Source organism: Arsenophonus nasoniae, assembly GCF_004768525.1.
GTDB classification, from domain to species: Bacteria; Pseudomonadota; Gammaproteobacteria; order Enterobacterales; family Enterobacteriaceae; genus Arsenophonus; species Arsenophonus nasoniae.
This window is the reverse complement of sequence record NZ_CP038613.1, coordinates 1,207,756-1,323,098: the sequence shown is the minus strand read 5'-3', so window position 1 is coordinate 1,323,098 and position 115,343 is coordinate 1,207,756. Positions and strand designations below refer to the sequence as shown.

Sequence of the window (115,343 nt, the reverse complement as noted above, 5' to 3'; positions counted from 1 at the left end):
TTCCCGTTGCTAGGATTATAAAAAGCAAATTGTTGCGCATTAAACCCCATCACAGTGGTTACTTTTTCGTTTTTTAATTCCGCACCTATCACCATTCCTGCATCGTAAGAAACGCCATCATAAACAATCTTAACCAAGTTAGTGAAAGTTGCAGAAGCCTCGCCTTTTTTTCATGTCATACTTAGCTTGTAGCGAATTCTGAGCGGCTGCCCATGACTTATCCGCTGTCGCTCTGACTTGATGGATAGACTCGGCTAAGGCTTTAGTCTCGGTTACCACATAATTGTCAACCCTGACGATTTTCGCCTTCATCTTGCCGTTTTGACGCATGAAGTACTGCGTATTGCCGTTGAGTCCCTTCGCGTTTTCCAGTATGGCCTCTGTGCTGCTATCTATTCCTTTCTTTAGCTGTTTAATGGCTTCCGTATCGTTAATTTTTTTGTCTATTTCATCAAGAATATCGCTCGCTACGCTATTTGGAAAACCTGATGCTTCAACAAACGCCGATTTACCGTAACTGTTTATCGTGCGAATATAGAAAAAATATTCATGACCAACTTTAAGATTTTCCTGTGTCCAACGTTGGCCCTGGCCGATTTTCTTTGCATTCGTGATAACTTCATTCTCAGACTTATCTTTCAGTTTTTTGTCGCTAAACCAGAATTCAAAGTTACTGCCATAGGCCGCTGAATCGGCAATTGTCGGCACGACCGTTAATAAAGACATACCCGGAGTAACAGACACGCTAACAGGAGGGCGGCGCTTCAATCGCAAAATCAAGAATAGTAGGCTGAGAAATTGCGCCAGCCGCGTCAACTGATCTGACTTCAGCACGGTAAGTGCCTCTCGGTAGCCCTGCAATATCAACCCGCTCTCCTGGAACCTGAATTGTCTGTATGACCTGACCATTTTCAATAACATTAACGGTGTTATACCGAACATCTGCTGCGGTGTTTTCCCAGCTCAAATAACCCTGTACAACATCGCCAATCGTCGTTGGCACAAAAGCCAGATTTATAGGTGGGGCGACTCCTATGGGTAATTCAGTAAACGGCGGGGCTTTAGAAGGTTTACCGATAATATCTTCGTAAATATAAGCACCGTCTTCCTCTAACAGAATTTCTACGCCCTCTTGCGGGTGAAATTTCCACTCTGCTATACGAAATTCAGCATCCTTAATACCAAGACTGGGTAAGTTAAGCAAAACAACATCACCAGGCCGATAAGCATAACCATCCAGATTCATGGTAAGCTGAACCCTGCGACCCGCGCGCTTTTTGCGTAAATAAAGATTGGCTAAACGCTGTGCCTGATAAGGACTGGTGACAAAGCGATAATCGATATTTTCTTTAATTTCCAGCCCGTCTTCATCAACCCACTCCTGTACAATCACCGGCGGAAATCTGTTTTGATATATTGTTGCTCAGCATCAATAAACGTACCGTATATCGCATTAGTCGCTTCGCGCAGGGACAATTCAGGGTAATATTGACGGTATCAATGATTTGGTTGGCTTCAATACGCAAAGTAGCCGGTCCGTTATAAGACTGCATTAAAATGCCGTGCTTACCCGCGATATAAGTGGGTTCTGCCGCAATGCATTTGTGCATATTATCTAGCACTGAGGCGGGTGACTCGGATAAATCATAAGCACCGTTCAGGGTATAGCGGGGTTCAGTACCATCCGCCGTTTTAGTCGACTCATCACACAAGTCAGCCGCTACTTTAAACGCCGAAAATCAATATCGGTATCCGGTACCTTTAAGTAACGACGATAGTAATCAAGAATAACCAGTGCCCCATTATTGCTCCATGTCGTTTTATGGGTTCTTGGATCAAAATCTCTTTGCCCCAAATTTCAACTTTTATATTAGGGATACCTTGTGGGTACTTCTCATCATCATGGTAAAGGGTAAATCTTAACCATGCCAGCCCCTGCCAATCATATCCTTTTTCCAGCTAGGAGCCTCTGAGTAAATAAGGATCGGCATCTTTCCTGTCGTTATGCAGTTCGTACTCAGCCGCTTTACCAAAAGAATCTATCAGATCATCATTAAACCAGATGCGACCAACACGACTGATTTTATGTCCGGCCAGTGCAATGGCCATATAGAGTATGTAATTTATTCCGCCTATAACTGGAATTTTAACTTTTTTAGTTTCAGCAAAAAAGAGTAATCCTGAACAGACTGTTTTACCCATGATGACAACTTCTGATGCGGACGCCGAACGTAATATTTGCTTACGTTCGGCTTGATCGCGCGCAGGATCAGGCGGCTTTTGTTGGAACAACAATGATCCCGCCGTTTGAACGGCAAGACCCGCCGCAATTAACCCCAACCCCAATCCACCGGTAGCAATTACGCCCGCTATCATTAATCCGGCACCAATAATACCGGTAATCGAGTTTCCAATGCTGCCTGGCATTACGTCACCCTCCATGCCATCACGATTTTTTTATCAACCGGTCTTGCGCCATGGTCAGTAACTGCCCAGATTTTACCCGCCCAAATGACTCCCATGGTCAACCCCTCATCACCATCAAACATCACAATGTCCCCCCGTCCTGCTTCCCCATCCTGGAGCACATTGAAAAACAGCCCCCAGAAATACTGAAGTGTGCCAAATTCATTTTTCAATAGCCGAAATGCACTCGCTTTGCTGTTATAACGCCCCCGAACGGATGAACACGGATCAAAGTCACAAATAGCTATTACGCAGTCAGCCGTAAATAAACAGCAGTCATGCTCACCCCATGAAAAAGGGCGACTCATCGCCGCCCTTAAAGTTTGGGGTAATCTGGTTACCCAATTTTTATGTCGCATTTTGATATCAATTAAAATTTAGAACCGGAAACCTGCACCAAGCATCCAGGTGCCGACTTTAAAATCACCGAATCTGGTGTATTCATAAGAGGCATCAATGGCAATATTTTCCACTGGATTAAATTGCAAACCAACACCACCAACTAATCTGCTTTCAGAACCACTTTCGCTATCATTAAATGTTTTTACTTTCGCTTTACCATGTGCAATACCAATTAAGCCATACGCACTCATATATTCATTAAAACGATAAGCGGGCCCGACACTGAGTGAGTAGTAATCGATATCGACGGTTGAATAATCAGAAAAATAATAACCTTTATGCGTATAAGCAAATGAACCCATCACACCCCAGTTATCATTGAACTCATGACGGGCTTTAATATTGAAACCTTTTGCACTATCATTAAGGTCAAAATTTACATCACCAACACTGACCTTAATGTTACTTTGCGCATAACCCATTGATAGGGTATTATTTCCTTCCGCATTAGCGCTAAATGCGATAAATGTAAGAATAGAAGCTATCGATGATATCAATAATATTTTTTTCATTTTTTTCCTGCTATTACTAAAAATAAATGATTAAAACAAAGCAACATAATTTGCATTGCGTATCGCAAATTATCATATAAGTTTATTCGTATTACATTTAAAATCTATTTCAAAATAGATATATTTGAAATTATTTACTTATAAACAAACCCCGGTGAATCCTTTTTACCACCCCAATAAATCGCCCGCTCAGCCATTTGCGCCACATATCTGAAGATACGGTCGTCACTTTTCCGTTTGCGCCATGACTCATCCGTGAATCTGTCCGGTAGCCCCATCGACCAACGTTCAAAACGATTGGATACGGTCACCGCTACTGCATTTTCTTCACCGCTCGAAACGCCAATATGCGAAATCTGTCCGGCAAAAATCACCTCAGCAATCGCAGGCTTTCCTTCCAGATTGATGGCAATCAACATTAAACGAACATTTCTGCCGCGACTGCGTTCATTCATCACATCACCGACCAGCATCGAGTCAAAGCCAGAAAGGGATAATATTAATTGCTGTGGACTGGTTGTATTTTCCTCTTTTACATTTTCAACTGCACCGAATTTTCCAACACCCTCGTAAACTTCACCCGCAATAATGATATTGCCAACACCGGTATGATTTCTAGCTACCCCTGACTTAAAATCTAATCTTGCAGCCATTACTAATTCATATCCGTCATTAATCGCTTTAACCATGTTGTTAGAAAAAAGGATGGTATAACATCAGTAAAGCGCCTCCTCAAACTCCAAAGTAACATGAGTAAACACGCCTGGACGATACTGAAAACTACCCTGATCATTAGTCGTCAGTTTAAAATGCCAAACGGTGACAGGGTTTCTAATTTATCATTAACTTTTGGCGCATATCGCAGCATCGGTGAAATGGGAATTGACGCATTACCGTTAGTATCACTGAAGACATTATCCGTAACTATTTTCAGCTCATCGCCAATCGTTAAATAATCCCTTTTCTGATGACAATTAAATTTTTTTCCAGCCTCGGTAAGCAATATCCTGCCGGTTTGGTTTGCGGTACGAATTGCTGGAACACCTCTTTCCACCAATCCTTGTCGTATCCAGTGACTAATTTTAACCCGACCACTTTCGCCGTCAAGTTCAGCAGTCAATGCTTCAAGTTCACGCGACTTAGTCTCAGTCAGGTTATTGAAAGTTAAGCTACACCGCCAGCGGCTACCGGGATATCTGACCGTTTGTGCGCTGCCGGTAAAAGTTGAAACAAAGGTTTTACTATTACTAACTAGTTGCCAATTCATTGATGAAGGCACAACCTCTTTTGGCCATTCAATAACCGATGCCATCAGTTAACTCCCTAAAAGTTTCCGTATACGTCCATTAGTCGCAAAATCTCGCTGAATGCGTGCGAGAGCATCATCTGCTCCCTGTTTTGCTGCGCGTTGGGTTATTTCTCCAATGACTTTATCGCCATTACCGGTCACATTGATAACCTGATGAATATGGATAGTGCTTACATCTTGGGTCTCTGATGAGCCACCGACTGCTTTGACACCCAGCGAACCATCACGCCCTCGAGTTAACGGCATAATGGCTTCAGGCCCGCTTCACCCATTAACCCGATTCCTTTGGCAAATGGGAATAACGTCGGCGAATCCACAACACGATTACTATAGGCACTTAACCCTGACGAACGATAAACACCGCCCAGTGCATTGGCTCTTATGCCAAGAAAACTGCCAAGACCAGAACCACCCAAACTTGACTCCAACGCTTTAAATATCATCATTTTAACAATCATGCGCGTTATATCATTGACCACCGATTGCGCAAAATCAGAAAAATTAAATTTACCTGTGGTCACAAAGTCTGCCAGGGTATTTGACATACCATCGAAAGCGTTTTTAGTGATATTACGCATGTTATCAAACACGTTTTCTGTTTCCGCACCGAAATCCTGCCAGCCTTTGGCTACGCCTTTCCCCCCATCTTGCGCCACCTTCGCCTTACTTAATGCAGCAGCTCTCACTATCTCAATCTGTTTTTGTTCTTCTTGCGCTAAAAACTGCGTCCGTTCTGCATAAAGTTGTGAGGTCTTATCTGAAACTTCCTTATCAAGCTGATATCGCCGATTACGAAAGTCATCCCTGACGCGTTGTTCTTCAAGCATCAAGTCATAATCCACTTTGGGCATCGTCATTTGCAGAATCTGATTTTGGGCTTCCTGCTGCATTTGAGTCGTACGTTTTGTGATTTCAAAATCCTGATCTGCAAATCGTTGCCTTAATGCTTTTAACTGTAATTCACGCTCTAATCCGGCATTGATTTGCAACTGTGTACGAATTTCATCCGCATGCGCTAACACACTCTTCTGTGATGCATTCAGCGTTCGCCCTTTTAATCGAGTGATTTCTTGCTCAAAGGCTGCCAATTTCCGTTCTGAATCGAGGAGTTTTTCATTTTCCATTAACTGCGCTTGTAAGGTCGCTGTTTGTTGTTGCAGTTGCTCAATTCGCTGACGCCCCGCATCAAGGGTTTCCCCGGACGTTTTTTGCGGGGAGGCGTACAGTTTGTCGAGTCCTTTAAGCGCTTGGGTGTACTCATTTAATGTTAAACTACCCTCTTTATAGCGTTGGTTGATTTCCTGCTGAATTCTGGCTCTTTCTTTCAGCGGATCTTTACCCGCATTAATGGCCGCATTAATTTGTGCAGCGGTTTCGATGGTATGAATGGCGAACTGACTTTCAGTTTTAATTTGTGCTTTGCGTTCTTCCAGTTGCCTAGCATAAATCGCATTTTCCTTGTCCTTTTCTTTTTGCAACACCTGATTATACAGTGTCAGACTTTGCGTTGATGCCGCCATTAACACGTTAAAACTACCGGTCAGATCATCGAGTGATCTTTTATGCGCCTGCGTTAAGCGCTCGCTTTCTTTAGTATTTTCCTGATTCTGTTTTTCGTAGGCATTTCTTGCAAGCGCTTTGGCTTCTTCAATTTGTCCCCGTCTTTCCAAGGCAGCAATTTGCTCGTAAATCGATTGCGTTAATACCACACCCTCAGCCGCGTAATTTCGCAAGGCTTTTAACGGTTGGTCACCGATTGCCGATAGCTTGCTGACCAACATATCGACGCTACCGCCCGACTCCTCAAGTTGAGCCCCAAACTCCGCCACGTCTTCCAGTAGCTTACCGCTAAACCCTGCACTTGCGGCAGAAGTCACCGCTTTATAGGCTTCGGCTGTCCCGCCTAGTCGATCTGCTAACAGATTCAATTCAACCGTTGTTGTCGATAAAAATAATCCGCCTTTTTGAATGGCTGCATAAAAAGACTTCTGCCTTTCTTCCGCTTCCTTAAACTGCGAATACAAATAAAATACTGACCCTGCGGTTGCCATCAAGCCAACATTGAGCGGCCCACCCATGAGATTAATAAGGTTACTGAAAGCGCCCGTTATTCCTCCGGTTACGCGCTGCAAAGCGGACAACTCAGTATTTGCAACGGCAAGCTGCTGCTTGGCTAAAGCTAATTGTCGCGTGCCCGTCGTTTCCGCTGCTTGCGCTGTCGTTAATTGCGCAGAAGCGGCGGCAGCTTTTGATTTGCGCTGACTTCAGCCAGATTTGCTTCGGCGATCGTTCTGGCGTTTGCCGCATTTTGCGCCGCATATGCCTTTTCAATTTCAGCCGTATTCAGTCCATTTTGGGCGTTGACCGCGCGCATTTTTTCAAGGTATTCATCAGAGGCAAACGCCTGTTCACGCTGCGCGATGGCCTGTGCTTTCATTACTTGCGCGGTTTTTAATCCCTGCTGTGCTCTGGTGGCATCTGCTTTGGCCGCTTCAATGCTAGACTGTGCATAATCTACCGCACTTTGCGCGGCTTCTTTCGCCATCTGCCGTTGAGTATCGAAAGTCGTGCCATGCGTAGCACCAAACAATCGTTCAAAAGCGGGTACTAACGCATTTGAAATCGTACTGGCAGCAACATTGCTGCCAGAAACCAGCTCCGTTAACACATGATGCAAATTTCCAAAGCCAACTGCTGCCTGTCCACTGGATTTTCTTATCTGATTTGACATCCTTGTCACTGCACGTTCACTTTGACTTGAGCCAGATTCAATCTGCTGAGCAAATTTTAGATTCATTAGCCGCAGAACTATAAGCATCATGAATTTGCGATTTAAAACTAGCAGAATTCAAATGTAACGCTACGGCCAGACTTGCGACATCAGCCATTTAAAACCCTCATAACGTTATTACATTGTTGATTAACATCATTATGTGCAATGACTTCATTTTCCGTAATATCTGCGCCTTTGAGTTCACTTTCCAGCAGAAAAACGCTTGCCAGTGCGTCAATATTTCGTTCGGTAAAGCGGCGATTTTACGCGGGTCAGGTTGACCCCATCTATCAGCCAGTTGGAAAATAAAGCGTAAGCGAGCGGAGTCGGTTAGTTTTTTTTAGCGCCATCCAGACTGCCACAGCTAAATTGCTGAACAAACTTGAGGGCTTCAATCAATGATTGCGTGGATTTGGTAGCAATTAATTCCTCTGCGGTGGGCAATTCTTCTGTGGGTAAGGGTTGCCCTGCTTTATCGCAAATCGTTTGCAAAATCAGGTTTGCTCCCGCAATACTTGCCTGTGTGTTAGAGCCACTGTCTTGCGCCTGTTTTAACGCTTGCTCATAGGTATCTAGCTCTGCAATGGTTAAGCGGCGCAGATAAACATCAACATCAAAAATAGCGTGTTTTTCAACATAACTATCCGGTGCTAATAAACGTGATTTAAGTGATGACATGCTATTTACCTTATTCTTTTCTTCTAATGCTCTGACACGTTTGGTGAGCGCATCAAGTTCTGATGACAAATCCTTACCGGGTTCGCCTTTTTCTCCTTTATCGCCCTTATCCCTTTTCGGGTAAGGTATTAAGTGCTTCAAAGTTGTCATTGGTTTTACTAAAAGCATCACGTAAAGTATCACCCGTTCCATCATCCGGTTTTGTGCCAATATTGATTTTTTTGATTTCTGCCATCAGTTTACTTTCCTCTTGGTGCTATCCGCCGTGAATTTTGTCGCATCGGCGGTTAAGGCTTTGGGGTACTGTTCCCCAGGTGAGATTATTCTGTTTCCTTTACCGTAATTTGAATGACTTCACTTGCTGGCGCACTAATCTCATTCATCTCCCAGCCTGACAGGGCCAAGATCATCGTGGCTGTCCGTTTATTGGGTAGCTCAATATAAAGCTGAACGGTTTCTCTATTTTGTGCCAAATTTAAAAATTCAGTAAAATCTTCATTTTCGGGGTCATCGATAAAACCTAGCGTCTTTTCCGGCCCTTCCGGTAAATCGGCTATATATTGTTTGTTGGTGTCAAGTAATGTGCAGTCTATAAAGCTTCCTGTTAATCCTGTTGCGCCTATTGCTCTACAGGTATCCAGAAGTTTCATTGCAGTCACTGCATCCCCACTTTGCCAAATTTAACCACGGTATTTTCGGGTAACTTAGCGTATTCCGGCGAACTTTTCTTTTCAGCCATAGTATTTCCTATTGTATTAACGATGTTTTCAATGCTGGCGCGAATTTCTGATGCTAAGGTATTAAGGATAAATTCACGGTGATAATCCAATGCGGGTCGATCGCGCTATCTGTTTAACTGTGCCAAACTCTTGCGCGTGCTTTCATCAAGGGCCAACTCCACTGTGACGACGGTTTGAGTTTTTCCTTTATTCTGCTGTTGTGCGTATTTTAATGCTATCTCGCATATGCTCGCCTGAATGCCTCGCATCAAAACCCGCATGGGCTTTCATATCGGCGAGCACGGGTTCATTACTTCACTCCCTGCTTTTCGTAAAACCTTAACCGCAACTTCATCGCCTAATTTTTTTAATACCGATTCAAGATCGCTTAATCCTTTCACTTCTACTCGATTTCTCATTTAGCATCCTCGGCATAGGTCAAAATAAAATCACGCGTGATCCGATAGCATATACGGTTTTCTGTCAGTTCTTCCCTGTCCTGAATTAAGTTACCGCGTTCAACATGTTGTACCGGATAGTCACCCAGATAACCGTGTTCAATTTTTCCCATTCCTCCTTGATTTTTCGCTTAGCCAGAGGGCTTTTCATAATCATTGAGTAACTGAACTGTTATCTGATATCGCGCCTGTACGAGCGTTGTTTTGCTAACCCCGTAAATACTTTCGGATCACTGATACGCTGATAAATGACCCTTCAAGCTGTTTTGAAGGAAGTTGAAGGGGAAAGCATCTAATCCCGTAATACGGCTTAAGTCTTTTAATATCATTTTCTATCATGGCGGATATTTGCTTCTGTGGTAATAATGAGTCGATCAGGTTGATTACGATCTAATGCTCTGACGGTAAAGCGACGTTGCCGATATTCAACCAGCCAATCAATATCAATATCGTTTCTTGGCCTTAACGTAAAACGTAAAGTTTCAATGACCTGTTCTTGATCAGCCGTGCGAATTTTCCGATTAGATATCGACTCCGCATGCGCCCAAACGGTGTTAACCGCTTCCATTTCAGTATACGGATCGCCCAAAGGACGATATTTTGTGATAGGCCGATACAAGGTAATGCGTTTATTAATTCGGCGGCTAACATCCTTCCCTCTCATCGGGTATATCCTATAATCGTTTAAAATTTCGTAAAATCCAGGGGAATTCTTTTAACTCCCGCGTGTCATACCAAAAGCCTACCGCCAATATCAATGCCTGTTTAATCAACGGCGTTATCACTAATTGGGTTGCGTTTTGCGTATTTTCTCTGAATCAGATAATGAACGGTTAAGGTAGTTTTCTGCTTTTCTTTGGCAGCGGCAAGGTACATCAATAAAAGCGCATCTTCCTCATCCGTATCAATACGACACTGAAGATGTAAATCATCAAGCGTAGGTAACATGCCAAACCTCAACTTTTGCAAAAGGGGCATATTGCCCCTCTTAAATTAACCACCTGCTCCACTGGCTTTGCCCTTCAATAATTTAATCGCATTACTATCCACTAACATAGAACCTACTCTTTTTGTCGTATAAAAATGAACAAACGGTTTATTGGTATAGGGATCTCTCAATACCCTGACACCAATACGATCTAAAATGGTATAGCAACGTTTAAAATTACCAAAAGCAACCGGAACATTGCCCGCACCTAAATCCGCAAACTGTTCATTTTCTGCAATACCGTAACCCAATAAAGCGGAGGGTTGTCCTAACTGCAAACCAGGTTGCCACAAATAATTACCTTGTGAATCTTTTAATGTTCTTACCTGAAATAATGTCTTATTATTCATCATAAACCGGGCATTAGTACGATAAGGTTTACGCAAGGTATAAATGAGTTGCATGATTTCATCAGCGGTAATTTCTGATGGTTTTTTAAGCATCAGGTGTTGCAGCGTTCCCCATTCACGTTCCATATCCGCTTTTCATCGCTCCCATAGGCTAACAATCCTTTCGGTTTTTTTTGACCATCACCGGATGTAAATGCCTGTTCTTCCTGTTGAGCAAACTCCTGCGTCAATTCTGACACGATAAATTGTTCAACATTAAAAAAACTATCATCAAGCATTCTTTGGGTAGCAGCTGGATTACCATAAATTTCACCCCAGACAGGTTCAATAACCCCTAATTTCGATGTCGATGTCTCCGGACGCTTATCCGTTTCACCGACCCAACCACTTGTCGTTCCGCCTTTATTAATTAACTTTTTATAATCGGGGGTACCAACCGTTAATACCTGACATTCCTGGCGCATCACAATTTCATCCCCCAACGCCTTGATGATATTGCGGTCTAATTCCTCAGGTACTGCATACCCCCCGTCAGGGTCTGTGGTCGTCTGCATGGCTTTTTTTTCAAGTTCAGCGAGTCCCTCTTCTTTACCTTTGCGGATGAACAGCGAAAAAGCCAATTTATGATCATTTATACTCTGGCTGCTTTTCATTGCCTCAGGACGTTTTAACGCCACTAATTCTTCTTCAAGCGAGGATTTTAACGCATCGAGTTCACTGAGTTTAGCATTCAGTGTTTCAACATTTTCCGATAGCTTACCCTTCTGCGCTTCAATAGCTTCAATACGTTTATCATTTTTTTCTTTAAATTCGTTAAATCGGTTTTGTAGCTCTTGTGCTACCAGTTCAACATCTTTCTTGTCTATTGGCATAATTTACCCTTATCTTTTAAAATATAATGGATTTCAAGGCCGCTAACAGATCGGTTTCAACGTCTCGCTGAGACAAAGCAAGGTAGCCTTCCGCCATGAATTTTTTTGCTTGTGTTCGAGAAAGTCCAACATCACGCAGGACTCGTTCAATCTCTTTTGGTGCGGGAATTTGACCTTGCGCAAATACTGATTTGATCGTATTAATCCTCGCTTCATCATTCGCTGGAAAGGTCACTAAACTCACCTCCCATAAATCTATCTCTTTAATCAAAAAGACCCCTTTAGTGCGTTCGTATTCGCCATCTTTAAGCACATACCCAATAGAAAGGCCGGATAGTGATCCGGCCTTCATGTGCGCATGGGCTCGCTTGGCTAAAGGGTCATCTTCAATGAGCAATTTTCCTTTGACAAATAACCCTCTTTCATCCTCCCACATTTCGGTATAGACCCCTATCGGTTCATCCATGCGGTGCTGCCAAAGAAGGGCAGGAAAACTATTTTTACATCGCCAATGCGTTAGTGATGTTTCAAATGCGCCTCGCATTACGATGTCATCAAAACTATCTTTTACCCCAAAAACAGAACCATAGCCGGAAAACTCACCCGATTCAGTCACTGATTTTAGACTCAGCGGCATATCAAACCGCTGTTTTATCATTATTGTCATTCGATTTATCCTCGCTAAACTCGGTAAGACTGGGTTTTGTTGTCATGTTCATCGGCGTTAAATAAATATCACCGCCTTCACGGGGGTTAAGCTCCTCCAGTTCGCGGCATTCATTTGGGGAATAAATTCCCCAATTAATTCCCGTTGCGTAAGCTGCAAACCGTGATTTCATATCACCACGTAATAACGCCCCAGTATTGAACTTAGCATAAAAATTTTTCTGTTTTTTTTCAGCGATTAACCCGATATTTATTCGCTGTTCAATGCGCGTTAGATAAGGAACCAGCGAATAGTTGATAAAACCAATACCCAGATTCTCAATATTATTAAACGTGGCTCTATCTGTATTTTGCACCATGTGCAACGGAACGCGAAAAATACGGCAGATTTCTTCCAGTTGAAACTTGCGCGTTTCCAAAAATTGAGCATCCTCCGCTGACAAACTAATTTGTTGCCACTTCAATCCCATTTCAAGGATCATCGGTTTATGCGCATTCTCAAGGCCTTGATGGCGGACTTCAAAGTCATTTTTTAATCGCTCATAAGCGTCATCTGTCAAATATTGTTCCGTTTGTAAAACCCCACTTGTCACTGCCCCATTTCCAAATAGACGTGAGCCATGCTCTTCTGTTGCTAGTCCAAGACCGATGGCTTGACGTGCATACGCAATTGGACTCAACCCTATTAATCCATCCAATGTAAAAATGCGAACATGCCATATTTCATCCTGACTCAGAATACGGCTTGTTCCATCTGGCAACGTGACTTGATATTCAATACCCCATTGAGGATTTAGCGTTGGTGCGACACTGTCAGGACTTAATGGAAGTAACTCAACCACTTCGCCTAAGGCCTTAACCTTATAGGCATAAAAATTGCCCCTCAGACACAAACTCGTTATTAATAATTCCCAAAACTCTTGTGAAGTCATATACCCATTTGGTTTTGCTGATAATAGCTGATGAAGCCTTTCTTTCGTGGCGCGTTGATTGCATTGTGTCGTTCGTTCATACAGGGCACAAGGCAGCATGCCGACAGATTCTGCTAATACTCTGACACAGCTAAATACCGCGGTTAGCTGCATAGCCAACCTAGGACTGACTCTACGACCGGCGTAAGTATCGTAAGAAAGCCCCACCAGATGACCAAGTTCCTGTGAAGTTATGTCACTTTTTTTGCTAAAAAGTCCTGGAAAAAACATAATGCCTCTTATTGTTTGATTTTTCGACTCATCATGTACGAAACCAAAAATGACCACAGTAAACAAAGAATACCGCCAACAATAAAACCAGCGGCGGGCAGCAATAACCAGGCACCGAAAGCCAATAAAATGGCACCAATAATGCCTGTGATAAATGAAAGCAGTGTTAATGTCATTGTGTGATCCTTAAAGCGATCTCAGTCCGTGGGAACTAATAATTTCAGAAAGCGAAGGTTGATGGTTCCCCCCATTGACTAATAATCGACTCATTGCGGTAAAAAGCGCACAAGGGCCATCAATCTTAGCTTCTGCCGTTGACTTATTTGGGAAGATGTTGTCATTCTTGTCAGGTCTTACCGTCACATTAGACATCATCCAGTTCATTACAGGGTGCTGGTTGTGGTGCAATTTACCGGCATATACCAATGCTTCCACTGCTTTCATTGCTTCTGACAGATTTCTGACTGTTTGAGAAACTTCAACCAGTGGTAGGCCTTCTTCTGCGAGTGATAAGCCAAATTGCGTTGCACTCCAGGGATCAAATCCTATTTCTTTTAATGTTTGTCCTGAGACCCACGTAATGATTTCCTCTTTGATTTGATTGTGATCAACCACTTCACCATCAGTCAGGGTTAATACCCCCATCGCTGACCATTTCCGATAGAGTTCTGCAATTTGTCGAGAACAACGCGCTAGCCTGTCCTCTGGCAGCCAGAACCTGGCATCAGTATGAACATGACCATTGTTTGCCTGCCAGACTTTGACGGCCGCACAAATATCAATTTTGTTAGCCAAATCAACACCGACCCACATCGGATAGGTTTTTAGCTCGTGCATTGGGGCGACAGCAGAGAGATCTGTCCATTTGAGCATATCCATCCAGGCTGACTCTGCACTCACCCAAACGTTGGCGTGCTTTGTTATAAAATTCGTCCTAGCTGAAACCTGCTCCTGTGCTTTTTTTGCAAGGCGGCGCATATCATCCCATCGCTTGCAAATACCTAATCCAGGATTGGCTTTTTGCCACATCTTCTCGTCAAACGGATCATCTTTCTTGTCTAGGGTATAAATAATGCCAAAGAAGGAATCGTCTTCAACCTGCCCCTGTAAAACCTTGATGGCATAATCGCGTAATTCGTAGCATATGCCTTCTTTATTAAATCCAGCGGTGGTAATACCGAAGAGCAAGGATTGTAATCTTGCACCTGTTGCCGTCTCTAATACGTCCCAAACATCACGCGTTTTGTGTGCGTGCAGTTCATCGACAATACCGCAATGGATATTTAACCCGTCCAAATTATTTGCATCGCTGGATAGTGGTTCGAATTTTGAAGCGGTGACTTCTTGATAAATCGCTAATTTATTGAACTCAAAACATTGACCAAGGGTATGTTTAGCCTTCCTTATCATGTTTTTTGCATCTTCAAAGACAATGCGAGCCTGATCACGAGTCGTGGCGGCTGAATAAACCTCTGCGCCACCTTCGCCGTCTGATCCGGTCATATAAAGTGCAATACCTGAAGAAAGCGTTGATTTGGCATTCTTACGGGCAACTTCGTTATAGGCGGTACGAAAACGTCTGACCATCACGACTCGTCCACTGCCATCATTACGGATTACCCTTTCCCCCGTTTGTTCATCGACTAAAGGGATAACAAATCAAAAAATATTGATTAGGATAAAAATATGCCAATCCATCAATTTTATAGTTTGACCGGCAAGATTACCTTTTACATGGGGCACAAACTGATAGAAATTAAGGATATGTTGTGCGCGGGGGAAGCTAAAATAGATACCCCGTTCTTCACCATGCTCAAGGTCATTCAAAAAGCGTTGACACGCCAATCGTACATATTCACACGCGATGATATCACCCGACACAGCGCGTTGTGCATAGCTAATGCCTTCCGCTACTTTTGCCATTAGTCTATCCTGCTTTTCAAAAATTCGACAAACGGATCTATTTCGTTTGAAGCCTTACCGTTTACTTTTGACCTGCTAGCGGGGGTCATGCCGAATTCAGCTTGCATTCTGCAAATGCGCTTCCACGCATCGGCCATCATGGCAACTTGCGGATGTGGACGGATCATGACGTTGCCGTCAGTGGATGTTGTCTTGTAGGTCTCGCCTTCTTTGTCAATAACATCTCGATGTTTTCGCCATTCGACATACGCCCCAACCAGCAATTCCAAAGCCATACCATCGATAGCAGTAATAACGCCTATCGCATCTAGCCGTTCGCAAAGAACCTTAAACCAGTAGCGTTCTTGCTTGTTAAAGTGTTTTGGTGTTGGGGGAACCCCTTTTTCGGGTTTTGGCTCATTTTTATTAATTGCCCTTTTTGAAGGATTACCCCTTATCAAACGTAGATGTGTCGGTGTTTTTGGGGGTCCAGACATAATTTAAAATTCCTATTAATCGCGCAATTGGGATACCTATAAAAAGGTTTTCTAACCTGCGGTGGTGTAAAAAAAGGCAAATCGGCGGTTCCCAAAGGTAAAAGAGGGAGCGATTTTACCCGCCCCTCCCTCGCTTTTCTCTTGCGGTCTTCGTGCGATGGCATGGCCAACATAACGCTTGCAAGTTACTTTCTGCATCATTGCCGCCTGTTGCTTTTGCGAGAATATGGTCAACGGTGGTTGCGGTTATCAATCGCCCTTCAACTAAACATCCCTGACACAAAAATTTATCACGTTTTAATATTTTTTTACGGAGATGATCCCACTTTGTACCATAGCCACGCTGATGACGGCTTTTACCTTGTTGATAATCTTTCCAACTTTGGTTTCGATGTGCGTCACAGTACCCACTGCATTCAGTTGTTGTCTTGGCACAACCGGGTTTGCGACAGGCACGAGGAATACGTGGCGGCATAGTCCTCCTTAAGCATTCACTTCTTCTGCTGATTTTAAATATATATCAGGCGCATCAACTAGCATCTCATCAGTCACAATGAAAGAGGCCTTAACACGTGGAATTTCCTGCGGTTTACTCTCTATAACCGTCGATTCCTGATTAGAGAGTATCTTGCCATTAACGGTAAGTGCATAGCCTTTAAACACACCCCTAATAAACAGTTTTGATAATTTTATCGATGTCTCTTTTTCATCATTGATTTGTTTATCTCTTGCTTTTTTCGCGCCTTCTCGAGCACCTATATTACAAGCCTCTTGTACTGCCATTTGCAAACTGGCTGGATATGTTTTCTCTTCGTTAATTGACCCCATTTGTTGCATCAAATTAGCAATACGTTCCAAGCGATCTTCTAATTTAATGAGATCACTATCATCAGCCTTTATTCTTACTCTAATTTCTGGTGCATTTTTTTCAGACATAGCTCACCTATTTCAAATTAATGGTAATCTTTAATAATTATTTCCAACTGAATGGTGGCCAACCTGTTAAACCCCACATAGCAAGCCAAAAATAAACGTAATTATTGGATAAAGGAGCCACCAATATTCATGAATGATTTGATAAAAATCCTGCAACTTTACTCACCTCTGATTAGTTTATTAACATTCTTTTTGGGCTTATATATTGGTAACAAACACGCCATAGGTAGAGATAAAAGACAAGAGTTTAATGAACGTGCTGAACCCATAATTGACTATTTTGATTATATGCAGTCATGGTTTGAACAACGGGGTTTTACTACTGCATTCCTCTTACCAGAATCTGCCATAACATGCTTAATGCGACGGTTATCTAAAAGACAACAGAAACGCTTCGAAGCTTTAATTTGTCAATATCAATCGACTTTTAATCAGCTCAAGCATGAAAAATCCAGAACGGATGAGGCATACAATTTATTATTAAAACAGGTGGCAGATATAAAACTATTTTTACGCTTAAAATAAATCAAAATTAACCACTACACTGTGTCTTGATGTACTGCTGTAAATATTCCGTCTGTTTTTCGTTCTCAATCATCATCTTTCTGAGACGGAAATAATCTTGTCGAGCTGCTTCGCTAAATTGTGAGGTGGCTTCATCATATCGGCTCTTGGTGGTAACGATTTTGGATGTACGACACACGGCGTTGACGCGCAACCGCTGAGTGCCAGCGCGAACAGCATCATGCAGCTTATCCAGTTCAGCGTTGGCATTGTTCAGTTCCTCGGTGTGTTGAATATCGAGTTGGTGTAAAGCATCGATTTTTTGCTGTTGTAATTTCACCGCTTCAATTTGTGCGTGATATTGCTGTTTTAGTGTGTGGTATTGTGTTTTCAGATTTTTGTAGTTTGATAAGACAACGCTGAGATAAATCATCAATCCAACAATGATTATCAAGATGGGTGTGACAGGTCTCCATAACATATTACGCTCTCAATTTCCCGCCGGTTCATTAACCCTTTCCATTTTCTACCATCAACATGAACCCATCGTCTCATTTCATCACAAGCGCCTTTTCGGTCATCAGCGTTGAGCTTTTTGAGTAACGTGGATTTAGCGAAATTCCCCACGCCCACGTTGTATGCAAATGAGTAAAGGGCTGCCTGAGTGAGTGTATTGATACTGACCTTAATCAGTGGGTCAACGTAACGTTTTACCGCTTTTAAATCGTCATCAAGCCATTTATCGCAGTCTTTTTGCGTGTACGTCCGGTTACGCTCAATATCGTTGCCGGTATGCCCGTAGCAAACAGAAAGCACACCGCCACCGTCAAAATAGGGATTAAGTCTTAATCCTTCGAAATGCGTTATCATGCTTGAGGCCAGAAACAACGCACTACCGCCCGTTGCCATCACTATTTTTTTCGGTATCTTCATACTGACGCTCTTTGAGTTTGTACTCCCTTCGGCGGTAGTACACGTTGATTAAAAATGTCCCTATCGTGCAGCCGATACCCATCACTGCAACCCACTGGTCAAGGGTTAAAAAATCAAAAATCGTTGTTGTAACGCCACCGATGGTGGTCATAATGCCCCACAGATAGGCAGCAGGTGTTGAATATTTTTCAGACATGCGCATATACCCTCCCACTGAGGGTTCCATTGCTTTAAGTGATTGGTTGGATGACTTAAAAAGTTTAATTAATCCATGAGTTTTCTTGCCAATGCTCTACACTGTATTTCCGTTAGTGGAAACTCAATAATGTTATTTCCGCTATGCGATATTCGTACTAACTTCCCTGACTGCTTATCGTCTATAATGCTCAGTGCATAGATTGAGGGTTTGCATATGGTTAAACCCTCTTCGATTAAAATTGTCTTATTAATGAGGTCACTCATGGGAATATTCTCCTTGTGAGGGTTCTATTGCTTTGTTTTGAACAGGGAGCCAGCCGCCTTACTCGTTTTAATGATTGTTTGTGTGAGTATTGCGGTGGCTTATTTTTAAAGCTTATTCAGGTTTTTTGGCAGGTAACACCGCCCAATAAGCATAATCTCTTGGTTTAAAGGTGACATACTCACCGTTATCCCAGCCTTGGAAATAGAGGAACTTGCCGGCTGAGTCAAAAGTCCCGACTACCTGGTTATAGTAATCTGCACTGTTAACGATAAGATATTGACGGGGGTATTCTTTTGTACCAGGTTTGACGCTAGAGGGATGTAATTCAAGGTTTAATGTTTTAGTCATAAAATTTCTCTTTTTTGCTATTGTTATAAATTATCCAGTTCCTGGATATTGTTAATGACTCATCCCTAAAACAAAAAAAAACACCTCAATGGGTGCTATTTTTGCGTATTCAATTTGTGAGTATTGCGGTGGCGTAAAACAAAAAACCTCGCAAAAGCGAGGTGAGCAAAAAAAAATAATTAATCGAGGTTTTATTTATCAGCGTACATTTCTGCTGGACGCAAAAATTCATCATGGGCACTTTAGCATACCTTTTGCGGCCGCACTAGTGTTTGATAACCGTTTGTATGATATTTGTACAATATGTCGATATCTAATTGAATATCAAGGGTTTCTAGGCATCCTAGAACAAATCCTTCCGCAATTTGCATTCTTTTTCGCACCTCATCCTCGCGTACCGCAAACTTTCGCGCAATAGCACGCTTCGATATCCCCCTGATGTAATAATCCTCGATATAATTCAACTCTCTCGCCATCCCCACCGTGTTAAGGCGACTGACGCACACATCAATCACCAGCCCATCCGCATCACTGCACGATAAGCGATTTGCGCCTGTAAACGGCATGAGGCGACTAAAGCCGGAAGCCACTGACAGCCAGCTCACCGAGGCATACGGATTACCCGCACACCACCCGCCCCAGTGGAGTAGTATTTTCTCAATGTCTCTGCTCATGATCTTTTCGCTCCTGTTGTGAACGGCAATGTTTTTGGCACTCGTAGGTGTAACAACCGTAACGACCGTAACAACCTTTTTGTATTAATATCTTTAGGGACATATATTACTAACGCGCGTATTGATTTCAAAAAAGGTTGTTACGGTTGTTACACTAACTTTAACCTATTGATATTAAATAGATTAATAGTGTAACAACCTGACGGATTTTAGGTCGTTACAGGTCGTTGCAGGTTGTTACTCAGCTCCCAAACCCTGCAAACTTTTCCATCAACGCGACGCAAAATTTGTTTATACCCACAATTTAATAAAACATTGCCAATTCGCATTTGTTCCCTTCGCGATATATTTTTCGGTTCAAGGTTCAATGCTTCACGCAAAATATCCGCAGAACGTAAAAATTCCCGTGCCCGTGGTTTTTGGCCTGTCATTAAATCCGGTTCATCTAACCAACGCTCGATAATTTCCTGCCATGCATCTTTGATAAAATATTTTTCATGTACCTGATTAGCCAATTGCTCTGCTTCTTTAAATTGAATCCCTGTTTTGGTAAATAGCTCTCGCGCTTCCGCCCAAAACTGAATCACATCCTTTTTGATACCTTCTACATCCATTTTTCCAACTTCAACAGGCAGCCAACGACGATTACCGGTTTTATCGCCTAAAAATTCATCTTCATTTGTCGTACCAATACTCAATGAGCGTCTAGGAAACTGGGTGGCGAATTCTTTGAACTTGGGTATCCACTTTTCATGTGTCCGCGTGACAAAGGCTTTGATGGATTCCAGTTCTTTCGTATTCAGTCCGCGTAATTCGCTAATTTCTGCCACCAGACAACCGCGCATCTTACGCGCCAGATCATCATCTTTTTCAGCAAAGGAAATTTCAGTGAAAAAAGCCGGATCAGGGGATAACGCTGCCACGACAGAAGATTTTCCAGCACCTTGAGCACCTACTAGGATCGGCACCATATCCGCTTTGATACCGGGCTTTAACACGCGTCCCGCAAGGGCTGTCCACATATAGCGCGATACCGCACGCGTATAAGCACTATCCTCAGTGCCAAAATGGGTATGATAAAACTTTTCGATACGCGGTATACCGTCCCATTCGAGGCTTTTAAGCCATTCCATGGCGGAATCAAAAGGATTTTCATCCGCAGCCAGTAATACCACATCACGGATTAACTCACGTCCAACCGCTTTGAAGCCTCGTTTTTCCATTGTGATACGCAATCGGGAATAATCAGCATCAGTAAAGGTTTGCCATGCTTTAGTGCCAACAGGCGCAAACATGATCTCATCACGGAAAGTATCAAACCGAATTTCTACACCGACAAAATCAGGGCACATAACCGCTTTAGCCGCATTGTCAATGGTCGCTTCTATTTGGCCTGACGTTTTATTGCGTTTAAACGTAGGCCAGTTTGAATTTTCAGTAGGGTCTGTTAGATCTTCGAACTCATCAATTGTAGCAACCGCTGTTTTCAATCGCTCGGCACCGGGATTTACCCATCCTGCTTTTTGCGCTAAACTGAATATCGCTTGATAGCCTGTTCTTTCAGCACGTAGTTCAGGCCATTTGGCTTCGGCAGCGGATATGTCTCCTTTATCGACGGCAGAAGACCAATCAAGCCACATCTTTTTAGCTTCATCTTCAAAGTGTGTGTCTTTAAACCAGGCGAGGCGATTGCCCATATCCACCCATGAAGGGTAGTTCTCAGCCTGGTTTAACATTTTCGGATACCATAGTGCGGATCGTAAATCTTCAAACGTCTGGTCATTAATATTTTGCAAATCGACTAGACGGGTTAAATCGTCATTATCAGGCTTAGGGAGATCAACCCGCTCAATAACAGGCGTATTATCGGAGGCTAAAAGCGTATCAACATCAACCACTGTGCCTTCGAAACTTTCATACTTTGCCCCTTCATGCGGTGCAAAAACCATATGCGAAGGCTCATAGACAGAGCGATCCCACTTAATCGCCAAATCGCTGAGCAATTCGAAACAATCCATCAACTCCTGCTCAATCCGTGGTCCTAGTTGTGCATACTCTAATGCAGTCACCTCACGGGATAACAAAAAACCAATACGCCAGCGTTGTTCACCCTGCGCAACAGGATGTTCATGGCTTGCGGTGGTATAGGCAAAACATTGATAAAATCCGAGAATGCCTGTAAGCATTTCCCACGCATCCAGGGTACACCCATCCATGTCAAGCCATAACACGCTGCGGTTACCCGCATTAAGTGCGTTACGCCCTTTCTTGGCATTTTTCATTGCACCCCAGATATAATTAAGGGCTTTTTTCTTTTTGTCGAAAATGGCTTTTGTATCAAAGGGACTAATATTAATACGTTTGGTTAATTTTTTGATCGCCTGCTGATACTCGGCAAAAGAGCCCGCAACAGCAGGACTCGGGCGCTGATCACTCACACTACGCCCGACAGAATAATTGATTTGCATGGGTTATTTGGCCTTTAAGGTTTTATGAATTAGTTTTTGGCGGATAGCCAAGATTGTTGCACATCCAAGATCCCTTAAAAATTTTCACATTTCGCCAGACCAATATTAGTTTCTTTATTGCAGTATTCAGTTTTACTAGATTTATTTTGGGTAAATGGAGATTTTATATATAGGGCTGGATCATAAGTTAGAGCTCCAGCGGTAATACGTTCTATTTGAAGCGCCCTTTTTTCAGGAATAATTTCATTCCAAGTACTGATAGATGCTCGGTTAATGTTTAATGTCCTTGCTAAAGCGGCCGCGCTATTAAAGTATTTAATCACATAACTTTTATACATAATCACCTCTAAATTGATGTTTAGCTGACTTAATGGCATATGTTAGGTTAAACTAACTTTTGTTAGCTTATCCTTACTATATAAGTTAACAAAAACGAAATCAACATTTGTTCATTTAATTTAACAAGAGGTGAATATGAAAACATTAGGAGAACGCATAAAAGCACGTCGTCAAGAATTGAAATTATCTCAGCGTGCTTTAGCGTCTATATTAGGTATAGCTCACGTTTCAATATCTCAATGGGAAAGAAATGAGTCTACACCGAAAGGAGAAAATCTGATGGCTCTTGCTAAAACATTACATTGCGAACCATCATGGCTCTTTGAAGAACAGGGAAATTTACCTATATCAGCGAGTGAACTACCGGAAGCACCAATAAAACTCTCCGATCTCCAAAAAACGTTATTAGATTTATTCGACGAATTACCCGATAGTGAACAAGAAGAATTAGTTGAATCGCTGAGAGAAAAAAAACAATATTACGACCAACTATTTGAACAGCTTGCTAAAAAGAGAATTCGAATCAATAGACAATCAAGATAAATATCATATCAAATTTACCCACCTAAAAAGCTGATATATCTTCTTCAGAGTTTTCGTTTTACATTTAATGGTAACTAATATTAACAAAAATAGTTGACAGCTATGTTATATAAAACTAACATTGAGTTATGTAAGAAATATGAACATCCGCTCCTTAACAATTTAGAAAGTCGGAACAGCACAGATTTTTCTGTATAGACCCCTGCGCATTAAATGCGATGTACCGCTAAACGCGATCCGATTGGCGAGAAGATTAGCACTGTTTCGTAAAGAATAACGGTCGTGAAAGGGCAACACTGACAGAGAAAGAAATGTAAACGCAAAAAACACTAATTATAGGTCATTTTGCGAAGTGGCCTATGGTGAGTGACGACAGTAATCTATCTCTACCATCTGAGGTTAAGAAAATGCAATCAACCCGTTCAAATAATCATTATGATGATGATGACTTCAAGCTGAAAAGTGAAGAGGATCAAACACAGGACTATGGCAATGAACCCTTTATTTACACAGCTAGCTTAAGTCTTGAAGCGTTAATTAAGTGGCTGAAAACAGAATTAGCCACCCTTTCTGACTTAAAAGAGCGACTATTTTATATTTCAGGATGTGCAGAACATTTTGAACAACAAATTATGCGTTTAGGGGGGGGTTAATGAGCGCCTTCCAAGATCACTTCGCCAAAGCCCAATGTCCAGTTTATTTTCAAGCGCCAATCAATACCAGTCGCAGCTTTGTTCAATGTTATTCCATTTACGTAGTTCCGGGCTTAATCCGGAAGATTTTCAGGGGTTAGGTATTTCTGAGAAGCCACTTACAGACGGTGATGACAGTTAAGCCGAGGATATAAATTCATGAATAAAAAACCTTATTTTTTCAACCCGAATTTAAGCAGTGAAGAACTTGAGGATTGGCTGGCTACGCAAAAAACCGCCTTAGCGCATTACAACAACCTATTAATATTTTGGAGTAACCGCTAATGGTTGATAAAAATAAGCACCTATCAATTAGGTTTTTTGATAGAGAATCGGTTAGCACTGTGTTTTTAGTTAGTGCTCATCTGCTTCAGGAGATTGAATGGCGGACTTTTCCCTCAATAAAATAACTTAAATATCTACAAACTTTAAAATATTTTTGTAATAGTTAGTTAGTTTGAAAAGCTGTTTCTCATCCCCAGTAAAAACCATCGGAGCATCAGGATAATCATAATAAGCGATTATGCCTTTTCTTATAAACCCTTTGACAGTTTCGTTTTGCGTTGGCAATTCAACAATCTCGCCAGACCTAACAATATGCTTAAGTAAATCAATTTCATCGTGTGTTAATGTATTTAATATTGCAGCCCTGTTTGGACATTCAATCAAATTCCTGAACCTTCGTTTAGTAAACACTGTCAGAAAACTAATTAATTGTGCAATAACATAACTCACAAGAAAGAAAACAAAATAAAGCCAGTAAGATGAAAAAATCTCTGGACTACTGGAATTAATCCAGTCTTTTATTGATGCGGGCGTGATGAATATTAACAACACAAAAATAATAAGCATATAAATCAGCCGATTTAGGGTTATTCCTTGCAGGAAGAAACGAACAAATTCCTGCCACCAAGTGTTGTTCATAGGCTTAATTTTCTCACTCTGTAAGGGTGAGATTATTTTAGCTTATTTCTCTCTGTAGGGGTACAAGAGAAACCACTGCTGCCTGACGCGCCAGAAATATCAGGCATACCCTATCTAGTCCATCCCATCGGAAAAACCACCATGCAAAAAGCAAAAATCCTGTCATCGGAGCGATTTCCGATGAACAACAACGTCCGGCGCATACGCTATGTACAAAAATTAGAAGCGCTAAAACGCAATGGCAATCACCAGTTCCCTGTCACTATATACCGTTGAGGTCAACGCATTATGCTTACCGCAAATAGCCCCCTGCTGGCAAGACTGGCAGAAAACCACACGCAAATGATCATGGCGCACAATCAACTGGCCGAAGCCCATAAAATGTTAATTAGTCAGTTGGTCGCACATACTGAACATGACCCGAGTGACCCAAATGAACCGACAAGGGCGAACAAACCAAAACCCTTCACACCGGACGTTAAGCCTCAACCTGTCGTGCCATCAGCTATGGTTGAGCCTCAAGAAGTGATTGAGCCTAAAATTACTATCGAAGTGCCCGCTAGCGCTGAAGACAAACCAACACCGGTTGTCGCCGAGAAAAAGGTTAAAACCCTTCGGGCAGAAACCAAACCTGCTAAAGCCGTTAAACCGATTGTTGAAACCCCTAAAGTAGCGCCTGAACCTGAACCTAAGCCCGAACCGGTTGATATTGAATCGCTTGATTTGCGTCACGTCGTCGCCCTATCCGTCTTGTTTGGTGACAAAGCGCTTAAACCTGACAGTACGCAAGTCGCTAAAGCCACCGCAACGCTTGCATCTGAGAAAGCAAATAGTGTTACCGGACAAATTGATGCACTTTATTGCGCCTTAAATGGATTACCTAAGGTGACATTTCTTCCCAAAGTTAAAATTTTTACGATATGCCTAAAAACGTTGGCTAATTGGGATAATCTCTTTGGCATTACCGATCGTCGCGAATTTGCCTTGTCATTAGTGCGTGAATTGCCTACACCGGCGGAAGTGAAATTGGTAGAAGCTGAAGACCCACGAACTAAGTCTTCAAAACTGATCACTGAATTGGCAAAAAAAGGCTATCGGAATGAAGTCGTTAAAATACTCGATGAATTCAACGCTAAAAGGCTAGGTGATATTCCTGATGACAATCTGGTTCAGTTTATCAAGAAAGCCCAACGCGTTTTAGCCGATGATAACGCAGAGGGTAGTGATGGCTGAACATGCAAAACTTTCCCCCTCCTCAGCACATAGATGGATGAGATGTAGCGCCAGTCTCGCAGTAGAAGCCACCTTACCCGATAAAACATCGCCATTTGCGGAATAAGGCAGCGCGGCGCATGCGTTAGCGGAAAGTATCCTAACAATGCGTCAAAACCCGTTTAGCGAAGGGTGTAGACGAACCTACGGTTTTGATGCAAAGGATTATATCGGCACATATCCCTTGTTGAAAGCTAATTCGCCACAAGTGGATGAAGAGATGATTGAACACGTCCAGACCTATGTTGATACCGTCTGGCAACTAGCGGACGGGAAAATCCTACAGGTTGAAGAACGGGTGGATTTTTCAGCGGTCATTGGCGTAGAGAATTCTTTTGGTACCGCCGATGCGATTATTATCAGCGAGGATGAGCTACAAATCCATGACCTAAAATACGGTAAAGGCGTTAAAGTGGATGCCCCGAACAACGAGCAGCTCATGCTTTATGCGCTGGGCGCTTTATATCAGTTTGACCTTGTTTATGATTTCAAAACGGTTCGGCTTTTCATCCATCAACCCAGGCTTAACCATCTGTCTGAATGGGCGCTATCGGTTGAGGATTTAAAAGAATTTGGCGAACAGGCTAAATCAGGCGCGAAAAAAGCCATGGAGATGGTAACCCTCGCCGAGCGCAACGGGCTTGATGCGCTACCGGATAGTGCGTTTTCACCGGGTATCAAGCAATGCCAGTTCTGCAAAGCAAAAGGCGGATTGTGTTTTGCTCAGGCGCAATTTATCCATAATGAAGTCAGAGGCGATTTTGTCGATTTAACTCAACCTTTGAACCCCCAACTAAGTGATGCTATCAAACGCATTACGCTGCTAACCCCTGCACAAATGGCAAAACTCTACCAGCATGTTGATTTGGTAGAGAACTTTTGTAAAGCCCTACGAAATCGGGTCGCCGAAACATTACACAACGGGCAATCAGTACCGGGCTTTAAACTGGTGACTGGCAAACAGGGTAATCGCACCTGGGGTGATGAGCGTGAAGCCGAAGCGCTGTTAAAAGGCGCCAAACTTAAACAGGAACAAATCTACCACAAGAAAATTATCAGTCCACCACAGGCTGAAAAATTGCTTAAAAAAGACAAACCGAGTCGCTGGGCAAAACTGGAAGCACTTATTGAACGAGCAGACGGTAAACCCGTCATCGCACCGGAATCTGACCCAAGACCTGCCATTATTACTAACCCCTTAAACGACTTTGACGATGTGACCGAAGCATCACTTGTTGATAAATCCATCTAATTAAAAGGTAACGTGATGAAAATCAAATTAAACAACGTACGTCTGGCTTTTCCTGATTTGTTTGAACCCTCTCAATTTAGTGGTCAGAGTGAATTTAAATACCGCGCCACTTTCCTTATCGCTAAAAGTCGTACTGACCTGATTGAGGAAATTAAAACCGGTATCAAACGTGTGATTGGGGAAAAATGGGGCGCCAAGGATATCGAAAAAATCTATAATAACATCTGCAATAATCCTAACCATTTTTGCTTACGCGATGGCGACAATAAAGAATACGACGGCTACGCCGGAAACCTGTATATCAGCGCCAGTAATAAATCCCGCCCATTAGTCATTGACCGCAATACCTCACCGTTAACCGCACAGGATGGTCGCCCCTACTCAGGCTGCTACGTTAACGCCACCATTGAGTTTTATGCCTATGACAATAATGGTAAAGGCGTTTCAGCGTCATTAAGAGGCGTTCAGTTTTTCCGGGATGGTGATGCATTTAGCGGTGGAAGTGTGGCCTCCGTTGACGAATTTGACGACCTGAGCATGGCTGAGGAAGAAGAGTTATTGGCAAGTTAACACCAGGGAAACTACCGCCGCCTGAGGTGGTGAAATAATCAGGCATCGCGCTATATTCCTTGAGGAGAGTTAAACATGAAATTAGATAATATGAGTGAAACCATTGCACTTACTAATCCCAGTAACAACCACCATTATCTGCTTAACCTGGAACAACCCGTTTACGCTGATGAGGAAACCAGAACATTAATCAATATGATCCAACTACTGGCAGAAGAAAACCAGTACCTGAGAAAAGAGAATAAACGATTGGCAAAAAGCCATCGGTAAAATGGTGGGCTATGCAGGACTCGAACCTGCGACCGATGGATTAAGAGTCCACTGCTCTACCCACTGAGCTAATAACCCATGATAGTAACTATAGTGCTGGCATCAAAAACGCTTTTACCACCAGAGAGAGGATACCTAAAATACCCGCGCCTAACATCCAGCGCATTAACTTTTGCTCAGCGCGAATGCCTGACATTTCCAGTTGTAAGTCTTTGCGAACTAGTGATATCTGTGAGTCTATTTTGGCATCAAGCTTATCGAATCTTGTATCTATTTCTTTACGAACATCCTCTAAATCTCTTTTGGTCGCTACATCAGCAACCTCATGTGACTTACGTACAGCAATAGAAATTGCTTTTGCTTTCTTTTGGCAAACCTGCATTCTCTAGTGTTTCGACAAACTCTTGTGTATCAAATGCAACTTGACCCATAGGGAATCCTCCTTTTTGGTAAGTATAACCTAACGATATCCATTGACGAAAGAAGAAATCATGCGCTATATTCTATATCAGGTGCTGAACACACCTTTTGATATAGCGGATACCGCTCCCGAAAGTAATGCGGTTTTTTTACGTCCATAGATTGTTATGGTCGGGTAGCGAACAGTATATACAACACCCTATTGGGGAAAACTGTTGGCCGTCTATATCCGGTGTTCAAGTACCCGACCGCCCATCCGAACAATGGGTGATATTGAACAATTGATATAGGATGTAAAAATGAATACTCAACTCAGATCATTTTATTTTAACAATATCTACGATGTGCGTGTTCAGATTATTAATTCTGAACCATGGTTCTGCCTTAATGATGTTTGTAAAGCTTTGACAGTCATAAACTCAAGTGATTTGCTTTCAAAACAGTTAGATAAAGCTGGGGTAGAAAAAATCTACCTTAGGTCAGATGGGCAGAGACGGCAATTTGCTTTTGTAAACGAACCTAATCTTTATCGTGTTATTTTCCGTAGCAATAAGCTGGAAGCAAAACAATTTCAGGATTGGGTGTTTAATGAAGTCCTTCCATCAATCCGCAAAACTGGCAAATATGAGCATCCTCAACCCCATCCAAAAGCCTCAGAGCGTTTTAGCCATTCAGACACCCGTAACCTGACACATTTAGTCTGGTGTATGACAAATGGTTTTCGATTTGAGCGTTCGTGGAGTAATGCGGTGTGGCTGGCGTTGCGCGAAGTAACTGGCACAGCATCACCAGAGCGTTTTCAGGTAGCGCATATCCCGTTAATGGCTGATGAGTGTCGCCGTATTTATTATATTACCGAGTCACTGCACCAAATTATCAACGACGCAGAAAAACAGGTTATCAAACGACTTTTACGTAAGCGTGAGAATATCGATACCGTTTTAGCGGAAATAAAACAGCTTTTTGAGCAATTCCACCATCAACAAATCGGGATAATCACTGCACGCACCGATCAGTGGTACGAAGGTGAGTTGACCCATTTCTTAGAACGCCACTAATTAATCTTAACGCCCCTTTTTATAGGGGCAATCTTTCATCAATTTCATTATTGAGGAATTTTTACATGCAAAATTTAATGAACACACAAAATGTCACTCTGTCCGGCGGTGAAAAAATTGACTCACAACAATTACTGAGCATGGTTAACGAAACACGAAAAGAACACGGCGAACCGCCGATCAGGAATAATAAATTTATTGAAAAAATTAAGGATGAGCTTGAAGGAGAGTACTACACAAAAAGTGTAGTGCAAAAAATGAACAACACAGAATCAGAAGTTATCGAAATGACGCTTAAACAAGCACTTCGTGTTGCCGCGCGTGAATCGAAAGCCGTTCGCCGCTCACTGATTGATAAATTGGAGCAGCAAAGTAAACCACAAAGCGCCAATGAAATTATTGCAGCAATGGCATTAGCGAACGTTGCACAGGAGCGTCGGTTAAAGAGTATCGAGCATCAGGTAGAGCAAGTCTCAGAAGAAATCGAACACATCAAACAAGGCACGATACCCACTGGTTTCCAAGGCTACAACTATTTGAAAACAAAATATGGCTTAAGCGATGCGAAATGTCGGCAGTTAGTAATGGCTTGGAATGTACCTTACAAAAAAGTGCCCCATGTAGCGCCAGGTGGCCAAATTACGCAAATGTCGGTGGTTGATGAAGCGGCATTTAAAAACGCGTTGGATAAGATGATGCTTGAGTCTGAGAAACGCGGCAGTCAGTGGTATCACCCTAAAATGGGGCGTTTTTCCGTTACCGCCTGATAAGGATAGATTATGCAAAATTTACTATTTTGCGATTTAGAAACCTACAGCGATATTCCGATTAATTGTGGCACACATCGCTATGCTGAAAATGCAGAAATATTACTTTTTGCGTATGCGTACAATCATGAACCCGTAAAGGTTTGGGATGTGACTGAAGATAAAACGATGCCAAAGGATTTAAAAGCCTACCTCGATGACCCTGAAATTTTAACCGTTTGGCATAATGGGGGGATGTTTGATACGGTGATTTTAAGCAAAGTGTTAAATATCGACTTACCCTTATCCCGCGTTCACGATACGCTGGTGCAAGCACTGGCACATTGCTTACCTGGCGCACTGGGTTCGCTTTGCGATATCTTCAACGTCAATAGCGATAAAGCCAAAGATAAAGAAGGTAAAGCGCTCATACAGCTATTTTGCAAACCGCGCCCTAAAAAACAGCAAAATACAACGCGCCACGGTGTTAACACATTTCGAAGAATGGCAACGTTTTAAGCAATACGCAGGTTCTGATATTTTAGCCATGCGTGAGATTTATCAGCATTTACCGCGTTGGAATATGAGTGTGGACGAAACCCAATTATGGCAGTTAGACCAAAAAGATTAATCGCCGTGGAATGGGTATGGACGTTGAGTTGGCCAAAAGCGCCTTAACCGCCGTTGAAAACGAGCAAAAGCGGTTATCAGCCGTCACCCGGCAATTAACGGATAACACCGTACAGTCCGCAACCCAACGTGATGCACTATTACAGCATATTGCCTCGGCATTTGGCATCACGTTACCGGATATGCAAGCCAGCACGCTACAGCGACGCGTTAATGACCCTGATATTCCACGGGCTTTACGTGAACTGCTGTCAGTCCGTCTGCAATCGTGCACAACCAGCACCAGTAAATATAAAGCGCTGTTGAAATCGGTGAGTGTAGATGGACGACTTCGAGGAACCAAACAGTTTTGTGGCGCTTCACGTACTGGACGATGGGCGGGGCGGATTTTTCAACCGGATAATCTCCCCAGACCCACGCTTGACCAAAAAACCATTGATGAGGGGGTTGAAGCGTTAAAAGCGGGTTGCGCCGAGCTGATTTGCGATGACATTATGCAACTGACCAGTTCTGCGCTTAGAGGATGTATTATTGCCCCGCAGGGTAAGAAGCTGGTTATTTCCGATTTATCCAATATTGAAGGTCGCATGTTGGCATGGCTGGCGGGCGAAAACTGGAAAGTCAAAGCTTTTAGCGAGTTCGATAACGGCAAAGGCGATGACCTCTATAAACTCGCCTATGCGCGCGCGTTTAATCTATTACCTAAAAACGTCACTAAAGCTCAACGACAAATCGGTAAGGTGATGGAGCTTGGATTAGGCTATGGCGGTGGGGTTGCGGCATTTTTGACATTTGCCCTCGCCTATGGCCTTGACTTAGCGGAACTGGCGGAAGCGGCATTACCTAACATCCCGCCTGACGTTAAACGAGAGGCGATACGCTGGTATCAAAAATCTGTTGAAACAGATAAAACTTATGGCCTGAGCGAAAAAGTCTTTGTTACCTGCGATGCCCTTAAGCGCATGTGGCGCAATGCCCATCCACAAACCGTATCATTCTGGTACGATATTGAAGACGCCGTAAAAAAGGCCATTCAATCACCTGAGATACCGTTTAAGTGCCGTAAACTTAACGTCCGGCGAAATAAAGGTTGGCTTAGGATTTGTCTACCATCAGGACGGAGTCTTTGTTACCCTTCTGCGCGAATAGAGAATGGACAGATTACCTACATGGGGACTAACCCCTACAGCCGTAAATGGGAAAGGCTAAAAACCTACGGGGGGAAAATTACAGAAAATATCTGTCAGGCCGCTGCACGCGATGTATTAGCCTATAACATGCCGCCTATTGAAAAGGCGGGTTATGAGATTGTCCTAACCGTCCACGATGAGATTATCAGCGAAGCGCCCGATACCCCACAATTTTCCGCTGAGGGGTTAAGCGCACTGTTAAGTGCCAAGCCTGACTGGGCTTTTGATTTACCGCTTAGTGCAGCGGGGTTTGAGACTTATCGCTATCGCAAGGAATAAATAATACACAGGATAAAATAAACATCATGGCCTTTAGAAAAAACGACAGCCCCCTTTATTTTAAGGCTGCACAGGACGCGGTACACCTTGAGCAGTCAGGGCAATACCATGAAGCAGCGCGCGCATGGGCACAGGCAAACCGATTGGCGCGCAATCGCAATAACCGTATCTGGAGTGAGAACCGCGCCGATTTTTGCATTATGCAAATAAAACGGGAAGACATAAAAAGGAAGTATCCATGCGGTTAATTAGGGAAGAGAGTATCGAAAAACATTTGGTGCGTGAAGTGCAAAAAATCGGTGGCATTGCCTATAAATTTGTTTCGCCTGGGCGACGAGGCGTACCTGACCGATTAGTCGCCCTGCCCAATGGCAACATTATTTTTGTGGAATGTAAAGCCCCAGGCGAAAAACCTACCCCCTACCAATTACGCGAACACGCACGGCTTTTTGCCCTAGGCCATCAGGTCATCGTACTGGACAGTCAGGATTTAAGCAGCATCTTACCTGTTGTGGATTGATACCTTAAAAACAATTTATTTCTTGTAGAATCCACATATTTTTATTATTTTTTAGTTAATTATTTTTGCATAAGGAGAGCAGTTACACATGCAGCTTAATTTCAGTTCGTTAGATTCTTTTGATCATGTCATATCTCCTTTTGAAGAAATGGCAGCTTATGAAGCTTTGTGGTCTGAAAATGGAGCTACATTCAGGTCTATTGCAGACAGATTTAGAAAATATCCTGATACCATTCCATCAAGAATGGTTACTGAGAATGTAAGAAAAGAATTTAAGGAGATCTTAAAAGATATTTTTGACCGATTTCAGGTTAAGCATTTTGGAATTAGAATACATGGAGCTAATGAATATCCCGAGAAATTAAGGGATGCTAAACATCCGATAGAAGTTTTTTATTATCAGGGATGGTGGGATCTAATAAATACTCGCAGCGTTGCAGTTGTTGGCTCTCGTAGGGTATCTGAAGAAGGTAAGAAAAGAACAAGAAAGCTTGTTAAATGCCTTATAGAAGATAATTTTACCATAGTTTCCGGTCTTGCTGAAGGTGTTGATACTGAGGCTCATAGAACAGCATTGGATGCTGGAGGGAATACTATAGCAGTTATTGGCACGCCGTTATCACATTTTTATCCAAAACAGAATATTGAGTTACAACAACGGATTAGAGAAAATTATTTATTGATCAGTCAGGTACCGTTCAAACGTTATCTAGATCAAGATTATCGTACTAATAGATTATTTTTTCCTGAGCGCAATGCTACTATGTCTGCTTTATCGGAAGCGACAATTATTGTAGAAGCATCCGATACGTCAGGAACTTTGACTCAAGCCAGAGCAGCTTTGGATCAGGGTAGAAAATTATTTATACTGGATAGCTGTTTCAAAAATAGTACAATATCTTGGCCTGAAAAATATGAAGCTCGTGGTGCAATTAGAGTTAAGAACTACCAAGATATTAAGGATAATCTGTGACATTTCTATTACAAAAGATAGATGAGCTTACTCTTGGTCATCATTTTCATTTAACTGAAGATGATATCTGTCTTTATTTTGGAGAGTATACAGCGGAAAAAGGATTTGCTTTCAGTAATACTAACAATTTGATTCTTAATTTAAAAAAGGATGTTTTAAAAAAAGATAAACCTGAATATAAATACAAGAAAAGAGCGATTAAACAAATAGCTTCTTTTTTATCTGAATATCGTGATTATTTGCTTAAATGTACAGTTGTACCTGTCCCACCATCTAGATGTAAATTAGATCCCAAATATGATGATAGATTAATTAACATCCTTGATGAATGTAAAAAAATAAATTCCACTGTTGACTTTAGAGAGCTAATAACACAAAGAGAAACCTTAACAGCATCACATAATTCTTCAAATAGACCATCTTGTGAAGAATTAGCAAATAATTATGAATTCCATGGCTCTTTAGCCAATGATATTAGATCTACTATAATTATTTTTGATGATATTTTAACCGCTGGTAGTCACTATAAGGCGATGAAAACCGTTATTAAGCAACATATTCCAGATGTTCAAATAATAGGGCTTTTTATCGCAAGAACGGTTAGAAATATTATTGATGATTTTGATGTTATAGATTTTTAATCAAATTTTATATTCAACGCCGATTTTCCCCTGAAGTTTTTTTTGTATCGATACCATGTTAGCGGAGATCAAACAGCTTTTTGAACATTTCCACCATCAACAAATCGGAATAATCACCGCACGCACCGATCACTGGTACGAAGGTGAATTGACCCATTTCTTAGAACGCCACTAATTAATCTTAACGCCCCTTTTTATAGGGGCAATTTTTCATCAATTTAACTATTGAGGAATTTTTATATGCAAGATTTAACCGATGAGCAAATTATTGAGAAATTGAAAAATATCGCCCCTGATTGCCCTAAATGGTTACTCGAGACTGAGCGCTTTAATAAAAATAAAAAACTCACAAAAACAGAACAAATGGAATTTGCAGAATATATGGTGAAAACAAAGCGAAGTATCTTTGCTTCCCGTTACCTTCTTTCTTGTTATGAACGCTTTGGTTTTAGTTCAAATGGTAACTACTTGTTCACATATCACAATGTTTCGATCGAATTAGACAGAGAGGTTATTGAAAACCTACTTGCCCATCAAATTGAAAATCCAATCATGCAAGAAAAGCCAGGTGAAGGATTTTTACCCGTCTGGTTTTTTTACAATGCTAACGATGCAAAAGAACAACAACAAGCAGATGAAAAATGGATACAAAACTTTATCGATGAAGTGATTATCGACGGTCTTAAGCTCTTTGTAACTCAACCTACATCATACACAACTCACTAGAGGACAATCACGATGAAAACTGAATTAATTACTATCGATTCAAATCAATTACCCGTTATTGAGTGGCAAAATGTTCGTGTTGTGACGACTGAAACTCTCGCTTCTGGTTATGGCACTGAAGCCTCAAATATCAGAATGAATTTATCTAATAATAAATCTCGTTTTATTGAAGGTATTCACTATTTCAATGTTACGGGGGAAGCGCTAGCACATTTGCGAGTAAATAATATTTACGCACAAATTTCGAACAAAGCACGGGCTATTACCTTATATACAGAAAAAGGCGCAGCTCGCATGTCAAAAATTGTTGATACCGATGAAGCCTGGTCTTTCTTTGAAAAAATGGAATCTGCTTACTTTAATCAAAAATTACTACCGAATGACCCAACAACTTTAGGCTTACCTAATTTCCTTGACCCTACTGAATCAGCAATCGCATGGGCTGCTCAGCATAAAAAAGTTCAATTATTAGGTGTACAGGTTCAACAACTTGAAACCGAAAACGATTGTCTTAAAAATCTCTTCAAAGAAGGTATGACCCCTACCCAATTTAGCAAAATGCTTAACGGGGTAAACAGTCAGCAGATAAATCATTTTCTGGCAGGACTTAAATGGCTCTATAACGAAAGTAAGTCCGGTAACAATTTACGCTGGCGTGTTGCCGCTACCGCTCGGGATAAATATTTAACCGAAAAGCAAAACGAAATAAGCCCTCATGGTGCGAATAGTTTCATTAGCTATCGCCCTGTTTTGCTGAGAAAGGGGGCACAGCGACTTTATGACCAGTATCTGGCTGACAAACTCCCCATGAAAAAGAACTGGAACGGATTACATACCCATGACAAAACTATCCAGATTGTCGCCTGAACAAAAGACAATCGCTAAAACCTTTGCCCCTCGACCTTACCAAAACCTCATTATCAATCACCTACTCGATATCAAACGCTCAAATGTATGGGCGGGAATGGGGATGGGCAAAACAGCAGCCACACTGACAGCTTTAGAAAATCTCTATCTTGCAGGCAGTGAAACCAAACCCACATTGGTATTAGCCCCTTTACGGGTAGCCCAATCCACCTGGCCGGATGAAGTGCTTAAATGGAACCATCTCCATAATATCGAAGTGCAACCCATCATTGGCCCCACCAAATCACGAATGGCAGCACTCAAAAATACCCATGCCAGCGTATTTACTATCAATTATGACAATCTCGTCTGGCTGGTTGACATCCTCGGAGAAAATTGGCCTTTTGGTACGATTATTGCCGATGAGAGCACTCGGTTAAAATCATTCCGGCTACGCAAAGGGGGTAAACGCACCGCAGCCCTTGCCAAAATCGCCCATAAATCGGTTCATCGATGGGTAAACCTAACAGGCACACCTTCACCCAATGGCCTGATGGACTTATGGGGGCAAGCGTGGTTTGTTGACCAGGGCGAACGGCTAGGCAGAACGCATAATGCGTTTACGTCTCGCTGGTTTAATCGTATCCAATTTCCTGGGCAACAATGGAGCAAATTTGAGCCTTTAGGATTTGCTAATCTACAAATTCAGGCAGCTCTCAGGGATGTCACCTTATCCCTTAACGCCGCTGACTGGTTTGATATCGAAGAGCCGATACACAACGTTATCAACATTACGTTACCTGTAAAAGCACGAGCGCACTATCAGGCGATGGAAAAAGAACTGTTTCTTGAGTTGGGCGATAGCGCTATCGAAGCGTTAAATGCTGCTGCCAAAACAATAAAATGTTTGCAAATTGCAGCAGGCGCTATTTATAGCGATGACAATCACAACTGGACAGAAATACACGATGCCAAAATCCAGGCGCTGGAAAGTATTGTCAATGAAGCCGGAGGAATGCCTGTACTGGTTGCTTACCACTGGAAACATGATCTTGAAAGACTGTTAAAAGCATTTCCAAAAGGCAAAATGTTAGACGCTAACCCACAAACCCTTACGGACTGGAATAATGGCAAAATCCCGATGCTCTTTGCCCATCCTGCAAGCTGTGGACACGGCTTAAATTTACAGGACGGCGGTAATATTCTGGTTTTTTTCTCCCACTGGTGGGACTTGGAGCAGTACCAGCAAATTATCGAACGTATCGGCCCCACCCGTCAAGCGCAAGCTGGACATAATCGTCCTGTCTTTGTCCACCATATAGTCGCTAAAGATACCCTCGATGAAGTGGTGATGGCGCGCCGTAATTCAAAACGGGCAATACAGGATTTATTACTGGAAGCGATGAGAAGGAAATAAAAAAATGCCAACTCAAACAAGTTGGCGACGACTTAAACCAGGAGAAAATGAGTTTAATCACGAAAAAACGTGAAAGGAATAAAAATTACCATCTGCAATAAGCATAGAAGAGAAATAAAGAATCAACCTTAAATTTACAAAAATTTATATATTAATATCAAATAGTTATCATTAGCATTACTATTCTCATTAACAATGGAGAATTCACCATGTGGATTTTAATCTTAGCCATGTACGCCAGCCCTTATGCCTCAAGTGACTTTGCAAGTGTTCATACTCAGGAATTCGACACTGAAAATATGTGCCAATTCGCCGCTAAACAATTTCAGCGTGAATTGGAAACTTTCAAAGATATAGATGCCAAAGCGATTTGCGTTAAGAAATAAGCTAATTTTACAAAGGTTCAACCATGAAACTTAACATCATCAAATTATTAATCACTACGTTACTTTTTATCAGCGCAGCGTTCGCCTTCGAACTCATTGTTGGTCAGATTGCCCATGCCGATGTCGTCATTGACCCGCAAATCAGGTTTAAACGTGGCGAATTAGGCAATATTCATTTAGGCGGACAAGAGCTACTAGTTATTGGCACTATCATAGTGCCAGCTCTTATGGTTTATTTGGGGGTATTTCTCGATACCTTGAAGAAGTAGCATAAAGAGAATAAGCATTATCCCACCTGAATTTTCCTACTCTAATTAGCAATATCGAAAGGTAAGCATTTAGCTATTAAAAAAGACCAGCACAAGGCTGGCCAACACCAGGGAAAATCACGTTGTGAATAGCAAACACACAACAAAGAAAATCGTAACAAAAAAATCAATCACTGTATATAAAAACAGGTGTAAAGATGTAATAAAGGAGAAAATCCTATGAATGAATCCCCTTTTGTCAAAACCAGTGAACTGGCAAAAAGGTATAGAGTGTCAACTCACACTATCAGACTGTGGGCGGGTAACGGATACCAACGGAGGGAAGGTTTTCCACGCCCTCGGTTTAGGTCTGATGAGCTTAATTTTGCCCGGCAGGATATTATGGATTGGGAGATGGGTAAACGATTTGATTAACTTTATTCCACCAGCGCTCATAAGCCTCTCGCTGCTCCTCTAGGTAGGTGTGCTTATCGTATACCTGCCAAACCCCCGGTAATTTATGTCCTAACATGATTTCAGCAACATGGGGTTGAGTTAACTCCGCAACCCCGTACGCATGGTTTTACGTAAATCGTGAATTGACCAGTGAGTATAGCTTTCAAATTTTAACGCCATTTTTTTGTTGAGATTGCTAATAAAACTAATATGCCCACTGACACACAAAGGTTTCCCTTCCGATACAATAAACAAATAATCGCTGCCATGACTTAATTTTTTAGCCGTTTTTATCAATTCCTCTGCCGCTGGAATAATAGGCCGGATAATGGGCTTTTTGCTTTTTCGCCCTGTTTTATGATTTTCAGGTGGCACTGTCCATATTCCTTTAGTGAAATCGAAATCGGCCATTTTCGCTTTTAGCAATTCCCCTATCCGGCAGCCAAACAACAACGCCAGTTTGATTATCAAGGCGTTTCTAGGGTTATAGTCTGGGGCATCAATTAACGCAAATAACACTCTGAGTTCTTCTTCACTTAATACCCTCTCGCCCTGTTGATTTATCACCCCCAAGTCCTGGGCGGTCACATCGATAAGCGGATTTAAACTGATGACTCCCCTACGTATCCCCCACCGATGCGCGGTTTTGGTATAAAGCAAGATCCGTGCTCCTATAGCCGGTTTTGCTTTTACCACCTCTTCAATTAGCGATAACCAGACATGCAAATGCGTTTCATCATGAGGCAAATTGCCTATCTTGGGGAAAACATAAATTTCAAATGACCGTAATATTTCACCCGCTTTTATCTGTGCATTTTTAAGCGATTTTTCCCACCAATCTCTGATAACCGACTCAACGGTTTGCGCATCAATCGACTGTTGCTTCCGAGTGCGTTTAACCACTTTAGGATTTCTATGCTGCTCCAATTCACCACGGTAAAAAAGCGCACTATCCCGCGCATCTTTTAAACTGATTGCCGGATACGTTCCAATATCTATCCGATCACCTTTCCCTTGCCAACGATAGCGATATTGAAAAATCACTTTACCTTTTGGTGTTACGCGAACTGATAACCCCTCTCTGTCTGATTTAGTCACCATTTTAGCTTGTGGCTTACCATTTACCGCTCTTAACCATGAATCACTTACCGCCATCTTTTTTTTCTCCTTGTGTCCAATCTTTTTATGATATTTCATGTACACCAATATGTACATAAATTTCATGACACAAGGATTATAATAGGTGACTAAAAACAGCTATTATATACTGAGATGGAAAATAAAAATGATATAAAACATAGTATTAATTATTAAATATCGACTATCGATGACGGTTAACGGCTATTGTTGATAGATATTTATTATTTGATACAAAAATAAATAATTTTTATATTTAAAAAATAATCATGTTTATAAATTAATTTAAACCTGTATTGACAAAGTAAATTTTCATTTAAAATAAAATCCCATAAATTTTAGATTTAATACTTATTAAAAAATTAAATTACCAATCCGCTATATTTAAAATATAATCTTCGATCACTTTATTTTCAATTGCAATACATAATTTACTTTTAAAACAAACCTTTTATAAAAAAACCGCTATCATGAAATAGCGGTTATTAAAATATAAAAATAATTTTTTTGACTTGAATTTAAGTGACAGCAGATGATATTTTTAACTGCTCGTCCTGTTGGCCAAAACCTTTTAAACCAACAACATGCACATGTTCTTGTTGGCCGAATACCTTCCGTACCAGCTTATAAGTCGTCCCTTTTTCCGGACTGATATTTTCAGGCGCAGCAATAATTAATTGCATTTTTAATCGTTCGCAGAGTTCAAACAGGGTTGCAATCGATTTAGCATCCAATCGGGCCGCTTCATCCAGGAATAAAAACCTACATGGTAAAATATCTTTACCCCTTAATCGTTGTGATTCTTCTTCCCAACTTTGTACCACCATCACCAAAATTGACATGCCTGTACCAATCGCTTCGCCCGTTGATAGTGCTCCGCTTTCTGCTTTGAGCCAACCTTCCGAACCACGATTAACTTCAACATCCAGTTCCAGATAATTACGATAATCGAGTAACTCTTCGCCAATGGTTTGTGGCAGGCGTTGCCCAATATCTAGCTGAGGGTTTAAACGCTGATAAAGTTTTGCCATCGCTTCAGAAAATGTCAGATTTTTATTTTTAAACAGATCCTGGTGATGTTCGTGCTCTTCTGACAATACATCAAGTAATGATTCATGGCTTTGTCTAATATTAACATTAAGTCGAACCCCATTTACCTGGCCAAAAGCAACTGACTGTAGCCCTTGGTTAAGCATGCGAATCCGATTTTGCTCACGATGAATTGTTTTACGGATAATATTTGCCACACTCTTAGCACTGATGGCTAATTTTTGTTCACGAGCGGTCAGTTCTTCGGTTAGACGCGCTAATTCAATTTCCATCTGTTCAATGGCATCAACCGGATCATCAGTGCGAATAATATCTTGTCGAATACGTTCACGTAAGTGTTGATAAACCGCAATAAAAAACGCTATTTTGCGTTCAGGCCGTTTAAGATCTTCAGAGGCACGTAATGCATCCCGTAAATGTTCATTATCCGCGACCGCTTGTCTAAGCGCGCCTAGCGCTTTATCTGACATCGAACGTAAACTATCGCCATCCATATAAGCCAATTCACGCCGATGTAAACGACGCTCAACACCGTTGTCCCTGACCATTTGCATAACAGCACACCAACCGGATTTACCTGATACAACCTGCTCGCGCAGTTGGTAATAATCCCGCTCTAATTTACGTAATTTTTTCTGCCAATTGTCCATTTCAGCTTCACAAAATGCGATCTGTTTTTCTAATTGATTGATGCGCGAGCGATTAGCATTTACTGCTGCATAAAGTTGGTCTCGGCGTTCACGAGCCCGTTTTTCTGCATTACTATCTGCCTGAACGCCAATCGCTTTTATTTCAGCCTCTAATTCTCTTAGCATATCCTGCTTAGTTTCAAAAGAGCTACGCAATGAAGCTAATAGTTGATTAAATTGCGCGGTTTTACTTTGTTGCTGCTTTAGTTGTTCCCGTGTCTGACTACGCTCTTTTTCTGCCTTTTCTAAACGCTGTCGGAGTTTATTATTTAAATCAGTATCTTCTGTCAGCATTTCGGTCGAATCGCTATAACTAAAATGTGCTCGACGTTGTAAAACTTCAATTAAAGCGAACGTTTGCTGTTTCGATTGTTGCTGTAACTGTTTGACTTGTTCATATTCATTACGCAATTGCTCATGTTGTTCAGGATCGCTTTGCAAGACATTAGCTATCGGTTCTAACTTGGCCAACGATTTTGCATGTTTATGCAAAAAATGCCCCGCTTCTTCGGCCTCTGCAAGCGCTGCACGGATCTCTGCAATGCGATCGACTAGCGTTTCATCCATTAGCAAATTAACTTGTGGCAACAAGCGGTTCAAACTGGATAACCGCGCTTTGATCGCAGTATGTTGCTTTTTTTGTTGTTGTGTCTGATCTTCAAATTGTGCTAACTGGCGCTCTAGTTCATTTCTACGTTGGTTTAAAGAACGAATTTCAGCTTCTGGATCAGCGTCAAAAACCACCGCCAGATGTTTGCCAATAAAACCACTAAATGCATGATGAGCACGTTGTAATTTTTGCATATCAAAAGAGAGAGTTGCATAGCGTTCAGCTAAGCTATCTCTCTGCTGGTTCAACATTTCCAGTTGATTTTCACGTGCCGCCCGACCAAATAAGGGGACTGCAGGATAACGAGAAAAACGCCATTGACGCTCTGAAGATCGAATTAATACAGCCTGATCAAATTCTTCCGCATGAAACACACTATCATCAAAAGATTGCGGATCGCCTTCAATAAAATAGACATCATCCGGGCATTCGACTATCAATTCATTCAATTGTGGCTGAATTTTTGCTAGTTCAGGAACCACAATACCATGTCTGGCTGGACCATAGAGCGCTGAAAAATAGGGCGCATCATCGATAGTAATATCATCATAAATTTCTGATAACAAAACACCACCAAGACGTTCAGCCAAGCCAAGTAAGCGATTATCATCAGCACCACTGGGTTGACTAAGATGGGCTATCTGTTGCTCTAATTCACGCTTTTGACTGGCGACTTCATCGCGTTCAACGGTTATTTCCCGTTCTTGTTCTAATAATTGCTGTAGATGCTCGGTAATTTCATGACTATGGCTAAAACTATCATTAGCCTGTGCGGTTAATTGATTAAGCGCATCTTGGGCTGCTAGCCAAATAGGTGCTTTTTGGGTTAACGTCTGAATTTGCTGTTTGATCTGCTCAAGTTCTTGCCGCATTAACATGCGATGCTCATTACTTTCATTAACAGAAATACTTAGTTCTTCTTGCTGTGCTTCTAATTGTTCAAGTAATGTCGTCAGTTCATCGGGTTGATATTGTTGCTCAGAATATTGGCAAAATTCAGCTAAAATACGTTCAGCATCCTGCCGACTATTCAGTTTTTGCTCCAGTTCGGCTAATTGCATTTGTAGCGGCTCAATGCGCTGAGCAAGATGTTGCTGGGAAGCCCAGTCGCGCAATAGTTCACGAGCTTTTTGATACGCCTTATCTCGTTTTACCTCGCCAACAATATTTTTAACTAAGTTATAGGCCTGGTCAAATTGGTTAGTGGCCGCATCAATCACACTGATTTTCTGAGTCAGTGCTAGCAATTTTTCCGTATGCTGTTGCTCTTTTTGCTCAAAACTTGTTAAAAATTGCTCAACATTATTTGGCGTTAGTTTAGCCAATTGGCAAATTTTCTTTGCTCGTTCCAGCGCTTGCTGGGCTTTTTGATATTGGATGGCACGCGTCTGCTGAACATCTAATGCTTGCTGGTAATCAGCCAGTTGACTTTTTATCTCATCAACTTCTAATTCTGCCGCTTCAACGTTGGCTTCAAGCTCAGTTTGCTGCTCGACCGCTTGCTCAACAACTTCAGTTTGTTCTTCCAGACGATAAGTTATCTCTTCAATATCGGCCTGATAACGATCAATTTTTTCCTGCTGGCGTACTGCTGCTTGTACAAGCCCCAAATGATCGCTGGCTGCTTGAAAATCCACCTCTAAATTTAACGAAGAACCATTTTGTTCATCCAGCTCTCGTACCATTTCAACATGACGAGTTTGGGCAGCAATCAGTTGTTTACGGCCATCAAATAATTCAGCCCGAACAGCAAGAGCACTATCGAGATGCACTCGCCGTTCATTAGCATGACGCATATAATCAGCAGAAACGTAATCTGTTGCTTCATTAATTAACCGTCTAAATAAATCACTATCAGACTGAGTGACCCGGATTGCTTCAAGGGTTAATCTATTTTCCCGCAAAGCTGCTTCCATATCCTGAAAGGCTTTTCGCACCCCGCTATTCTCAGGCAAAAGATAATCACGTAAGGAACGCGTAATGGCGCTTGAAATTCCACCGTATAAAGAAGCTTCAATTAAGCGATAAAATTTGCTCCTGTCACTCGATGATCTTAATCGTTTAGGAATAATACCCAGATCAAATAACTGAGCATGATAATCAGTGATTGAATTAAATTGTTTAAACTGCACACCTTCAATTGCATCCACTTGATCTTTTAAATCGTTTAAACCAATCACACGCGCTTGACGCTCTTCAACTTGCTCAGTCAAGATATGCGTTGGTAACATTGCAGTAGGTAATCCTTGGATTATGAAAGGTTTTATATCAACTTTTTTATCACGACCGGCAATTTGTTGTAAGCGAACACCGACTAAAATACGTTGATGGCGAGAATTCATTACGTCCAAAATTGAATAACAAACCCCTGGGCGTAATTTTCCATGCAACCCTTTATCCCGCGATGCTGAAGTCGCACCCGCTTCGGTGGTATTACGAAAATGCAATAAGGTTAAATCAGGGATCATGGCGGTAATAAATGCCGCCATAGTGGTCGATTTACCGGCACCATTACCACCAGATAGCGTCGTTACTAACTCATCCAAATCAAACGTTCTGGCAAAAAAGCCGTTCCAATTGATGAGCGTGAGTGAGCGAAACTTGCCTCGTTCTAACATAGCTATTCATCCTCCGCTTCATCTTCTTCACTATCATTACTTTCGTTATCTTTTAACGCTAAGTTATCTTTCAACGACATCGCTTCGCCATCACGGATCATGCGTAATTGGGCTTGTTGTGGATCATCGCCACTACGCACATCAGCACCAAAACGAAAAACAGATTCGGTGATCATAAAACGCTGACTGTCATTTTGTAAAAAATGAACCATTCCTAATCGGCGTAGACGATTAAGCGAAGTGCGCAGCTTTTCTTGTAATTTTTGTTTATCCAAATCGGTACCTGTCGAGCGCTGATTAACAAACTTAAGTAGTTTGCTTTCATCCGCTAGGGATAATAGCTCTTCAAACAGTTCCTGCGCAGTAAATATGCCCTGATTAGAGAGTCTTTCCGGACTTAAATAAAGATAACAAAGAATTTTACCAACCATCATATCTAATTCAGATAAAACTGAGCGAGGAATCAATGTGGTCGAACGTGGCCGTAAATAGAAAAAACCTTCTGGCGCGCGGATCAACTCAACATTATAGCGAGCATAAAAAGCGGTTAATTCCTGCTCAAAATCCATCAAAAAGGCGTGATTATCCAAATCATCAATGCCAATATGACGCCCGGCTCGAAGCTGGCTATCCAATTCAGGGAAAAGAGAGCTGACTAAAGCTTGTGCCAATTTTACTGGCATAAATTGTTCAATATTTGTCGATGACATGTGCCTGTACCTTGGCTCCGTAATCATTAATCGCTAACCATTCAGGATGGATGCCTGAGAAATCCGCTTCTGCTATACCTAATTTAACTGCCTGATCAACAATAATACGCGCCACATCAAAATGCCGTTTCTGTGGATATTTAGTCAAGTAATCACGCAAAATTAAACCAATATCAAGTGGATGTTGATCCTTCTTATAACCCGCTAATGCCTGCTCCATCATTTCAATCAGTTGTTCATTAATCTCATTAAATTCTTCATATTCCAGTTCAGTTGGCAACTCACCCGTCACTTCTTCATTACTCAATACCAGATCTTCATCACGCACATCAAATAATCGTTCAGCATTGGCTACCGTTAATGCCCAAGGATCGGCAAAATAATTTTGCACGGATAGACGTAAGCGCTGCGAGAATATTCTGTTTTTATCCATATCAATGGCAGTACGTATAAATTTGTGCACATGACGATCATAACCAATCCAGAGATCAATTGATTGCTGACCCCAGCTAATAATTCGATCAAGCTTACTTTGTAGATCAAATACTAGCTTATCAACCAATTCTGAACCACCTCCATTCATATTTGCCTCTTGGATGCGTAACAAATTGGTCTGTAATTTATCACCCGCTGCTTCCAGCGTGTCTTGTAATTCACGTAATGTGCCTGAAGTCTCCGTTAATAGTTGTTCACAATTGGCAATTGCTGCCTGCCAATCCTGACTAAGTAGTGCAGAGATATCTTCCTTAACACTATTTTGCTGTTCATCCATCACACGCTGCGACATATCAATACTGTCAAAAATTTCTGCCACTGAATATTTTAATGGCGCAAAGACATGGCGATGCCAATGAAATTCATCTCCACCTTCTTCTGCCGCATCTGCCGCTCGACTTAATTCACCAGCTACAATCGAAAGTTGCATCGATAAACGTAGGGAAGAAAATTCCCGCTGGCGAATATAATAATCACTGATGCCTATACCGAGTGGCGTTAAACGATAAATGGCATTACCTTCAATGATTTCACTAGAAAAACGATTAAATAATTTCTGTCGTACCATATCGTTAATTGCATTATTCGCTCTGGCAGTAACGGTTTCAGCAGTCTGCTCGAATCCTTTACTGACTTCACGAAAAGCATCAATTAATTCACCTTCACTCATTTCACCATCAAGCCGCTCGCTATTAAGGACAGCAACAGCTAATAAAAAGGCCAGACGCTCAGCAGGTAATGATATAGAAAAATCATTTTTCCGCGCCCAGGATACCAATTCCGGCACAGTCTGGGAAAATTCACTCATAATTCATCCTTTCACATAGACTTGCATGCCATAACATGAATATAGCGCCCCAGATTAATATAGGGTTGTTGTCGACAGTAGCGCTGCTCTAAAGCAAGCAACGCCGGAAAATCTTTATTTTGTAACTGACGGTTTTGTAGATAATCATGAAAAACCCGTACACCTGTTTTACCAACTATTTTAAAGTCAAATTCTTCTAACCATTGATATACTGTTTCTGGTAATAACGGATTTAGGGGGGTAAGTGAACGTTTGCGGCGACGCTGAATATTAGGTGTCGCTAAATGGAAGTTACCCAATACAGCATTTCTCATCACCAACCCATTCGCATTATAAAACATGATAGAAAATGCGCCACCTGGGTTAATTATATCCGCTAGCGTTTTTATTGCCGATTTTTGTTCATTGATCCATTCAATCACTGCATGAAACAGTACTAAATCAACGGCGCCCGTTGCTGTTAAAGATTGAGCAATATCCTGAAAGGAAGCGTGAACAAATCGCATGTTATGGCTTACTTTTTTTTCTTCAGCCAACAATCTGGCGCGTTCAACCATCGTTGAAGATATATCACAAACGATAACTTGATGTCCCATCGCAGCCAACTTGCAAGCAAAAAGACCTTCTCCTCCACCGGCGTCCAATATCTTTAATGGTTTACTGGGTAATAAATCAAGCAGAGAGTTTAAATCCTGCCAAATAACTGCTTCGCGTATTTTTCCTTTAGTTGTGCCATAAATATTTTGTGTAAACTTATCTGCAATGTCATCAAAATTGCGATCTACCATGAAAAAATACCTCGATAACAACTATTATAAAACTTAATCGCCATTGATGATAAAAAATACCTATTTAACCAACACTAAGATAATAAAAAATAATAGCAATCTTTGTTGAAAATAATTTTTATATTAACAATTCATTAAACTAGTATCTATATGATCGAATATACCACACACTTGATAAATTCATTAACTAGGGTTGAAATATGTTGTTTACATTAAAAAAATATCTTGGGGCGCTTTTAATGCCATTACCGCTCATCATTTTAGTAAGTTTTATCGGATTAATACTATTATGGTTCACTCACTGGCAAAAAAGCGGCAAATGTTTAATCTCTTTTAGCTGGTTGGCGCTGTTATTACTAGGCATACAGCCTATTGCCGACAAATTACTACTGTCAACGGAAGCTCCCTTTAATAAGCGTTATGAACTATTACACCCTAAACAAACAATCCAATATATCGTAGTACTTGGAGGCGGATTTACTTACAACCCTGATTGGCCACCAAGTGCTAACCTTATTAATAATAGCCTAGCAAGAGTGACGGAAGGAATTCGCCTCTATCTTCAACATTCCGGTGCTAAATTAATTTTTACAGGCGGTCGCGGTAATAATATGATCAGTAATGCTGAAGTGGCAGCAAAAGTCGCATTATCATTAGGTGTACCTGAAACAGATTTAATTACCTTAACTGAACCTAGAGATACAGAAGAAGAAGCCTTGGAAGTGGAAAAAATCGTTGGCAAACAACCTTTTCTATTGGTAACTTCAGCTAATCATATGGCACGTGCTGAACATTTCTTTCTTGCTAGAAATATGCACCCCATCACTGCACCAGCCAATCAACTTGCCATTACTTCACCATTACAGCCCTGGGAAAGAATTTTTCCTTCTGCTTACTATTTTTCCCATTCAGAACGTGCTTGGTATGAATTTATTGGTTCAGTATGGCAAGCAATAAAAATTAACAATACTCAACCTCTAATGCATAGTTCTAATGTAGCGAAATAAACCGTTACATAATAGCTAACAGCCGTATAATTTTAAGCAGGGAAAAACATTTTCCGAACAGCATCAAGATCCTGCTGGTTATCTACTCCATGCCCTGGTGTTTTAACGGCTAGCGCAACATGAATTTTCTCGCCATACCAGAGTACACGCAACTGCTCAAGCATTTCTATCGTCTCTAACGGGCTTATTGGCCATTGAATATAACGCCGAATAAAACCCGCTCGATATGCATAAATACCAATATGACGTAAAAAGTGCTGCCCAATTTCCATTTTGCTAACTGCAAAGCGATCTCGTTCCCAGGGTATTGCCGCTCTGGAAAAATATAAAGCATTACTCTGTTTATCTGTTACGACTTTTACAATAGCCGGATCAAATACTTCCTCTGGACTGTTAATAGGAGAGGCTAAGGTTGCCATACCGACGTTATTTAGCATTAGATTGTTAGCTAACTGATTAATTATTTCTGGTGGAATTAAAGGTTCATCACCTTGAACATTGATAATAATTTCTTCATCAGAAAATTTATATTTTTCAATAACTTCCGCCAATCTTTCAGTGCCTGATTGATGGGCTGGGTCGGTCATACAGACTTCACCATTGGCTGCTTTCACCACATCAAATACAGCCTGATGATCAGTCGCCACAATAACACGCGTCGCATCTGACATTAGCGCTCTTTCCATTACCCTAATAATCATAGGTTTTCCATGAATATCAGCTAACGGCTTGCCCGGTAAGCGATTAGAAGCAAAACGCGCCGGAATAATAACTGTAAACATGTTACTTTTCTTCATCTAAAGGCAACTCACGAGCTTCTTCTCTTAATAAAACAGGTATGTTATTGCGTACAGGATAAGCAAGATGATCAAATTTACAGATAAGCTCTAGATTTTGTTTATCATAGATTAGTTTGCCATGACAAATAGGACAAGCAATAATATCAAGTAGGCGGTGATCCATACATTCCCCATCAAAAACATCATTTTAGATGAAACTAGGATAGCACAAGCATGCATCACCGTTAACTTTAATCTCTGCCCTGATAAGTATTTGTCAATTTTTTGACAAATTGGCAGCGGATGATGGTTTAAAATTCATAAGCGATAACATCAGCAGCAGCAATACCATAAGCGTTACGCGTAATTGAAAATTCAACACACTGGCCTTCTTTAAGCCACTTATTTTTGGTGTTCGCAATAGCTCGACGATTAACATAGATATCTTGACCGCCATTGACAGGAGAGATAAATCCATAGCCCTCTTTTACATCAAACCATTTTACGCGACCCATTTGTAATTGAAATGTCATAATAAAACTCCTTTTGTTCACTAGGAGACAAAATTTTATTTTCCCCTAATGCTCCCTACTCTTTTATTAAGCTTTCGATAGAAACCCCATTTTTCTTTTACCAAATACCCTTAATGTCAGAGTAGTATTATTATACTAATAAAACACTAACGCATTAGTGTCTCTTGTTATCTAGAATTCATTTAAATGGCAAACAACATTACAATAAACCAAATTATTCATTACTAAAATTTATCAATCAAACTTGATACCGAATAAAATTAAAGGATTTTGTCTTAATGAAATAATAGCTGGCGTGGTATTAATGAAATGATGTCACTATATTCCTAACTAGATTTGACTTATAAATAACATGATAATGTTATCATTTCAAGCATTTTTACTTAGCTTCGCTAATTCACTGATGGCTGAAAGAATTTTTCCTGCGCCAGGTTGTGAAAGCTTAGCATTTACCGGTAGATACCACCAATTTAATTGAGCAAAATGAAAACATTTCACTGCGTCCTTTTCTGTCATTAATAATGTTTGATGATCAGTCACTAAGGATGAAAGTGTAGAAAATTCATAGTGCTGGTGATCAGAAAAAGCATGTGTGGCAATTAATGGCACCCCTTTTTGCTCAAGGCTTGAAAAAAAACGTGCTGGATGGCCAATACCTGCAATTGCAACAACTTGCCCCAATTCACAGACTGATCTTTTTTCACCGGTCAACATATTGATAGCAATATCGCCTGTTAACTGCATAGCAATCTCTCCCTGCTTAGCGATGCCACCATTAATAATAACAGCATTAACAGTATTCAAACGATATTGACACTCACGTAACGGGCCCGCCGGCAGCAAGTAACCATTACCGAAACGACGAATACCATCGATAACAACAATCTCAAAATCCCTTCGCAGTGCATAATGTTGAAGACCATCATCAGTAATAATAACATCCAGGTTGTGTTCCCTGAGTAGCATTTTAACTGCTGCTACTCGTTTAGGGGCAACGGCCACTGGCACACCAGTTCGCCGATAAATTAAAGCGGGTTCATCGCCACTTTCCTTTATTGATATACTTTTATTAACTAATAACGGATAAGAAGTTGCTTTACCCCCATATCCACGTGATACAACGCCAACACGATAGCCTCGTGATAAAAGTTGCTCAACTAACCAAATGACAACTGGTGTTTTACCATTACCGCCAACCGTCAAATTACCCACAACAATAATAGGTATTAGCGCTTTCCAACGAGGCAAAATTGCCAAATGATAGCAAAGGCGTCTTAAACCAATAATCATGCTATATAATATCGACAGCGGCACTAGCAAAAGAGATAGCCACGAACGACCTGACCATATTTTTTCAATCATTATTTAAATTGCATATTATAAAGTTGAGCATATGCCCCATCACACTTAAGTAAAGTTTGATGGTTGCCTCGTTCAATAATTTGGCCTTCCTGAATAACCAAAATTTCATCGGCGTTTTCTATTGTCGAAAGACGATGGGCAATAATAATAGAAGTCCGATTTTTCTGTAATTCGTCCAGTGCTGCTTGAATGGCTCTCTCTGACTCAGTATCAAGTGCAGATGTAGCTTCATCAAGAATTAATATAGATGAGTTATGTAATAAAGCACGCGCAATGGCGATGCGCTGACGCTGCCCACCAGAAAGCATTACACCATTTTCACCTATAACCGTATCTAGCCCATTATCCAGTTTTTCAATAAAGTCCATCGCATAAGCAGCTTTGGCCGCTTTTTCGATCGCTTTGCGACTGAAACGACCATCGGTTGCATAGGCAATATTATTTGCAATGGTATCGTTAAAAAGATAGACATGCTGCGATACCAGTGCGACTTGGTTACGTAAAGAAGTTAAGGTGTATTCACGTAAATCACGATCATCAAGCAGTATTTGACCTTCGTTAACCTCATAAAAACGGGTAATTAGATTCGCAATAGTCGATTTTCCTGAACCGGATCGTCCGACTAAAGCAATAGATTTTCCAGCCGGAATTTTAAAACAGATATCCTGTAATGCAGGATGATCTTTGGTTGGATACTTAAAAGTAACATGTTTAAATTCTATTTTACCTTTAGCTTTTTTTAAGGTTAATTTACCCTCGTCTTTTTCCTGCTCCATATCTAAAATGCTAAACAATGTCTGGCAGGCAGCCATACCTCGTTGAAATTGTGCATTAACATTTGTTAAGGACTTTAATGGGCGCATTAATGCAAACATAGATGAAAAAACAACACCAATAGTTCCTGCAGTCAATGTTTGCATAACTTCAGGAAAACTCGCAATATAAAGCGTGAATGCTAGCGCTAGAGAGGCAATCAGTTGGATAATAGGATCAGAGATTGAAGATGCAGTTACCATTTTCATCGTTTGCCGACGCATATGATTACTCACTTTGCTAAAACGCTCAGTTTCAACTTTTTGTCCACCAAAAATCAAAACTTCCTTATGGCCTTTTAACATCTGTTCAGCGCTGGCTGTTACTTGCCCCATGCCAGTTTGCATACTTTTACTAATATTCCTAAAATGTTTGGAAACCGAGCGGATGGTTAATGCGACAATAGGAGCAATGACAATTAATATTAGTGAAAGTTGCCAACTATAATAAAACATCAGTCCAAATAGACCGATAATGTAGGCAGTTTCTCGAACAATAGTGATCAAAGCGCTCGAAGAAGATGAAGCAACTTGTTCAGAATCATAAGTGATACGAGAAAGTAAGGTTCCTGTCGACTGTTGATCAAAAAAAGCAACCGGCATCCCCATCATATGACCAAATAAACGCCTACGCATATTCATGACAACTTTACCAGAAACCCACGCAATACAATAATTGGAGATAAAACTCGATATCCCTCTTATCAGCATTAACCCCAATATAGCAATGGGTAACCATTTTAGTGTGGTGTTATCAGCTTTACCGAAACCTTCATCAAGCAAAGGTTTTAATAAGGAGATCATGAATGCATCGCCTGCAGCGTTAATGATTAACGCAACAGCAGCTACACTTAATCCCAGTTTAAATGGCAAAATCATTGGCCATAGTCGGCGAAATGTTTGCCATGTGGAAAGATCTTTATCATTCATTATCATTGTCTTATTAAATACCTATAAAAATAAGCCCTTTATTCTACTCGGTAAATGCCTAAATACCAAACTGCTGATGATACCAACGAGGATAAAGCTCCTGTCGATATCGCATTATTTCAATTTTATCAGAATAGAACTGCGCTATAATTTGCCCTGATTCTGCCGTACTTAGCCAATTTGCCCCCATATTCTTATATCGTTGGCGTACTTTATTAGAAGGTAAACGCCAACGGCTATAACGAGCAACAGAAGTCAGTGCATATTGCGGTTTAATTGCTTGAATAAATGCCATCGTTGACGAAGTATTACTACCATGATGAGGAACTTGTAATAAATTAGCCGGTAAATTTGCCATTGCTAAACGAACGAGTTCCTTCTCCGCTGCTTTCTCAATGTCGCCAGATAAAATAACCGAATGGTAACCATCACTAATTTTTACTACACATGATTCATTATTATGTGATTCTTTTTGATCGGCTATGGGCCATAATACTTCAAAATGTAATTTCTGCCATTGCCAATAAATACCTCGGTGGCAAGGAAAATGATTTTCTTTATCAAAATGACTTCGGATCATTAATCCAGGATAGGTTAAGAATAAACTCGCTATCCCACCAGTGTGATCGATATGATTATGACTAAGTATAACGCCTTCTGGTGTTAAACGATGATATCGTAAATAAGGCAAAATAGTACTATTAGCGATGCTGTTTTTCTTCCATGACATACCCGTGTCATAAATTAACACTTTTCCCTGTTGCTCAATGATAATCGCTAATCCATGTCCCACATCTAACATAATCAATCGCCAAAGCGCTAAATCGTTTTGTTTTAGTGTTGTTATTGACCAATAGATTAATAATGTTATCAGCAACTTATACTGAAAAAACCAACCAAACTGCCAACATAAGATAATAAGCCAACTTACCCCGGTGATGAGAATTGGCAGATGGCCACTATCAAGCCAATAACGCTCAATATTCGGTAGGGGCCATAATACTAAACTAATGCTTTTATCAATAATATCAAATAATAAATTTTGTACTGAATGCCAAAAAATACAAATATATGAAACCATAATTAACGGTATGGTTATAAATGAAATAATTGGCACCGCCCATAAATTAGCCCAAAAACTAGCAATATTAATGCCTTGAAACAAAATCAATTGAATAGGAATTAACAAAATCAGCATGCCAAGTTGTAAATGAACCAATTTAGCTAGCCAATTAAGCCAATTAAGCCAATTAAGCCAATTAAGCCAATTGTATTGAAACTGGACACTCAATTTAACAAACGAAAACCAGAATATTAATGCCGTAACCGCAAAACTCGAGAGCCAAAAACTATCAGCAAGTATTGCTAAAGGCTCAACGACTAAAATTAAAGTGATACTCCATAATGCCCATTGCCAGGGAAAACAAACAAAATTTTGTTGACGAATATAAAGCCATAAAGACAAGGCAAAAATAGCCCGCATCGCAGGTATTGCCCAACCAGATAACCAAGCATAACCTATAGCAAAGCACCATCCTATTAACATTGGAATACGAGGCTTTATAAAATAAGTAGGTAATAAAAATTGTATTAAACGAGATAGCCAAAAACCAAAAAAGTAAGCCATACCAATATGTAAACCAGAAATAGCCATCAAATGAGCGATACCTGTTCGTTGCAATTGTTGCCTTAGTTCCGAGTCTAATAATCCACGTTCACCAAACATTAAAGCATAAATCACCGCTTGATGATGATATTTACTGATAACATTAGTCGACATTGATATTATCTGTTGCCTTAAAGAACAATGTTTATTCAATATAGTAAAGCTTTGAACTTTAAACGTACCTAGTAAACGTTGATTTATTGCATATCGTTGTAAATCAAATCCGCCTTGATTTAATAAACTATGAACGGATTTTAATTGCCCAGAAAAAATGAGTTTTTGCCCGGCACAAAAAAAATGATTTCTTGTCAGAGTATCAGGTTTAAACTGAAGATAAGCGTACAACATAGGAAATGATTCTTTACTATTATTGATTAACAATCTTACTTTTATGCGAATATTATTGTGCCTATTCACTAGACTATCTTCAATAATGGCTACATAACGTTGTTGTTGCTGACTAAATAATTTCATTTTTTCTAATAAATAATATCCCTGCCAGCATCCCCACAAAAAGCTTATACCCAAAATAGCTACAAATTTAGTCAAATAAAGTGGAATAAACCAAAATAAACAGAATATAATAAAAAATCCCAATTGGAGTGATTTATTGGGTAATTGTGCCAAAAAGAGTAAAGGTAATAATCCCAATATTACCGCCACTGCTGCTGAATTAATATTTATCTGAACCCTATTTATATTAGCTAGCATTTTTTTCATGTATCGCTTCCTGACAAAACCGATATCATGAAATTAATGATATTATTAATATAATTCAAAAAGATAAACAATATTGTCCATAGAAAACCGAAAAAACATTTATTTCTTTTTTATTATTTTCATATTTTTGCGAGATGATTCCCAACTAGTTTTTGTTAAGAAAATTTATTTTTTGATTATAAAATTTTATTATTTTTTTAATAATTAAAAATTAAGCCTTTTGTAACAATCAAGAGGGACTTTAATAATGCAAAAATTTTGTATTGGAAAAATTGAATATAGCAATAAAAATGGCGTCTTAATTAAGACGCCATTTTAATAGAATAAACAAATTAAATCTGGTAATTTTTATGCATAAATATTAACGCGATCACGTAATTCTTTACCAGGCTTGAAGTGAGGAACATGTTTTCCTTTCAAATCAACTTTGTCACCCGTTTTCGGATTACGACCGATGCGCGGCGCACGGTAATGAAGAGAAAAACTGCCGAATCCGCGGATCTCAATACGCTCTCCCTTAGCAAGTGTTATTGCCATATGATCAAGCATTTCTTTCACAGCTTCTTCAATAAGTTTTGCTGGTATATGAGCTAATTGGTTAATAAGTCTTTCAATTAATTCAGACCTGGTCATAGTACCTCCCCCTAAACTACCGTTACGGGGCAACAAAATGTTGCCCTATGATTAACTTAATTATTCGCCTTTCGCTGCTTTGAACGCTTCAGCCATAGCATTATTTGCAAAATTGCTATCTTCCTGTTTGTTCACAGAAGCAATGGCATCTTTTTCATCTGCTTCATCTTTTGCACGAACAGACAAAGTAATGATACGGTTTTTACGATCAACGCCAGTATATTTGGCTTCAACGGTATCACCAACGTTCAATACTTGAGTCGTATCTTCCACGCGATCACGTGAAGCTTCTGATGCACGTAAGTGACCTTCAACACCCGCAGCCAACTCAATCGTTGCACCTTTTGCATCAACAGCCACTACTTTACCAGTAACGATAACACCTTTCTTATGAGCAGACAGATAGTTATTAAATGGATCTTCCGCTAACTGTTTAACACCCAAAGAAATACGTTCGCGTTCAGCGTCAACTTGTAATACAACAGCAGCAATTTCATCGCCTTTTTTGTATTCACGAACCGCTTCTTCACCTGCAACATTCCAAGAAATATCAGATAGATGAACTAAGCCATCAATACCACCTTCTAAACCGATGAAGATACCAAAATCAGTAATCGATTTTATTTTACCTTCTACACGATCATTCTTATTGTGCGTTTCTGCAAATTGCTGCCATGGATTTGGTTTACACTGTTTCAAACCTAAGGAGATACGACGACGCTCTTCGTCAATATCCAGCACCATAACTTCAACAACATCACCCACATTAACAACTTTAGAGGGATGGATATTTTTATTAGTCCAATCCATTTCGGAAACGTGTACTAAACCTTCAACACCTTCCTCAATTTCAACAAAGCAACCATAATCAGTAAGATTAGTGACTTTTCCTGTCAGTTTAGTACCTTCTGGATAACGCTTAGCAATAGCTACCCATGGATCTTCGCCAAGCTGTTTCAGGCCTAAAGAGACACGTGTACGATCACGATCAAACTTCAATACTTTAACATTGATTTCATCACCAACATTAACAATTTCACTTGGGTGTTTAACACGTTTCCAAGCCATGTCAGTAATGTGTAGTAAGCCATCAACACCACCCAGATCAACGAATGCACCATAGTCAGTTAAGTTCTTAACAATACCCTTAACTTCCATGCCTTCCTGCAAGTTTTCCAGTAAGTGATCACGTTCTGCACTGCTTTCAGACTCAATAACAGCACGACGGGAAACAACAACGTTATTGCGTTTCTGATCCAGTTTGATAACTTTGAACTCAAGCTCTTTACCTTCCAGGTGAGTTGTGTCACGAACTGGGCGAACATCAACCAGAGAACCGGGTAAAAATGCACGAATACCTTTTAATTCTACTGTAAAACCACCTTTTACTTTGCCATTGATAATACCCATAACTGTTTCGGCATCTTCATAGGCTTTTTCTAGCATTAACCAAGCTTCATGGCGTTTCGCTTTTTCACGAGACAGAATAGTTTCACCGAAACCATCTTCTACTGCGTCTAAAGCAACATCAATTTCGTCACCAACCTGAATTTCTAGCTCACCTTGCACATTTTTAAATTGTTCTACTGGGATCGCTGATTCTGATTTCAGACCGGCATCAACTAACACGACATCTTTGTCGATAGCAACAACAACACCACGAACAATAGCCCCTGGACGGGTTTCGATACTCTGTAAAGATTCTTCAAAGAGTTGAGCAAAAGATTCTGTCATAGTAAGATCTTCAAAAATTTTAATTTTAACTTCCATTCAACATCCTGCCAAATGGGGTTATTTTACATACCTCGCAACACTCCTTGTTACAAAGCTTTACTTAACTGAACAAAAATTCAGCTACACCAAAAAGGTGTATTCACTTATTATATGTCAATATTGAGCATATTATATAGATAATATTTGCTTTTTTTTCACATAAGCAAGTGCCTGCTTGATAACTTCTTCAATAGATAACTTTGTTGAATCCAGAATCAACGCATCTTTTGCAGGCACCAAAGGCGCAATCAGCCTATTACGATCACGATAATCACGCTCTTTAATATCAACTAAAAGATCGCTTAATTTAACATCAAAGCCCTTTTCCTGCAACTGTTGTAGCCGCCTATGAGCGCGCTCTTCCGGTGTGGCATCAAGAAAAATCTTTACCGGTGCGTCTTGAAAAACCACCGTACCCATGTCACGACCATCAGCAATCAGACCCGGTTTAGTGCGGAATGCCCTTTGCCGACGTAATAACGCTTCTCTCACTCGAGGAAAAGTTGCAGTAAGAGATGCTGTATTACCAACAATTTCACTACGAATTTCATTACTAACATCCTCCCCCTCAAGCATAACTGCTAATTCTTTTTCGCTTGGTTCAAAACGGACATCAAGATTCGCAGCTAATGGAACTAATGCTTCTTCAGACTGAATATCAACATGATGATGTAATGCTGCTAAAGCCAGAACACGGTAAATAGCGCCAGAATCAAGTAACTGCCAACCCAGTTTATTTGCCAATGCCTGACATAATGTACCTTTACCTGCGCCACTTGGACCATCAACTGTGATAACGGGAGGTAAAACCGCCATTATATTCCTCCTTTTTGATAGAATTGCATTTTCAGCAAATACGCTCTATCAGGCTAATAAGTCCCCTATTATACTCAATTCATTCTATTAAGGAAAACAAAGCGATGCTTACATCAGATTTAGCCTAATAAGCATAATTCTCGTCGTTCAGTATTATGCTATGTTGCTGATACATGCTAGTCGCGATAACTTAATTTTTCTAGCTGATTAAAATAGTCTGGAAAAGTCTTAGCGGTACAATTGGGATCCAAAATGGTAACCGGGGTATCTGACAGAGCGACCAGTGAAAAACACATCGCCATACGATGATCATTGTAAGTTTCTATTTCAGCATGCTGCAATAATTGAGGCGGTAAAATACGTATATAGTCACGCCCTTCTTCTACTTTAGCACCAACTTTTGTTAATTCGGTTGCCATCGCTGTTAATCTGTCAGTTTCTTTCACCCGCCAGTTATAAATATTGCGAATAATCGTTTCACCTTGCGCAAACAGTGCCAAAGTAGCAACCGTCATCGCCGCATCTGGGATCGCATTCATATCCATATCAATACCAACTAGCTTACCCCGCTGACATTCGATAAAATCTTTTCCCCAACGTATTTTGGCGCCCATTTTTTCAAGTACCGCAGCAAATTGGGTATCGCCTTGCAAGCTATCTTTGCCGATACCCGTTACCCTGACGGTACCGCCTTTGATGGCCGCCGCAGCTAAAAAATAGGAGGCCGAGGAGGCATCACCTTCAACAAGATAATTGCCGGGTGAAATATATTGCTGTCCAGCTTTAATATGAAATTGACAATAGTGCTGATTGTCCACCTCAACGCCAAAACTACGCATCAGTGCTAGAGTAATGTCAATATAAGGTTTCGAAACCAGCTCGCCTTTGATCTGAATCGTCGTATCATTAGGCGCCAACGGTGCGGCCATTAAAAGTGCGGTTAAAAATTGGCTAGAAATTGCTCCATCTACTGCGATATTCCCACCTTGAAAACCACCTTTTATGCTTATTGGCGGATAACCAGGTTGTTCAAGATAGTCAATAGTTGCCCCGCCTTGTTGTAGTGCATCAATGAGATGAGCAATAGGCCGCTCTTTCATTCTAGGCTCGCCGGTTAAGACAATATCATTGTCCGCCAACGCTAAAACCGCACTGAGGGGGCGCATAGCGGTACCTGCATTACCGAGAAAAATTTCTAAACCTTGTTGATGGCTAAAAAAATGTCTGCCGCCTTTTACAATACAGGTGGTATTATCTTGAGATAATTGATATTCAATCCCCAATGCTGTCAGGGCATTAAGCATATGACGAATATCATCACTAGCAAGAAGATTAGTTATTACGGTTTGGCCTTGCGCTAATGCAGCTAACAATAGTACCCGGTTAGAAATACTTTTCGAGCCAGGAAGATTGATAGTACCTTCAATGTAAGAAATGGGTGGTATGGTTAGGGCTTGCATTAACAGTAGACTCTCCAATAACAAAGTTGGATATATTATTTACATCACATTTATATTCATTTGATACGGTTAGACGGTATCGTTACCAATCTAACCATAAAGGATTATTTAATTTATTTATTCCGCTGTTCAAAATCAATCATAAAATTAACTAGCTTCTGCACCCCAGCCAAGGGCATCGCATTATAAATTGAAGCACGCATTCCGCCCGCTGCTTTATGCCCTTTCAGAAAAAGCAGTCCTTGCTGCTCTGCCGCTTGGATAAATTGACTATCTAAGTTAGGTTTTGCCATTTGGAATGGAACATTCATTAGCGAACGATTAATTGGGTCAACTCGATTAATATAAAACTGGCTATTATCTATCACATCATACAATAAGCGGGCCTTTTCTTGATTGCGTCTTGCTATTTCTTGTAACCCACCCTGCTGTTTTAACCATTTAAACACCATACCCGATAGATACCAGGCAAAAGTCGGTGGTGTATTGTACATCGAGTCATTTTTGGCCAGTATAGTGTAATCAAGGATCGAAGGCGTTGTTTTTCTCGCTCGGCCTAATAAATCTTGCCGAATAATAACCAATGTGATACCGGCTGGACCAATATTTTTTTGCGCCCCAGCATAAATAACCCCAAATCGGCTAACATCGAGTGGTTGCGATAAGATCGCTGAGGAGTAATCAGCAATCACGATTTTATCGGCAGCAAAGTCAGGTAGTGTGTGGATAGCAATACCGTCAATTGTCTCATTGGGGCAATAATGCAGATATTTGGCCTTGGTCGTTAATGACCACTCTTCCATTGGTTGCATGCTCAGATAAGCTGATTTTTCAAGCCGAATATCAATCTCATTAACCATACAATATTTTGCTGCCTCTTGCGCAGCAGATTTTGCCCAATAGCCACCAACAATATAGTCAACAGTTTCGTCAGCCTGAAATAAATTTAATGGCAAGGCAGAAAATTGACCTCTGGCACCACCATGACAAAAAAGGATTTTATAATTATCAGGTATTTTGAGCAGTTCACGTAAATTTTGCTCAGCTTGTTTAACGATCTCCATAAATGCTTCACTGCGATGGCTTATTTCCATCACCGAAACACCCATACTGTTCCAATTACAAAGATCTTGCTGTGCACGGTGCAAAACGTCTACCGGTAACATGGCTGGACCCGCGCTAAAATTGTATATCTGACTCATCACCCACCCTTATTGACCTAATTAAACTTTTACTATTATTTAATCTCTGGTTCGGTTTTAACATTACCGTAAAACAGCTGCAATCATTTAATTTTTAATTGCATAAATAAAATATCTGGCCGGCAAGCAACATATTTAGATAACGAATTAATACTTATCAAACATCGCTTGAATTTTTATTGGATCATGGGTTTGGGTCAAGGCTAATTGAAGTAAAACTCGAGCCTTCTGTGGATTCAAACGTTCAGCAGCGACAAATCCATATTTGCTATCATCAACTTCTGCATCTCGCGTTATAAAACCAGTCGGTACCCGACTAGCGCGAACCACCCCTATTCCCTGTTTTACCGCATCAGCCAGTACAGTAAAAATCTTATTATACATGTTACCGTTCCCCACTCCAGCACTCACAATGCCTTGATAGCCATGATAGATAAATGACTTAGCCGGCAGCGCCGATGCATTTGAATAATTATAAACAATACCAACTTTAGGTAATTGATCTAACTGACTAATATCAAAAATAGCCTTATCTGCTCTGGGTTTGGCCGCGCTTAAATAATGCACCTTGCCATTGTAGATAAAACCTTCTGGACCCGCATTAACCGCTTCAAATGCTTCAACAAAATTGGTATTCATTTTAACCACATTACGAGCGCTAATGACTTTGTCGTCCATGGCTAATAAGACTCCCCGGTTGCCCGCCTCTTTATCAGTGGCAACAATAACCGCGTTATAGAGATTTAATGGCCCATCAGCCCCTAATGCCGTAGCCGGTTTCATCGCACCAACCATTACAATAGGTTTATGACAATAAGTCGTTAAATCTAAAAAATAAGCAGTCTCCTCAAGCGTGTCAGTACCATGAGTAATAATAAAACCTGCTGTTTTATCACAATCAGCATTAATTTTCCTTGCTAGCGTTAGCCATACCTGATCATTCATATCTTGGGAACCAATATTAACAATTTGTTCGCCATTAAGATGGGCAATTTTCTTTATTTCAGGTACCGCATTAATTAATGCATCGATACTGACTTTACCGGCTGTATATTGGGATTGTGTCGCTGAATCACCGCCACCAGCAATCGTACCTCCAGTCGCTAGTACCGTAATGGTTGGTAAGGCAGAAACAGCACTGTTAGTTAACAACATAGCGCCAAATAATAAAGAAATATTTAACTTCCTCATAATAAAATCCCGCTGTAAAATTTTGTAAAATTATATAAATTACAAAATATATTTCTGTAACTACCAACAAAAACAGCGATTAATTTCAATAATGTGTTTTACTCCTATGAACTCGTGAATAGAGAAGCCAGCAAAAATGCCGTATTATCACCTTTTAGTAATCAAACACGGATAAGTAACCTAATTTATGAGCCAAACTTTTATTCCTGGCAAAGATGCCGCCTTAGAAGATTCTATTACCACTTTTCAACAGCAACTTAAGAAACTCGGTTTTGATATTGAAGAAGCTTCTTGGTTAAACCCGGTGCCGAATGTCTGGTCAGTCCATATCCGTGATCGAGACTGCCCTTTATGTTTTACTAACGGTAAAGGTGCTAGTAAAAAAGCTGCTCTAGCCTCTGCATTGGGCGAATATTTTGAACGTTTAGCTACCAATTACTTTTTCGCTGATTTTTATCTGGGTGCTAAAGTTGCTAATGGTGATTTTGTCCACTATCCGAATGAAAAGTGGTTTGCTCTACCATCGGACGATCATTTACCTGATGGGATTTTGGACGCAAAATTACGGGCTTTTTACGATCCTGATAATAATCTGTCTGCTAGCATGCTAATTGATTTACAATCAAGTAATAAACAACGCGGGATTTGTGCATTACCTTTTATACGCCAATCCGATCAACAAACTATTTATATTCCAATGAATATTATTGGTAATTTGTATGTATCGAATGGCATGTCAGCCGGTAATACGCAACATGAAGCACGCGTTCAGGCATTGTCAGAGATCTTTGAGCGTCATATCAAAAATCGTATTATTGCCGAGCGAATCAGTTTGCCTGTTATTCCTGAGCCTGTTATGCAACGCTATCCTGGCGTTGTTGAGGCAGTTGCTAAATTAGCAGAAGAAGGTTTTCCAATTTTCTGTTTTGATGCTTCTCTCGGTGGCAAATACCCGGTTATCTGTGTGGTACTCTTCAATCCCAATAATGGCACTTGTTTTGCTTCTTTTGGTGCTCATCCTGATTTTGGTATTGCCCTCGAACGAACAGTTACCGAATTACTGCAAGGCCGCAGTTTAAAAGATTTAGATGTGTTTAATATGCCAACATTTGATGATGATGAAGTGGCAGAGCATACCAATCTGGAGACCCATTTTATTGATTCAAGCGGTTTAATTAGCTGGGATCTCTTTAAACAAGATGCCGATTATCCTTTTGTCGATTGGAACTTCAAAGGCACGACCAGCGCAGAATTTGCTACGTTGATGGCGATTTTCAATCAGATGAATGCGGAAGTTTATATTGCCGATTATCAACATTTAGGCGTCTATGTCTGCCGTATTATTGTGCCGGAGATCTCGGATATTTATCCCGTTGACGATCTGCATATTGCTAATAATGCCATGGCAATAGATTTGCGCGATACCATTATGTCGCTAGCCGATAGTCAATGGCCAAAAGAGGACTATTTGCGGTTGTTAGCGCAGCTCGATGAAGAAGGTTTTGATGATTTTACTCGAGTCCGTGAATTATTAGGCATTGCGGTGGGCGTTGGCAATGGTTGGAGTCACCTGCGGATCGGTGAATTAAAATCGATGCTAGCACTGGCCGGTGGTGATTTTGCCCAAGCACTGCTGTGGGTTGAATGGACGCTAGAGTTTAATTCTTCGCTATTTACTGCTGAGCGAGCCAATTATTATCGCTGTCTACAAACCTTACTGCAACTAACGCAACAAGCTGATCGTCAACCTGATCAATACTATGAGGCTTTCACTAAAATGTATGGCCAACAAGCGGTTACTGCCGCGTCGAGAGCCATTGCTGGTGAAAATTGTTTTTATGGCTTATGGTCAATTGATCCTGAGTTACAAACGCTACCGACTCATCAAGCATTACTCAACGTTTATCATAAACTGCAAACCGCTAAACAGGCTCACTTAAGCTAATGAGTCAACACTAAAAAATAAATATCAGGTTAAAATTTATTAGACAAAAACCCTATTTCAACGATAATTTAACCTGATTATTTATTTCCTCATTGTGTTTATAAAATTTTTTTATAAAAATTAAAAATTTTTTTTCAATATAAATCAAATAATTATCATAATTTGTTAGTTTTATAGCTATTTGTTAACCAAATAATAATGATCTATATCAAATTTATTTGATGTCCCCTTTGTTAATATTGTTGGCGTTATAATTCCTTAACTTCATAAGAGCATGTTGGTTATGAAAGCTAACAACTTGTCTAATTTATTATCACCGGCTGCAATGGCGCAACTTGCAGATAATACTGGGGCATATAAAGTTAACAAGCATCCTCGAATTACTTATTTATCTGCTATTACGGCGGGTATATTTATTTCCATTGCTTTTGTTTTTTATATTACTGTCACCACGGGCATTGCTAGTGTTCCTTTCGGACTGGCTAAACTTGCTGGCGGTCTCTGTTTTTCATTAGGACTTATGCTGGTGATTGTCTGTGGCGCTGATCTTTTCACTTCTTCCGTGTTAACCATTGTGGCAAAAGCAACCGGCAAAGTCTCCTGGAAACAGATGTTTGTTAATTGGTTTAATGTTTATATTGGCAACCTTATTGGTGCCCTGTTTTTCGTTGCATTAATCTGGTTTGCCGGACAATACATGGTGGCTAATGGCCAATGGGGGCTTAATGTTTTACAAACAGCAAATCATAAACTTGATCACACTTTTCTCGAAGCCATTTGCTTAGGTATTTTAGCCAATTTAATGGTTTGCTTGGGTGTTTGGATGAGTTATTCAGGCCGTAGCTTGCTAGATAAAATTTTTGTATTAATTTTACCAATAGGCATGTTTGTTGCCAGTGGTTTTGAACATAGCATTGCCAACATGTTTATGATCCCATTAGGCATCGTGATCAAAAATTTTGCCTCACCGGATTTCTGGCTGATGACCGGAGTAAATGAAAACCAGTTTTCTCATTTAACTGTGGCCAATTTTATTACAGATAATCTTATCCCTGTCACTATTGGTAATATCATCGGCGGTGCTTTGTTAGTCGGTATGACATATTGGTTAATATATTTACGCGATGGCTGTCAACATTGATCCATCGCGTACAGATTGTCAGCATTTTATTATTTAAAAAATAAAGGTAAAAAATATGATGTCCAAGTTAAATGAAAAATTCTCTGCTGCATGGCAAGGATTTACTCAGGGGAACTGGCAAAAAGACGTTGATGTACGTGATTTCATCCAAACCAACTATACACCTTATGAAGGTGACGAATCATTTTTAGCCGGCGCAACCAAAGCGACTGATAGCTTATGGGAAAAAGTGATGCAAGGGATTAAGATCGAAAATCGTACCCATGCGCCTGTCGATTTTGATACTGATGTTGCCGCTACCATTACTTCCCATGATGCCGGTTATATTGAAAAAGGGTTAGAGCAGATTGTCGGTTTACAAACTGATGCCCCCCTTAAGCGCGCATTGATCCCTTTTGGTGGCATTAAAATGGTCGAAGGCTCATGTAAAGCCTACAATCGTGAATTGGATCCGGCACTGAAAAAAATCTTTACCGAATACCGTAAGACCCATAATCAAGGGGTATTTGATGTTTATACCCCAGACATTATGAAATGCCGCAAATCAGGTATTTTGACCGGATTGCCAGATGCCTACGGCCGTGGCCGGATAATTGGTGATTATCGTCGCGTAGCGCTTTACGGTATTGATTTCTTACGTGATGACAAGCTGGCTCAATTTAATTCTCTACAAAGTAAACTAGAGCAAGGCGAAGAGCTGGAAATGACCATTCAATTACGCGAAGAGATTGCTGAGCAACACCGCGCGTTAGGTCAAATGAAAGAGATGGCAGCAAAATATGGCTATGATATTTCAGGCCCGGCAACCAATGCGAAAGAAGCGGTTCAATGGACCTATTTTGCCTATTTAGCCGCGGTTAAATCACAAAACGGCGCCGCTATGTCTTTTGGCCGTGTTTCTACTTTCCTTGATATTTATATTGAACGCGATCTAAAAGCCGGTCACTTAACTGAGCAACAAGCACAAGAACTGATCGACCATTTAGTCATGAAATTGCGGATGGTGCGTTTCCTACGTACTCCTGAATATGATGAGTTATTCTCAGGTGATCCCATTTGGGCAACTGAGTCACTGGCCGGTATGGGCGTCGATGGGCGTACCCTCGTGACGAAAAATACCTATCGTTTCCTCAATACGCTCTATACCATGGGCCCTTCGCCTGAGCCCAATATGACCATTCTTTGGTCAGAAAAGCTACCACTCAATTTCAAAAAATTCGCCGCCAAAGTTTCTATTGATACTTCTTCGATTCAGTATGAAAACGACGATTTGATGCGGCCTGATTTTGATAATGATGACTATGCTATTGCCTGCTGTGTTAGCCCGATGATCGTCGGTAAGCAGATGCAATTTTTTGGCGCGCGGGCAAACTTAGCCAAAACCTTGCTGTATACCATCAACGGCGGTATCGATGAAAAATCTAAACTGCAAGTTGGCCCTAAAATGCCAGCGATTAACGATGATGTGCTCAATTTTGATGTCGTGATGGACAGAATGGATCACTTCATGGATTGGTTGGCTACCCAATATGTTACGGCTTTGAATATCATTCACTATATGCATGATAAATATAGCTATGAAGCGGCCTTAATGGCGCTGCATGATCGTGATGTTTATCGTACCATGGCGTGTGGTATTGCGGGGCTTTCCGTTGCCGCTGATTCACTATCGGCGATCAAATATGCCAAAGTTTCGCCGGTTCGTGATGAAGATGGTATTGCCATTGATTTCAACATTGAAGGTGAATATCCACAATTTGGTAATAATGATAACCGCGTCGACGATATTGCTTGCGATTTAGTTGAGCGCTTCATGAAGAAGATCCAACAATTGCGCACTTACCGCAATGCGGTGCCAACTCAATCAATTCTGACCATTACCTCCAATGTGGTCTACGGCAAGAAAACCGGTAATACTCCTGATGGTCGCCGTGCCGGTGCTCCTTTTGGCCCAGGCGCTAATCCAATGCATGGCCGTGATCAGAAAGGTGCCGTAGCCTCGCTGACTTCGGTAGCCAAATTGCCGTTCGCTTACGCCAAAGACGGTATCTCTTATACTTTCTCGATTGTACCTAATGCATTGGGTAAAGATGATGAGGTACGTAAAACCAATCTGGCAGGACTGATGGATGGTTACTTTCACCATGAAGCCAATATTGAAGGTGGTCAACATCTAAACGTTAACGTTATGAATCGTGAAATGCTATTAGATGCAATGGAAAATCCGGAAAAATATCCTCAGCTAACCATTCGTGTGTCCGGTTATGCGGTGCGTTTTAATTCTTTGACCAAAGAACAGCAGCAAGATGTTATTACCCGTACATTTACGGCAACTATGTAACAATTTGTTGTTGAACTAAAATAGCAGTAGATAAAAGCCCCGCTTAAAATGGGGCTTTTTAACTACCATTAATTTTTGGAGCTGTTATGTCGCTAGTTGGGCGAATTCACTCTTTTGAATCTTGTGGTACAGTAGATGGCCCGGGTATTCGCTTTATCGTTTTTTTTCAGGGATGCCTGATGCGTTGTCTGTATTGCCACAACCGAGACACCTGGGATACCCATGGTGGTAAGGAAATTACCGTCGAAGAATTGATGAAAGAGGTGGTCAGTTATCGCCATTTTATGAACGCTTCCGGTGGCGGCGTGACGGCCTCAGGCGGTGAAGCCATTTTGCAGGCTGAATTTGTGCGTGACTGGTTTCGTGCCTGTCAGCAACAAGGTATTCATACATGCCTCGATACTAATGGTTTTGTCCGCCGTTATGATAAGGTGATAGATGAATTATTGGATGTTACCGATTTAGTGATGCTAGATTTAAAACAACTGGACGACAATATTCATAAAAATCTGGTTGGAGTTTCTAATCACCGAACCCTTGAATTTGCCCGTTATCTGGCTAAACGTGGGCAAAAAACCTGGATCCGGTATGTGGTGGTGCCCAGTTGGTCAGATGATGACCAATCTGCCCATCTATTAGGCCAATTTACCCGTGATATGCATAATATCGAAAAGATCGAGTTGCTACCCTACCATGAGTTGGGCAAACATAAATGGCTAGCGATGGGGGAAGAGTACCAGCTAGCCGATATCAAACCACCAACGACCGAAACCATGGAGCGGGTAAAACATATTCTGCAAGGTTATGGCCATAAAGTGGTTTATTAACTTATTCATTAAATTATAGATATTTTATGATTTATTCATTTTTATCAAGCGGGCTTTTTTCGCTTTATAGCTTCGTGAAAAAAGCCCTTATAATATTAAAGATATTGTTTATATTGCTCCATAAACGCAGCTCGATTGATAACAAAGCGGTTAAATTGTTCTAGTCGTTTCGGTTGCTTCGATGCTGAATAGGCTAAAAGCGTAGTGGCTAGAGCAAATGAGTCGGCATTATTGTAGGCTAAGTCTTGAAAAGTACTCGCATCCCCGGTATTTCCACCTCGGCGTTCATAATTTAAAAGTTGATATTTCTTTGATACATTACCAACAGGTAAACCATATAGTGGCAACGGATTGATTTCATTAGTATTATTGGCTGCATAAACATAATCCGCGGTATAAAGTGCGGCATGGGAAAATTCGTGAATCAAAAGCAAAGCCATATAATCATCACCGACTTTTTTTTGTAGCTTATAACATTGTTGAACATTAGATTCCAAATATGGCGTTTCCTTTTCATCCTTATAGAAAACCTCTTTTTCAGCCAGTAACCTTTTGACTTGTTTCTTATCCAAAAACTAGGCATCGCGCTGAACTTTTTTTATCGCCCCCCAATATCGCCAATATGACTGACGCTTCAAACGATCTACTGAAGCTATCGGCGCCTCTTCTCCATCAGGCAAGATAATAAAATTTTTATCTATATTAAATGCTTTCATAAACTCCTGCATTTCTGCTAAATCTTCACTCCATTTCTTTTTAAATTCACTTGAAGCATTACCAAAGAAGGTGGTCATCACCTGATCAACGGCTTCTTGATTCTGTTGTAAGATTTTTTGTGCTTTATCAATCGTCTTGATGGCATTACTGACACTTTTAGCCACATCTTTTTTCAAAGACGGCGCCATCCTTGTTCATCCACTAAAGCGTCGGGTTACCGGTTAACAGATAAGGGCTTAGAGATACCTTCATGTCGTTATCTCTATAATTAATACAATTAAGGGAAGTGCTAAGTATTATTTAGCATGCAACCTTAAACAGCTTTAAACAATTATTATTCGCCTTGAACGGATTATCTATTACCTAATTTAATCCATTTGCTCCAGCCATCAATATAGCTATCGTTTTAGGGCACTGTTGTAACAGTGCCTCATTGTCGGTGCTATTGCAAAAATATCTTACTATTGCATTAACCAATATAGGTTAAGCCCTTCATATAGGGCCGCAAAACTTCAGGCACTTCGATTCGTCCATCAGCTTGCTGATAATTTTCCATAACGGCGACCAAGGTACGTCCAACCGCTAAACCTGAGCCATTTAAGGTATGCAGCAACTGCGGTTTTTTATCCTCTTTATGACGGAAACGTGCTTGCATGCGACGCGCCTGGAAATCCCAGGTATTTGAGCAAGAAGAGATCTCGCGATAAGTATTTTGTGCTGGCAGCCATACTTCCAGATCGTAGGTTTTACATGCAGCAAATCCCATATCACCAGTACACAAAACAATTTTACGATATGGTAATTTTAGTAGTTGCAATACTTTTTCTGCATGGCCGGTTAACTCTTCCAGCGCAGCCATCGATTTGTCTGGCTCTACTATCTGTACCAACTCAACTTTATCAAATTGGTGCATTCGGATTAAACCACGGGTATCGCGGCCATAAGAGCCCGCTTCAGAACGAAAACAGGGAGTATGCGCCGTCAAGCGGATTGGCAACCTCTCCGCCGCTATAATCTCATCGCGGACTAAATTAGTTACTGGGACTTCAGCGGTTGGGATCAACGCATATTGCTGATTTGATACCTGCTCTGCCAGCGGTTTAGTATGAAAAAGATCTTCGCTAAATTTAGGTAATTGGCCTGTACCATAAAGGGTGGCATGATTAACTAAATAGGGAACATAAGTTTCTGTATAACCATGTTGTTCGGTATGTAAATCCAACATGAATTGTGCCAATGCCCGATGTAAACGCGCTATTTGACCTTTCATAACCACAAAGCGTGAACCGGTAATTTTTACTGCGGCGGGAAAATCCAGTCCATCCGTTAATTCACCTAATGCTACATGATCTTTGATGGCAAAATCATACTGGCGCGGTTCACCCCAACGGCTTATTTCGACATTATCGGTTTCATCTTTACCGTCTGGTACACTTTCATCAGGTAAATTGGGTAACGTTAAGGCAATATTGCGGATCTCATCTTGGATTTGCGTAAGCTTATTTTTAGTGTTATCCAGCTCTTCAGCCAACTGGTTAACTTCCTTACGTAAAGCGTCAACATCTTCACCACGTGCTTTTGCTGCACCGATAGTTTTCGAGCGGGAGTTTCGTTCTGCCTGCAAAGTTTCCGTTTTAATTTGTAAATCTTTGCGTTCTTGCTCTAGTTTACGCAACTTATCTACATCAAGAATAAATTCCCTACGAGCCAGTTTTTCAGCCACTACGTCTAGCTCATTACGCAGTAAATTTGGATCGAGCATGCTTAACCTGTAAAATGATTATTGTTTAAAAATAAAAACAACCTGTCAGTATTTTCTGATGGTTAATAGTTTCTTAGTCTGATTTGGCTACCTTACCCCATTGAGATTTTTAACGATAGCGTTTTATTGAGCTATTTTGATCCAATTCTGCCAGCCAGGATAATTTTTCGCCAATTTTGCCTTCTAATCCACGATTTGATGGAGAATAATAACGTGTTCCTTGCATCTCTGCTGGAAAGTAATTTTCACCAGCCGCATAAGCATTAGGTTCATCGTGAGCATAGCGATATTCTTGCCCTAAGCCCATTTCTTTCATTAATTTAGTCGGTGCATTGCGTAAATGGCTGGGGACATCATAATCTGGCTTCTGTTGTGCATCAGTTATGGCGGCCTGAAAAGCATTATAAACCGCATTACTTTTAGCGGCACAAGCTAAATAGACAATCGCTTGGGCAATGGCACGCTCGCCTTCTGCTGGGCCAACACGCGTAAAACAATCCCACGCTGCTATCGCAACTTGCATCGCTCTTGGGTCGGCATTACCGATATCTTCAGAGGCGATGGCCAACAGGCGACGAGCAACATATAGCGGATCGCCACCCGCAGTGATAATGCGAGCATACCAATAAAGCGCCGCATCCGGAGCTGAGCCACGGATCGATTTATGTAGAGCTGAAATTAGATCATAATAACGATCACCTTTGTTATCAAAACGCGCACTTCTTTCACCACTTACATCTTTTAGTAAGTTTACGGCTAATATTCGCTGATCTTTATCATCGATTTCAGCCATATCGACCATCATTTCCAGTAAATTTAGTGCTCGTCTGGCATCACCATTGACTAACTGAGCGATCATGTCACGGGTATCATCGGGTAAAATAATTTTCTGCCCACCATAACCACGTTGACTATCCGCCATGGCCTGCTGTAAAACCATAGCAATTTCTTCATTAGCCAATGATTTCAGTAGATAAACACGCGCACGTGAAAGTAAGGCTGAGTTGAGTTCAAAAGAAGGGTTTTCTGTCGTGGCACCAATAAAAGTTACCGTACCATCTTCTATATGAGGTAAAAAAGCATCTTGTTGACTTTTATTGAAACGATGAACTTCATCAACAAATAAAATCGTTCTGCGCCCTAATTGCCGATTTTGGCGAGCAATTTCAATCGACTCACGGATCTCTTTGATACCTGATGTTACTGCGGAGATCTTTTCAATCGCTGCATCCGCATAGTGACCAATAATTTCCGCCAGGGTCGTTTTTCCTGTACCGGCTGGCCCCCACAAAATCATGGAATGCAGTTGACCTGCACGAATAGCACGCGCGAGTGGCTTGTTGTTAGCTAATAAATGTTGCTGACCAATATATTGCTCTAAGTTGATTGGCCGCATCTTTGCGGCCAAGGGTTGAAATTCATTAGATGAAAAATCAAGTGGCAAATTACTCACCTCACCTCCTTGATCTCTGATCATCAAGGGTTACACCTTGTGGTGGCACAAATTTAAATTTATCATCATCAACCTGGCTATTTTGCTGACCCTTGAGTTGATATGCACTCATCTGGCCATCTTGCTCTACCGCTGTAAACTGTTGAATAGTCCCATCAGGCTGGACAGTAATGGAAAAATGTTTCAGATTTCCCTTATTTTGTGTTGCAGTCAGCAGGAAATCATCGCCATTTTGGCTAATGTGATAACGTTTCCAATCCTGTGGATCGTTACGGGTGATCAACATAAACGGCGTATCGGTCGTTGCCTCACTCAATAAAGTTACTGTAACCTGCTCAACAAAAGGATTATAGAACCAAAGATTAGTACCATCAGAAACTAACCAACTTTCATCCGGTGATACCATATGCCAGTTAAATAAATTTGGCCGCTTGATCCAGAGCTGACCTTCACCTTGCTGGATTAAATCACCGTCAATACTGGTTACCTTTTGCGCAAAATTAGCATGAAAACTATTTATTTTATTTAGGCGCATTTGCAGTTCTGCAGCCGCATCCGCCCATACCTGGCTAATATGAAAACTTATTGCTAACAAGCCTAACATTATCAGTTTTTTCATCAAGTCACGACCTTTACATTCATCATATTTATTGTTTTTGGGCGAATATTTTTCAATCAATATTCTGCTGGTGGTGGTGTTAAAACTTCGCGATTACCATTGTTCCCTGGTTCACTAACAACCCCTCGCGCCTCCATCTGCTCAACAATTCTGGCCGCTCGATTATAACCAATACGAAATTGTCGCTGCACGCCCGATATAGAGACACGCTGCTTTTCCGTCACAAACTCAACCGCTTGATCAAACAGGGGATCTAGCTCTTCATCACTATCATAACCATTACTACCTTCACCATCTTCACCACCTTTAGTGATATTATCTATATATTCAGGTTTACCTCTCGCTTGCCAATCTTTGACCACATCATGCACTTCTTGATCGCGAACAAAAGCACCGTGAACACGAATGGGAATAGAGGAGTTAGGCGGTAAGTAAAGCATATCGCCCATGCCTAATAAAGATTCGGCGCCACCTTGATCAAGAATGGTGCGAGAATCTATCTTGCTTGACACAGTAAATGCAATCCGAGTCGGTATGTTAGCCTTAATTAAACCGGTAATAATATCAACGGATGGTCGCTGCGTCGCCAAGACTAGATGAATACCGGCCGCTCGCGCCTTTTGCGCCAAACGTGCAATTAGCTCTTCGACTTTTTTGCCGGCAGTCATCATCAGATCAGCAAATTCATCGACCATAACAACAATATAAGGCTCTTTCTTCAGTACTGGATGGCTACTATCCATACTATCGCCTGGTTTCCAAAATGGATCAGGTATTGGGCGTCCCATGCGCTCAGCGGCATTAATTTTATCGTTATAGCCCGCCAAATTTCTTACCCCTAAAGCAGACATAAGTTTGTAGCGACGTTCCATTTCATTAACACACCAACGCAGTGCATTCGCCGCATCTTTCATATCGGTGACAACTTCGGTCAGCAAATGCGGAATGCCTTCATAAATAGAAAGTTCCAACATCTTAGGATCGATCATGATAAAACGGACATCCTCAGGTTTTGCTTTGTACAAGATACTGAGGATCATGGCATTAACCCCAACCGATTTACCCGAACCGGTGGTACCGGCAACTAACAAATGCGGCATTTTTTCTAAATCAGCAATAACGGGTTCACCTTCAATATCTTTACCTAATACAATGGTTAAGGGTGATGGGTTACGGCGAAATTTATCACAATCAAGCACTTCACGTAGATACACCGTCTGGCGCTTTTTATTGGGTAATTCTAAACCGACATAAGGTTTACCCGGTATCACCTCCACAATACGTACCGCAGTTGCCGATAAAGAGCGGGCTAAATCTCTTGATAAGTTAGAAATACGTGCGGCCTTCACGCCAGGGGCTAAGTCCAACTCAAAGCGCGTAATAACCGGTCCAGGTGAAAAGCCAACCACTTCCGCTTTTACCCGATAATCGCTTAAACGCGCTTCAATTAAACGGGATGTCTGTTGCAACGCAAACATATCAACCGGTTCGTTGTGGTTTGGTGGGCTGGCAAGCAGATCTAATGAGGGCATGGGCGTTGTGGGTTTCGGTAATGGTTGATCATTACGTACCAGAAAAGGATGAAAAAGACTTCCCTGCTCAGGTAATGTCTGCGCTACCTTTTGCTTTTTATCTTCATGGGCTAATGATGTTTCGCTGAAATCTTTTGCTACTTGCGCTTGTGGTATTACTTCGTCTTCTGCCAAAGGCCATTTATGCTCAATGTGCGGTTGGTTTTCAACTAACGCGTTTGATTCTGTTTCCTCTGATGTAATGACTTTGTCGTGCACATCAATGTTATCTGTTGGCTGATTAAGATTATTAGTTATATTGGTGTTATAACGCTCATTTTGCTGCTGCAAAAACTGATCACGTAATTTTTCTTCATTCCAATTATCAATACTAAACTCAGAGCCATCCGGCTGGGGCGCGTGATTTTGAAAAGCTTTTTGGTCGGCATCCAATTCCTGCTCTTTTTGTGTCGTTAGACGATTACCATAAAGCTCGCGCCGTGTTGGTAAACGAACAGGATTAGGGCGCGGAAATTCGGGGCCAATACCTTTTTTAATTTGTGATTTTACCGGCGTGAAGGCAGTACTCACGTCAGCTTCCGCATCTATTTTGGTTACTGGGGAAATTAAGGGTTCAGCCAGATCAGCCGCTTCTTTTTGCAAGCCAGCTTGAGAAACGTGATTAGGATCTATCGGTTTATTGAGATCAACTTCATCATCCATTGGAACGGGGATATTTGACGGTTTGCTAAAAATATCTTCGTCATATTTGTCCAATGTTTCTGCCTGAATATCAAGGGCAACTTTGGCTTCATCAGGCGTCAAAAACTGTACCTTATCTGGATACAATTGATCGTTTTTATTATTACTCAATTCTTCTTTCGCTAACTGTTTAATTGGCGCAGTTGAAAAAAGCACATCATCAGGATCAATATAATCTGCTGTGTCTGATGTACCATCGTATAATTTAGCCGGATGAGGTGAGACATAAGATTCTGTTGCTTGATGCTTGTTGTTACTACGAGTACGATTAGTAATAAGCGTTATTGCCGCTAAAACCAGTGCACCAATCTTTTCTGCAATCGTTAACCATGACCAACCCGTAAATAGGGTGAAACTAATCGCCCAAATACAAAGTAGCGTTAACGTGGTTCCTAAAATATTAAACCAAGGTAGAATGGCATTACTAAAAACACTACCAATAATGCCACCGGAGGAAAAATTAGGTAAATCATCAATATTAAGTGCTGCCAAAGCACACGAGGTAATTATTAACGCCAACCCACCGATCAGGCGTAAAGAAAGAACAAAGAAATCCAGACAATTTTGGTTATCGATATCTTTAAATATATTCCAACATCCTAACAACATGACTAATGGTATAGCATAGGCTAAAATACCGAAAACAGAGAAAAGAATATCCGCTGACCATGCACCAATGCCGCCCGCTAAATTTTTAATTGGTTCATTCCAAGTCGTCTGTGACCAGCTAGGATCGGAAGGATGAAAACTTATCAGAGCCACCAGCAAAAAAATCGCCCAGATAGTAATTATCAGTAAAATAACCTCTGTCAGTATCTTGCCATTACTGATCTTTTTTAACTTAATGTTTTTGTCTTCTGTATATTCCTGGCCCAAAACTAACACTCCAGGTCTTTCCTGTTGATTGAAAGGAACAACGCTGAGTAATGCTCAGCGTTGAAACTGTATGCATAAACAGGAGTGTACCTAACTTTTTCCGGTTTTGCATCTATTTGATTAACGTGTCTTAATGACCAAACGATTACTCTGTTTTACCTCTTCCATTACTACATAAGTTCGCGTGTCATTGACACCGGGGAGACGAAGCAAAGTCTCGCCTAACAATTTACGATAGGCAGACATATCAGGAACCCGTGTTTTAAGTAAATAATCAAAATCGCCAGAGACTAAATGACATTCCTGAATCCCCTCCAGTTTTTGCACAACAGCATTAAACTGTTCAAAAACATCTGCAGCACCACGGTTCAAGGTGATCTCAACAAAAACCAATAAAGATGCATCGAGATAGTGTGGATTTAATAAAGCAGTATAACCAGAAATAAAACCTTGACGCTCCAAACGACGCACACGTTCCAAACAAGGGGTCGGCGATAACCCTACTCTCTTAGAAAGCTCAACATTAGAAATACGACCATCCTTTTGTAATTCATTAAGTATGTTCCTATCAATACGATCAAGATCTTTTCCTGGACGCTTTTTGTTATCAATCATTTCGTTATCTCTCTTTTATCTATTTTTTTATACCCATTACATTCCCTATTTTCTTTTCTTATTATTGAATTGGAAAAGATGCAATAAGGTTAAACTCCGCCTGACCATTAGTATTTGTAGTATAATTCATCTTGTAGATAAATCATCTGGTTAGTTTTCAATTTGATAATGAAAAGTAGGATATTTATCTATTTGTTTAAATGATGTTCAATTTCAATTAATCAAATTAGGTAATTAATCCTATAAGATGTTTTCTCAAATACACAACCGATTGTCAAAGATTATGAATAAAAATCAGAACATCATAAGGAAATGAATTTATTATTAACTAATTGTCAATAAGACATCAGAAAAATTCTCACTTTAAAACGTTATTTCACGAAAAATAATCTTTTTTCATGACTCGCCTTAATAAATAAAATGTTAAAACAAGTCAACAAAGAATGATTATTTCCTTATCATCTTTTCATTCAATTTACTTTTTTTAATTTTCCTAATCTCCTACAATCGCCACATTAAATAGATATTCTTACAAATGGAGCCGCCATGAACACCAACAAGCATAGTAAGGTTATTATTCTGGGATCTGGCCCAGCTGGCTATACGGCAGCTATTTATGCCGCCCGAGCAAACTTAAATCCGGTATTAATTACCGGCATGCAACCAGGAGGGCAGTTAACTACCACCACCGAAGTTGAAAATTGGCCTGGCGATCATACCGAGTTAATGGGGCCGGTATTGATGGAACGGATGCTGCAGCATACTAAAAAATTCTCTGCAGAAGAAAATATTATTAATGATCATATTTATGCGGTTGATCTACAGCAACGGCCGTTCCAACTCACGGGCGATGACGGAATATATAGCTGTGATGCGCTTATTATCGCTACCGGCGCCTCAGCTCGCTATTTGGGTTTACCTTCTGAAGAAGCCTTTAAAGGTCGTGGCGTTTCAGCCTGCGCCACCTGCGATGGCTTTTTTTATCGCAAGCAAAAAGTGGCGGTAGTAGGTGGTGGAAATACGGCGATTGAAGAAGCACTTTACCTATCCAATATTGCCGAAAAAGTCCATGTTATTCATCGCCGTGAAACGTTTCGCGCTGAAAAAATTCTCATCCAACGGATGATGGAAAAAGTAAAAACTGGCCATATTGTGTTACATACCAATTTTATCCTTGATGAAGTATTAGGTGACAATAGTGGTGTCACTGGTATCAATTTACGTTCAACCGAAAATGACAATCTAGAGATGCTTGCCGTAACTGGCGTGTTTATCGCTATTGGCCATACCCCCAATACCAGTATCTTTGCCGATCAATTAGTGTTAGAAAATGGCTACATTCAAGTGCAATCTGGCACTAAAGGTAATGCAACCCAAACCTCAGTTGAAGGTGTTTTCGCTGCTGGTGATGTCATGGATCATGTCTATCGTCAAGCCATTACCTCAGCAGGGACTGGTTGTATGGCTGCCCTTGACGCCGAACGTTATTTAGACGCGCTATATCGCAAATAAATGTTACAAATTATAATAATTTTATAAATTTCTATAACAGGCGCTGTCGAAATAGCGCCTTTTTATCTGTAACATACCTATAAAAGTTGATATTAGATAAATTAAAATCAACCCGTTATCCTAATTAACTTATCATCGGTATATAAAATCATCATTATGGATAAACAAAAACAAACTGAGTTGGTTAAATGGTTGAAGCAACAATCAGCACCAGCAAAACACTGGCTACGCTTATCCATGTTACTGGGAGTTATTAGTGGCCTACTTATCGTTATGCAAGCCTGGCTTTTAGCTACCATTTTACAAGCATTGATTGTAGATAATCTAGCTCGAGAACAACTGCTAGTTCAATTTGTATTACTCATTTGTGTATTTACTTTAAGAGCGTTAATTCATTTTATCCGGGAAAGTGTTGGATTTGTTTGTGGCAAAATAGTTCGCCAGCAGATCCGTAGCAGAGTATTAAATAAACTTGACCAATTAGGGCCAATTTGGGTTAAAAATAAACCCGCTGGAAGTTGGGCAACGATCATTTTAGAACAAATTGAGGACATACAGGATTATTATGCTCGCTATTTACCGCAAATCTATTTAGCCGCTATGATCCCAATTATCATTCTGATTGCGATTTTCCCGATTAACTGGGCAGCTGGCTTAATTTTATTTATCACCGCACCTTTAATCCCTTTATTTATGATATTAGTCGGAATGGGGGCCGCTGATGTTAATCGGCGAAATTTTGTGGCGTTAGCCCGATTAAGCGGCAGATTTCTCGATCGTTTACGTGGACTTGATACCTTACGACTTTTTTTCCGTGCCAACAAAGAAGTAAAAGATATTGAACAAGCGACTGAAGAATTTCGCCAAAGAACGATGGAAGTCTTACGTATGGCCTTTCTCTCTTCGGCAGTGTTAGAATTCTTCGCATCAATTTCCATTGCCATTGTCGCAGTTTATTTTGGTTTTTCTTATTTAGGGGAATTGCATTTTGGTAATTATGGCATACCAGTTACCCTTTTTGCCGGCTTTTTGGCCTTGATCCTCGCGCCGGAATTTTTTCAGCCACTACGTGATTTAGGTACTTATTATCATGCTAAAGCACAAGCAGTAGGTGCAGCAGAATCTTTATTTACATTATTAGCCAGCATAGAACAACCTCAACCACAACCACAAAATAATCAGCTAATTACTCCGGTTCAACCATTCACGATTACTGCACAACAGCTAGAAATTTTTTCTCATGACAATGTACGCTTAGCTGGCCCGTTAAATTTCACCCTATTGCCAAATCAGCGGATCGCTGTAGTCGGCCAAAGCGGAGCTGGTAAAAGTTCATTGTTAAATGTGCTACTCGGTTTTCTACCTTATCGTGGCTCGCTAATGGTTAATGGAATTGAACTTAAGGATCTCGATATGACTGATTGGCGCAAACAACTTAGCTGGGTTGGTCAAAATCCCCATTTACCTGCACAAACCATTATTGACAACATATGTCTCCATTCAACTAAAGCTTCCACAGCAGCAATCAATGCTGCGATGGAAAATGCTTATGTAACTGAGTTTACTAAGTATTTACCCGCAGGTGTTAATACCCAAATTGGCGAAAATGCCGCTCGCTTGTCCGTTGGACAAGCGCAACGCATTGCTGTCGCGCGTGCGTTATTAAACCCTTGTCATTTGCTTTTACTGGATGAGCCTGCAGCAAGCCTTGATATGCAAAGTGAGCAACGTGTGATGACAGCACTTAATACAGCATCTACTAAACAAACCACTTTGCTGGTTACCCATTTGCTAGAAGAAGCTGTTACTTACGACCAAATATGGGTCATGGCAAAGGGTTTAATTATTGAACAAGGCACTTATAATGAGCTAAGACAGACTAAAGGGGCTTTTAGCCGCTTGCTAACTTATCGCGCAGAGGAAATATAATATGCGTGTACTACTCCCTTTTCTTGCGCTATATCGACGTCATTGGTTGCTGCTTAATCTTGGTATTTTATTAACCATTGTCGCGGTACTGGCGAGTATTAGCCTACTGACTTTATCAGGTTGGTTTTTAGCCGGAACGGCTCTCGCGGGCACTGCCGGGCTTTATACTTTTAATTATATGCTACCAGCAGCAGGTGTTCGTGGTTCAGCCATTATTCGCACGGCCAGTCGTTACGCTGAACGATTAGTTAACCATGATGCGACTTTTCGTGTCTTAGCCCATTTAAGAGTATTTACATTTCAAAAACTATTTCCACTATCTCCTGGCGCTATCGCACACTATCGCCAAGGAGATATTCTTAATCGTCTGGTCGCTGATGTCGAAAGCCTTGATCATTTGTATCTACGAGTGCTTTCTCCAATATTTGCTGCTTTAGTTATTACTATTTTGCTCACCTTGGCGTTAAGTACATTAGACTTACTTCTTGCTCTTACTTTGGGCACTATTATGCTCTGTTTGCTGATTACTTTACCCTTTTTCTTTTATCAGGCGGGAAAATCTATTGGGCACTATCTCACTATATTTCGCAGTCAATATCGTGCTTATTTAATTAATATTATCCAGGCACAAGCAGAGCTAACTGTTTTTGGCGCATTACCTCGCTTTCGGCAAGTATTGACCAATCTAGAATCCAGCTGGCTAAAACGCCAGCAGCAACAATCTAACTTAACCGCGCTATCACAATCTATTATGATTTTAATTTCCGGCCTTACTGCAACCCTACTAATGTGGTTAGCAGCAACCGGTGTGGGTGAACAGCATAAACCTGGTGCACTTATTGCCCTGTTTGTTTTTTGTACCTTAGCGGCATTTGAAGTTCTTGGACCAGTAGCTGTTGCATTTCAATATTTAGGACAAGTCGTCACTTCTGCAAATCGCTTAATGGAGTTAATTAATCAACAACCGGCAGTGACATTTCCAACTTCCGGCATAACGATGAGTAATAAAGTTGAGATCAAATTGCAAAATGTGCATTTCAGTTATCCTCAACAACCGCAACCGACACTACAAAATATCTCTTTAACACTCAATGCAGGTGAACATGTTGCGCTACTAGGTAAAACCGGTTGTGGTAAATCTACGCTATTACAATTATTAACGCGTGCATGGGATGTTAGTTCAGGCCAAATCTTGATAAATGGCCAGCCAATTAATCACTATAATGAGAAAACATTACGTAAATTAATGGCGGTAGTACCACAACGAACCCATATTTTTAGTGATACCTTACGTAATAATCTGTTAATAGCTAAAGATGATGCAAGTGACACTTTACTGACAAAAGTATTAAAACAAGTCGGTTTAGATAGCCTAATTAAAAATCAAGGGCTGGATAGTTGGATCGGTGAAGGTGGTCGACAGCTTTCAGGCGGTGAACAACGGCGATTAGGTATCGCAAGAGCCCTACTTTATGATGCGCCAGTCATTTTATTAGATGAGCCGACCGAAGGATTAGACGCAAAAACTGAAAAACAGATCCTAATTCAGTTGCAGCAGCACTGTAGCGACAAAACCTTGTTAGTTATTACGCATCGCTTACAAGGACTGGAAAAAATGAATCAAATATATGTGATGGATGATGGAAAAATTATTGAGCATGCTACCCACGAGGAATTATTACAATTGCAAGGGCGCTATTTTCAATATTACCAAGCCAGAATAGTACTCACATAATCACAAAATTCGTTAATAGGATGGTTATATGTTTCAGCTTGATGAGGGATCTTATCTCTTTCCAGCGCCAGAATATGCTCTATCTGACCCCAATGGTTTACTCGCGATTGGCGGTGATCTGGCGGTCGGTAGATTACAAGCTGCCTATTATGAAGGGATTTTCCCTTGGTTTAATCCAACGGAAATTCCATTGTGGTGGTCGCCAGATCCACGTGCAGTGCTCTTGCCAGCAGAAATACACATTAGCCGAACAACCAAAAAAAGAATGCGAAAAACGCCTTATGTCATAACGCTAAATCATGACTTTGAACAAGTTATCGCCGGCTGCGCACAACGGCAAGAAGGAACCTGGATCACCCATCAAATCATAGAATCATATACTGCTTTGCATCAACTAGGTGTTGCGCATTCCGTCGAAGTTTGGCACAACACAAAATTAATTGGTGGACTATATGGTGTTAATGTTGGTAAAATTTTTTGTGGTGAATCGATGTTTAGCCGGGTTAGTGATGGTTCTAAATATGCACTTATTGCTTTTTATCACCATTTCCTGCGTTTCGGCGGTAAACTGTTTGATTGCCAAATAATTAATGCATATACCGCCTCTTTAGGTGTGAGAGAGATCCCTCGGATACAATTTTTAAATTATCTCTATCAATATCGCGACCAAGCTCTTGATAAAGCATGTTGGCAAAAGCAAACGATAACTTTACCTAAGACAGAAGAAACTAATCATTTCGGATGATTAACTGGAAAATATTTTTTGCCTAAACAAAGATAATTGATAGCTGATTAAACACTAATTTGAGGATATAAGTAGCAGAATAATTCATGCTATTGCAAACTAAGTTAGATAGTTTGCTATGACATTGTTGCATTTTATTTTTTATCATTCGCGTTGTTCAAATCGTATACTTGTTGTATATTTTTGTACTATTAAGCTTTAATGGCGTAATTTTCATCTCTTGATAAAAAGTAAAAGTGACTTTACACTCTACACTCCTTTACATAAAGAGGGTTTTTCGGCATTATCTTGCCCGTAAAAAACTTGGTGATTAACTTAGAGGATTAGATGGCCAAAGAAGACAATATTGAAATGCAAGGTACAGTACTAGATACTCTGCCCAATACCATGTTCCGTGTTGAACTAGAAAATGGACACGTAGTTACTGCGCATATTTCTGGCAAAATGCGTAAAAATTATATCCGGATTCTGACGGGCGACAAAGTAACTGTCGAGTTAACACCTTATGATCTGAGTAAAGGCCGCATCATCTTTCGTAGCCGTTGATCGCCTCTTATCTCAAGCTCTTGCCATAGACGATTGGAATATCGCCTATGGTTATAAACCATCTGTAATTAAATTATTGCATCCTCTGGTTTAGTTTTGTGCATACCTTCGAAATGATAGGTTAATTTTTGCGTCTTCTTATTTAGATCAATCTTAACAGCACCACCGCGACTCAACTGGCCAAATAAAAGTTCATTAGCTAAAGGTTTTTTCAGATTATCCTGGATAACCCTTGCCATCGGCCTAGCTCCCATCGCCTTATCATAACCTTTAGTGCAAAGCCATTGACGTGCCGCATTGCTGATTTCAATTGACACGCCTTTTTCATCAAGTTGAGCTTGTAACTCAACAATAAACTTATCAACAACTTGGGCAATAACTTCAGTTGTTAAAGCATTAAACCAAATAATACTATCCAATCGATTACGAAATTCAGGCGCAAAAATTCGTTTTATTTCTGATAATGCATCAGTACTATTATCCTGCTGAGTAAAACCAATTGATTGACGTTGTGTTTCTTGCACACCCGCATTGGTAGTCATCACCAATACAACATTACGAAAATCAGCCTTACGGCCATTATTATCGGTTAATGTCCCATTATCCATCACTTGTAATAAAAGATTAAATACATCAGAATGTGCTTTTTCTATTTCATCTAATAAAACGACTGAATAAGGATGTTTTATAACCGCATCTGTCAATAAACCGCCTTGATCAAAGCCTACATATCCTGGCGGGGCACCAATTAGCCGGCTAACTGTATGGCGTTCCATATATTCAGACATATCAAAACGCAATAATTTAATATCTAATGCTTTTGCCAGTTGCACAGTGACTTCTGTCTTACCTACACCTGTTGGTCCAGCAAATAAAAATGCTCCTATTGGTCTATGACTACTGCCTAATCCCGCCCGATTCATTTTAATCGCTTCACTAAGAGTTTCGATGGCTTGCTCTTGGCCAAATACTAGCAATTTCAATCTATTATCTAGATTTTTCAATCGCTCTTTATCGCTAGAAGAAATTGTTTTTTCAGGAATGCGGGCAATTAGGGAAACAACCGATTCTATCTCCTGTACCCCAATTGTTTTCTTACGTCGGTTTTGTGGCATCAAACGCGTTCTTGCACCCGCTTCATCAATAACATCAATCGCTTTATCCGGTAAATGGCGATCTGTGATATATTTTACTGACAAATCAACCGCAGCTTTAATTGCTTTTGGACTATAACGAACATTATGATGAGCTTCATACTTAGCCCGTAATCCGTTAATAATCTGTACCGTTTCGTCAGCAGAAGGTTCGACGATATCAATTTTTTGGAATCGTCTTGCCAGCGCTCGATCTTTCTCAAAAATATGACTAAATTCTTGGTAGGTAGTTGAGCCCATCACGCGGATCCGACCGCTAGATAGTAATGGCTTAATCAAATTAGCCGCATCAACTTGTCCGCCAGATGCCGCACCAGCACCAATAATCGTATGGATTTCATCAATAAATAGAATACTTTTTTCATCTTTTTCTAACACATTTAATAATGCTTTAAAGCGCTTTTCGAAATCACCACGATACTTAGTACCGGCCAGTAATGAACCGATATCCAGCGCATAAATAGTACAATCTTTCATCACTTCCGGAATATCATTTTGTATGATACGCCATGCTAGCCCTTCGGCAATCGCTGTTTTACCCACCCCAGATTCACCCACTAATAGCGGATTATTCTTTCGTCGACGACAAAGAACCTGGATCGTTCTCTCCAACTCCAACTGACGCCCAATTAAAGGATCAACTTTACCGGCTTTTGATAATTGATTAAGGTTGGTGGTAAAGCTATCCATCCGTTCTTCAACGCCAACTGCCTCTTCATTCTGATAAGCGGCATTAATGGAATCTGACTGGCGATTGTCTGCCTCACTACCTTTGACCATACCATGAGAAATAAAATTAACAACATCAAGCCGACTGACATCGTGTTTACGCAATAAGTAGGCAGCTTGAGACTCTTGTTCGCTAAATATAGCAACCAATACATTGGCACCGGTAACTTCATTACGCCCTGATGACTGAACATGAAATACAGCACGCTGTAGTACTCGCTGAAAACTTAACGTGGGTTGAGTGTCCCGACTATCATCCTCAGGCAATAATGGTGTTGTTTGTGAAATAAAATGCTCCAATTCCTGTCGCAATATCACAAGATCAACTTTGCAAGCTTCTAAAGCTTCCCGGGCGGATGTATTACTGAGCAGCGCCAGCAATAGATGCTCAACCGTCATAAATTCATGCCTGCTATCTCTTGCCTTGGCAAAAGCTACATTAAGACTAAGTTCAAGTTCTTGGTTAAGCATAATCACCTCCCTATAAATTAGTCTAATCAGACTTCTTCTATCGTGCAAAGTAATGGATATTCATGTTCTCTTGCATAAATATTAACTTGCGCGGCCTTTGTTTCTGCAACTTCAGCAGTATAAACCCCACAGATCCCTTTCCCGTGAAAATGAACATCCAACATAATTTGTGTGGCTTGCTCTTCATCAAAAGAAAAGTATTTCTTTAACACTTGTACTACAAAATCCATTGGTGTGAAATCATCATTATTCAAAATCACCTTATACATAGAAGGTGGCTGTAAAGCATGTTCCACTTGTTCCTTGAGCCTGACATCCGTCTGATAATCTGATTGGCACTCACTCATTATGTAAAAATCCAGTTAAATATTTTAATTATACATTTTTCTTAATTATTCTTAGTTTATCACTTTGATGCCCTTTGTGACCAATCATCCTTAAAAAAGTAAATAATAAAAAACAGTGACCTATAGCGTTATCTAAATCAAATTTTAGCAACTGAACCACTTTCTTGGAATATAGTGTCACCGATCATGCAAAACTGATCCACTAACGATCATCTAAAACTGATCCACTTGGTATTATTCGCACATTTTTGTACGGATAATTTATGTTAACCAAGGAGATATTTGTGGATATTCATGTTCGCTTTGCACAAGGACAAAGCCTTCGAAAAATTGCCAGTGAGTTGGGTATATCCCGTAACACCGTAAAACATCATTTACAACAACAGACAATGCCAACTTATGCTAAAAGAAGTCAACAACCGACTAAATTATCCCCCTTTAAACCTTATTTGCTTCAGCGAATTGAACTGGCTAAACCTGATTGGATCCCTGCAACAGTCTTATTTGATGAGGTAGTTGAAAACGGCTATCAAGGTGGTATTGCTCAATTACGCCGATTTGTTTGTCAATTTAAACCAAGCATTGTTCCCGAAGTAGTCGTCCGTTTTGAAACACAGCCAGGTCAACAAATGCAAATCGACTTCACCAGCATCCGGCGAGGTAAAAAATCGCTGAAAGCGTTTGTTGCAACGCTAGGCTATTCGCGTGCGAGTTATGTAAAGTTCTTTGATAATGAACGAGCAGAATCGTGGCAGCAAGGTTTAAGAGAAGCTTTCGACTACTTTGGTGGTGTACCACAGGAAGTATTGTGTGATAACGCAAAATCCCTCATCATCGAACGGGATGCTTATGCAGAAGGTGATCATAAATTACATGTCGAAATGCTTCAAATGTCGAAAGATTACGGGTTTAAATTGAAGGCTTGCAAGCCCTACAGGGCAAAAACGAAAGGGAAAGTAGAGCGCTTTAACCACTATTTAAAAAACAGCTTTATCGTGCCATTAAACACCGACCTTCGTGCTCATAATCTTGAACTGGATATTGAAATAGCTAATGCAAAAGTGGGTCCATGGTTACAACGCGTTGCCCATCAGCGAATTCATGGAACAACGTTAGAGAAGCCAGCAGATAGATTAGCTAAGGAAGTGAAGTCTCTTCTACCCTTACCAGCAAGGGTTTGCCAATCTATCCCACAGACTAATACGCTTAATATCCCTATCGTACCGCCCCTTGAATCTGTCAGTTTGCAACACTCAATCAGCGTATACGAAGCATTACTGGGAGGTGAACATGTTATTGCATGAACAAATTGAACACCTGTGTGAGTCATTGAAATTAAATTCTATTCCGACTCATTGGTCATCACTTGCCGAAAAATGCATTGCCCAAGACAAAAGCTACGGAGAGTTTTTACTGTCCCTGTTAAAATGTGAGCAACAACAACGAGATGAACGAACTCGTAATCTTTTGAGTCGGATGGCAGGATTCCCAGCACATAAAGAACTTAATACGTTCGATTTTAAGTTTGCAACGGGGATCCCCAAACAACACATACAGGAATTAAGCGCATTAACGTTTATTGAACGTAATGAAAATGTCGTGTTGCTTGGCCCAAGCGGTGTAGGCAAAACGCATTTAGCTATTGGGTTAGGATTAAAAGCAGTACAGGCCAAGAAGAAAACCCGCTTTACCACGGCAGCTGAACTGATGTTGCAACTCTCAACTGCCAAACGACAAAATAAGCTCAAACAATATCTATCACGTTCGGTGATGGCCCCGAAGTTGTTGATTATCGATGAGATTGGATACCTGCCGTTTGGGCGAGAAGAAGCAAACCTGTTTTTCAATGTGATTGCCAAGCGTTATGAGCATGGCAGTGTCATATTGACGAGTAACCTATCATTTGGGCAATGGCCAAGTGCTTTTGCTGATGACGCAACATTAACTGCCGCTATGCTTGATCGTTTACTTCATCATTCGCATGTACTGCAATTAAGCGGTGAAAGCTACCGATTGAAAGATAAGCGGCGCTCAGGAGCAATAACTGAGTAAAACAGTGGATCAATTTTGATTGATCGGATTTAGATAAAAAGTGGATCAGTTTTCGGTGATCGTTGACAATATAGTACACTTGACGCCATATATCTTTTTAATACAGTATATTTTATGAACAAGCAATTTTTAGTTCGCTGCAATATAAAATGAGCTGTTCACAGGCACTTGTTTGATAAAACCCTATTATAAAGGATGATGTATGGAGACAGGTACAGTTAAGTGGTTTAATAATGCTAAAGGTTTTGGCTTCATCTGCCCCGAAAATGGTGGCGAAGATATCTTCGCACACTATTCCAGTATCCAGATGGAAGGGTACCGTACATTAAAAGCTGGACAGAAGGTTAATTTTAGTTCAACTAAAGGGCCTAAAGGTAACCATGCCTGCCTTATTATTCCTGTAGAAAATGGATAGGTTGGTTTTCATTGCCTTTAATAATTTGCTATTTTAATCATTGCTCCCAATCTTCTTTTGGGAGCATATAAATCCTTATTTTTCATTCTCTTGCCAAGGCATCAACTGGATTTAATTTTGCCGCATTGCGGGCAGGTAAAAAACCAAAAATAAGGCCAATGACGGTTGAGCAAAGCAAAGCACCGAGTAGTGGCATCAAACTAAAAGCAAATTGCCAATCGGGTAATACTACACGGGCAATAAGTGCGACCAAATAAGAGAGTAAGATCCCTAAAAACCCACCAAACAAACAAATAAAAATCGCTTCTATTAAAAATTGTTGCATAATATCGCTATTTCGCGCGCCGATTGCAATGCGAATACCAATTTCTTTCGTCCGTTCAGTTACTGAAACCAACATGATATTCATAACACCTATACCACCGACTAACAGGGAAATAACAGCGACTAATGTTAAAAACAACTGTAACGTATTAGTCGTTTTTTCTATCGTTTTAATCAATGTATCGAAATTGTAGGTAAAAATATCCTTTTTCCCGTGCAATACCGTCAATAAACGCGTCAATTGTTGTTCTGCTTCTAATGAGCTATAACCCTGTTTAATCCTAATATCGAGATTATCAAAATAAGAGCGATTCATCAGGCGGCTACTCATCGTGGTATAAGGCATCCAGATCTGTAGCATATTGCTATTGCCATACATTGACTTCTGCTCAGCTGCCACACCAACAATAGTAACAGGTATATTGCCAACGAGCATTACTTCACCAACAACCTGTTTGTGCTGAGGGAAAAACATATTTTTGGTATTTTGATCAATAACAATAACCTGTGCATGATGCTTAACCATATCCCTTGTGAGTATTATCCCTTCGCTCATTGGCATAGCATAAACATCAAAATATGACTCTCCAATGCCAAACGCTCTTGCCGCTGAATTTTGATTGCCATAACGTAATCGAACATCAGTACTCATTTTACCTGATATAGCCAAAACAGATGGCTGATTCTGTAACGCATCCACATCGCTTACTTTCAGTGCTCTTCTATCTTGTGGGCTCATGTCACCAAAGCCTCTACCAGGAAAAACAGTGATAGTATTGGTTGCAATTGACTGAATATCGGCCAATACCAGTCCTTTGGCCGCATTGCCAATAACAAGTATACTAACGACCGAGGCAATACCAATAATGATGCCAAGCATGGTGAGTAATGTGCGCATTTTATTAATTAATATCGCTCGCCATGCCATCAGTAACGCTTCTCTAAACTGATTAAGCCATTGCGTCATTGAAATTTGCGATTTTTTGGTAGAAAAAACTGGCGGTAATATTTTTGCGGACTCGCGTTGCACAGAATTACGGATAATTTCGCCATTTTTAATTTCAATTACTCGCTCCGCCTGTTCTGCTATCTGCATATTATGGGTAACCAGAATAACAGTATATCCCTGTTGGCATAGCTGTTTAAGAATAGTAATAACTTCATCACCTGAATAGCTATCCAATGCGCCCGTTGGCTCATCAGCTAAAATAATTTTCCCGCCATTGATTAATGCGCGAGCAATACTCACTCTCTGCTGTTGGCCGCCAGACAATTGCGTCGGATAATATTTAATACGGTCATTCAAACCAAGACGCGTTAATAAGGCAATTGCCCGTTTACGACGTTCTTGTTGGCATGCGCCGGCATAGATAGCTGGAATTTCAACATTCTGTTCGGCCGTCAAGTAGGGTAATAAATGATAACGCTGGAAAATGAAACCAAAATATTCGCGACGTAAAACTGAAAGTTGCTCGTTATCCAGCTCAGCAATATTTTGTCCAGCCAGAAAATATTGGCCGTAACTTGGTTTATCTAAACAACCAAGGATATTCATTAAAGTTGATTTCCCAGAGCCTGAAGCGCCAACAATCGCAACCATTTCCCCAGCATTTATGGTCAAAGAAATATTTTTTAGTACCGCTACTTGCTGTTCGCCTGAACGATAATTACGACCTATATCACACAATTCAAGTAATGCACTCATTCCTTTATCCTTTTGATGTCTAAGGGTTGGTAATGACCAAGTCACCTTCAGCAAGGCCGGAAACAATTTCAGCATCTTTATAATTTCGTGTGGCAACTTCGACTTGTTTTTCCACCTGTTGGCCATTTTCTAGTACCGCAACAGTGTATTGATTACCCGCAATGTTTTCTTTCAATGCAGATAGTGGCAAAAGCAATACATTTTTGTGTAATTCAAGTTGGATTTTAATTTGCGCAGTCATTTGTAGTTTTAAAATATGCTGCGAATTGGGAACTTCAAAGCGGGCATGATAAAAAATTGCATTATTTACTTCTTCCGGTGTAGGTAATATATCTTTCAAAATTCCATCAAAAGTTGTGTCTGGTGCACCAAGAATAGTAAAAGAAGCTTTTTGCCCAGGTTTAAGATTAATAATATCAGCTTCGGAAACTTGCGCTTTTACTAACATTGTATCCAAGTCTGCTAATGTCATAATGGTTGGCGCTTCCTGGGCAGCAATGACGGTTTGTCCCTGCAAGGTTTTAATGTTAGTCACAATCCCACTCATTGGCGCAGTAAGATGGGTATACTTCAGATTGGTTTTAGCGGTATTTAACGAGGCTTGATTGCGATTAATTTGGGCAATATAAATTTTTACCCGCGCTTTTTTAACCGCAACATCGGTTTTAACACGATCAAACTCCTGCCGTGAAATAGCCTGATGCTTTGCCAAATCAACATGGCGTTGATAAGTCATTTCTGCTAACTTCAATTCAGCACGGGCTAAGGCTAAATTAGCTTGCCGTTCACGCAGCGTTTCCTCTGATTCTTTCACCACATTTTGCGCATTTTGGGGATCGATTACTGCTAATAAATCCCCTTTTTTCACCATATCCCCCTCTTTGACATAAAGAGTCTGTAACTGGCCACTAACCTGAGCGCCAACATCTACCTTGCTAACCGCATCCAACTTGCCAGTAGCCAGTACATGTTTTTCGATATTTCCTCTCATTACGGGTACGGTTTGATAAGTTACCTTTTTAGGCAAATTAATTACATAAAACATCACAGCAGTAATGATAATGATTAATAACAACACAAGAGAAATTAATAAACGCTTTTTTTTAGTGCGAAGAAATTTCATACTAAAAATACCTTTTTTAATATGGAATAGGTTAAAAACTGTATAGCAATCTATTATCTGCCTTGACTAAAATTTGCAGACAAACGCCACAATATATTTATTGCTTACCTGTTTACTAAGATTTCCCTCTTGCTAACCAAGCAACACGTGAAAACATATTGCGTAGTAACGAAGGTATTGAATTAATGCCTTTTTCTGCCGCTCTATTGGCGACTTCAATTGCTAAGTCAGGTTTCGAAATTCGATGAATTGCTTTAATAATGACACGACGCGGTAATACCTTGCCATCATCTGGGATACCTGCAATTTGATGATAGATATCCCTGAAACCTTCACGATAAAGAAAATGCTCCATATCCAACGCAGGTAACATGGTTAGTCTATCTCGTGCCGTATCCTTGTTCTTCTCAGCATAAGCGATTACTGAACCTGCATATTGTCTGCCGGCATTATCACCATCAACTAACGTATGCCACTCGATGCCCATACTATTTGCAAACTTCAATAATGGCTTAATACCGCATTGCGCAAACTCAATCACTTTAACACCTTCTGACTCAAAATGATAATTACACTGGCGTGCCAATTCATTCATCAACCAAATTTCGGTCTCACCTTCAACTAATAACCAACAGCGCGCAAATAGCGCTGAAGGGCGATTAAAGCGGATATGAAATGAGAGACGTCTCATATCTTCAAGTGATAACTTACTGGTTTTTAATCGAAAAGCAGCCACTCGATTTGAGTTACGCACTAAGCGGCATACATTTTTCAATGGAACTTGTGAAAGTAATTCACCTGAATTAGTTGAACTAATACGCTGTAATGGAAAAAGATTTAACAGGCGCCAGGCAATCGAAAGCATAATAGGGTGTAAACGCGTTTCTGGATCTTCAATAATCAGGATAGGCCTGGCATAGCGAGCTAGTTGCAGATCACCTTGTAATTGCAAAAAAGAGGAAAAAATCTGCCAAATAATTAATTTAATATGCTGTTGTTCAGGTTTAGCCACGATACGATTTATATCCTCTAGCACCCGCCAACCTCTTCTATTAGGTAAGCTATAGGCAATATTTGACTGATCTTGTCGATGAGATAAGTGGGTATTTTGTTCGGCAAAATAATAACCCAGCAACTGTTGCAGTACCACAAAACCTTCCTCTGCCTCTTTATGAGACAATTTTCGTGATGCTTGCATTAACGCTTAAGCCAATTGCTGTAACTGGTTGGCAAATTTAACAGCTAGTTTTTTATAGTCAGTAGCATACAATGTAGTCGCTGTAGGATGTAAAAAGCGGGCATCTCTTAGACGTAGTACTGGATATAGTCGAATAATCTGCTGGATATATTTATTATTATCATTTAAAACCAACTTATTACCCTGCTTATCTAAAAAACATCGTTCAGTGGCCACAATATTATTCTGTTGTTCTGCACTCACCCGATAATAAATACGTTTGTATTCATCATCTCCTTTAATCCATAACGGTAATAAATGCTTAAAACGACTTACTTTATGATTATTTGGCTGGTTTTCACAAAAAACTAAAATTATTTGTAGATTATTGATTTGTTCATCTGTAGCAACCAAGTGATGAAAATCATGCTGATTAAATTGATATAATGGTTGCCTTGGTGATAATAGAATAGTCAACGCATCTAACAAGCTTGACTTACCCCAAGTATTTTCACCAATTAACACGGTATTATGATCCAGTGTTAATGAAAGCCGATTTATCCCACGAAAACCAGAAATTTCCACTTGTTGCAAATACATGATTATCCTCTTTATATATTAGCAATAGCCCCTGGATAATGCTGTGAGCAATGAATTACGTTTAAAATATTATTCTGTAATATTGCGCCTATTTTGAGTCTGTTATAAAATATTTATTATTATTTTGCCTATCTTTTTCACATTATTTCCACAAAATCATTCCCATAAAAGCGTTAATTGTAATAAGGATGGACTATGTATTCAGGACTGCTTATCATTCTTTTACCGTTAACAGTAGGCTATTTATTTCGCTTTAAAAATAAGAAAATTTTAGCGCTTACACATCGCCTATTAGGCGCTATGGTTTACATTATCCTATTTTTAATGGGCATCACACTGGCGTTATTAGATAATATTAGTACTCATCTTACGTCAATTTTTATCTATACAATGGTTTTCTTTTGTTGCACCTTTGCCGCTAACCTAATTGCTTTACTACTATTGGATAAATTGTTGCCGTGGAAAATCGATAAACGTGAAACCAATAAGCCTCTCTCTCGATTAAAAATGATTTTAAGCTCACTACTACTGTGTGGCGTATTAATACTCGGTTTCTTACTAGGATTAACAAAGTGGCCATTTTTATCCTATGCCAAATATGGTACTGAAGTTACACTTATCTGTTTATTATTATTGGTGGGTTGCCATTTACGTAATAGTGGGATGTATCTGCGACAAATTTTAATTAATTTCAGAGGAGCGGCGATTGCGCTGATTGTTGCCATCAGCGCGCTGCTTGGTGGCATTTTGGCTGCAGTTTTATTAGGTCTACCGACTAAAGTGGGATTAGCGATTGCTGCCGGTTACGGTTGGTATTCTCTAACGGGTATACTACTTACCGATGCTTACGGACCGGTTATTGGTAGTACCGCTTTCTTTAACGATCTAATGCGTGAATTAGCGGCAATTATGCTTATTCCCATTATTATCAATCAATTTCGTTCTACGGCATTAGGGATTTGTGGCTCAACATCAATGGACTTTACGCTACCCATATTACAACGTAGCGGAGGGGTGTCTATTGTACCTGCTGCCATTGTCCACGGTTTTGTACTAAGTCTATTGACGCCATTACTGATCGCCTTCTTCACCTAATAGCGAATAACTAGCTGGATTTACTAGCAAAATGCCCTGGCTCAAATAGGTAACCCTATATGGATAAAAAACGGATTTTAGTACTCGGTGCTAACGGTTATATTGGTCAAAATCTGATCCCAGAGTTAATCAAACAAGGGCATATAATCACCGCAGCAACGCGTCGACTTGATTGGGTTGAAGCACAAAATTGGCCAAATACTCAATGCTGTTATGTTGATTTACTCGCACCAAAAACCTTAAACAATATTATGACTGATATTGATATTGTTTACTTTCTGGTTCACAGTATGGCGGCGAATAATAATCTTATTGAACAAGAATGCCTGGCTGCTCAGAATGTTAAACATGTACTTGAGCAATCTAAAGTAAAACAAGTTATCTATTTAAGTGCCCTACAACACGCTTCCTGTCATTCACAACATCTTATTGCCCGTAAACTGACGGGAGAAATCTTACGTGAAAGTAAAATTCCGGTGACAGAAATTCGGGCGCCCATTATTATTGGAGCGGGCTCAGTGCCTTATGAAATAATTCGGGATATGACTTACAACTTATTAATTCTTACTCCCCCACGTTGGGTAAGGTCAAAATCTTGTCCTATTGCTTTAAAAAATATGCTGTACTATCTGACACAATTGATAGCCCACTCAACGAATCAGCATCGCATCCTTGATGCGGGAGGACCTGAATATATTGATTATCAAACACTATTCAAGCGCTTTATGCGCATCAGCGGTAAATATCGACCAATTATCCCCCTGCCTATTCCAATTCGATTAATTTCTATTCATTTCATTAGCTTAATAACTTCAGTATCTCCCTTAATTAGCAAAAGTTTAATTCAGGGGCTACAGTACAATTTGCCCGCTAATGATCAAGCGTTAAAACAGCTTATTCCGCAAAAATTACTTAGTGTTGATGAAGCAGTTAAACAAGCGTTTATCGACTCGCATAATGCCATTAATAAAGCGGATTGGGGGTCAGATCCAACGCTAAAAACACATTGGTGTACCAAATATAGCTATTATCCGAAAGATGCCGGTTTTACGCTAACAACTACTGCCACTAGCTATACTATTTGGCAAATCGTGCAACAAATTGGTGGCAAAAGAGGATATTTTTACGCCAATATTTTATGGCAATATTTTATGGCAATTACGCGCCCGCATTGATGATTTAATGCGCAACAAAGTAAAATATGGCCGTCCTAAACGTGAAACATTATATTTAGGTGACATGATTGATAGCTGGAAAGTTATTAGTATTAAACCTAAGCATCAATTAACACTCTTATTTGGTATGAAAGCGCCGGGACTCGGCCGTTTAACCTTTACTATTCAGGATTGTGGCAAACATCGAACACTTGATGTCAGAGCGTGGTGGCACCCGGCCGGTTTTTTCGGTCTAATCTATTGGCTAATTATGACCCCAATTCACCGTTTTATTTTCAAAGGAATGGCGCAAAAAATTAATAAAATTGCATTAAAAATGAATAAAAATGATTAAAGTTATTTTATAAAGGAAAAATAACCCTAAAATATAGCAATATTAGACTTTTTAAAAACAACATATTGCATAATTATTTCAGTAAGATTATTATTAACCCACTTGTTTATTTATTCAGATTTTTAGCATGAGTATTCAATTAAACCAAATTAATTGCTTTTATGGTGAAGAGCAAGCACTACACGATATCAATTTGACATGTGAAACGGGTGAAACGATGGTACTACTTGGTCCAAGTGGTGCTGGCAAAAGCTCATTATTACGGGTGTTCAATTTACTGCAAATGCCCCGCTCTGGTCAACTTGACATTGTAGGCTATCATTTTGATTTCTCACGCCAACCAAAAAGCCATGAAATTCGCGCCCTAAGACAAAAAGTCGGTATGGTATTTCAACAATATAACTTATGGCCTCATTTAACCGTAATCGAAAATCTGATTGAGGCCCCTTGCTTAGTTTTAGGTTTAACCAAAGCAATAGCTAAACAAAAAGCGGAAAACTTATTGGATCGCTTGCGGCTAACTGAATTTGCTAATCGCTTCCCGTTGCATCTTTCTGGTGGGCAACAACAACGAGTAGCTATTGCTCGAGCATTAATGATGGAGCCTGAAATATTATTATTTGATGAGCCAACAGCGGCTCTCGATCCTGAAATTACAACTCAAGTGGTTAGTATTATACAAGAATTATCAAAAACAGGTATTACCCAACTGATTGTGACTCATGAAATTGATTTTGCTCGTAAAACAGCAAGCAAAATCGTGTATATGGAAAAAGGGGCAATTGTGGAGCAAGGCAATATTGATCGTTTAACTAAACCACAAACTCAAGGCTTGACAAATTATCTATCCCATTCATCTAATTGAGAATACCTTAATGAAAAAATCATTGTTAGCGATTATCTTATGCAGCCTGTCCTTACCGATACTAGCCACTACAAAAGAGACGATACGCTTTGCAACTGAAGCAACTTATGCCCCATTTGAATCAATCGATGCCAATAATAATATTGTCGGGTTTGATATTGATCTGGCGAATGCAATATGCAAAAAGCTTGATGCTAACTGTACATTTACTCACCAATCTTTTGATAGCTTAATCCCCAGTTTAAAGATGCGCCGCTTTGATGCATTGATAGCTGGAATTGATATTACGCCAGAGCGGCAAAAACAGGTTAATTTTACTGATACTTATTACAATAATTCAGCAACATTTATCGCAGTAAAAAATAAGATTAATAAAATATCATTATTAAAAGGTAAAAAAATTGGCGTGCAAAATGGCACCACTCATCAAAAATATATCATTCAACAGCATAAAGAGATGCAAGCTGTCCCGTATGATAATTACCAAACGGCAATCCTAGATTTACAAAATGGCCGGATAGATGCGGTGTTTGGTGATACTGCTGTCACGACGGAATGGCTAAAAACCAAAGGTAATGAAAACCTTGCAGCTGTAGGTGAAAAAGTAACAGATGCTAATTATTTTGGTGTAGGTCTTGCTATTGCGGTACGTAAAGGAAATAAAACGCTGCTAGATAAATTAAATAAAGCGTTGGCACAAGTAAAACAAGATGGCAGTTATGATGTTATTTACCAAAAATGGTTACAAAAATAGTCGATTATCGCGATGAATAATCTGTTATTTCTAATAAATGCTGCCGGCTTAACACTTACTCTCGCCGGCGCCGCTTTGATTCTAGGGCTGCTATTAGCCATGTTATTTACTGCTTGGGAATCTATCCGCTGGCGGCCCGTGGCCTTGCTTGGTTCTTGCTGGGTGACTTTAATTCGCGGATTACCAGAATTGTTAGTTGTCCTGTTCGTTTACTATGGCACATTACAATTTATTATGTTGTTAGGTGATGGCATTGATATTAATATCATTTTCTGGCATACAACCTGGCAAGTCGATCCTGAATGGTTCTTCCCGCAAAATAATCAATTCGATTTTATTCCTTTTTTTTGTGGTGTCTTTGCCCTTGCTCTACTCTATGCTGCCTATGCATCCCAAACCTTAAGAGGCGCTCTAAAAGCGATACCATCCGGCCAATGGCAATCAGGCCAAGCCTTGGGTCTCAATCGGAATGTTATTTTTTTGCGGCTGATCATGCCGCAAATGTGGCGTCACGCTTTACCTGGCTTAGGCAATCAATGGCTAGTATTGCTAAAAGATACCGCCTTGGTTTCTCTGATCAGCGTAAACGACTTAATGTTGCAAACTAAAAGTATCGTTAATCGTACTCAGGAACCTTTCACTTGGTACTTAATTGTGGCATTGATCTACCTAGCTATCACCCTGGTAAGTCAATTTATTTTACGGCGGATTGAACTACGCACAACCCAGTTTGAACGGGGAGTCGCAAAATGATCGATTTAATCATTTCATTACTGCCAGGCCTACCAACCAGTCTATCACTAACATTATGTGCATTACTTATTGCCTTTTCGTTAGCGCTATTCTTGACTATCATTTTGTCGTTAAAAACAGCAATTTTTTCATCCATAATTAAAGGTTACATTACCCTATTTACTGGTACCCCTTTGCTAGTTCAATTTTTTCTGATTTACTATGGACCCGGTCAATTTCCCGCACTAAGAGATTACCCTGCTTTATGGGCATTGATTTCTACTCCATGGATTTGTGCCTTGCTGGCATTAGCCCTAAATAGTGCCGCCTATTCCACTCTATTATTTCATGGTGCAGTAAAAGCAATTCCTAAAACTAGCTGGCAAGCCTGTCAGGCGCTAGGTATGTCAAATCATCAAACCCTAAGAATTATTTTACCTTATGCGCTTAAACGTGCGCTTTCCTCCTATTCCAATGAGGTAATTCTTATATTTAAAAGCACATCACTAGCTAGTACCATAACGCTATTAGAAATTATGGGATATAGCCAACAAATTTTTGGCCAAACTTATAATGTTGATGTTTTTATTGCGGCGGGAATTATATATCTGTGCGTAAATGGCATCTTAACCTTATTAATGCGTTATCTAGAAAAATACGCGTTATCTTTTGAAAAAACCTAACCAAATAAATCTCGCTTTCGACTAAAGAAAACGAGATTTATTATGATGTTAATTAATAAAGCTAATGCTTTATTGCATTCTAAGGGCGCTAATCTTTAACGTCTAAAATTTATGATTTATAGATATCAATAACATTAAACGCCACTTGATAAACATTGTTTTATTTTAATGCGATTAACCATTGAATGACGGTGAGTTGTGATAATCAGAACGACTCCATCCGCAAGATAGCAGCGTGCCTGAGCTGTAAAGAAAAAATTATGGCAAAATTTATCGTTTTCTTCGTTTCTTAAATCAGTGGAAGAGATTGTTTTTTATACTAAACCTCTTCTGTATATTTGGTTTGTATCGGACATATTTCAGCCATAGTTTTTCCTTGGGCTAATTTACCGTCTAATTTATTTGGGTCAGGTAAAAAATCAGAGAAAATTTTTATTTTAATTCCTTTGCCAACAGCTTCTTCTAATTCGCTGAGGGTAACGCTACCGCCACCAAAAGCTAAAAAACATCCATTCTTACTTGCCGCATATACCATATAAGAATTACCTGAATCATCCAGAACTTTCCAGCTGTTATCCGGATCCTTTATTTGAATAACACTCTGACAATTTTTTGCTAGGCTATTTGTTGGCGCTTGCTGTGAAACAATTCCCAAGGTACATACGCCTAAATTTTTAGCAATATCATAGACACAGCCAATACCATCAGAAGTCGCACCTGCAACGATGAGTAAATTATGGATCCCATGCTCATCAATATGTTGTTTTATCTCTTTTGTTATATATTTATGTAATTTTTCGGTATCTTTATATCCCATTGCAGAAAATCCACTAAAAACCAATACAAATTTACTTTCAATTTTTTTATCAATTTCTACTTTTACTGGATCAAGGTGATGATTGGATGTAACGGAAGATTCAATATTTTTGACACTAGCAGATTCCAATGAACTAAGCATATTCAAATCCCTTTTAGCATGTAGTTATTAGTCGAAAATTATTGGCTAGATAAGGTGCAAATGCAGTGGTAGTAAGAATAAAAAGAATCTAGCAAAATAGTTATACTTTTTAAAGTAATAAAAAGGCTGAAATGTATTTGTATTCCTATAATATTTGTATATATAAACTAGGAAACGCATTAACCACTCATATGAATGGCAGATGCTATTAGATCTTTTTTTATAATTTAATGTAGTAGAAAGCGGGCAGGCAAGGTTTGCTCAGATAGCTCTTCATCTTCTATATCTTCTTGACCACTATAAAGCAGATCATTGTTATAAACTTCAAAAATAATAGCAGCCATCTGTTCTTCTGCTTGCTGAAGAAAACTGGAGAATTGGTTACATGTCATTCCCGCCAACAAGGGAAAAGACTGACTAACAACTAATTTAGGCAAATTTTCATCATTAATTTCCATAAATGCTTTCGCCGTTAATGAACTAGCATTAATTTGGCTTAAATTTGCCAATAGGGTAATAATCGATGTCGGTTTGAGTTCAGCCAAAACCGAGAAAACTAATATGTTTTCAACAATCTCAACTTTTGCATCGAAAATACCATCAATATTTTGCATATGAGGCAAATGCAATGCCTGGCAATTATCACATTCAAAATACGATGTTTTGAGTTGAACAAGCCACTCTCGCAATTTAGCTATGTCAGGGAAACAAATCGAATCCATTAATTAACCTTTTTTACATATAATAGCAATAATTTCACCTATAAAAATTCGCTATCTATTGTCGCAAACCAAAAACAGACCATATTTTATCATGTTAAATCATATTTAACGAGCCATTCTAACCCATAATTTAATCCACCTTACGATGATTACACGGCTTAGCTTTTATTTTACGTGGGTTATGTTGCGAACTATTTTTATGTTGATCAATGCCAAAAAAACTAAGCTTAGGCAGTGCTCGCCAAACAATATTAATGATTGCTGGTATCATGCAACCTACTGCTAACATAATCATAGCAAGCAAAACACCTTTTTTCATAAATAAAGCAGCTATTTCAATATAGTTATTTATCACTAAATAGACCAATAACAATAATAGTATGCCAATAACTTCGAGTATTATCACAATTTTTGGCATATCACCGAAAGAACGCATAGCCGATAATTTTTTTTTGCTCATAACAAATCTATGTTTCCTTTTAAAAAACGCTATCCTGTTATATTAGGTCATTATTAACATCTCAAATAAGAATAAGAATAAGAATAAGAATAAATTGTGCTTTTTTTCATGCTAACTATAGGCATTTTAATTGATATTGTAGACAATAGATAAAAATTTAATTGAAGGAGATGTGATGTTTACTGTCATTTTCGGTCGCTCTAGTTGCCCCTACTGTGTCCGTGCACAAGCACTAGCAGAAAAATTAAAACATGAACGTGATGATTTTGATTATAATTATGTCGATATAGAAGCGGAGGGGATTACTAAAGCTGATTTAGCGAAAAAAGCGGGTAAACCTGTTAATACAGTTCCTCAAATTTTTATTGATGAACAACATATTGGTGGTTGTACTGATTTTGAAGCCTACGCGGAAGAACATTTACTTTCTTAACCAACTGATTTTAATAAAATTATTTATTATCTTATCTATTAAGTTTTAGGCACAAATCACAAAAGCATTTTTTGGCAAAAAATGCTTTTTTTCTTTTATAAGAACTTTATGAATAATAAATAGTCATAACTTATGCCACTGCTTTTATTTGAATGTCCCCAAATTATTGAGGAATCCGATAGTTTAAATTATGTCCTATTTAAACTATCGGTTTTTTATTTGTCGCTATCTAATTGACCTTGCAGAGTTACAATAATTTTACGTTCGCCACCATGATTGCGGTGTTCACAGAGGTAAATCCCTTGCCATGCTCCCATATTGAACTGACCATTGGTAACTGGAATAACTAAACTACTTCCTAGTAAGCTACTCTTCAAATGTGCCGGCATATCATCACTTCCCTCGCAAGTATGCTGATAATAATATTCATTTTCTTTAACAATTCGATTAAAATAGCTTTCAAAATCAGTTTGGACACTTGGATCTGCACTTTCATTGATGGTTAACGATGCAGAAGTATGTTGAATAAAAAGATGGGCAATACCCACTGCTATTCGACTAATTTCAGGTAGTTGTCGCATAATTTCGGCTGTAATCAAATGAAATCCTCGTGGGCGAGAACACAATTTAATTTGCTTCTGGTACCACATAGTATCTCCCTAGCAAAATAGTGAATGCCATTAGTTTTATTTAATAAACAAATAAGTTTTGTATAAATATCACCAAACTTACTTTACCCTATATAAAAGACATTTTACCCTTGGCTATCTAATATAAATGATCATGATAGATATTTGATGAGGACTCTACCTTGCTAAACGATATTAACTTAAGTTTGTTTAGTTTTATTAATGCCACCCCAATTACATCCATTAGTACACTAACGCTGGCAATTTTTTTGGCTAAGCGACTCATTCTCATATTTCCTTTAATTACTATTGCCTGCTGGTTTTGGGGTAGAGCGGGAAATTTAGTTTGCCAAAGAGTTTTTGTCTGTAAAACCGCTCTTGCACTTATTGTAGGTTTAGCTATTTCCGGTTTTATTGGCGTCATTTTTCCACTAGAGCGACCTTTTGTGTTGGGGATAGGTCAACATTTTCTTGCTCATGCCCCTACCCCCTCTTTTCCCAGTAATCATGCTACTATTGCTTTTATCTTTGCCTTTGGCTTTTTATTCTGGTTAAGAAATTGGATTGGGCTGTTGTTATTTATACCGGCTTTCACCATTGCGTGGGCTAGAATTTTTCTCGGGGTACATTGGCCTTTAGATATGGTAGGGGCATTTTTAGTTGCTATTATGGCTTGTGGAATTAGTCAAACAATTTGGGAATTAGGTGGTCATAAATTACTACCATATATCATAAAAGCTTATCAAATCCTATTCGCTCCTTTAATTAAAAAGGGTTGGATCAGAGGTTGAATACAAAAATAATTTAAATAAATCCATAAATCGCCTCTATTAATTTAAAAATTTGCCAATTTTAAAGAGGCTATTTTATGATTCAGCATTTTAAATAGCTTAAATCAATAGATAATTATTTATGATAAGTATCACCTAAATAAAATAACATAATCAGATTTTACTAAAATAGAATTAAAGGTTGCTAGATTTAATATTTATACCATTTATCTTTTAAATTTACGCCACTAATTTATAATGGTTATATCTTAAAAGGAAATTATTTCTTTATGAAATCAAAATAACAAGTTAATAAATATAAACTATTTTTCGTACAAAAGTAAAAAAATAATAATATTATGTTTAAAATGAAATCAGAAAATGGCAAGCAATAAATCCATTAATAATTATAAATAAGTAAAACCGCTAAATATTATTAGTAAATTGTCCGTTTATTTATATACATTACAAAATTAATAAGAATCTTTTTATTAAAATTTGAGCTGATTAACTGAATGATTAATCATATTTATTAAAACAACTTTAAGCACTATAAACTAAGAACTGCCAAAATTTAACAAAATAAAAACAAAAAACATTATATTGTTTAACAACAAACTATAGATTATTATACTTTTGGGACTCCGATCACGGAATTTTATGCCAACAAATAATAATATTTGCGCCTGAAAAACTAAAATATAATTTCAATATATAAAAAAACAAATAAAATTGATTCTAAACAGTATTGTAATAATGACACTAAACCATAATGTGGTATAGTATTGCAATTAGCCTTTACTAGAATAATCAATTACTTTATTTACATAAATTCTAACTATATATTTTTGTTTCTGTAGATAAAGCATGTTGTATAAATATACCTGCAATCATAATTATATTGACCGGTTTTCATACATTAAAAAATTACTATTTTTGTTTCTTGTTTTATATTTTGGAGATTACCATGGATACAACTCGAGTTGATTCCATCACTTCCTCATATGCACACCAGGACGTAAAAGTTTGGCGTAAAAGTGATACAGTTTGGATGTTAGGTTTATACGGCACCGCAATTGGTGCTGGAGTTCTCTTTTTGCCTATTAATGCAGGTATGAGTGGCCTATTGCCCGTCATTCTAATGACGTTGCTCGCTTTTCCAATGGCCTTTTTTTCCCATCGCGGTTTAACTCGTTTTGTATTATCCGGATCAAAACCTAATGGCGATATTACTGAGGTTGTAGAAGAACATTTTGGCCGTTCAGCGGGTAATTGGATCACGCTGCTCTATTTTTTTGCTATTTATCCTATCTTATTAGTTTATGGCGTATCGATTACCAACAATGTCGAGAATTTCATCGTTGAACTCCTCGGTTTTAATGCTCCACCACGCTGGCTATTAGCACTCATTCTTGTCGGTAGTATTATGGCTATTGTTAGCCTAGGTGAAAAATACATAGTGAAAATAATGAGCATGCTAGTATTTCCGTTTATTGCGGTGCTGGTGATATTTTCTCTCTATATGATCCCACATTGGCATGGTGCTGCATTAGAAACGCTTTCATTGTCCAATATTAACATGGATAGTGCTGAAAATAACCAAAGTATGTTGGTTACAATTTGGTTAACCATTCCTGTTATGGTTTTTGCCTTTAACCATTCACCCATTATTTCTGCTTTCGCTGTTGCCAATCGTAAAGAATATGGCTCGCATGCTGATCAAAAATCTTCGCGAATTTTAGCTTCAGCACATATTTTAATGGTATTAACGGTAATGTTTTTCGTTTTTAGCTGTGTATTTACCTTATCTCCAGCTGATCTGGTAAAAGCAAAAGCGGCAAACATCAGTATCCTCGACTATTTATCTGGTTATTTCGATAAACCTTTTATTAAATATGCCGCTTCACTCATTGCTTTTGTTGCGATTATAAAATCGTTCCTAGGGCATTATCTTGGTGCTCGTGAAGGTTTTAATGGTTTGGTTGAACGTGCTTATCGAGCAAAAGGTAAAACAATTAATATTCAAAAACTAAATAAAGCGACTGCGATTTTTATGTTAGTCACTACCTGGTTAGTTGCTACTTTAAATCCAAGCATTCTGAGCATTATTGAAAGTTTAGGTGGGCCGGTTATTGCCATTCTATTGTTCATGATGCCAATGTATGCCATTAGCAAAATACCCGCTATGCGGAAGTATTCTGGTCACATTAGTAATATTTTTGTGGTCATTGTCGGTATTATCGCTATTTCAGCTGCAGTATATAAATTATTTCTTTAACGTTTAACGATTTTGGGATGGCTTTCATTATCTGGAATGAATTAGCTTTCCCAAATATCATAAGACCGGAATATTAACTTCAACGCGTCAGCCAGCCTATTACTAAAAAATTAGCGCCTTTAACAAGGAGGCGAATAAAATATGAGTAGTGTTTTTGATATTTTTAAAATTGGCATTGGCCCATCCAGTTCTCATACTGTCGGGCCAATGAAAGCCGGGAAACAATTTGTTGATGATTTAATCGAAAAAGAGATGCTGACCACGGTAAAGCGTATTAGCGTTGATGTTTATGGCTCATTATCTTTAACCGGGAAAGGGCATGCCACTGATATTGCCATTATCATGGGATTAGCTGGTAATTTACCTGATACTGTGGCTATCGATTCTATCTCTACTTTCGTTAAAAATGTTGAACAAACTCAGCGCTTATCTCTTGCCAATGGACAACATGAGGTAAATTTCCCTCGCCAAGGAGGGATGAACTTTCATACCACTAATCTGCCACTTCATGAAAATGGTATGGTAATTACTGCTTACGCAGATGAAGATACACTGTACAGTAAAACCTATTACTCGATTGGCGGTGGTTTTATCGTTGATGAAGAGCATTTTGGTCAAGAAAGTCGGTCGTCTGTTAAACTACCTTATCCATACAAATCCGCTGCTGATTTACAACAGCACTGCAAAGATACCGGCCTTTCACTTTCGGCCTTGGTTATGCAAAATGAATTAGCATTGCGTTCTAAAGAAGAAATCCAAACTCATTTCGATACAGTCTGGCAGGTTATGCAACAAGCTATTGAACGTGGTGTCAATACCGAAGGTTTATTACCAGGCCCACTTCGGGTACCACGCCGGGCTGCAGCATTAAGAAGAATGTTAGTCACCTCCGATAATACAACAACGGATCCCATGGCGGTGGTTGATTGGATCAATATGTTTGCCTTGGCAGTTAATGAAGAAAATGCGGCAGGTGGACGAGTGGTTACCGCGCCAACCAATGGCGCTTGTGGTATTATTCCAGCAGTACTTTCTTATTATGATAAATTCATTCGTCCTATTAACGAAAATTCATCTACCCGCTTCTTTTTGGTTGCCGGCGTTATCGGCACCCTTTATAAAATGAATGCTTCAATTTCTGGTGCTGAGGTCGGTTGTCAAGGTGAAGTAGGTGTTGCTTGTTCTATGGCCGCAGCAGCGCTAACTGAATTAATGGGCGGTAGTCCTGCCCAAGTCTGTATCGCAGCTGAAATTGGCATGGAGCATCATCTTGGCCTCACTTGTGATCCGGTTGGTGGTCAAGTCCAGGTTCCCTGTATTGAGCGTAATGCAATTGCAGCAGTTCAGGCGGTTAATGCGGCCCGAATGGCTATACGTCGGGTCAGTGATCCGCGCGTTTGCTTGGATAAAGTGATTGAAACCATGTATGAAACCGGCAAAGATATGAATGCCAAATATCGAGAAACTTCACAAGGTGGATTAGCGATTAAAATTACTTATTGCGATTGAATTAATTAAAAAACGATTACCGCAATTAAAATAGTAAGCCAGTTTGAACAATCTGTTTCTTATACAAAAGTCCCTTACTTAATGTGAGGGCTTTTTGCATTAAATATTCTCCATACAATCAGATCTTAAAAGTATTCAATTTAAAGATTTCTGAAATGATTAAAAACAATGATGAATGAGCTACAGCACAATTTCGTCAGGCTAGCCTGAGTGATCTAAGAGGAACGATAAGGCGAGTAAAAATAGCTTCAAACTTAGCTCAACACTCTGATAAATCCATTGTTAAATCTTCATCATCACCAGCCAGTATGTAAAACTGTCTCTTAAACGCAAGTCTTGTTCAAGAGACAGGCTTTAATAACTGACTTATTTGATACTAATAAATTATTTTATTCGCTCTTGCGTCAACAATCTGGCACAAACATGGGTGGGTTTTGAGTGAATTTAAGCTCTGTAAAATATGTATTAGCAGTTGAATCTTGATTTTTAAATCCTGATATCACTTGGCTCAACCGTTCTGTGCTGTTACTAAATACACTTTGCCTAAGAGACAATGTATTACCATCTCCAGTATTGTTAATAGACATCCGTGTTACAAAAGTTGTCTGATTGTAAATAACCGTTTCAGATCGCTGGACTTCTACTTTTGGCGTCACTGGCGACAGTGTCTCCTTCGGAGTGTAATGGTCAACAAATTCTGTAGAAGATCTAAGCGGCATTTTTTAGTTCATGATATTTTTGATGTGGCGTTAAATAACCAATCGTTGAATGGCGTCGATAATAATTGTAAAACTGAATATAATTTTCAACTTCACAGACAACAGATTGATGATTCATAAACGATAAACGGTTAAGTCTTTCTGTCTTTAAACTCCTAAAAAATCTTTCCATCACGGCATTATCGAGGCAATTACCTCGCCGACTCATGCTTTGAGTTATTTTCCGTTCAAAGAGGTGCGCCCTAAACTCCTCCGATGAATATTGGCAACCTTGATCTGAATGGAACATCAAACTTGTCGTATCCGGTAATTGCCGTTCAATTGCGTTATCTAAGGCTTCTTTCACTAATTTCGAATCCGGTTTTGTTGATAAGGCATAACCAATAATTTCTTTGGTGGCTAAATCCAACACACAGGCTAAATAGCTCCACCCATAGTGATGTCTAATATACGTGATATCCCCGACATAATAGTGATTATGCTGTTCAGGGGAAAATTGTCGTTTAAGCAAATTAGGGGCATATCGATGTTCGTTACCCGATGAGTGATAGTAGTGCTTTTTCGTTGGTCTAATTGCAACTAATTGATTTAATTTCATGATGTTCGATATTTTATAAGTGCCAATTTGGTGCCCTAAACCCTTTAACTCGGCTTGAATACGTCTTTTGCCATAAATTTGACCCGATGTATAAAAAATACGTTTGATTTCGCCACACAGTCTTTCATTTTCAACTGTCGGTATTTTCGTTTCATAATAAAAACTACTGCTGCTTACTTCAAAAAGATGGCATAACTCAGTGACCGTAAAATTGGGGTACATGATTTTCAGTTGCTTCACGATTTTGAGTTTTGATTGTCGAGGATGAAGTAAGCCGCGGCTTTTTTTAATATGTCATTATCCCTCTGAGCACGCTTAAGTTGAACTTCTAATTCTTGTATGCGCTGTTGCTCGGGTGTTAACGCTTTTGATTTTACAGGCGTATTCCCATTTAACTCGGCAAGATATTGTTGCTTCCATCGTGATACGGCAGATTTACCCGCACCGGATATTTTTTCAACTTGGATATTGCTATATCCACCTTCAACCATGAGTTTTGCATATTCCAGTTTTTGCTTTCCGCTAAAGGTTACTTTTACTTTTCGGGTCATATTTATACCTATAAGATTTTGCTTAATTATAAGCTATAAATCTCTACAGTTTTATTAGACCACTACAATCCTTAATGATTGAATGACTGCTCTCTTTAGCCGTTTGTTTAATCGTATTCTTTTTTTCGGCACTGACATCGTCTATCTTGGTAATACCATACTGTTCCGCTGTTGTCTTAATATCGTTCTCTTTACCCGCTATTACATCCTTAATGATTGAATAACTGCTCTCTTTAGCCGTCTGTTTAAGCGTATTTTTTTCACCAGCAGTAACCTCGCCAATCTCTGCATTACCGTGTTTTTCCGCTGTTGTCTTAATATCGTTATCTTTACCCGCTATTACCTCCTTAATGATTGAATGACTGCTCTCTTTAGCCGTTTGTTTAAGCCTATTCTTTTCACCAGCAGTAACCTCGCCAATCTCTGCATTACCGTGTTTTTCCGCTGTTGTCTTAATATCGTTATCTTTACCCGCTATTACCTCCTTAATGATTGAATGACTGCTCTCTTTAGCCGTTTGTTTAAGCCTATTCTTTTCACCAGCAGTAACCTCGCCCATCTCTGCATTACCGTGTTTTTCCGCTGTTGTCTTAATATCGTTCTCTTTACCCGCTCTTACATGCTTAATGGTTGAATGGCCGCTCTCTTTAGCCGTCTGTTTAAGCGTATTTTTTTCACCAGCAGTAACCTCGCCCATCTCTGCATTACCGTGTTTTTCCGCTGTTGCTGTAATATCGTTGCCTTTACCCGCTGTTACATGCTTAATGGTTGAATGGCCGCTCTCTTTAACTGTCTGTTTTATCGTATTGTCGGCATTGGCGGTAACATTACCTATCTGTGCTTCACCATGCTGTTTTGCTAGTAGCGTAATATTGTTCTTTTTATCAGCGGTGACATTGCCTATCCGCGACTTACCACCATCCGTGACGACTATATTAATGTTGTTAATACCTATAGTTGTTACTGCCCTTTCATTATCATTTATTATTACAGAGGGGTCGAATTTTAATTTTTGCTTTTTTTTATTTTTAATCTCTCCTTTTAATTTATAATTTCTGACTTTGAATCTATTTGTATCCATTATACAAACTCCACCATAAGATTTTATCTAATAAAAATAGGGAATGCGGAATAACTTTCGATTAATCCGAAATAATTAGTCGACAAAATTAAAATAAGTTAATTAATGCATAATTATTTATTGTTTAATTATGTCGAAAGCAATTATGAGTTAATTAATTTAATGTCACAATGAAGTTTGTCTGTAAATAAAAAAGTAAATTTATATAAAAAAATAATTAAATATAAAGCTAATTTAATCAGCTTATATTTAGTTTACTTTCATTATATATAATTATAAAAAAAAGACCGATAGGTCTTTTTTATCTTTTAATAATTAAACTAACCAAATAATGCCTTCCACCAGCTGGAAATTGTCACGACAATATAGTCCCATACTCGACTCAAAAATCCACCTTGATCTATCGCTTGTTTCACTACCAATGGACGTTTATCAATCAATTGATCGTTTAAAAAGAAATTAATTGTCCCTACCACCTGATTTTTTCTTAACGGCGCTTTGAGATAATCAGAGTTCAGGCTATAGGTCGTTTTTAAGTCTTGTTCTCTTCCTTTTGGGATGGTTATCGCTGCATCTTTTTCAGTTCCCAATAAAACCGTAGACCGATTACCATACCATACCTTTTCAGTCGTAAAGGGCTTATCTGCCGTTATAGGAATAACCGTTGTAAAAAAACGAAATCCCCAATTTAGCAGCTTTTCACTTTCGGTAAAACGAATGCGATCACTCCCTGCGCCCAACACCACAGCAATCAATCGCATCGGGCCATTCGTTGCCGATGTGATAAGATTATACCCTGCGCCACTAGTATGACCGGTCTTAACCCCATCCACCTGTAAGTTTTTGCTCCACAATAAACGATTGCGATTAAATTGCTTAATTTTATTGTAAGTAAACACTTTTTCGCCGTGTAATAGATACTCATCCGGTACATCTCTAATTAGAGCCTGGGTTAATATCGCCATATCATGGGCAGTACTGAATTGGCCTTCTGAATCCAAGCCGTGTACGGTCTTAAAATGCGTATTTTTTAATCCTAATGAGGTAACATACTGGTTCATGAGATCGACAAAAACAGTTTGACTACCGGCGACGTAATCCGCCAATGCAATACAAGCATCATTACCAGATTGAATGACAATACCACGATTTAAGTCCAGCACCGAAACCCTATCGCCCGGTTTTAAAAACATTAAAGAAGAGCCGTGTAAAACAGGATTACCTGTTGCCCAAGCATCTTCTCCCACAGTAACCAGATCATTAACACTAATTTTACCTGCTTTAATCGCTTGACCCACCACATAACTAGTCATAATTTTTGTTAAGCTAGCTGGATCTAAACGTTCATCTGGATTGTTGGCTGTTAAAACTTTGCCACTATGATAATCCATTAACACATAAGCTTTTACATCAAGTTGGGGGGTAACCTGCGGTCCATCAGCATAAACATTTATCGGGAAAACAAAAATAAATAATAGACTTAATCCATTTGTCAAACGGTTAATTTTTGTCATCAAGCTCTGTTTCATTATCGATCTCCCGCGCTTTCTGATTAAAATATATTAAGTATGCTACTATAAAGCGCTTATAACGATTAAAGTTAGCTAAAATGCATAAACAATATTGCTATCTTTGATCTGCCACACAAACTGAGGTAGGAAAATAGGTTGTTAACTGTTTCAATAAATAGAATTAAGGCAATATCAAATATTCGCCATAAACCAAAAAACCTACAATCTCGGACAAATAACTGCTCATAGATGGCATAAATAAATAAGCCCAAAACCCTTTATTAACTAATTTTTGGCGTCAAGCATCAATTTTACTGACAGTTTAGATGCCAAATAGATCTTGCAGTAAATTCTCTAATTATAGACTCATTGGCATATTACCAGGATCAGGGTAGTTATATTCGAATCCCAGCTCCCGGCAAATACGGCTGCCATCAATGATTTTGCCAGCAATAGGCATTGATTCAGAAATAAATTCCGGCGGTTGCAAGGCTACCTGTTGCGATGCCGTTGTATAATAAGATGATCTAATTGGATGTTCAGGTGCGCATAAATTATAAATATTGCCACCTTCTGGCCGCAATATTAATAACTTTATTGCAGTGATAATATCATCTTGGTGAATAAGATTAACCGGCTCATTTCCGCCTGTTAATGCTGTTTGGCCCGCTAAAAACCGTCCTGCATGTCGAGCTTCTCCCACTAAACCCGCTAGCCTAAGAATATCTACCGATATATTAGGTAATTGGTGTAACCAATTTTCTACCTCCACCAGCGTTTTACCTACCTCGGTATTAGGGTATAACTCCGCATCTTCATTCAAAGTTCCACTTTGTGCACCATATACTGAGGTTGAACTGGTAAAAATAATACGCGGTATAGTGTAGGAAAGCGCAGTATCAACTAAAAGTTGTACCGCCTTCAAATAGCCGATACCCCCTTCTGCCGTTTTATTTGCCGGTAACATAATAACCAGCACATCCGTAGCATTCATTAACTGCACCAGATCTTCGGCTTCACACTCAATATCTGGCGTAAGTAGTAGCTGGTAACAATCAATACCTGACATTCTTGCTGCATTTACACCATCTGGCGTAGTTTTACTACCAACCACATCCATTCCTGAGCGCATTAACTCAAGTGCCAAGGGTAATCCTAACCAGCCTAATCCAATGATAGCGACCTTCTTCATAAATCTCACCACCTCCGATCAACTTAGTAGTTACATTATACTTACCCTACTTATTAATATAATTCAAAGATCACAATTCTCTAACAATAATTAGTTATAACATAAAGACTACATTGCTGATTGGTAAATCGCGATCAAATCAGTCAAATTCGCCTGAACAGGATTAGTGATACCGGAAGCACTTTTTAATGCTGCTTTTGCTAATTTAGCTAAATCACTATCCTGTACATTCAATCGTCTCAGTCCTGACGGCAGCCCAAGATCACAATTTAGCCGCCTTATTTCAGCAATACAAGCTTCTGCACCACGTTGATCGGTCATATGAGCAATTCGAATCCCCATTGCACCCGCAATATTTTTTAACTTTTTTGCCACTAGCTTCAGATTAAAAGCTTGTACTTGAGGTAACAAAACGGCATTGCAAATTGTGAGTGGTTGATTATAAAAATGGCTCACTTGCCAGGCTAAAGTCTGTACATATCCCTGCGAAGCATTGTTAAAAGCCATACCCGCTAGAAACTGGGCATAAGCAATATTTTCATGAGCCTGTAAATCTAATGAATAATTAACCGCTCGGCGTAGAGCATTACTCAATATTTTGACAGCACTCAACGCACATGCATCAGTAACAGGATTAGCGGCTGTAGAAACATAAGCCTCAATGGCATAAGTTAAAGAGTTCATCCCTAATGCAGCAATGAATTCACTTGATAAACCCAGCATTAATTCCGGCTCAGTTACTGACAATAAGGGCGTAATGCGTGATCCGGCTATAGCCAAATTGATTAATTCATTCTTAGTTTGATCAAGCAGTGGATTAAAATTATCAATATTTGAGGCGGAAGTTGTATTAATGGTAATTAAAGGCCATGGTTTTTTAATATTATCACTAATAAAAATTGATTGATGAGATTGTAAATAAATCATTGCTTTTGCATAATCATAGGCAGCTCCCTCTCCAATTGAAACAATACAATCAATTTGCTGCTGTTCATAACAACCGAGCGACTGTTTTACGATTTCTAATGATGACACCAATTTTGCATCAGTAAAAAGATGACTTTTAATCTTATTATGTAAAAAAACTCTGGTTACTTTTTCAACCAGACCACTGTTCATTAAAAAAGGATCTGTCACTATAAGCACATGCTGATAACCATAATCCTTCATTAAATTTACCACATCGACTAAACATCCCCGGCCAATTTTATTGATAGTAGGAATGCAAAAAGTTGATGGCGGCATAATAATTATCCTTAAACTAAATAAAATAAAACAAATGAACTTATCGTGCTATCAAATAACAACCAAGCTATTTTTTCACAGTTAGAAATAAAAATCGCTTTATCAATCACTAAGTCAATTTACAGTTTTATAGTTTATTTATACTTTTAAACTAAACAGACTGATTTTATTTAATATTTTGGCATTAGTAAGCCATCAAGTAGGGTATCAAGCTTTTGCAAAACAAATAATAAAGGACTAAAAATAGAGAATGGCGAGGTAATTGAGGCTTCTTTTATATATAAATATGTCACTCAGATTAAAAATAAGTAATAAAATGCCTGAAAAAGCATAAAACGCTTTTTCAGGCAATGCCAAAAAATTTTGGCTAACTATCAAGAGAAGATAAATGAATTAATGTTATTTCTTTGAGTGATGGAATTGTGCCTTGGACAATAGGTTAAAAAGCTCGCCAATGCCATAAATTAATAACATAATTCCACCCATTACAATCGGCACCATACAGAGTGCAAAAAGCATACTTTTTAAAATATCCAGCATTAGATAGCCTCAGCAAAATAATAATTCATTCTATTAGTAAGATATAAACCTAATTAAATAGTAAACTTATAAGTTAGATTATTCTATTTATTTTTTATTTTGAAGACTAGCACTAAAAGTTTTCATTTTTTTACACCGATGGTAGGTTTAGTGACAGAAATTACTAAATTTTAAAATATTAATCTCTAGTAGCCGATATTTATTCGAAACAATAGATAAGTCTTTATTCTATTCACACTATTTGCTATAACAAAGGGCAATAAAAACAATATACCTGATAAGCGTGTTTAGGTTAATAAGGCTATTTTTAATAGATATTTTTTAACCTTAAAACTTCATGATTAACTATTTGCTGATGTGCGGCGGTTAAAATTACTCAACTTATATAAAATCTTCCCGTTCGTTCAAACAAGCAGCCCAATTAACGGTTATGAGTTATAAAAGCACCTGGCATGCAATAAACGAAATGAATCAAATCGCTGATAAAACCTTACTGGCTAGTGCTACCGGCGGTAAAGGTGGCGGTGGTACCGTTTTAACTCCCTACAGCGAACGTTTACTACAACGGTATGATTATTAAAACAAATCCAACAAAAAGCCTTTCATGGGTTAAATGAGGAAGATTTACCGTTCGATAGTTTACTGGCGGCAATTTCACGTTTTTCATTGCAAAATAGTGCGCGTAATCAATTCGTTGGTACTTTGAGCGAATATGATAGCCACTCAATTCAGCAAAATATCAAAGTTCAATTAACCAATAGTAACACCATTATAAATGCATCATTAACTAAGCAAAGGATCAAACGATTATAATTAACAGCCGGCAAAGAAGTTTTAATTTTGCGCAAAGCAGCCGCAATAAAATTATTGCCACCACAAACAGTAACAGCGGCAGCCGATAATAGCGTAACAGGAACGGGAGTTGATATTGAAAAAGATGAAAGAAATAGTGAACTGAAAATGAAACTAAAGGATGGATTATCACTTTGCTCTATTATGTCAAATCAAGCAATAGCAGAACAAAAGATAAAAATTGACAGTATGGTAACGGCGGTTTTTGCTGCTAACC

Annotated in this window: 115 protein-coding genes, 1 tRNA gene and 10 pseudogenes (2 of these 126 only partly in view); 48 read left to right on the top strand and 78 right to left on the bottom strand. The window is 39.7% G+C overall.

Annotation, left to right across the window (positions count from 1 at the left end; all coding sequences use genetic code 11):
• The 28 genes and pseudogenes from ArsFIN_RS26960 to ArsFIN_RS06345 form a co-directional block, all read right to left on the bottom strand.
• Positions 1-137, bottom strand: the start of a protein-coding gene (locus ArsFIN_RS26960) for a phage tail tip fiber protein (protein ID WP_210409101.1). It extends 169 nt beyond the left edge of the window; only the first 137 of its 306 coding nucleotides appear in the window; the start codon lies at positions 135-137; its stop codon lies off the left edge, out of view.
• A gap of 1 nt (position 138) precedes the next feature.
• On the bottom strand, positions 139-744 hold the full coding sequence (locus tag ArsFIN_RS27255) for a phage tail tip protein J-related protein (protein WP_246067358.1): 606 nt from the start codon (positions 742-744) through the stop codon (positions 139-141).
• Between the two features lies 1 nt (position 745).
• Positions 746-1,393 carry a phage tail protein gene (locus ArsFIN_RS27250; RefSeq protein ID WP_135677594.1) on the bottom strand — a complete coding sequence of 216 codons (648 nt, stop codon included), beginning with the start codon at positions 1,391-1,393 and terminating at the stop codon, positions 746-748.
• Complete coding sequence (locus ArsFIN_RS27245) at positions 1,371-1,712, bottom strand: hypothetical protein (protein ID WP_135677593.1); 342 nt, start codon at positions 1,710-1,712, stop codon at positions 1,371-1,373. The genes ArsFIN_RS27250 and ArsFIN_RS27245 overlap by 23 nt, the downstream gene beginning before the upstream one ends.
• Before the next feature lie 8 nt (positions 1,713-1,720).
• A complete protein-coding gene (locus ArsFIN_RS28155; protein WP_276489390.1) occupies positions 1,721-1,855 on the bottom strand; it encodes a hypothetical protein in 135 nt (44 codons plus the stop codon).
• Between the two features lie 104 nt (positions 1,856-1,959).
• A complete protein-coding gene (locus tag ArsFIN_RS27240; protein ID WP_135677592.1) occupies positions 1,960-2,442 on the bottom strand; it encodes a hypothetical protein in 483 nt (160 codons plus the stop codon).
• Positions 2,427-2,774 (bottom strand): DUF6950 family protein, encoded by a 348-nt coding sequence (locus tag ArsFIN_RS06450; protein ID WP_246067188.1) that lies wholly within the window; start codon positions 2,772-2,774, stop codon positions 2,427-2,429. The genes ArsFIN_RS27240 and ArsFIN_RS06450 overlap by 16 nt, the downstream gene beginning before the upstream one ends.
• Before the next feature lie 69 nt (positions 2,775-2,843).
• Complete coding sequence (locus tag ArsFIN_RS06445) at positions 2,844-3,380, bottom strand: Ail/Lom family outer membrane beta-barrel protein (RefSeq protein WP_135677590.1); 537 nt, start codon at positions 3,378-3,380, stop codon at positions 2,844-2,846.
• Between the two features lie 134 nt (positions 3,381-3,514).
• The gene (locus ArsFIN_RS06440) at positions 3,515-4,069 is read right to left on the bottom strand and encodes a hypothetical protein (protein WP_246067356.1); all 555 of its coding nucleotides are present in this window, start codon (positions 4,067-4,069) and stop codon (positions 3,515-3,517) included.
• 110 nt (positions 4,070-4,179) lie between these two features.
• Entirely contained in the window at positions 4,180-4,692 is a 513-nt protein-coding gene (locus ArsFIN_RS06435; RefSeq protein WP_246067354.1) for a hypothetical protein, read from the bottom strand.
• Between the two features lie 3 nt (positions 4,693-4,695).
• Entirely contained in the window at positions 4,696-4,935 is a 240-nt protein-coding gene (locus ArsFIN_RS06430; RefSeq protein WP_135677589.1) for a hypothetical protein, read from the bottom strand.
• The gene (locus ArsFIN_RS06425) at positions 4,926-6,821 is read right to left on the bottom strand and encodes a phage tail tape measure protein (protein WP_167876668.1); all 1,896 of its coding nucleotides are present in this window, start codon (positions 6,819-6,821) and stop codon (positions 4,926-4,928) included. Before ArsFIN_RS06425 ends, ArsFIN_RS06430 begins: the two co-directional genes overlap by 10 nt.
• 89 nt (positions 6,822-6,910) lie before the next feature.
• The gene (locus tag ArsFIN_RS06420) at positions 6,911-7,510 is read right to left on the bottom strand and encodes a hypothetical protein (RefSeq protein ID WP_135677587.1); all 600 of its coding nucleotides are present in this window, start codon (positions 7,508-7,510) and stop codon (positions 6,911-6,913) included.
• 282 nt (positions 7,511-7,792) lie between these two features.
• Positions 7,793-8,281 (bottom strand): hypothetical protein, encoded by a 489-nt coding sequence (locus ArsFIN_RS06410; RefSeq protein WP_210409100.1) that lies wholly within the window; start codon positions 8,279-8,281, stop codon positions 7,793-7,795.
• Positions 8,247-8,375 carry a hypothetical protein gene (locus ArsFIN_RS28150; RefSeq protein WP_276489416.1) on the bottom strand — a complete coding sequence of 43 codons (129 nt, stop codon included), beginning with the start codon at positions 8,373-8,375 and terminating at the stop codon, positions 8,247-8,249. The genes ArsFIN_RS06410 and ArsFIN_RS28150 overlap by 35 nt, the downstream gene beginning before the upstream one ends.
• Before the next feature lie 21 nt (positions 8,376-8,396).
• Positions 8,397-8,879 (bottom strand): annotated as a pseudogene (locus ArsFIN_RS06400) (phage tail protein).
• A 267-nt stretch (positions 8,880-9,146) separates the two neighbouring features.
• The gene (locus ArsFIN_RS28760) at positions 9,147-9,278 is read right to left on the bottom strand and encodes a hypothetical protein (RefSeq protein ID WP_407062025.1); all 132 of its coding nucleotides are present in this window, start codon (positions 9,276-9,278) and stop codon (positions 9,147-9,149) included.
• Complete coding sequence (locus tag ArsFIN_RS27235) at positions 9,275-9,430, bottom strand: hypothetical protein (protein ID WP_246067353.1); 156 nt, start codon at positions 9,428-9,430, stop codon at positions 9,275-9,277. Before ArsFIN_RS27235 ends, ArsFIN_RS28760 begins: the two co-directional genes overlap by 4 nt.
• A 212-nt stretch (positions 9,431-9,642) precedes the next feature.
• A complete protein-coding gene (locus tag ArsFIN_RS06385; RefSeq protein WP_135677586.1) occupies positions 9,643-9,981 on the bottom strand; it encodes a phage head closure protein in 339 nt (112 codons plus the stop codon).
• Between the two features lie 101 nt (positions 9,982-10,082).
• The gene (locus ArsFIN_RS06380) at positions 10,083-10,295 is read right to left on the bottom strand and encodes a phage head-tail connector protein (protein ID WP_246067352.1); all 213 of its coding nucleotides are present in this window, start codon (positions 10,293-10,295) and stop codon (positions 10,083-10,085) included.
• A 15-nt stretch (positions 10,296-10,310) separates the two neighbouring features.
• Positions 10,311-11,527, bottom strand: a pseudogene (locus tag ArsFIN_RS06375) (phage major capsid protein).
• Positions 11,528-11,543: 16 nt separating this feature from the next.
• Complete coding sequence (locus tag ArsFIN_RS06370; RefSeq protein ID WP_135677585.1) at positions 11,544-12,194, bottom strand: HK97 family phage prohead protease; 651 nt, start codon at positions 12,192-12,194, stop codon at positions 11,544-11,546.
• Positions 12,166-13,395 (bottom strand): phage portal protein, encoded by a 1,230-nt coding sequence (locus ArsFIN_RS06365; RefSeq protein WP_135677584.1) that lies wholly within the window; start codon positions 13,393-13,395, stop codon positions 12,166-12,168. Before ArsFIN_RS06365 ends, ArsFIN_RS06370 begins: the two co-directional genes overlap by 29 nt.
• A gap of 8 nt (positions 13,396-13,403) precedes the next feature.
• Positions 13,404-13,571: a hypothetical protein gene (locus ArsFIN_RS26250; RefSeq protein WP_167876667.1), complete on the bottom strand. Its 168-nt coding sequence runs from the start codon at positions 13,569-13,571 to the stop codon at positions 13,404-13,406.
• A gap of 10 nt (positions 13,572-13,581) precedes the next feature.
• Positions 13,582-15,318, bottom strand: a pseudogene (locus ArsFIN_RS06360) (terminase large subunit).
• A complete protein-coding gene (locus ArsFIN_RS06355; protein ID WP_135677583.1) occupies positions 15,318-15,794 on the bottom strand; it encodes a phage terminase small subunit P27 family in 477 nt (158 codons plus the stop codon). The pseudogene ArsFIN_RS06360 and the gene ArsFIN_RS06355 overlap by 1 nt, the downstream one beginning before the upstream one ends.
• Positions 15,795-15,909: 115 nt before the next feature.
• The gene (locus ArsFIN_RS06350) at positions 15,910-16,269 is read right to left on the bottom strand and encodes an HNH endonuclease (RefSeq protein WP_135677546.1); all 360 of its coding nucleotides are present in this window, start codon (positions 16,267-16,269) and stop codon (positions 15,910-15,912) included.
• Between the two features lie 8 nt (positions 16,270-16,277).
• Positions 16,278-16,730 (bottom strand): hypothetical protein, encoded by a 453-nt coding sequence (locus tag ArsFIN_RS06345; protein ID WP_135677582.1) that lies wholly within the window; start codon positions 16,728-16,730, stop codon positions 16,278-16,280.
• Between the two features lie 129 nt (positions 16,731-16,859).
• Between ArsFIN_RS06345 and ArsFIN_RS06340 the strand changes: the two genes are divergently transcribed.
• Positions 16,860-17,255 (top strand): hypothetical protein, encoded by a 396-nt coding sequence (locus tag ArsFIN_RS06340; protein ID WP_135677581.1) that lies wholly within the window; start codon positions 16,860-16,862, stop codon positions 17,253-17,255.
• A 7-nt stretch (positions 17,256-17,262) separates the two neighbouring features.
• On the opposite strand, the gene ArsFIN_RS06335 is transcribed toward ArsFIN_RS06340, so the two are convergent.
• The 7 genes from ArsFIN_RS06335 to ArsFIN_RS06305 form a co-directional block, all read right to left on the bottom strand.
• Entirely contained in the window at positions 17,263-17,715 is a 453-nt protein-coding gene (locus tag ArsFIN_RS06335; protein WP_135677580.1) for a lysis protein, read from the bottom strand.
• Entirely contained in the window at positions 17,685-18,167 is a 483-nt protein-coding gene (locus ArsFIN_RS06330; protein WP_135677579.1) for a lysozyme, read from the bottom strand. The genes ArsFIN_RS06335 and ArsFIN_RS06330 overlap by 31 nt, the downstream gene beginning before the upstream one ends.
• Positions 18,127-18,369 (bottom strand): phage holin family protein, encoded by a 243-nt coding sequence (locus tag ArsFIN_RS06325; RefSeq protein ID WP_135677578.1) that lies wholly within the window; start codon positions 18,367-18,369, stop codon positions 18,127-18,129. The genes ArsFIN_RS06330 and ArsFIN_RS06325 overlap by 41 nt, the downstream gene beginning before the upstream one ends.
• A 372-nt stretch (positions 18,370-18,741) precedes the next feature.
• Positions 18,742-18,978, bottom strand: coding sequence for a hypothetical protein (locus tag ArsFIN_RS06320; protein WP_034250608.1), 237 nt, complete (start codon positions 18,976-18,978; stop codon positions 18,742-18,744).
• Between the two features lie 242 nt (positions 18,979-19,220).
• The gene (locus ArsFIN_RS06315) at positions 19,221-19,652 is read right to left on the bottom strand and encodes an antiterminator Q family protein (protein WP_210409071.1); all 432 of its coding nucleotides are present in this window, start codon (positions 19,650-19,652) and stop codon (positions 19,221-19,223) included.
• 209 nt (positions 19,653-19,861) lie between these two features.
• A complete protein-coding gene (locus tag ArsFIN_RS06310; protein WP_135677576.1) occupies positions 19,862-22,120 on the bottom strand; it encodes a virulence-associated E family protein in 2,259 nt (752 codons plus the stop codon).
• Between the two features lie 74 nt (positions 22,121-22,194).
• On the bottom strand, positions 22,195-22,458 hold the full coding sequence (locus ArsFIN_RS06305; RefSeq protein ID WP_081700730.1) for a Cro/CI family transcriptional regulator: 264 nt from the start codon (positions 22,456-22,458) through the stop codon (positions 22,195-22,197).
• 136 nt (positions 22,459-22,594) lie between these two features.
• Between ArsFIN_RS06305 and ArsFIN_RS06300 the strand changes: the two genes are divergently transcribed.
• The 3 genes from ArsFIN_RS06300 to ArsFIN_RS28145 all read left to right on the top strand — a co-directional run bounded on the left by ArsFIN_RS06300 (position 22,595) and on the right by ArsFIN_RS28145 (position 23,979).
• The gene (locus ArsFIN_RS06300; protein ID WP_034250518.1) at positions 22,595-23,002 is read left to right on the top strand and encodes a helix-turn-helix domain-containing protein; all 408 of its coding nucleotides are present in this window, start codon (positions 22,595-22,597) and stop codon (positions 23,000-23,002) included.
• 407 nt (positions 23,003-23,409) lie between these two features.
• Complete coding sequence (locus ArsFIN_RS06295; RefSeq protein ID WP_135677575.1) at positions 23,410-23,655, top strand: hypothetical protein; 246 nt, start codon at positions 23,410-23,412, stop codon at positions 23,653-23,655.
• Between the two features lie 198 nt (positions 23,656-23,853).
• Positions 23,854-23,979, top strand: coding sequence for a hypothetical protein (locus tag ArsFIN_RS28145; protein ID WP_276489381.1), 126 nt, complete (start codon positions 23,854-23,856; stop codon positions 23,977-23,979).
• Positions 23,980-24,105: 126 nt separating this feature from the next.
• Here the strand turns inward: ArsFIN_RS28145 and ArsFIN_RS06290 are convergent, their stop codons facing one another.
• The gene (locus ArsFIN_RS06290; protein WP_135677574.1) at positions 24,106-24,618 is read right to left on the bottom strand and encodes a super-infection exclusion protein B; all 513 of its coding nucleotides are present in this window, start codon (positions 24,616-24,618) and stop codon (positions 24,106-24,108) included.
• Positions 24,619-24,759: 141 nt separating this feature from the next.
• Between ArsFIN_RS06290 and ArsFIN_RS28140 the strand changes: the two genes are divergently transcribed.
• The 5 genes and pseudogenes from ArsFIN_RS28140 to ArsFIN_RS06270 all read left to right on the top strand — a co-directional run bounded on the left by ArsFIN_RS28140 (position 24,760) and on the right by ArsFIN_RS06270 (position 27,982).
• Positions 24,760-24,894: a hypothetical protein gene (locus tag ArsFIN_RS28140; protein WP_276489415.1), complete on the top strand. Its 135-nt coding sequence runs from the start codon at positions 24,760-24,762 to the stop codon at positions 24,892-24,894.
• 12 nt (positions 24,895-24,906) lie between these two features.
• Entirely contained in the window at positions 24,907-25,851 is a 945-nt protein-coding gene (locus tag ArsFIN_RS06285; RefSeq protein WP_135677573.1) for a hypothetical protein, read from the top strand.
• Positions 25,823-27,142: pseudogene (locus tag ArsFIN_RS06280) on the top strand (DUF2800 domain-containing protein). Before ArsFIN_RS06285 ends, ArsFIN_RS06280 begins: the two are co-directional and overlap by 29 nt.
• Before the next feature lie 15 nt (positions 27,143-27,157).
• The gene (locus ArsFIN_RS06275) at positions 27,158-27,712 is read left to right on the top strand and encodes a DUF2815 family protein (RefSeq protein WP_135677572.1); all 555 of its coding nucleotides are present in this window, start codon (positions 27,158-27,160) and stop codon (positions 27,710-27,712) included.
• Between the two features lie 75 nt (positions 27,713-27,787).
• On the top strand, positions 27,788-27,982 hold the full coding sequence (locus tag ArsFIN_RS06270; protein ID WP_026824018.1) for a hypothetical protein: 195 nt from the start codon (positions 27,788-27,790) through the stop codon (positions 27,980-27,982).
• A 2-nt stretch (positions 27,983-27,984) separates the two neighbouring features.
• On the opposite strand, the gene ArsFIN_RS06265 is transcribed toward ArsFIN_RS06270, so the two are convergent.
• Together ArsFIN_RS06265 and ArsFIN_RS06260 are read right to left on the bottom strand one after the other, a co-directional pair.
• Positions 27,985-28,060: transfer RNA gene (locus ArsFIN_RS06265), tRNA-Lys, on the bottom strand.
• A gap of 10 nt (positions 28,061-28,070) precedes the next feature.
• A pseudogene (locus ArsFIN_RS06260) lies at positions 28,071-28,413 on the bottom strand (hypothetical protein).
• 288 nt (positions 28,414-28,701) lie between these two features.
• Between ArsFIN_RS06260 and ArsFIN_RS06255 the strand changes: the two are divergent.
• The 13 genes and pseudogenes from ArsFIN_RS06255 (at position 28,702) to ArsFIN_RS06200 (ending at position 38,497) form a co-directional block, all read left to right on the top strand.
• Positions 28,702-29,460, top strand: a complete 759-nt coding sequence (locus ArsFIN_RS06255) for a BRO-N domain-containing protein (protein ID WP_026824058.1) — start codon at positions 28,702-28,704, stop codon at positions 29,458-29,460.
• Positions 29,461-29,525: 65 nt separating this feature from the next.
• A complete protein-coding gene (locus ArsFIN_RS27230; protein ID WP_246067193.1) occupies positions 29,526-30,227 on the top strand; it encodes a hypothetical protein in 702 nt (233 codons plus the stop codon).
• A gap of 12 nt (positions 30,228-30,239) precedes the next feature.
• A pseudogene (locus ArsFIN_RS06245) lies at positions 30,240-32,305 on the top strand (DNA polymerase).
• A gap of 26 nt (positions 32,306-32,331) precedes the next feature.
• On the top strand, positions 32,332-32,553 hold the full coding sequence (locus ArsFIN_RS06240; protein WP_135677571.1) for an ANR family transcriptional regulator: 222 nt from the start codon (positions 32,332-32,334) through the stop codon (positions 32,551-32,553).
• Positions 32,544-32,825, top strand: a complete 282-nt coding sequence (locus ArsFIN_RS06235; protein ID WP_135677570.1) for a PDDEXK family nuclease — start codon at positions 32,544-32,546, stop codon at positions 32,823-32,825. The genes ArsFIN_RS06240 and ArsFIN_RS06235 overlap by 10 nt, the downstream gene beginning before the upstream one ends.
• Before the next feature lie 88 nt (positions 32,826-32,913).
• Positions 32,914-33,798, top strand: a complete 885-nt coding sequence (locus ArsFIN_RS06230) for a DNA-processing protein DprA (RefSeq protein WP_026824038.1) — start codon at positions 32,914-32,916, stop codon at positions 33,796-33,798.
• Positions 33,795-34,439, top strand: a complete 645-nt coding sequence (locus tag ArsFIN_RS06225; protein ID WP_034250355.1) for a hypothetical protein — start codon at positions 33,795-33,797, stop codon at positions 34,437-34,439. Before ArsFIN_RS06230 ends, ArsFIN_RS06225 begins: the two co-directional genes overlap by 4 nt.
• Positions 34,440-34,679: 240 nt before the next feature.
• Entirely contained in the window at positions 34,680-35,165 is a 486-nt protein-coding gene (locus ArsFIN_RS06220) for a hypothetical protein (protein WP_135677569.1), read from the top strand.
• Between the two features lie 12 nt (positions 35,166-35,177).
• On the top strand, positions 35,178-36,032 hold the full coding sequence (locus tag ArsFIN_RS06215) for an ORF6N domain-containing protein (protein WP_135677568.1): 855 nt from the start codon (positions 35,178-35,180) through the stop codon (positions 36,030-36,032).
• Positions 36,004-37,428, top strand: a complete 1,425-nt coding sequence (locus tag ArsFIN_RS06210; protein ID WP_246067195.1) for a DEAD/DEAH box helicase — start codon at positions 36,004-36,006, stop codon at positions 37,426-37,428. Before ArsFIN_RS06215 ends, ArsFIN_RS06210 begins: the two co-directional genes overlap by 29 nt.
• 209 nt (positions 37,429-37,637) lie before the next feature.
• A complete protein-coding gene (locus ArsFIN_RS26240) occupies positions 37,638-37,814 on the top strand; it encodes a hypothetical protein (RefSeq protein ID WP_167876666.1) in 177 nt (58 codons plus the stop codon).
• A 23-nt stretch (positions 37,815-37,837) separates the two neighbouring features.
• Entirely contained in the window at positions 37,838-38,083 is a 246-nt protein-coding gene (locus ArsFIN_RS06205) for a hypothetical protein (protein WP_135677567.1), read from the top strand.
• A 219-nt stretch (positions 38,084-38,302) separates the two neighbouring features.
• On the top strand, positions 38,303-38,497 hold the full coding sequence (locus tag ArsFIN_RS06200; protein ID WP_135677566.1) for a hypothetical protein: 195 nt from the start codon (positions 38,303-38,305) through the stop codon (positions 38,495-38,497).
• Here the strand turns inward: ArsFIN_RS06200 and ArsFIN_RS06195 are convergent.
• The 5 genes and pseudogenes from ArsFIN_RS06195 to cmoM all read right to left on the bottom strand — a co-directional run bounded on the left by ArsFIN_RS06195 (position 38,463) and on the right by cmoM (position 47,423).
• A pseudogene (locus tag ArsFIN_RS06195) lies at positions 38,463-39,673 on the bottom strand (tyrosine-type recombinase/integrase). The gene ArsFIN_RS06200 and the pseudogene ArsFIN_RS06195 overlap by 35 nt on opposite strands.
• A 500-nt stretch (positions 39,674-40,173) precedes the next feature.
• Complete coding sequence (mukB, locus tag ArsFIN_RS06190) at positions 40,174-44,622, bottom strand: chromosome partition protein MukB (protein ID WP_026822366.1); 4,449 nt, start codon at positions 44,620-44,622, stop codon at positions 40,174-40,176.
• 2 nt (positions 44,623-44,624) lie between these two features.
• A complete protein-coding gene (mukE, locus tag ArsFIN_RS06185) occupies positions 44,625-45,332 on the bottom strand; it encodes a chromosome partition protein MukE (protein ID WP_026822367.1) in 708 nt (235 codons plus the stop codon).
• Positions 45,313-46,635 (bottom strand): chromosome partition protein MukF, encoded by a 1,323-nt coding sequence (mukF, locus tag ArsFIN_RS06180; RefSeq protein WP_026822368.1) that lies wholly within the window; start codon positions 46,633-46,635, stop codon positions 45,313-45,315. The genes mukE and mukF overlap by 20 nt, the downstream gene beginning before the upstream one ends.
• A gap of 11 nt (positions 46,636-46,646) precedes the next feature.
• On the bottom strand, positions 46,647-47,423 hold the full coding sequence (gene cmoM, locus ArsFIN_RS06175) for a tRNA uridine 5-oxyacetic acid(34) methyltransferase CmoM (RefSeq protein WP_026822369.1): 777 nt from the start codon (positions 47,421-47,423) through the stop codon (positions 46,647-46,649).
• Between the two features lie 200 nt (positions 47,424-47,623).
• On the opposite strand from cmoM, the gene elyC reads away from it, so the two are divergent.
• Positions 47,624-48,430 carry an envelope biogenesis factor ElyC gene (gene elyC / locus ArsFIN_RS06170; RefSeq protein ID WP_026822370.1) on the top strand — a complete coding sequence of 269 codons (807 nt, stop codon included), beginning with the start codon at positions 47,624-47,626 and terminating at the stop codon, positions 48,428-48,430.
• A gap of 32 nt (positions 48,431-48,462) precedes the next feature.
• Here the strand turns inward: elyC and kdsB are convergent, their stop codons facing one another.
• The 12 genes from kdsB to ansB all read right to left on the bottom strand — a co-directional run bounded on the left by kdsB (position 48,463) and on the right by ansB (position 62,271).
• Positions 48,463-49,212, bottom strand: a complete 750-nt coding sequence (gene kdsB, locus ArsFIN_RS06165) for a 3-deoxy-manno-octulosonate cytidylyltransferase (RefSeq protein ID WP_026822371.1) — start codon at positions 49,210-49,212, stop codon at positions 48,463-48,465.
• A 1-nt stretch (position 49,213) separates the two neighbouring features.
• A complete protein-coding gene (locus ArsFIN_RS06160; RefSeq protein ID WP_026822372.1) occupies positions 49,214-49,393 on the bottom strand; it encodes a Trm112 family protein in 180 nt (59 codons plus the stop codon).
• Positions 49,394-49,520: 127 nt separating this feature from the next.
• Positions 49,521-49,742 carry a cold-shock protein gene (locus ArsFIN_RS06155; RefSeq protein WP_026822373.1) on the bottom strand — a complete coding sequence of 74 codons (222 nt, stop codon included), beginning with the start codon at positions 49,740-49,742 and terminating at the stop codon, positions 49,521-49,523.
• 369 nt (positions 49,743-50,111) lie between these two features.
• Positions 50,112-51,104, bottom strand: a complete 993-nt coding sequence (gene lpxK, locus ArsFIN_RS06150) for a tetraacyldisaccharide 4'-kinase (protein ID WP_026822374.1) — start codon at positions 51,102-51,104, stop codon at positions 50,112-50,114.
• Positions 51,104-52,849 carry a lipid A ABC transporter ATP-binding protein/permease MsbA gene (gene msbA / locus ArsFIN_RS06145; protein WP_026822375.1) on the bottom strand — a complete coding sequence of 582 codons (1,746 nt, stop codon included), beginning with the start codon at positions 52,847-52,849 and terminating at the stop codon, positions 51,104-51,106. Before msbA ends, lpxK begins: the two co-directional genes overlap by 1 nt.
• A gap of 55 nt (positions 52,850-52,904) precedes the next feature.
• Positions 52,905-55,232, bottom strand: a complete 2,328-nt coding sequence (locus ArsFIN_RS06140) for a DNA internalization-related competence protein ComEC/Rec2 (RefSeq protein WP_135677565.1) — start codon at positions 55,230-55,232, stop codon at positions 52,905-52,907.
• 348 nt (positions 55,233-55,580) lie between these two features.
• The gene (ihfB, locus tag ArsFIN_RS06135) at positions 55,581-55,865 is read right to left on the bottom strand and encodes an integration host factor subunit beta (protein WP_026822377.1); all 285 of its coding nucleotides are present in this window, start codon (positions 55,863-55,865) and stop codon (positions 55,581-55,583) included.
• 60 nt (positions 55,866-55,925) lie between these two features.
• Positions 55,926-57,599, bottom strand: coding sequence for a 30S ribosomal protein S1 (rpsA, locus tag ArsFIN_RS06130; protein WP_026822378.1), 1,674 nt, complete (start codon positions 57,597-57,599; stop codon positions 55,926-55,928).
• A gap of 168 nt (positions 57,600-57,767) precedes the next feature.
• Positions 57,768-58,454 carry a (d)CMP kinase gene (cmk, locus tag ArsFIN_RS06125; RefSeq protein WP_026822379.1) on the bottom strand — a complete coding sequence of 229 codons (687 nt, stop codon included), beginning with the start codon at positions 58,452-58,454 and terminating at the stop codon, positions 57,768-57,770.
• Positions 58,455-58,630: 176 nt separating this feature from the next.
• A complete protein-coding gene (gene aroA, locus ArsFIN_RS06120) occupies positions 58,631-59,914 on the bottom strand; it encodes a 3-phosphoshikimate 1-carboxyvinyltransferase (protein WP_026822380.1) in 1,284 nt (427 codons plus the stop codon).
• Between the two features lie 113 nt (positions 59,915-60,027).
• On the bottom strand, positions 60,028-61,116 hold the full coding sequence (gene serC / locus ArsFIN_RS06115; protein ID WP_026822381.1) for a 3-phosphoserine/phosphohydroxythreonine transaminase: 1,089 nt from the start codon (positions 61,114-61,116) through the stop codon (positions 60,028-60,030).
• A gap of 147 nt (positions 61,117-61,263) precedes the next feature.
• Positions 61,264-62,271: an L-asparaginase 2 gene (gene ansB, locus ArsFIN_RS06110; protein ID WP_407062036.1), complete on the bottom strand. Its 1,008-nt coding sequence runs from the start codon at positions 62,269-62,271 to the stop codon at positions 61,264-61,266.
• A gap of 223 nt (positions 62,272-62,494) precedes the next feature.
• On the opposite strand from ansB, the gene ycaO reads away from it, so the two are divergent.
• The 4 genes from ycaO (at position 62,495) to pflA (ending at position 68,561) form a co-directional block, all read left to right on the top strand.
• Positions 62,495-64,252, top strand: a complete 1,758-nt coding sequence (gene ycaO / locus ArsFIN_RS06105) for a 30S ribosomal protein S12 methylthiotransferase accessory factor YcaO (protein WP_026822383.1) — start codon at positions 62,495-62,497, stop codon at positions 64,250-64,252.
• 283 nt (positions 64,253-64,535) lie between these two features.
• Entirely contained in the window at positions 64,536-65,393 is an 858-nt protein-coding gene (gene focA, locus ArsFIN_RS06100; protein WP_026822384.1) for a formate transporter FocA, read from the top strand.
• A gap of 58 nt (positions 65,394-65,451) precedes the next feature.
• Positions 65,452-67,734, top strand: coding sequence for a formate C-acetyltransferase (gene pflB, locus ArsFIN_RS06095; RefSeq protein WP_026822385.1), 2,283 nt, complete (start codon positions 65,452-65,454; stop codon positions 67,732-67,734).
• Positions 67,735-67,820: 86 nt separating this feature from the next.
• Positions 67,821-68,561 carry a pyruvate formate lyase 1-activating protein gene (gene pflA / locus ArsFIN_RS06090; RefSeq protein WP_026822386.1) on the top strand — a complete coding sequence of 247 codons (741 nt, stop codon included), beginning with the start codon at positions 67,821-67,823 and terminating at the stop codon, positions 68,559-68,561.
• A gap of 95 nt (positions 68,562-68,656) precedes the next feature.
• On the opposite strand, the gene ArsFIN_RS06085 is transcribed toward pflA, so the two are convergent.
• The 7 genes from ArsFIN_RS06085 to lrp form a co-directional block, all read right to left on the bottom strand.
• A complete protein-coding gene (locus ArsFIN_RS06085) occupies positions 68,657-69,133 on the bottom strand; it encodes a hypothetical protein (protein ID WP_026822387.1) in 477 nt (158 codons plus the stop codon).
• A gap of 3 nt (positions 69,134-69,136) precedes the next feature.
• On the bottom strand, positions 69,137-69,454 hold the full coding sequence (locus tag ArsFIN_RS06080) for a hypothetical protein (protein ID WP_135677563.1): 318 nt from the start codon (positions 69,452-69,454) through the stop codon (positions 69,137-69,139).
• 293 nt (positions 69,455-69,747) lie between these two features.
• Positions 69,748-71,040: a serine--tRNA ligase gene (gene serS / locus ArsFIN_RS06075; RefSeq protein ID WP_026822389.1), complete on the bottom strand. Its 1,293-nt coding sequence runs from the start codon at positions 71,038-71,040 to the stop codon at positions 69,748-69,750.
• A gap of 109 nt (positions 71,041-71,149) precedes the next feature.
• Positions 71,150-72,493: a replication-associated recombination protein A gene (locus ArsFIN_RS06070; RefSeq protein ID WP_026822390.1), complete on the bottom strand. Its 1,344-nt coding sequence runs from the start codon at positions 72,491-72,493 to the stop codon at positions 71,150-71,152.
• A 1-nt stretch (position 72,494) separates the two neighbouring features.
• Positions 72,495-73,112, bottom strand: a complete 618-nt coding sequence (gene lolA, locus ArsFIN_RS06065) for an outer membrane lipoprotein chaperone LolA (protein WP_026822391.1) — start codon at positions 73,110-73,112, stop codon at positions 72,495-72,497.
• A 56-nt stretch (positions 73,113-73,168) separates the two neighbouring features.
• On the bottom strand, positions 73,169-76,261 hold the full coding sequence (locus ArsFIN_RS06060) for a DNA translocase FtsK 4TM domain-containing protein (RefSeq protein WP_026822392.1): 3,093 nt from the start codon (positions 76,259-76,261) through the stop codon (positions 73,169-73,171).
• Positions 76,262-76,381: 120 nt separating this feature from the next.
• On the bottom strand, positions 76,382-76,876 hold the full coding sequence (gene lrp / locus ArsFIN_RS06055; RefSeq protein WP_026822393.1) for a leucine-responsive transcriptional regulator Lrp: 495 nt from the start codon (positions 76,874-76,876) through the stop codon (positions 76,382-76,384).
• A 546-nt stretch (positions 76,877-77,422) separates the two neighbouring features.
• Here lrp and trxB point away from each other — a divergent pair.
• From trxB to infA, 5 genes are all read left to right on the top strand, one after another.
• Positions 77,423-78,388, top strand: coding sequence for a thioredoxin-disulfide reductase (trxB, locus tag ArsFIN_RS06050; protein WP_026822394.1), 966 nt, complete (start codon positions 77,423-77,425; stop codon positions 78,386-78,388).
• Between the two features lie 156 nt (positions 78,389-78,544).
• Positions 78,545-80,317, top strand: coding sequence for a heme ABC transporter permease/ATP-binding protein CydD (gene cydD / locus ArsFIN_RS06045; RefSeq protein WP_026822395.1), 1,773 nt, complete (start codon positions 78,545-78,547; stop codon positions 80,315-80,317).
• Position 80,318: 1 nt separating this feature from the next.
• On the top strand, positions 80,319-82,052 hold the full coding sequence (gene cydC, locus ArsFIN_RS06040) for a heme ABC transporter ATP-binding protein/permease CydC (protein ID WP_026822396.1): 1,734 nt from the start codon (positions 80,319-80,321) through the stop codon (positions 82,050-82,052).
• Positions 82,053-82,080: 28 nt separating this feature from the next.
• Positions 82,081-82,797, top strand: a complete 717-nt coding sequence (gene aat / locus ArsFIN_RS06035; protein WP_026822397.1) for a leucyl/phenylalanyl-tRNA--protein transferase — start codon at positions 82,081-82,083, stop codon at positions 82,795-82,797.
• A 327-nt stretch (positions 82,798-83,124) separates the two neighbouring features.
• Positions 83,125-83,343, top strand: a complete 219-nt coding sequence (gene infA / locus ArsFIN_RS06030) for a translation initiation factor IF-1 (RefSeq protein WP_004244560.1) — start codon at positions 83,125-83,127, stop codon at positions 83,341-83,343.
• Positions 83,344-83,411: 68 nt separating this feature from the next.
• Here infA and clpA read toward each other — a convergent pair whose 3' ends face one another.
• Positions 83,412-85,697 (bottom strand): ATP-dependent Clp protease ATP-binding subunit ClpA, encoded by a 2,286-nt coding sequence (clpA, locus tag ArsFIN_RS06025; protein ID WP_026822398.1) that lies wholly within the window; start codon positions 85,695-85,697, stop codon positions 83,412-83,414.
• A gap of 26 nt (positions 85,698-85,723) precedes the next feature.
• Positions 85,724-86,044, bottom strand: a complete 321-nt coding sequence (gene clpS, locus ArsFIN_RS06020) for an ATP-dependent Clp protease adapter ClpS (protein WP_026822399.1) — start codon at positions 86,042-86,044, stop codon at positions 85,724-85,726.
• Between the two features lie 263 nt (positions 86,045-86,307).
• Between clpS and istA the strand changes: the two genes are divergently transcribed.
• The 3 genes from istA (at position 86,308) to cspD (ending at position 88,511) form a co-directional block, all read left to right on the top strand.
• Positions 86,308-87,348: an IS21 family transposase gene (istA, locus tag ArsFIN_RS06015; protein WP_135677417.1), complete on the top strand. Its 1,041-nt coding sequence runs from the start codon at positions 86,308-86,310 to the stop codon at positions 87,346-87,348.
• Entirely contained in the window at positions 87,335-88,096 is a 762-nt protein-coding gene (istB, locus tag ArsFIN_RS06010; RefSeq protein WP_135677409.1) for an IS21-like element helper ATPase IstB, read from the top strand. Before istA ends, istB begins: the two co-directional genes overlap by 14 nt.
• Before the next feature lie 202 nt (positions 88,097-88,298).
• Positions 88,299-88,511 carry a cold shock domain-containing protein CspD gene (gene cspD / locus ArsFIN_RS06005; RefSeq protein ID WP_026823306.1) on the top strand — a complete coding sequence of 71 codons (213 nt, stop codon included), beginning with the start codon at positions 88,299-88,301 and terminating at the stop codon, positions 88,509-88,511.
• Positions 88,512-88,593: 82 nt separating this feature from the next.
• Here cspD and macB read toward each other — a convergent pair whose 3' ends face one another.
• From macB to ArsFIN_RS05990, 3 genes and pseudogenes are all read right to left on the bottom strand, one after another.
• Complete coding sequence (gene macB / locus ArsFIN_RS06000) at positions 88,594-90,540, bottom strand: macrolide ABC transporter ATP-binding protein/permease MacB (protein WP_026823307.1); 1,947 nt, start codon at positions 90,538-90,540, stop codon at positions 88,594-88,596.
• 19 nt (positions 90,541-90,559) lie between these two features.
• Complete coding sequence (gene macA / locus ArsFIN_RS05995; protein ID WP_026823308.1) at positions 90,560-91,663, bottom strand: macrolide transporter subunit MacA; 1,104 nt, start codon at positions 91,661-91,663, stop codon at positions 90,560-90,562.
• 115 nt (positions 91,664-91,778) lie between these two features.
• Positions 91,779-93,440 (bottom strand): annotated as a pseudogene (locus ArsFIN_RS05990) (DUF2813 domain-containing protein).
• A 195-nt stretch (positions 93,441-93,635) separates the two neighbouring features.
• Between ArsFIN_RS05990 and ArsFIN_RS05985 the strand changes: the two are divergent.
• From ArsFIN_RS05985 to artM, 7 genes are all read left to right on the top strand, one after another.
• A complete protein-coding gene (locus ArsFIN_RS05985) occupies positions 93,636-94,535 on the top strand; it encodes a lysine exporter LysO family protein (protein WP_026823309.1) in 900 nt (299 codons plus the stop codon).
• A gap of 59 nt (positions 94,536-94,594) precedes the next feature.
• Positions 94,595-95,710 (top strand): NAD(P)H-binding protein, encoded by a 1,116-nt coding sequence (locus tag ArsFIN_RS05980; RefSeq protein ID WP_407062023.1) that lies wholly within the window; start codon positions 94,595-94,597, stop codon positions 95,708-95,710.
• A complete protein-coding gene (locus ArsFIN_RS28755) occupies positions 95,640-96,044 on the top strand; it encodes a DUF2867 domain-containing protein (RefSeq protein ID WP_407062022.1) in 405 nt (134 codons plus the stop codon). Before ArsFIN_RS05980 ends, ArsFIN_RS28755 begins: the two co-directional genes overlap by 71 nt.
• A gap of 127 nt (positions 96,045-96,171) precedes the next feature.
• The gene (artP, locus tag ArsFIN_RS05975; RefSeq protein ID WP_026823310.1) at positions 96,172-96,909 is read left to right on the top strand and encodes an arginine ABC transporter ATP-binding protein ArtP; all 738 of its coding nucleotides are present in this window, start codon (positions 96,172-96,174) and stop codon (positions 96,907-96,909) included.
• Between the two features lie 10 nt (positions 96,910-96,919).
• Positions 96,920-97,663 carry an arginine ABC transporter substrate-binding protein gene (gene artJ, locus ArsFIN_RS05970; protein ID WP_026823311.1) on the top strand — a complete coding sequence of 248 codons (744 nt, stop codon included), beginning with the start codon at positions 96,920-96,922 and terminating at the stop codon, positions 97,661-97,663.
• Between the two features lie 12 nt (positions 97,664-97,675).
• Positions 97,676-98,416, top strand: a complete 741-nt coding sequence (gene artQ / locus ArsFIN_RS05965) for an arginine ABC transporter permease ArtQ (protein ID WP_026823312.1) — start codon at positions 97,676-97,678, stop codon at positions 98,414-98,416.
• Positions 98,413-99,078, top strand: a complete 666-nt coding sequence (gene artM, locus ArsFIN_RS05960; RefSeq protein ID WP_026823313.1) for an arginine ABC transporter permease ArtM — start codon at positions 98,413-98,415, stop codon at positions 99,076-99,078. The genes artQ and artM overlap by 4 nt, the downstream gene beginning before the upstream one ends.
• Positions 99,079-99,397: 319 nt before the next feature.
• On the opposite strand, the gene ArsFIN_RS05955 is transcribed toward artM, so the two are convergent.
• The 3 genes from ArsFIN_RS05955 to ArsFIN_RS05945 all read right to left on the bottom strand — a co-directional run bounded on the left by ArsFIN_RS05955 (position 99,398) and on the right by ArsFIN_RS05945 (position 101,218).
• Positions 99,398-100,036, bottom strand: coding sequence for a hypothetical protein (locus ArsFIN_RS05955; RefSeq protein ID WP_026823314.1), 639 nt, complete (start codon positions 100,034-100,036; stop codon positions 99,398-99,400).
• A gap of 227 nt (positions 100,037-100,263) precedes the next feature.
• Complete coding sequence (locus ArsFIN_RS05950) at positions 100,264-100,758, bottom strand: type III secretion system chaperone family protein (protein ID WP_026823315.1); 495 nt, start codon at positions 100,756-100,758, stop codon at positions 100,264-100,266.
• Positions 100,759-100,888: 130 nt separating this feature from the next.
• Positions 100,889-101,218 (bottom strand): DUF1418 family protein, encoded by a 330-nt coding sequence (locus tag ArsFIN_RS05945; RefSeq protein ID WP_026823316.1) that lies wholly within the window; start codon positions 101,216-101,218, stop codon positions 100,889-100,891.
• 175 nt (positions 101,219-101,393) lie between these two features.
• Between ArsFIN_RS05945 and ArsFIN_RS05940 the strand changes: the two genes are divergently transcribed.
• A complete protein-coding gene (locus tag ArsFIN_RS05940) occupies positions 101,394-101,651 on the top strand; it encodes a GrxA family glutaredoxin (RefSeq protein ID WP_026823317.1) in 258 nt (85 codons plus the stop codon).
• Positions 101,652-101,866: 215 nt separating this feature from the next.
• Here the strand turns inward: ArsFIN_RS05940 and ArsFIN_RS05935 are convergent, their stop codons facing one another.
• Positions 101,867-102,301, bottom strand: a complete 435-nt coding sequence (locus tag ArsFIN_RS05935) for a secondary thiamine-phosphate synthase enzyme YjbQ (RefSeq protein WP_026823318.1) — start codon at positions 102,299-102,301, stop codon at positions 101,867-101,869.
• Positions 102,302-102,462: 161 nt separating this feature from the next.
• Between ArsFIN_RS05935 and ybjG the strand changes: the two genes are divergently transcribed.
• The 4 genes and pseudogenes from ybjG to ArsFIN_RS28540 all read left to right on the top strand — a co-directional run.
• Positions 102,463-103,071, top strand: coding sequence for an undecaprenyl-diphosphate phosphatase (gene ybjG / locus ArsFIN_RS05930; RefSeq protein WP_026823319.1), 609 nt, complete (start codon positions 102,463-102,465; stop codon positions 103,069-103,071).
• A gap of 946 nt (positions 103,072-104,017) precedes the next feature.
• Positions 104,018-105,328 (top strand): serine/threonine transporter, encoded by a 1,311-nt coding sequence (locus tag ArsFIN_RS05925; protein WP_026823320.1) that lies wholly within the window; start codon positions 104,018-104,020, stop codon positions 105,326-105,328.
• A 141-nt stretch (positions 105,329-105,469) separates the two neighbouring features.
• Positions 105,470-106,837, top strand: a complete 1,368-nt coding sequence (locus ArsFIN_RS05920) for an L-serine ammonia-lyase (protein ID WP_026823321.1) — start codon at positions 105,470-105,472, stop codon at positions 106,835-106,837.
• A gap of 206 nt (positions 106,838-107,043) precedes the next feature.
• Positions 107,044-107,148 (top strand): annotated as a pseudogene (locus tag ArsFIN_RS28540) (transposase DNA-binding-containing protein); the annotation flags it as partial.
• Positions 107,149-107,241: 93 nt separating this feature from the next.
• Here the strand turns inward: ArsFIN_RS28540 and ArsFIN_RS05910 are convergent.
• From ArsFIN_RS05910 to ArsFIN_RS28750, 7 genes are all read right to left on the bottom strand, one after another.
• On the bottom strand, positions 107,242-107,493 hold the full coding sequence (locus tag ArsFIN_RS05910) for a hypothetical protein (RefSeq protein WP_034249870.1): 252 nt from the start codon (positions 107,491-107,493) through the stop codon (positions 107,242-107,244).
• A 52-nt stretch (positions 107,494-107,545) separates the two neighbouring features.
• Positions 107,546-108,705 (bottom strand): IS3 family transposase gene (locus ArsFIN_RS05905; protein WP_135677411.1). Its coding sequence is split into 2 segments (ribosomal slippage): positions 107,546-108,426 and positions 108,426-108,705, totalling 1,161 coding nucleotides; the frame shifts between segments, so codons are not numbered across the junction.
• A 43-nt stretch (positions 108,706-108,748) separates the two neighbouring features.
• A complete protein-coding gene (locus ArsFIN_RS05900; RefSeq protein ID WP_135677562.1) occupies positions 108,749-109,786 on the bottom strand; it encodes a hypothetical protein in 1,038 nt (345 codons plus the stop codon).
• Between the two features lie 320 nt (positions 109,787-110,106).
• Positions 110,107-111,315 (bottom strand): serine hydrolase, encoded by a 1,209-nt coding sequence (locus ArsFIN_RS05895; RefSeq protein WP_026823250.1) that lies wholly within the window; start codon positions 111,313-111,315, stop codon positions 110,107-110,109.
• A gap of 340 nt (positions 111,316-111,655) precedes the next feature.
• Positions 111,656-112,489, bottom strand: a complete 834-nt coding sequence (locus ArsFIN_RS05890; protein WP_026823249.1) for an SDR family oxidoreductase — start codon at positions 112,487-112,489, stop codon at positions 111,656-111,658.
• A 108-nt stretch (positions 112,490-112,597) separates the two neighbouring features.
• Positions 112,598-113,734 (bottom strand): iron-containing alcohol dehydrogenase, encoded by a 1,137-nt coding sequence (locus ArsFIN_RS05885; RefSeq protein WP_026823248.1) that lies wholly within the window; start codon positions 113,732-113,734, stop codon positions 112,598-112,600.
• Between the two features lie 399 nt (positions 113,735-114,133).
• On the bottom strand, positions 114,134-114,220 hold the full coding sequence (locus ArsFIN_RS28750) for an AcrZ family multidrug efflux pump-associated protein (RefSeq protein WP_407062034.1): 87 nt from the start codon (positions 114,218-114,220) through the stop codon (positions 114,134-114,136).
• 411 nt (positions 114,221-114,631) lie between these two features.
• Here ArsFIN_RS28750 and ArsFIN_RS05875 point away from each other — a divergent pair.
• Positions 114,632-115,343 (top strand): annotated as a pseudogene (locus tag ArsFIN_RS05875) (TOBE domain-containing protein) (it continues 26 nt past the right edge of the window).

Excerpts from the sequence above, each read along its gene's own strand:
- ArsFIN_RS27240 (WP_135677592.1), bottom strand. The coding sequence starts at position 2,442 with ATGGAGGGTGACGTAATGCCAGGCAGCATTGGAAACTCGATTACCGGT.
- ArsFIN_RS06450 (WP_246067188.1), bottom strand. The coding sequence starts at position 2,774 with ATGAGTCGCCCTTTTTCATGGGGTGAGCATGACTGCTGTTTATTTACG.
- ArsFIN_RS06445 (WP_135677590.1), bottom strand. The coding sequence starts at position 3,380 with ATGAAAAAAATATTATTGATATCATCGATAGCTTCTATTCTTACATTT.
- ArsFIN_RS06440 (WP_246067356.1), bottom strand. The coding sequence starts at position 4,069 with ATGGTTAAAGCGATTAATGACGGATATGAATTAGTAATGGCTGCAAGA.
- ArsFIN_RS06435 (WP_246067354.1), bottom strand. The coding sequence starts at position 4,692 with ATGGCATCGGTTATTGAATGGCCAAAAGAGGTTGTGCCTTCATCAATG.
- ArsFIN_RS06430 (WP_135677589.1), bottom strand. The coding sequence starts at position 4,935 with ATGCCGTTAACTCGAGGGCGTGATGGTTCGCTGGGTGTCAAAGCAGTC.
- ArsFIN_RS06420 (WP_135677587.1), bottom strand. The coding sequence starts at position 7,510 with ATGATGCTTATAGTTCTGCGGCTAATGAATCTAAAATTTGCTCAGCAG.
- ArsFIN_RS28150 (WP_276489416.1), bottom strand. The coding sequence starts at position 8,375 with ATGGCAGAAATCAAAAAAATCAATATTGGCACAAAACCGGATGATGGA.
- ArsFIN_RS28760 (WP_407062025.1), bottom strand. The coding sequence starts at position 9,278 with ATGAGAAATCGAGTAGAAGTGAAAGGATTAAGCGATCTTGAATCGGTA.
- ArsFIN_RS27235 (WP_246067353.1), bottom strand. The coding sequence starts at position 9,430 with ATGGGAAAAATTGAACACGGTTATCTGGGTGACTATCCGGTACAACAT.
- ArsFIN_RS06385 (WP_135677586.1), bottom strand. The coding sequence starts at position 9,981 with ATGAGAGGGAAGGATGTTAGCCGCCGAATTAATAAACGCATTACCTTG.
- ArsFIN_RS06380 (WP_246067352.1), bottom strand. The coding sequence starts at position 10,295 with ATGCCCCTTTTGCAAAAGTTGAGGTTTGGCATGTTACCTACGCTTGAT.
- ArsFIN_RS06370 (WP_135677585.1), bottom strand. The coding sequence starts at position 12,194 with ATGACAATAATGATAAAACAGCGGTTTGATATGCCGCTGAGTCTAAAA.
- ArsFIN_RS06365 (WP_135677584.1), bottom strand. The coding sequence starts at position 13,395 with ATGTTTTTTCCAGGACTTTTTAGCAAAAAAAGTGACATAACTTCACAG.
- ArsFIN_RS26250 (WP_167876667.1), bottom strand. The coding sequence starts at position 13,571 with ATGACATTAACACTGCTTTCATTTATCACAGGCATTATTGGTGCCATT.
- ArsFIN_RS06355 (WP_135677583.1), bottom strand. The coding sequence starts at position 15,794 with ATGTCTGGACCCCCAAAAACACCGACACATCTACGTTTGATAAGGGGT.
- ArsFIN_RS06350 (WP_135677546.1), bottom strand. The coding sequence starts at position 16,269 with ATGCCGCCACGTATTCCTCGTGCCTGTCGCAAACCCGGTTGTGCCAAG.
- ArsFIN_RS06345 (WP_135677582.1), bottom strand. The coding sequence starts at position 16,730 with ATGTCTGAAAAAAATGCACCAGAAATTAGAGTAAGAATAAAGGCTGAT.
- ArsFIN_RS06340 (WP_135677581.1), top strand. The coding sequence starts at position 16,860 with ATGAATGATTTGATAAAAATCCTGCAACTTTACTCACCTCTGATTAGT.
- ArsFIN_RS06335 (WP_135677580.1), bottom strand. The coding sequence starts at position 17,715 with ATGTTATGGAGACCTGTCACACCCATCTTGATAATCATTGTTGGATTG.
- ArsFIN_RS06330 (WP_135677579.1), bottom strand. The coding sequence starts at position 18,167 with ATGAAGATACCGAAAAAAATAGTGATGGCAACGGGCGGTAGTGCGTTG.
- ArsFIN_RS06325 (WP_135677578.1), bottom strand. The coding sequence starts at position 18,369 with ATGCGCATGTCTGAAAAATATTCAACACCTGCTGCCTATCTGTGGGGC.
- ArsFIN_RS06320 (WP_034250608.1), bottom strand. The coding sequence starts at position 18,978 with ATGACTAAAACATTAAACCTTGAATTACATCCCTCTAGCGTCAAACCT.
- ArsFIN_RS06315 (WP_210409071.1), bottom strand. The coding sequence starts at position 19,652 with ATGAGCAGAGACATTGAGAAAATACTACTCCACTGGGGCGGGTGGTGT.
- ArsFIN_RS06310 (WP_135677576.1), bottom strand. The coding sequence starts at position 22,120 with ATGCAAATCAATTATTCTGTCGGGCGTAGTGTGAGTGATCAGCGCCCG.
- ArsFIN_RS06305 (WP_081700730.1), bottom strand. The coding sequence starts at position 22,458 with ATGTATAAAAGTTATGTGATTAAATACTTTAATAGCGCGGCCGCTTTA.
- ArsFIN_RS06300 (WP_034250518.1), top strand. The coding sequence starts at position 22,595 with ATGAAAACATTAGGAGAACGCATAAAAGCACGTCGTCAAGAATTGAAA.
- ArsFIN_RS06295 (WP_135677575.1), top strand. The coding sequence starts at position 23,410 with ATGCAATCAACCCGTTCAAATAATCATTATGATGATGATGACTTCAAG.
- ArsFIN_RS28145 (WP_276489381.1), top strand. The coding sequence starts at position 23,854 with ATGAATAAAAAACCTTATTTTTTCAACCCGAATTTAAGCAGTGAAGAA.
- ArsFIN_RS06290 (WP_135677574.1), bottom strand. The coding sequence starts at position 24,618 with ATGAACAACACTTGGTGGCAGGAATTTGTTCGTTTCTTCCTGCAAGGA.
- ArsFIN_RS28140 (WP_276489415.1), top strand. The coding sequence starts at position 24,760 with ATGCAAAAAGCAAAAATCCTGTCATCGGAGCGATTTCCGATGAACAAC.
- ArsFIN_RS06285 (WP_135677573.1), top strand. The coding sequence starts at position 24,907 with ATGCTTACCGCAAATAGCCCCCTGCTGGCAAGACTGGCAGAAAACCAC.
- ArsFIN_RS06275 (WP_135677572.1), top strand. The coding sequence starts at position 27,158 with ATGAAAATCAAATTAAACAACGTACGTCTGGCTTTTCCTGATTTGTTT.
- ArsFIN_RS06270 (WP_026824018.1), top strand. The coding sequence starts at position 27,788 with ATGAAATTAGATAATATGAGTGAAACCATTGCACTTACTAATCCCAGT.
- ArsFIN_RS06255 (WP_026824058.1), top strand. The coding sequence starts at position 28,702 with ATGAATACTCAACTCAGATCATTTTATTTTAACAATATCTACGATGTG.
- ArsFIN_RS27230 (WP_246067193.1), top strand. The coding sequence starts at position 29,526 with ATGCAAAATTTAATGAACACACAAAATGTCACTCTGTCCGGCGGTGAA.
- ArsFIN_RS06240 (WP_135677571.1), top strand. The coding sequence starts at position 32,332 with ATGGCCTTTAGAAAAAACGACAGCCCCCTTTATTTTAAGGCTGCACAG.
- ArsFIN_RS06235 (WP_135677570.1), top strand. The coding sequence starts at position 32,544 with ATGCGGTTAATTAGGGAAGAGAGTATCGAAAAACATTTGGTGCGTGAA.
- ArsFIN_RS06230 (WP_026824038.1), top strand. The coding sequence starts at position 32,914 with ATGCAGCTTAATTTCAGTTCGTTAGATTCTTTTGATCATGTCATATCT.
- ArsFIN_RS06220 (WP_135677569.1), top strand. The coding sequence starts at position 34,680 with ATGCAAGATTTAACCGATGAGCAAATTATTGAGAAATTGAAAAATATC.
- ArsFIN_RS06215 (WP_135677568.1), top strand. The coding sequence starts at position 35,178 with ATGAAAACTGAATTAATTACTATCGATTCAAATCAATTACCCGTTATT.
- ArsFIN_RS06210 (WP_246067195.1), top strand. The coding sequence starts at position 36,004 with ATGACAAAACTATCCAGATTGTCGCCTGAACAAAAGACAATCGCTAAA.
- ArsFIN_RS26240 (WP_167876666.1), top strand. The coding sequence starts at position 37,638 with ATGTGGATTTTAATCTTAGCCATGTACGCCAGCCCTTATGCCTCAAGT.
- ArsFIN_RS06205 (WP_135677567.1), top strand. The coding sequence starts at position 37,838 with ATGAAACTTAACATCATCAAATTATTAATCACTACGTTACTTTTTATC.
- ArsFIN_RS06200 (WP_135677566.1), top strand. The coding sequence starts at position 38,303 with ATGAATGAATCCCCTTTTGTCAAAACCAGTGAACTGGCAAAAAGGTAT.
- mukB (WP_026822366.1), bottom strand. The coding sequence starts at position 44,622 with ATGTTAGAACGAGGCAAGTTTCGCTCACTCACGCTCATCAATTGGAAC.
- mukE (WP_026822367.1), bottom strand. The coding sequence starts at position 45,332 with ATGTCATCGACAAATATTGAACAATTTATGCCAGTAAAATTGGCACAA.
- mukF (WP_026822368.1), bottom strand. The coding sequence starts at position 46,635 with ATGAGTGAATTTTCCCAGACTGTGCCGGAATTGGTATCCTGGGCGCGG.
- cmoM (WP_026822369.1), bottom strand. The coding sequence starts at position 47,423 with ATGGTAGATCGCAATTTTGATGACATTGCAGATAAGTTTACACAAAAT.
- elyC (WP_026822370.1), top strand. The coding sequence starts at position 47,624 with ATGTTGTTTACATTAAAAAAATATCTTGGGGCGCTTTTAATGCCATTA.
- kdsB (WP_026822371.1), bottom strand. The coding sequence starts at position 49,212 with ATGTTTACAGTTATTATTCCGGCGCGTTTTGCTTCTAATCGCTTACCG.
- ArsFIN_RS06160 (WP_026822372.1), bottom strand. The coding sequence starts at position 49,393 with ATGGATCACCGCCTACTTGATATTATTGCTTGTCCTATTTGTCATGGC.
- ArsFIN_RS06155 (WP_026822373.1), bottom strand. The coding sequence starts at position 49,742 with ATGACATTTCAATTACAAATGGGTCGCGTAAAATGGTTTGATGTAAAA.
- lpxK (WP_026822374.1), bottom strand. The coding sequence starts at position 51,104 with ATGATTGAAAAAATATGGTCAGGTCGTTCGTGGCTATCTCTTTTGCTA.
- ArsFIN_RS06140 (WP_135677565.1), bottom strand. The coding sequence starts at position 55,232 with ATGAAAAAAATGCTAGCTAATATAAATAGGGTTCAGATAAATATTAAT.
- ihfB (WP_026822377.1), bottom strand. The coding sequence starts at position 55,865 with ATGACCAGGTCTGAATTAATTGAAAGACTTATTAACCAATTAGCTCAT.
- rpsA (WP_026822378.1), bottom strand. The coding sequence starts at position 57,599 with ATGACAGAATCTTTTGCTCAACTCTTTGAAGAATCTTTACAGAGTATC.
- cmk (WP_026822379.1), bottom strand. The coding sequence starts at position 58,454 with ATGGCGGTTTTACCTCCCGTTATCACAGTTGATGGTCCAAGTGGCGCA.
- aroA (WP_026822380.1), bottom strand. The coding sequence starts at position 59,914 with ATGCAAGCCCTAACCATACCACCCATTTCTTACATTGAAGGTACTATC.
- serC (WP_026822381.1), bottom strand. The coding sequence starts at position 61,116 with ATGAGTCAGATATACAATTTTAGCGCGGGTCCAGCCATGTTACCGGTA.
- ansB (WP_407062036.1), bottom strand. The coding sequence starts at position 62,271 with ATGTTGTTAACTAACAGTGCTGTTTCTGCCTTACCAACCATTACGGTA.
- ycaO (WP_026822383.1), top strand. The coding sequence starts at position 62,495 with ATGAGCCAAACTTTTATTCCTGGCAAAGATGCCGCCTTAGAAGATTCT.
- focA (WP_026822384.1), top strand. The coding sequence starts at position 64,536 with ATGAAAGCTAACAACTTGTCTAATTTATTATCACCGGCTGCAATGGCG.
- pflB (WP_026822385.1), top strand. The coding sequence starts at position 65,452 with ATGTCCAAGTTAAATGAAAAATTCTCTGCTGCATGGCAAGGATTTACT.
- pflA (WP_026822386.1), top strand. The coding sequence starts at position 67,821 with ATGTCGCTAGTTGGGCGAATTCACTCTTTTGAATCTTGTGGTACAGTA.
- serS (WP_026822389.1), bottom strand. The coding sequence starts at position 71,040 with ATGCTCGATCCAAATTTACTGCGTAATGAGCTAGACGTAGTGGCTGAA.
- lolA (WP_026822391.1), bottom strand. The coding sequence starts at position 73,112 with ATGAAAAAACTGATAATGTTAGGCTTGTTAGCAATAAGTTTTCATATT.
- lrp (WP_026822393.1), bottom strand. The coding sequence starts at position 76,876 with ATGATTGATAACAAAAAGCGTCCAGGAAAAGATCTTGATCGTATTGAT.
- trxB (WP_026822394.1), top strand. The coding sequence starts at position 77,423 with ATGAACACCAACAAGCATAGTAAGGTTATTATTCTGGGATCTGGCCCA.
- cydD (WP_026822395.1), top strand. The coding sequence starts at position 78,545 with ATGGATAAACAAAAACAAACTGAGTTGGTTAAATGGTTGAAGCAACAA.
- cydC (WP_026822396.1), top strand. The coding sequence starts at position 80,319 with ATGCGTGTACTACTCCCTTTTCTTGCGCTATATCGACGTCATTGGTTG.
- aat (WP_026822397.1), top strand. The coding sequence starts at position 82,081 with ATGTTTCAGCTTGATGAGGGATCTTATCTCTTTCCAGCGCCAGAATAT.
- infA (WP_004244560.1), top strand. The coding sequence starts at position 83,125 with ATGGCCAAAGAAGACAATATTGAAATGCAAGGTACAGTACTAGATACT.
- clpA (WP_026822398.1), bottom strand. The coding sequence starts at position 85,697 with ATGCTTAACCAAGAACTTGAACTTAGTCTTAATGTAGCTTTTGCCAAG.
- clpS (WP_026822399.1), bottom strand. The coding sequence starts at position 86,044 with ATGAGTGAGTGCCAATCAGATTATCAGACGGATGTCAGGCTCAAGGAA.
- istA (WP_135677417.1), top strand. The coding sequence starts at position 86,308 with ATGTTAACCAAGGAGATATTTGTGGATATTCATGTTCGCTTTGCACAA.
- istB (WP_135677409.1), top strand. The coding sequence starts at position 87,335 with ATGTTATTGCATGAACAAATTGAACACCTGTGTGAGTCATTGAAATTA.
- cspD (WP_026823306.1), top strand. The coding sequence starts at position 88,299 with ATGGAGACAGGTACAGTTAAGTGGTTTAATAATGCTAAAGGTTTTGGC.
- macB (WP_026823307.1), bottom strand. The coding sequence starts at position 90,540 with ATGAGTGCATTACTTGAATTGTGTGATATAGGTCGTAATTATCGTTCA.
- macA (WP_026823308.1), bottom strand. The coding sequence starts at position 91,663 with ATGAAATTTCTTCGCACTAAAAAAAAGCGTTTATTAATTTCTCTTGTG.
- ArsFIN_RS05985 (WP_026823309.1), top strand. The coding sequence starts at position 93,636 with ATGTATTCAGGACTGCTTATCATTCTTTTACCGTTAACAGTAGGCTAT.
- ArsFIN_RS05980 (WP_407062023.1), top strand. The coding sequence starts at position 94,595 with ATGGATAAAAAACGGATTTTAGTACTCGGTGCTAACGGTTATATTGGT.
- artP (WP_026823310.1), top strand. The coding sequence starts at position 96,172 with ATGAGTATTCAATTAAACCAAATTAATTGCTTTTATGGTGAAGAGCAA.
- artJ (WP_026823311.1), top strand. The coding sequence starts at position 96,920 with ATGAAAAAATCATTGTTAGCGATTATCTTATGCAGCCTGTCCTTACCG.
- artQ (WP_026823312.1), top strand. The coding sequence starts at position 97,676 with ATGAATAATCTGTTATTTCTAATAAATGCTGCCGGCTTAACACTTACT.
- artM (WP_026823313.1), top strand. The coding sequence starts at position 98,413 with ATGATCGATTTAATCATTTCATTACTGCCAGGCCTACCAACCAGTCTA.
- ArsFIN_RS05955 (WP_026823314.1), bottom strand. The coding sequence starts at position 100,036 with ATGCTTAGTTCATTGGAATCTGCTAGTGTCAAAAATATTGAATCTTCC.
- ArsFIN_RS05950 (WP_026823315.1), bottom strand. The coding sequence starts at position 100,758 with ATGGATTCGATTTGTTTCCCTGACATAGCTAAATTGCGAGAGTGGCTT.
- ArsFIN_RS05945 (WP_026823316.1), bottom strand. The coding sequence starts at position 101,218 with ATGAGCAAAAAAAAATTATCGGCTATGCGTTCTTTCGGTGATATGCCA.
- ArsFIN_RS05940 (WP_026823317.1), top strand. The coding sequence starts at position 101,394 with ATGTTTACTGTCATTTTCGGTCGCTCTAGTTGCCCCTACTGTGTCCGT.
- ArsFIN_RS05935 (WP_026823318.1), bottom strand. The coding sequence starts at position 102,301 with ATGTGGTACCAGAAGCAAATTAAATTGTGTTCTCGCCCACGAGGATTT.
- ArsFIN_RS05925 (WP_026823320.1), top strand. The coding sequence starts at position 104,018 with ATGGATACAACTCGAGTTGATTCCATCACTTCCTCATATGCACACCAG.
- ArsFIN_RS05920 (WP_026823321.1), top strand. The coding sequence starts at position 105,470 with ATGAGTAGTGTTTTTGATATTTTTAAAATTGGCATTGGCCCATCCAGT.
- ArsFIN_RS05900 (WP_135677562.1), bottom strand. The coding sequence starts at position 109,786 with ATGGATACAAATAGATTCAAAGTCAGAAATTATAAATTAAAAGGAGAG.
- ArsFIN_RS05895 (WP_026823250.1), bottom strand. The coding sequence starts at position 111,315 with ATGAAACAGAGCTTGATGACAAAAATTAACCGTTTGACAAATGGATTA.
- ArsFIN_RS05890 (WP_026823249.1), bottom strand. The coding sequence starts at position 112,489 with ATGAAGAAGGTCGCTATCATTGGATTAGGCTGGTTAGGATTACCCTTG.
- ArsFIN_RS05885 (WP_026823248.1), bottom strand. The coding sequence starts at position 113,734 with ATGCCGCCATCAACTTTTTGCATTCCTACTATCAATAAAATTGGCCGG.
- ArsFIN_RS28750 (WP_407062034.1), bottom strand. The coding sequence starts at position 114,220 with ATGGGTGGAATTATGTTATTAATTTATGGCATTGGCGAGCTTTTTAAC.